We start from the raw sequence: 115,343 nt of genomic DNA, 5'->3' as shown, positions 1-115,343 counted from the left end.
TATCAATTCCGGTTGCACCATCGGTGATTGTTGATTGATGACTAATGACTAATGACTACTGACTAATGACTAATGACTACTGACTAATGACTAATGACTACTGACTCTTTTTAAGCTCTTAGCTGAACAGGCATTACCAAGAATGTAGCATTAACTCCGCCCAAAGGCTGGAAAATTACGGGGGCTAAAGCACCGTTTAATTGCAGTTGAATTTCTGGGGATTGAGCAGTTTTCAAAATGTCAATTAAGTATTTCACGTTGAAAGCAATATCTATGCTATCTCCAGAAATCTGTGCCGGCATTGACTCTTTGCCGCAGCCGACATCTTTAGCATCTACAGACAAAGTAATTTCCTGATTCTCCTCGTCGATGCTGCATTTGAGAATATTATTTTTTTGGTCGGCAAAAACTGCTATTCTTTCAACTGCTGCTAAGAACGATCGCCTTTCTAAGGTAATTTGTCGCTCAAAAGACGGCGGAATTAACTGCCGATATGCGGGATACTGCCCTTCCAAGGTGCGGGTTGTCAGCCGCTGGTCTGCCCATTCAAACACTACTTGACCGTGTTCAAAATGCAGGGTGACAGGTTCAGTCCACTGGCGCATCACCAGCATTCTTTCTACTTCCCGCAATGCTTTAGCGGGGACTGTCACCTCAAATTCTTCTTGGGTTTCTTCGCCTTCAGCTTTTTCATTGGCAGTTTGAACTACTGCCAATCTGTGGCCGTCTGTAGCTGCAAATTCCAAGCAATCTTGCAATACCTTTAAATGCACGCCTGCAAGTACCTGTTTTGCCTCGTCGGGGCTAGTAGCAAATAAAGTTCCTTTGAGTCCTTCTATCAAGGCTTCCGGCGGCAATTTGAGGATTGTTCCGGCTTCGATTGCGGGCAATTCTGGGAATTCTTCTGGGCCCATGCCTCTAACTTGGTAGCTGCCAGAACTGCAAGTGAGATATGCTACGGTGTCCCCCGCTTCGTCTTCTAAAGTAATCTCTCCATCTGGGAGTCTCGAAACAATATCGTTGAGTAATTTAGCGGGTATGGTAAAACTGCCGCCGCCTGTTACTTCTGCTGCGAAGCTGGTGCGAATGCCCAAACTGAGATCGAAAGCTGTCAAGCTAACCCGCTGATTTTCCTCATCCGCTACTAAGAGCACGTTGGCGAGTACCGGATGTGTCGGGCGGGAGGGAACGGCCCGACTTACCAACGAGAGGTTGGCGTTGAGGTCACTTTGGGTGCAAACCAATTTCATGGTAGGAAGGTTAATTAACCGGATTTGAAACAGAAACAAATCGTATCACAGAAAGCCAGCGGGTCGGTTTTTCTGTGTGTAGGGCTTAAGCATGGGGCTAGAAACCGGGTTTCTAGGCAAAATTTTGTCTGTAAAAACGAGAAATCTTCGTAGAAACCGGGTTTCTGAAGTCAGCGCGCATCGCGAATTATCTGTGTTGGGTGTGCAGGGATCATCAGTTTTTTTTAATTTATTGAATTATTTTTGTACCGATCGCCCTGTGGAAACTGTGGAAAAAAAAGCTAACTGCTTGCTGGGCGTCACTCTTAGGTAATAACTACTTGTGGAAAACTTGTGGAAAAGCTGTTGAGGTCGCCCATTTTTGTGCAAAAACTGTTTCGGGCGATCGAGTAAAGTTTTCCACAAACTGAGGGCAACTTTTCCACAGGTTTTTCCACAGGCTAGCTGCTACGCATAGAGATTGTCTGTTATGCGAGAGTTACCCCTTCGATCATAGGTGTCAACTTAAGCTTTTTGTCCGCCAGTCCTCCCGCCCACCCGGCACTCTTCGCCAGGGAATGAATTCCACGGGGCTTATAGCTAAATTCCTCTCAAAGAGGACTGAAGAACTCATTAGTCCTATGCAAGAGGATTTTAGCTTTGAGGCAGGGGTTTCAACCCCTGCCGAACTATGGGTTTTACGTTAAGTTGACACTAATGCCCTTCGATGATTCCCATCTTGAAATCGCTGCATAGAGTCATTGGTGTAACAACTGACAACTAAGCTGTTCGACATCTAAACTGCATTAACCAAGTTACCTTTGTTTTTTATCTTTCGGTTCCATTTCATAATTAGTCCTCCTTCATTTAACAGTTTATGTAACAGTGCTTCTAGTCTTTCAATGGATTCAAATAATCTATTAGCAACATATTCCTTGGCGGAATGCCATACTAATTCAATTAAGTTATAGTCAGGGCTATACTTGGGCAAAAACTCTATGATTAGATTCGGCATCTCTGACGCTATTTTCTGCAAAGTCTCTGCTTTTTTATGAAAACTAGCGTTGTCCAAAATTATCACAAACTTACAGCCTTTATCTTTAAAGTCTTCCGCTAAATTTCCTTGCAATATCCACTCTGCTTTTAAGTCTTCATAAAAATTTTTCAGCACAGCATAAAAATTAGCAGAATTCCCAGATGGAATAAAATCTACCCATCTTTTTTTATCTGAATATCTCACTCCACCCATGACATTAATACGACCTTTTCGTCGATCTCCTCTTTTGTTACTTCGAGTCCCTTTTTTACACCAGTTCTTCCTTCGGATTACTCTTAAACTAAATCCACTCTCGTCCCAAAACCATACCTGTAAAAGCTTTGGAGATTCTTTTTCTATTTTTAGATATTCAGCTACTTTATCTTTAAATAAACCCCTCTCTACGGTATCTTGTTTATCCTCTAAGCTATATTTCGCCCAGAGGTAAACATACTTTTTTGACTTTAAAATCCTCCTTACTTGAGTGCTACTCAGTTCAATTCCTGTCTTTTTTCCTAAATATATGGCAAGTCTAGCTGTTGTCCATCTCCCGAATTCATAGCCATATTTCTCAGGTTCTACTTCAATTGTCTCTAGAAGTAAATCAATGTATTCTTCTGTGGCTTTTCGGTAGTTACCCTTCATCCTATCATCTTTAAAACTGTCTAAATTCTCAGGATCACCATGAATACTCCAATAAGCAACTTTTCTTAGAGAACATCCAATTAGTTCAGCAGTTTGAGCTTGTGTATTTCCGTTATTTAGTAACAAAAAAATTAAGGCTCTTTGCCGAATGTCTGGATGCTCATGCTCTTTTAATACTTGTTGAATAGTTTCCTTTGTTTCGGAACTTAGAAAGTTTTTAGCAGGCATTCACTTTTTCTGAATATCATTATGTTATATTATACCAATATGCGTTTTAAATGCACAACAGCTTAACAACTGACTTCTTCTCAAGTTTTGCGGCTGACAACATTAATTCGATCGCTCAACTGACGCAAAGTTTGAGCCAAATTCGGGTCAGTGTTCCGCAACTGAGCAATTTTGTCACAACTGTAAAGCACAGTCGTGTGATCTTTGCCACCGAACACTTCGCCCACTTTCGGCAAACTCAAACCAGTATGCTGCCGAATTAAATACATCCCTATTTGACGTGCCAGACTAATTTCTCGCCTGCGGGAAATGCCTTTCAAATCTTCAACAGAAACATCAAACTCCTCTGCCACAACTGCAATTACTGCATCGGGAGTCGCCTCTACGCTTTCAGTTTGCGGGTTCAAAACCGGGGTGATATTCTCCACGGTCATCGGCAAACCGGTAATTGAAAGATATGCTACCGCCCGAATCAAAGCACCTTCCAATTCCCGAACGTTGGAAGTGTAACTAGAAGCAATGTATTCAATGACATCTCGCGGCAGACGCATATTTTCATACTCGGCTTTTTTCTGCAAAATTGCCATCCTAGTTTCCAAGTCTGGCAATTGAATGTCGGCAATTAATCCCATGGAAAATCTGGAACACAAACGCTCTTGCAGGCGTGGGATTTGCTGCGGCGGGCGATCGGAAGCTAAAACTACTTGATTCCCGGCTTCGTGCAAAGTATTAAAAGTGTGAAAAAATTCTTCTTGAGTATATTCTTTGCCTTCTATAAATTGGATGTCGTCTATTAATAAAACATCGGCTGCTCGATAATGATCGCGGAAAGTTTGCATACTATCTTTCCTAATTGCGGCGATTAAATCGTTAGTAAATTTCTCAGTAGAAACGTAAAAAATCTTGGCGTTGGGGTCAATTTCCAAGCGATAATGACCGATAGCCTGCATCAAATGAGTTTTGCCCAAACCAACGCCACCGCACAAAAATAGGGGATTGAATTCTCGGCCAGGAGACTCAGCTACCGCGAGGGAGGCTGCGTGAGCCATGCGGTTGTTAGAACCGACAACAAAGCGGGAAAATAGGTATTTGGGGTTTAAATTGGCGGGTTTGGGGGGGTGAAGCGAGTGGCTTTCCATATCGGCGATGGGGGAGGGCCAAATCATGGCGGAGTCACTGCTGCCGCCTGTTTCGTTTCCTCCGGCAATGGTCAAGTAAATGTCTACGGGATAGCCGAGAATTTCGTAGACTGCATCGGCAATGGTTTTGACGTAATATTTTTGCAACCAATTGCGAGCAAAGGGGTTGGGGGCGCTGACGATCAAACAGTTATTTTCGAGTTGTTCGGCGCGGGCAGTTTTGATCCACGTCTCAAAGCTAGGTCTGCTCAGTTGTACCTGGAGACGTTCAAGTATCTGATTCCACAGACTTTCGAGGGGAATGTCCATCGCTCACCTCTGCCGATCGGCATTCAAGAGATTAAGTTTATAGTCTAGAGAGTTTAGTCGTCAGATGCTAAAGTTTAAGGGAGTCTGCCGTAGCTTGCGGGGCGGGACGCCATCGCCCAAAAATTTTGCGGCTCTGCAGCCCAAACCAGGTATCGGGGAGCTGTTCAGCAAATATTTAGATTTGGCAGGAAAGCCTTAAAACATGGCCATGAAGAGTTCTACTGGCAAATTTTGGAAGCAACCGGCAATTTACATATTGCTGCTGGTAACGGGAGCCGGGGCCGCCATGTTGGGCGATCGTCTGACGGTTTCTCAATTTCGTGCAAATTCTGGCGATTCGGGACAAAGGGCGCTGGAACCGAAATTGCAACTGCCTCCTAATACAAAGGATCAAGCTAGCAAAGTCTTGCCGCCTGTTTCCTTGTCCGGCGACGCGGCTAATGTGAATTTTATTGTGGCTGCGGTGGCAAAAGTTGGCCCGGCAGTGGTTCGGATCGATGCTTCGCGCCGGGTGAAACCGGGAAATAGAGGGCTGTCGCCGGAAGATTTTTTTGGGAGAGAACCGAATTCGGGCGGCCGAGGCGGGATCGAACGGGGCACTGGTTCGGGTTTTGTCATCGGTGCCGACGGCTTGATTCTCACTAACGCTCACGTTGTAGAGGGAGCCGATACGGTAAATGTAACTCTCAAGGACGGCCGCAGCTTTCAGGGGCAGGTGTTGGGGGCGGATAAGGTGACGGATGTGGCTGTGGTGAAGATTGAGGCGAATAATGTGCCTGTGGTGACGATCGGCAATTCGGATAAGCTGTTGCCTGGGGAATGGGCGATCGCGATCGGTAATCCTTTGGGTTTGGACAATTCCGTAACTGCGGGGATTATTAGCGCTACGGGGCGATCGAGCTCTGATGTGGGCGTACCCGACAAGCGGATCGGTTTTATTCAAACAGACGCTGCAATTAATCCGGGGAATTCCGGTGGCCCGCTGCTGAATGCTTCGGGCCAAGTTATTGGCATGAATACGGCGATTATTCAAGGTGCTCAAGGATTGGGGTTTGCCATTCCCATTCAGGCGGCCCAACAGGTGGCGAAGGAACTGATTACGACGGGGAAAGTCGAACACGCTTATTTGGGAATTGAAATGGCGACGCTGACTCCAGAGGTTAAAGAGCAAATTAACAGCAACGCTAACAGCAGCCTGCGAGTTACAGTCGATCGGGGTGTGGCTATTGTTAGTGTAGTTCCTGCTTCTCCCGCTGCGGGGGCAGGTTTGCGGGCTGGAGATGTGATTCAAAAAATTAATAATCAGCCGATTATTCAGTCGGAAGCTGTTCAGGAGTTCGTGCAAAATGCTAAGGTTGGCGGTCTGTTGCAAATGGAAATCAACCGCAACGGGCAAATAGTTAATTTGACTGTTAAACCGGGGAGTTTGCCAGTTCAAAAAGTTCGATAATCTGTTGACAGTTGACAGTTGACAGTTGACAGTTGACGGTTGACAGTTGACAGTTGTTACCATATACCAATTAGCAATTACCAATGACTAATTAATATGGCAGAACTCTTACAAATCTCACAATTAGGAAATCCCGTGCTGCGCCGCCCGTCGCAAGTTGTCGAGAATATTCAGGACGATCGCATTCAAGAGTTGATTGACAGCTTAATCTCTACCGTACAACACGCGAACGGAGTGGGGATTGCCGCCCCTCAAGCCGCTCAGTGCGATCGTCTGTTCATCGTCGCATCGCGCCCCAACCTGCGGTATCCCCAAGCACCCAGCATGGAGCCCACAGCGATGATTAATCCCCGGATTGTGGCGGCATCCACAGAGACAGTCAAAGACTGGGAAGGCTGTTTGAGCATTCCGGGGATTCGGGGATTGGTGCCCAGAAGTAGGGCGATCGAGATAGAATACACCAGTAGAGACGGCAAACTCCACCGACAAGAATTGACCGATTTTGTGGCCCGAATTTTTCAACACGAACACGACCATTTAGATGGAATCGTGTTTTTAGACAGAGTGGAAAGCACCCAAGAACTGATGACAGAAGATGAGTACCAAAAGCAAATTGTCAACCTGCTATAGCCGCAAAAATTCAGGGTACAAAGCGCCCGGATTTATGCGTGGGGTCAATTCTAAAATCTAAAATCGATTGACAGAAGATAAGTACCAGCAGGAATTTGTCAAGCTACTCTAATAATTGATATAATTGCGATCAATAACGCCATTGATGTTGTGAATAGGAGGGCGAATGTCTATCAATTTGGAAAAAGGCGGGAGAATCAATCTCTCTAAAGAAGCACCGGGGCTAAAAAATGCCGGGATTGGTTTGGGATGGGATACCAATGCTACAGACACCGGCGCAGCATTTGACTTAGATGCTTCCGTGTTTATGTTGGGGGCTACTGGCAAAATTCCCGGCGAAAAATACTTTGTTTTCTACAACAACAAGGAGTCGCCGGACACTGCTGTAATACATCTGGGAGATAGCCGAACCGGAGAAGGCTTTGGCGATGATGAAACAGTTACCGTCGATTTAACCAAAGTCGATCCGGCGGTGCAAGAAATTGTGTTTGTGGTAACTATCCACGAAGCAGAATTGAGAAGGCAAAACTTCGGTCAAGTGCGGAATGCTTTTATCAGGATTTACGACACTACTACTAATACAGAGGTAGCTAAGTACGATTTGGACGAGGAGTTTTCTAGGGAAACTGCGGTGGAGTTTGGCAGACTTTCCAAGAAAGACGGTGAGTGGAGGTTCCAAGCTGTAGGACAAGGCTATAATTCAGGCTTACAGAAGTTTGTAGACCAGTATGCCTGATAAAAGGTGAGCGCTCCTAGCTAAATAAATCGAGGGGAAATTCGGAAGCAGGAATGTTTCCCTCGATTTTAAGCAATCAGACTCATGAGGTGATAAACCAGATGGGCATTCAATTAAAGAAAGGTGAAAGATTTAATCTTTCTAAAACATCTCCAAGTTTAACAAAAGTTGCGATCGCCCTGGGGTGGGAAATAGCAACTGAACTAAGTTTATCGAACTCAAACCCGCAAAGCTGCGATATCGATGCCTCTGTTTTTGCGTTAGGTTCAGACGGCAAGATTCCCGATGAAAGATACTTTGTATTTTACAATAACTCGCAGTCGCCGGACGGAGCGATCGCCCATTCGGGAGATAATCAAACTGGTCAAACTCAAGGAGATGACGAGACAATTTATGTAGACTTAGAAAAGGTAACGGCTGCTGTTGAGGAAATGGTTTTTGTGGTCACGATTCACGACGGACACGCTAAACATCAAAATTTCAGCCACATCAGAAATGCTTTTATCCGATTGTACGATCGCGAAACCGACAGCGAACTAGCCCGCTATGATTTAACAGAAGCTTTTTCTGAAGAAACAGCAGTCGAGTTTGGACGGTTGTATAAAAAAGATGCAGCTTGGAGATTTCAGGCCGTAGGGCAAGGATATAAAGCAGGGTTGCAGAGTTTTGTTGACAAGTATCATTCAGAGATTAAACCGGAAGAAAAGACACTAGAAGCGCCTAAAGTCAAGAAAGTAGAACTGCCTAAATTAGAGATGCCTGAAGCTAGCCGGAAAATTCAGAAAGGTATGGCAATAAAACTTGAAAAAACAGGCGACTCGCACAAAATAAACCTCAGTAAATCAGGTAGTTCTGAGTTGCTTGCAGTTCACGCCAATCTCGACTGGGAAGAAGTGCAAAATCGGGGCAGATTTTCGGGAAAATTCCTGGGAGTAAAGGGGACTCCCGATCTGGATCTTGGTTGTATGTACGAGATGGCTAACGGCGAAAAGGGAGTGATTCAGCCCTTGGGAAAATGCTTCGGCTCAAAAACGTCTTCACCCTACATATTTCTCGATAAAGATGACCGCACTGGCGCGACTGAGGGAGAAAATATGTATATTTTTAGACCTGATTTGATTAAACGGGTGATGTTTTTTGGTTTCATCTACGCAGGGGTTCGCGACTTTAAAACTGTGCGGGGACGAATGTTGTTCAAAATCAGCAACGGTGAAGAAGTATATCTCGAACTCGATAATCCAGATAGCAATAGAAATTTTTGTGCGGCGGCTATGATTGAGAAGATAGGTTCCCAGATTGTAATACTCAAAGAGGAAAGATACTTTCGCGGACATGAAGAAGCCGATCGCTACTACGGATTTGGATTTAATTGGTATGCCGACACTAAGTAGTGGTGGCAGTCGAGTAGAGTTCATCCAGTTAAATAAAACAACTGGTTGAACAACTGATATCTTCCAATTTACTTAAGTTCTAATACACTTTAGGGAGTCACAAAACTATGGCTATCAACTTGACAAAAGGACAATCGATCGTTCTCAGCAAAAGCGAATACGACTTATCCCGATTAACAATGGCTTTGGGCTGGGATGTAGCACAAGCTAAAAAAGGTCTTTTCGGCCGAAGCAGCGGTGCCAATTTTGACTTAGATTCCTACGCTCTGCTGCTGGGAGAAAATGGCAAAATAAAGAACTACAAAGAGGATGTAATTTATTACTCTCATTTGGAGTCAAATGACAAAACAGTTGTTCACTCAGGCGACAATCTCACGGGGGCTGGAGACGGAGACGACGAACAAATAGTGGTGAAACTGAGCTCTTTGCCAGCACAATATCACAAAATTATTCTGGGCGTAAATATTTACGATGGAAAAGAAAGAAAACAGCATTTCGGTCTGGTACAAAATGCTTTCGTGAGGGCGGTAGATGCCGCCGGGAAAGAAATAGCTCGCTATCGCTTGTCAAATGACCCTTCTTATGAAGGAAAATTAAATATGTTGATGGGAGAAGTTTATCGAGAAGGCGGCGAGTGGAAGTTTAAGGCTTTGGGAAATCCTTTGGCTGAGGATATGAACGGTGTTGTCGGTTCGTTTATGCGGTGATATTAAAGATGTTTTTTTAACCGCCGATAAACGCAGATAAACGCAGATGAAATTCCATCTGCGTTTATCTGTGTTAATCCGCTGATATCTGCGGTTAAAAAATCCCCCTTTACTTATTAGACATCTGAAAAAAAGCTACTCCAATCAATCTTTAATCGGCCGCATTGTCGGGAACATCACCGCATCGCGGATGCTTTGAGTATTAGTTAAAAGCATCACCAATCTGTCTACGCCGATACCCATTCCGGCACAGTTAGGCATTCCCAAAGATAGCGCTTGAATAAAGTCTTCATCCATTGGATGCGCTTCGTCATCGCCGGCATTTTTCTGCGCCAACTGTTCCTCAAAGCGCTTTCTTTGCTCTTTCGGATCGTTCAATTCTGAGAAGCCGTTCGAGTATTCTGTACCGTTGATAAATAGCTCGAAACGTTCTACAAATCCCGGCTTGCTGCGATGTCCTTTTGCTAAGGGACTGACTTCGACAGGATAGTCGATGATGAATGTAGGTTGAATTAGTTTGGGAACAACTAATTTGTCAAAAACTGCATACAGCACGTAGCCTAAACTCTGTTGTTCTAGCTTAGACAGGTGCAATTCTAGTTTGGTTGCAGAGGCGATCGCACTTTCTAAGTCCAAACTGTCAAAATCCAGCCCAAATTCGTCTCTGACAGCTTCTACCATCGTTTTCACTTGCCAGTGTTTGCCGTTGAAACCGGGATATTTTTCGCTGTAGTCGAACTTGCGTTCTAAACTAATTGTTTCCCCCTGATTTTCAATTTCCTTGACATCTCCAAATACAGCCGCTGCTGCGAAACACATCACGTCTTCGACAACTCCTAAAATGTCGAAAACATCAGCATAAGCTTGGTAAACTTCTAAAGAGGTAAACTCGGGATTGTGGGTGCTATCAATGCCCTCATTTCTAAATGCTTTCCCTAGTTCAAAAACTCGCTCGAAGCCGCCGCAAATTGCTCTTTTTAAGAACAGTTCTGGAGCCACTCGCAAATACAAATCTACCTCTAAAGCATTGTGGTGAGTGATGAAGGGTTTAGCAGCAGCACCGCCGTAAATAGCTTGCAGTGTTGGCGTTTCTATTTCGTAAAAATTGGCTTGCCACAGATAGGAACGGATGCTTTGAACGATGCGGCTGCGAAGCATAAAACGGTTGAGCGCATCTTGGTTGCTTGCCAAATCCATTTCGCGGTGACGGCGGCAAACTTCGGGATCGTTAATTCCGTAATAAGCATCGGGAAATTGAATGGTAGCTTTTGATAAAAGCTTTAATTCCCGCACTAAAATAGAAAGTTCTCCCCTGGGGGTGCGACAGCCGATACCTTCGACGCCGACAAAATCGCCGACATCGAGCAATTTTTTAATTTGTTCAAAGCTCAAACCGACTTCGCCTGTGACGATTGCTTTCTCGATTTTGAGTTGAATTTTGTCTGTGGCGTCTTTTAAATCGATGAAACCAATTTTGCCGCTGTCTCGCTTGGAAGTGATGCGGCCAGCTAATCGCAGGGAAATTTCTTCGGGGTCACTTTCTCCGTTTGCGAGTTCTTTTCCTGGCTGACTAAATATTTCGCGAACTTGCTTGGCTGTGTGCGATCGCGCGTAGGATTCACTGGGATATGGTTCTATGCCTTGCGATCGCAGTTCGTCTACTTTTTGACTGCGGACTTCGGCTTCACTGAGAGTCATTAGTTATTGCCTGATTAAAATTACAAATATCTGACATCTTGCACTATTCTGGCGATCGTGTGAACGGGTGGGCTAGAAGAACCCAACCCCTACTCCCCACAAGAAAATTCACTCTTTCTGGAACAGGCATCTTGGCTGTTCGTGACAAAGCTGCAAGATGTCAGAAACACCAAACTCTATCATAATAGGGCTGCTTTGAGAGCCAATTTGCCAAATAATAAGTTACACCCTCTCGTAGCCCGATCGCACACAGCCGCACTCGCCCCAGAAATATCTCCGATAACAATTTGCGATCGACTGCACAAAGCGACCGAAACATTAAAAAATTAAGTTGTCTGTCGATCGCAACAGGTGAGATGATATGTAGTGCAGCCTCACGGCAGTTCCATCGAAACTGAACAGTAGAGACGATAGTCGTCGATCGAACTCGGCTCATCGCACCTCTGTCAGAATCGACCACACACACTCTCTCTTAGTACATATAAAAACCAGAATTATGGCTGTTGCAACCCAATCACTCGAAGAACTCTGCATCAACTCTATCCGCTTTCTCGCCATCGATGCGGTAGAAAAAGCAAAATCAGGACACCCGGGACTGCCGATGGGCGCTGCCCCTATGGCTTTTGTGCTGTGGGATCGGTTCATGCGGTTCAACCCCAAAAACCCCAAGTGGTTTAATCGCGATCGCTTCGTCCTCTCAGCCGGCCACGGCTGTATGCTACAGTACGCCCTCATGTACTTGACCGGCTACGATAGCGTCACCCTCGACGACATCAAGCAATTTCGCCAGTGGGAGTCCAAAACCCCCGGACACCCCGAAAACTTCATGACAGAAGGCGTAGAAGTTACCACTGGCCCCCTGGGACAAGGAATTGCTAATGCCGTCGGTTTGGCAATGGCAGAAGCTCACCTCGCTGCTAAGTTTAACAAGCCCGACCACAAAATTGTTGACCACTACACCTATGTCATCATGGGTGACGGCTGCCACATGGAAGGCGTTTCTGGCGAAGCTTGTTCTTTGGCCGGACACCTCGGACTCGGCAAATTAATTGCCTTGTACGATGACAATCACATTTCTATTGAAGGCGACACCAGCTTGGCCTTTACTGAAGATGTGGGCAAGCGTTTTGAAGCTTACAATTGGCACGTCATTACAGTAGACAATACCGCTCTAGACGAAGATACTAACCTAGAAGCAGTTCACAAAGCTATTGAAGAAGCCAAAAAAGTCACGGACAAACCGTCCATGATTAAAGTCCGTACCATCATTGGTTACGGTTCTCCCAACAAGCGCAATTCCTACAGTGCTCACGGCGCTGCTTTGGGTAGCGATGAAGTGCAAGCAACTCGTGATTTCTTGAAGTGGGAACACGCACCGTTTGAGATTCCTGATGATGCTTTGTCACACTTCCGCAAAGCAGTCGAACGTGGCGCTCAATCTGAGCAAGAATGGCAGAAAGCTTTTGATGCTTATAAAGCAGCATATCCTGCAGAAGCTGCAGAATACGAGCGCACAGTTGCCGGCAAACTTCCCGAAGGTTGGGATAAAGTTTTGCCGACATACAAGGCAGAAGATAAGGCCGATTCGACTCGGAATCATTCTGGGAAATGTTTGAATGCTTTGGCAAGTGTGTTACCTGAACTGATCGGCGGTTCCGCTGACTTGGCATCTTCTAACATGACTTTGCTCAAGGGTGAAAAAGACTTCCAACAAGGTCAGTACGAAGGACGTAACCTGCGGTTTGGTGTGCGGGAACACGGCATGGGTGCGATCGCCAACGGTATGGTACTGCACGGCGGTTTGATTCCTTACTGTGCTACTTTCTTGGTATTTGCTGACTATATGCGGGGAGCAATTCGCCTCTCTGCACTATCGGAAGCTGGAGTTATTTACGTAATGACTCACGACTCCGTAGCCTTGGGCGAAGACGGCCCGACTCACCAACCGGTGGAAACCATCGCTTCTCTGCGAGTAATTCCCGATTTGTTGGTAATGCGCCCTGCGGATGGTAATGAAACATCCGGCGCTTACAAAGTGGCAGTTGAAAGCCGCACCCGCCCAACTTTAATGGCTTTGTCGCGCCAAAATCTGCCCAACTTGGCTGGAAGTTCGATCGAAGGAACGGCCAAAGGCGCTTACATTTTGTCCGACGACGGCGGCACTCCCGACATCATTTTAATCGGCACCGGTGGCGAAACATACCTCTGCGTTGATGCCGCTGAAAAATTGCGCGCCGCAGGCAATAAAGTGCGCGTAGTTTCGATGCCTTGCTGGGAATTGTTCGACTTACAAGATGCCGCTTACCGCGAATCTGTACTGCCAAAAGCTGTTACTAAACGGTTGGCCGTTGAAGCAGGTTCTAGCTTCGGCTGGGGACGTTATTTGGGTTCTGAAGGCGATAGCCTCAGTATTGACAGATTCGGCGCTTCTGCACCGGGCCCCGTTGCTTTAGAAAAGTTTGGCTACACCGTTGATAATGTGGTAGCTAAGGCTCAGGCGCTGTTGGGTTAATAGCAGCAGCATAATTTTTGGTGGGGCGGGCTTCGGGCTCGCCCCATTTTTTATAGCAAAAGGAAGTTCGGCAACGGATTCGCTTTCTTCCGATGTAACAGATGTAACGGATGGATGGAAGAAGGTTTTAGTTATTTAGAAGATAAGGAAGAAGGAAGGAAAAGCTAAAATCCTAAAATCTTAAATCGGCATAAGCTGCTACGCATCTAAATTGTATTTTTGGGCGGGCGGGACGCCCAACCCCTACTCCCCACAAGAATTTGCTCGAATTTGATTGCCAAATTTAGATGCGCCTCAGCTTATAGGGTTTCACTTCGTCATACCTCACATCTTGCACCATTGTCAGCAACAGGGAAGATGCCAGTTCCACAAGAAAATTCATCTCTTGTGGAACAGGCCGGAAAGCCTGTTCATAAAAGGATGATTGAGAATGGTGCAACATATGAGTTATACCCAACCTAGAGCTCGCTACAGCTTGCCAATCATTGAGAATTGCTATATTAAGACTTACGGAAGAAAAACCAGTTTCTAGAACAATATTCGGTTTGGCAATGAGGCCTTTATGAAGAAACCGGGTTTTTAGCCTCCCGTGCATCCAAAACTATATATTTCAGAGAGTTAAGATAAGTTATAAGTTATTGCGTTAAATTACTCCTTCCCCATTTCCCATTCCGTTTATGATTTGGAACTTTTTAAATCACCTGTTATTCACCGGGCATTATCTTCCTCAGGCCCACTGTTACCTTTGGCAGCCAGAGCTACTCGCGCTCCACATAGTATCAGACTCTATGATTGCCCTGGCTTACTATTCAATACCCCTATCGCTAATTTATTTTATTTTTCAGCGAAAAGACTTGCCCTTTCGCAATATCTTTTGGCTGTTTGCAGCCTTTATTATCTCCTGCGGCACTACTCATATAATGGAAGTTTGGACGCTTTGGCATCCTGTTTATTGGGTTTCTGGCTGTCTGAAAGTTATGACCGCCGCGATTTCTGCTTACAGCGCTTTTGCATTAATTCCTTTACTTCCTCAAGCATTAACTCTCCTCAGCCCAACTCAATTAGGGATGATAGATCTAATACTGCAAAAAGAAATCCTTGAACGCCGAGAAACAGAAGCTCGCTATCAAACTTTAACTGAAGCTTCGCCGGTGGGAATATTTTATGCAGATGCTGGAGGAGACTGCTTGTATGTCAACGAGCGCTGGTGTCAAATTTCGGGAATTACCTGTGATGAAGCTTTGGGCAAAGGGTGGTTGCAAGGCATTCATCCAGAGGATCGCGATCGGGTTTTTGCTGAATGGTATAGCGCCGCGCAGGAGAAATTGCCCTTTAAATCAGAGTACCGATTTCAAGGCATTAATCACACTCAAATCAGTTGGGTATTCGGTCAATCTGTTGGTCAAATCGGAGAGAATGGGGAGGTGGAAAGTTATGTCTGTACTATTACTGATATTACAGAACGCAAGCAGGTAGAAGATGAAAATCGACGGCTCAATGAAACTCTGGAGCATCGAGTTGCTGAGCGCACGGCTCAAATGGAAAGTTCTAACCACAAATTGCAAAAAGAAATAGCCTACCGCGAAAAAATTGCTCTCACTTTGTTGGAATTGACGCAGTTGCAAAAGGCAATTCTTAATAGCGCTAACTACACCATTATTTCTACAGATACCGACGGTACAATTAAAACATTTAATCGGGCGGCAGAGCAACTTTTAGGTTACTCGCGAGAAGAAGTGGTGGAAAAAGTCACGCTAGCAATAATTCACGATCCTCTGGAAATAGTTAAAAGAGCTGAAGTTCTTTCTCAAGAATTGGGAGTGAAAATAGAGGCGGGAATTGAAATATTTTTTGCCTTGCCGTGCCGGGAAATCGCTGACGAAAATGAATGGACTTACATTCGCAAAGATGGTTCGCGGTTTCCGGTACTGCTGTCGGTGACTGCCTTATTTGACAGCAACGGAAATATTAACGGTTTTTTGGGTATAGGTCAGGATATTAGCGATCGCAAACAAGCTGAAAAAGAGCTGCGCGACCTCACTAATGCCATGCAAAATGCGGTGGAAGGCATTTCGCGGCTGGATATTGAGGGGCGCTACGTGAATGTTAACCGAGCTTACGCTCATAAATGCGGTTACGAACCGAAACAAATGCTTGGCATGGAGTGGCAGCTCACCGTACATCCGGGCGATGTTGAGATGATGCTCTCAGCTTATCAGGAAATGCTAATTTCTGGCAAAGTAGAAGTTGAAGCTAGAGGCGTTCGGAAAAATGGCTCGTTTTTTTACAAGCAATTAACGATGGTAAAAGCTTGGGACGAACAAGGGATATTTAACGGTCATCACTGTTTTATGAAAGATATCACCGAGCGCAAACTAACGGAAAGAGCCTTGCAGGAAAGCGAATTCAAGTACAGGCAAATAGTTGAATTAGCAGAAGAAGGTATTTGGGTAATTGACAGCAATGCCCTCACGACTTACGTCAATCACGCGATGGCGCGAATGCTCGGGTATAGTGAATTAGAAATGTTCGGGCGGCCGCTTTTTGATTTCATGGACGAATCGGAAAAACAAAAAGCTCTTGATAATGTCGAGCGGCGCAAGCAAGGTATTGGTGAACAACACGAATTTAAATTTAAAAGCAAGGATGGCAAAGATATTTGGACTGATCTGTCTACCAGTCCAGTCAGGGACTCCCAGGGGAATTTGCTGTCTTGTTGTGCCTTGGTTTACAACATTACAGAGCGCAAAGAAGCCGAGCAGCAAATGCTGCAACTTACAGAAGATTTGAAGCGTTCCAATGAGGAATTAGAACAATTTGCTTATGTGGCTTCCCACGATTTGCAAGAACCGCTCCGAGCCGTTACCAGTTACACTCAATTGCTTGCCCAGCGCTATCAAGGAAATTTGGACGATCGCGCAGATAAGTATATTAATTATATTGTCGATGGCGCCACCAGAATGCAGCAGTTAATTAACGATTTGTTGGCGTATTCGCGCCTGGGAACGAGGGGTCAGGAGTTTGAGCAAGCCGACTGCAACGCTGTGGTTAAGCAAACTATGTGCAATTTGCAAATTGCGATCGCCGAAACAAAAGCTGTAATCACCTGCGACGCGATGCCAAGCGTGATGGCGGATGAATCTCAACTGGTGCAATTATTCCAAAATTTGCTCGCCAACGGCATCAAATTTTGTCGCCAAGATATCCCGTTGATTCATATCGCTGCCCGCAGGGAAGAGAGCGAATGGGTGTTCAGTGTCCGCGATAACGGCATTGGCATCGATCCGCAGTATGCCGATCGCATTTTTATCATTTTTGGGCGCCTGCACTCCCGCCGCGAATATTCTGGTACTGGCATAGGTTTGGCGATGTGCAAGCGCATTGTTGAACGCCATGGCGGTCGCATCTGGGTGGAATCTCAAGAGGGAAAAGGAGCGACTTTTTACTTCACTATTCCTATAATTAGTAGCTGAAGCCTCAAAGTTCAATTTTGTTTTTATACTTTAAAGGATACGCCGGTTATGAGCGATCGAAGCACTGTTAGGCCCATAGAGATTCTGCTGATTGAGGATTCTCCCAGCGATGCCGATTTGGCAAGAGAAGTCCTAGGTCAGGGTAAAATAGTGAATAACTTACATTTTGTGGAGGATGGAGTCGAAGCAATCAAGTTTTTGCGCCGCAAAGAACCTTATCTCAGAGTACCCCGTCCCGATTTGATTTTGCTCGATTTGCATCTGCCGAAAAAAAGCGGTATTGAAGTGCTAGAAGAAATTAAAACCGACCCTAAGTTAAAATTAATTCCTGTAGTGATTCTCAGCACCTCAGCAGCTCCAGAAGATATTTTTAAGTCCTACTCGCTCCACGCAAACTGTTACATAACCAAGCCGGTAGACTTAGTACAATTCACTAAAGTAGTCAGGTTAATTGAGGAGTTCTGGCTGGTCGTAGTCCAACTTCCTCTAAATTAAACGAACAGATACTTTACTTATGAATGCTCTAAATTTTTTCAACTTATTGACATTCGGGTGGTGGATGATTCGCCCAGGGATGCGGACTGGGATTTAGAAAAGCTGGCGACAAGCAAATTTTAAACAATTTGTACAAAAGTAGAATATAGGGGATCAGGAATAAATTGATTAAATAAAAAAGGCTTGTATTTTGGCTTTCCCGTCCAGATTTAACTCGGCTTGATTTTGCCTAAAAAAACGGTTGGGAAATATTGATCGAAATTAACTCCGCACTCAAGTTAAAAATGATTCCGGTGGTAATTATGACAACCTCAGCAGCCGATGAAGAGATGATCAAGTTTTATGCCCTGTCAGCCCGGTGCTACATCACTAAGCCTATCGATTTTAGTCAAGTCGCTAAGCCTGTGAGATGGATTGAGGATTGGTGGCTGGTGGTGGTGACAGTTCCCAAATAATAATTTTCAAGTTGAAAATGGCAAGGGAAAGCAAAAAAGTTTAACCTAAGATTGGTAGAGTGAAAATTTTACAGTCAAAAATGTCAAAGCTATGTGGATTAAGATTCTGTTAGTAGAAGACAATCCGGCTGATGCTGATTTACTTGCAGAACTGTTAGAAGTATCTGTGGGAGTCCAGTGGGAATTGGTGTGTGTTGAGTTCTTGCATGAGGCGATCGCACAACTGTGCAAACAATCCTTTGATGTAGTTTTGCTCGACCTTTCTTTGCCGGACAGCCGCGGTTTGGAAACCCTAACTCGCCTGCGAGAAGTTGCGCCGGATACGGCAATGGTGGTAATGACGGGCTTGGATGATGAGGCGATCGCCCTCGAATCAGTTCGCTTGGGAGCTCAAGATTACATTGTTAAAGGTCAAATTACTACTCAATTATTAGTGCGGACGATCCGCTACGCGATCGAACGTTCTCAAACATTTCAAATGCTGCGGGAAAGCGAGCGCCGCTTTCGGGCGATTTTTGACTCATCGTTTCAGCTAACCAAGCTGCTGACGCCCGAAGGAATTGTGCTGGAAGTGAACGAGACAGCCCTCGATTTTGCCGGATTGCGATCGGAGGATATTGTGGGCCGCCCGATTTGGGAAATGGCGATTTGGGCCCAGTCACTACAGGTTTCCGAACAATTACAATCCGCGATCGGCAAAGCAAGTCGCGGCGAGTTTTTCCGCAGCGAAATCGATTTGTTAGGCAAAAGCTGCCAAATTGTGACAGTTGATTTCTCACTGAAACCTGTTAAAAATGAAACAGGACAAGTTTTGCTCCTGATTGCCGAAGCCCGTGACATTAGCGATCGTAAACGAGCAGAAGCGGAAATTCTCAAAGCCCTCGCACGAGAAAAGGAACTTTCAGAACTGCGAGCTAAATTTGTCACAATGGTTTCCCACGAGTTCCGCACGCCTTTGACAACCATCCAATTTTCGGCTGGATTGCTGCAAGATTACAGTTCTCAGTGGGCCCAAGATAAAAAATCTACTCATTTTGTGCGGATTCAATTAGCAATTAAACGCATGACAGAGTTATTAGAAGATATCCTCGTAATTGGCAAAATCGAAGCCAATACCTTGCAGTTTCAACCGGTTTCCTTAAACCTTGAAAAATTTTGCCGTCAACTGGTAGAAGAGCAGCAGCTCAACGACAGCAACCAACACCCGATCGCCTTTCAATATGAAGGCGGCAACTGCGAGGCTCAAATGGATGAAAAGCTGCTGCAGCAAATCTTGGGAAATGTCCTCTCAAATGCCATCAAATATTCCCCCGCGGGCAGTACAGTTTCCTTGCACCTCAACTGTCAAAACAAAGAAGCTGTTTTCCAAGTTCAAGACCAGGGCATCGGCATTCCCCAAGCCGATCGAGAGCGGATATTAGAAACTTTTTACCGAGCTCCAAATGTCGGCACTATTTCGGGAACAGGTCTCGGTTTAGCAATTGTGAAGAGGGCTGTGGAACTTCACGGTGGCCAACTTGCGCTCGACAGTCAAGAAGGAAAAGGCACAACTTTCACTATTACCTTGCCTCTAATTTGCCCTCCCAATCAATAACAACTGAATTCTCAACTATACATATCCGCTACTTAACGATTAATTAAGCGCTTAACAAACAAACTTATCAAGTGTCTGAACCCAGAATTTTCCTACAAACTACTAACTAAAAGGAGCTATCACCGTGGCTAAGATTTTGGTAATAGAAGACGAAGAAGCGATTCGAGAGAATATTTTAGAGTTGCTGGAAGCCGAGAATTTTGAAGGAATAGGGGCGATTAATGGCCAAGTCGGCATCAAATTGGCGATCAAACAAATCCCTGATTTAATTTTGTGCGACATGATGATGCCGGAAGTAGACGGTCACGGCGTCCTCAAAGCTTTGCGCTCCGAACCCTTGACTGCCACCATTCCGTTTATTTTCCTCACGGCCAAAGCCGATAAAGTTGACATTCGCACGGGCATGGAACTGGGAGCTGACGATTACATTACTAAGCCTTGTACGCCGCAAGAACTGCTAAAAGCGATTGCTATTCGACTTGAAAAACAAAAAACAATTAGTCGGCACTCTCAAAAGACGCTAGACGAATTACGCACTAATATTAGTATGTCGCTCCCCCACGAATTGCGGACTCCTTTGAATGCAATTCTCGGTTTTTCTGAGCTGATTCTGTCAGAATATCAGGTCTTAGAGGAATCAGATATCTTAGAGATGATCGGTCAAATTCAAACTTCCGGTCATCGCTTGTATCGGCTGATTCAGAACTTTTTGCTGTATGCAGAATTGGAGATAGCAGCCACCAATCCCGAACTGCTAAAGGAAATGCGTAATAGCGAATTTAGCTGTGTAAAATCTTTGCTGAGTCAAAAAGCGCTGCAGCAAGCAAAACACGGGAATAGAACAGACGATTTACAATTAAACTTGCAAGATGCGTCGGTAGCTATGGATTCTGTCAGACTCGCAAAAATTGTTGAAGAACTATTGGACAATGCCTTCAAATTTTCATTAGAAGGAACGCCGGTTTTATTAAGCACTTTCGTCGAAAATCAGACTTTTGTTCTGTCTGTGAAAGACCAAGGCCGCGGCATGACTGCCGATCAGATTGCACAGCTAGAAGCTTACAGGCAGTTCGATCGCAAACTTTACCAACAAGCAGGTTTGGGATTGGGCTTAGCCATTGTTCAACGCCTTGCAGAATTGCACGGAGGAGAATTTAAAATAGAAAGTTGGCCGCAGCAAGAAACCATAGTTTGCGTTTCCCTGCCTGTCTAAACAATGATTATACCAGTTGCCAAAAAGAATGCAACTGTAGGCACACTCCAAACCCTTAGGGAATAAGTCGTTGCCAATTCTCAAATGTCAACTCCCCAATGGTATTATGCAGGAGCGATCGCTCCTTTCAGACACCGCTGCATATAAATTTGAGCTACCTTATCATTAGGGTTGATTTCCAAGCAGGCCGAAAACAATCTTATAGCTTCGCCACACTTGTCACTATTGTAGAGTACCAAAGCTTGCTCAAAGATTGTCTTTGTCTCTAACTTTTTCTGTCGTAACTCTGGCGGATCTGCCGCAAATACTTCATAAACTGTTACCATTCGCGATTTGCCTTTAACTGTTACGCGATCGATTAACCTCAAATCATAAATATCGTTTAACTGTATAAAAGTATGGTGAGTAATTAACATCGAAACTCCATAATCTTTTGTCAAATTTTCCACACGGGAGGCTAAGTTTACCGCATCGCTAATCACCGTGCTGTCCATCCGACTTTGACCGCCAACCGTGCCTAACATCAAAGAACCCGTATTGATTCCAATGCCAATTTGCAGCGGCGGGCAATCGGGTCGAGTGCGACTAATATTATACTCATTAAGCTGTTCTAGCATTGCAATTCCAGCTTTCACAGCATCATCCGCACTGCCATCAAACAGCGCCATAATCGCATCGCCCATGTATTTATCAATAAAACCAAAATTATTAGTAATTGCCGGTTCCATTCGCGACAAATAACCATTAATAAATTGAAAATTCTCTTCGGGATTCATCCTTTCTGAAAAAGAAGTGAAATCGCGGATATCTGAAAATAGCACCGACATTTCTTTCTGTATCTGATCGCCTAATTTGACTTCCAGAATACTTTCATATCCCAGAAAGTGGAGAAATTCGTGCGGCACAAACCGCCCGTAAGCATCTGTTAATTTTTCTTCCGCTGCTAAAGCTTTTTGTAACTCGTCTGTGAATTGGCGGCGCTCGGTTTCTACCTCTAGACGTTCCGTGATGTCTTGAAAAGCAGCGATCGCGTAAACTATGTTTTTCCGTTCGTCGTAGATTGGAGTCGCCCAAACCTCGATCGGCACAATCCGATCCGACCCATGAATTTCTAGATCGTCCATACGCACAAATTCTCCCCGCAACGCCCGAACAATCGGTTGGCTATCCCTCGGATACAATTGATTAGTTCCAGCGTCGTAAAAATGATAAGCTTCAGGAAATTGGTCAGTACCCCCATCAAAAATTAAACCTTGGGCTAGTATCCTTTCGCCCCAAGAATTCATGTAAAAAGGTTTACCATTACCATCGACAACAAATATTCCCACTGGCATCGCTTCCAGGAATTGAGTCAATCGGCTTTCGTTTTCTGACAGTGCCTCATTTAACTTTTCTTCGGCTGCCAAAGCTTTTTCTAAATCATTAGTAAACCTGATTCGTTCCACTTCCACCTGTCTTTGCAAACTAATATCCTTAGTAAAACCCTGATAGTAAAGCACTTCACCATTAGCATCATAAACTGTGCGCGCATACTCCGAAATCCAGATAATGCTGCCATCTCGACAGTAAACCTGAGACTCAAACTCACACAGAGTACCGTGCTGTTTCAGCAGCGCCAGAAACTCTTGACGGCGGTTCGGTTCCACGTACAATTGCTGCTGAATATCATTAATACTTTCTATCAATTCTGACGCAGAATCGTAGCCGTAAATTTCCGCCAGAGCCGGATTCGCGCTGATAAATAGTCCGTCCGGCGTCGTCTGAAAAATACCTTCTAGAGCATTTTCAAATATCCCGCGATACTTCTCTTCAGCTTGAATTAGCGCCGCTTCAGCTTCCTTGCGTTCAGTTATGTCACTAAAAGCAATAATCGCATAGGAAATGTCGCCTGTAGAATCATAAATTGGAGTTGCCCAACTCTCTACAGGAATAATCTTATTAGCTGTACGAATTTCTACACCCTCAGTCCGCACATTTTCGCCCCGAAGCGCCCGCATAATTGGCAATTCTTCCACGGGGCATCTCTGATTAGTCCCGGCTTTATAGAATTGATAAATTGCTGCTTTTTGCTCTGAATTAATATGCGGCACAGTGCCTTTGCCAAATACATCCCGCGCCTTATGGTTAGCGTAGAAAGATTGCCCGTTGGCATCAAGTACACATACGCCCAATGGCATAGCTTCTAGATATTGGGTCAAGCGACTTTCGTTTTCATGGAGTTTGGCAATCAGCATTGCCTGCTTGCGGTTTAATTTTACCAACTCCTGATTCATTTCCTGAAGTTCTCTTTGTTTTTCCGCTAATTGTTTATCTTGAAAATATTTATATATTGCCTCAGTAACAGTTAATTTTAAGTCATCACATTGCCAAGGTTTAGGTATATATCGGTACAATTTAGCATAGTTAATAGCATTGGCTACCGCCTCCAAATCTGCCTGCCCCGTCAGCATGATCTTGAGACAGTTCGGCGAGATAGCATGAACGCTCCTTAATAGTTCGTCTCCTTTCATATTAGGCATAATATGATCCGAAATAACCAAAGGAACTTCATACTGTTCTGCTAAAAGTTCTGCCAGCAACTCTAAAGCTTCTTGGCCGCTTTGGGCAGTTTCAATTAAATATTTATCTTCAAAGGCTTTTAGCAGGTCTATTTCCAGACTATCGAGTATAGTCTGCTCATCATCGACACAAATAATGACTGGTTTTTTCATAAATTTGCTAGACCAGACTTAATCGCTTCAATTAATTCTTGATTTTGCCAAGGTTTTTCTATGAAAGCATGAAGATTTGCTTGAGTTTTTGTGCGTTCGATTGCTTCTTTGTCTGCTTGGCCAGTCAGCATCACTGTCACAATTTGCGGATATTTTTGATGGATTTGAATCAGCAACTCATCTCCTTTCATTCCGGGCATCAACCAATCAGAGACAATTACTAAAATGTTAACCTCAGCTTCACATAGCTCTTCAATAATTTCCAGGGCTTCGGCAGCACTTTCAGCAAATTCGCAAAGATATTTACCGTTAAATGCCTGTTGCAGTTCAATTTCCAGACTTTCCAACACTCCTACTTCATCGTCCACACACAAAATTGCTGATTTAGACATCGCTAGTTTCCTTCTTTAGTGTGGCAGGGTGAACCCCCATGGGCAGCGCACCGTTTTCCAAATTCTACATTCTGCGCGGGTAGACTGCAAATTTTAGCCCCAGACTTCAGTCTCCGGCGCTTTACCTACTCAGTTAAATTAATCGGCAAAGACACGGTAAATGCTGTTTTACCGGGCATCGACTCCACATCAATTTTACCCTGATGTTTTTCAATTATTTTTTTGACAATATCCAATCCTAACCCGCTGCCTTCTCCCGCAGGTTTGGTAGTAAAAAAAGGCTCAAAAATTTTCCGAATAATCTCCGGTTGAATCCCCTTACCGCTGTCAATAATTTTTACCAAGACGCTGGTATCTTGTTGTACCGCCTCAATTGTTAAAGTTCCTTGATTGTCCATCGCTTGTAAGGAATTGTGAATTAAATTGGTCCAAACTTGATTGAGTTCGTCGGGATAACATAGTACCGGAGGCAATTGAGCTTGATAGTTTCTGACAACTTCCACACCCTGCTTAATTTGGTTTTGATAAAGAGTTAATACAGTTTCAATTCCATCGGTAATATTCACCTGTATTTTTTCCCCATTTACATCGTAACGCGCATAATTTTTCAGGGCAAAGACGACTTTGGCAGCGCGTTCAGTAGCGGTAGCGATGGTTCGGGCGCTTCGGTGAATGCTAGCAAAGTCGTAGGCTGTTTTTATAATATTTTCGCTGTCCGGGTCTTTGAGCAACGGCAAGAATTCTTGCAAATTTCCCTGCAATCCGATGTTGACTAAAATGCTAGCAAGGCTCTCAGCATTTTCAATGCTTTCCGACTCTAATTGCTGCTTGACCCCTTTTTTCAATACCCGTTTTTCTCGAGTAGATAAAGAATAATTTTGTTGACTAGAACTGTACATCAAACGTAAGAAATCCTGCTGGCGTTCTGCTGACAGTTCTTTAAAAAAAACTGGCAAACTTTCGAGATTGTTATCCAAAAAGCTGGTAATATTTCCAATAGACGATCGAATCGCGCCCAACGGCGTATTAATTTCGTGAGCAATGCCCGCAATCAGTTGCCCTAATGCCGCCATTTTTTCCGATTGCACTAATTGATTCTGAGTAGCTTGCAGTTGGTCTAAAGTAACTGTAAGTTGATTGTTTTTCTGTTGGAGTTTTTTTCGCAACTGGCATATTGCTAAATGGGTTTCTACCCTCACTAGAACCTCTTCCACCTGAAAGGGCTTAGTAATATAATCTACCCCGCCCACAGCAAAGGCTTTGACTTTATCTAGTACGTCATTAATCGCGCTAATAAAAATCACCGGGATGTCGCAAGTTCGTTCATCAGATTTGATTTTTTCGCAAACTTCATATCCATTCATTTCGGGCATCATAATATCCAGCAAAATCAAATCAGGAGGCATACCTTTTGCCGCCGAAAGCGCTAACTCGCCGCTAGGTACCGGGCGCACTTTATAGCCCTTGCTATTCAAAATTCCGGCTAGCAGCCGCAAATTAGCTGGGGTGTCGTCAACTACTAAAATATTACCGCGATCGGTGCTAGGAAGATCGTTATTCATGTGATATTGCTTGAGATATTAACTTTAAAATTTTGTCGTACTCGAAATTTTCTATACAATTTGCGATCGCACCTGCCGTTACTGCATCCTTTAATCGAATTTGCTTTATCAAGGTATCAATTAAATCTATATCTGCATTCAGTATTGCTAGCTTTAAATCAGCTACCAGTGAATCAGGCAATTTTACGAAATTAGCCGCACTCATAGCGCGATCGCCCTCTGTGATTGCCGATAAATTAGTTTGACCCGGATCTTCATAAATATAGCGCACTCCGATATGTTTGTGCATAGCATCAAAAATATCGGCTTCCCGAAAAGGCTTCCTCATAAAAGCATCGCAGCCCGCCGACAAAATAACTGCCCTTTCTTCCTCTAAAACGCTCGCAGTCAGCGCAATAATCGCAGTAGCTTGACCTTTAAGAGTCCTTTTAATGTATTGCGTCGCTTCGTAGCCGTCCATCACGGGCATTCTCATGTCCATCCAAATTAAATGCGGTTCCCAACTGTCCCAAATCTCAATAGCTTCTTGACCGTTAGTAGCTTCTTTTAGTTCAAAACCCAGAGGATTGAGAAGTTTAATTAGCAGTTGGCGATTTAGCGGTTTGTCGTCTACTATCAAAATTCGATAGGTGTGTTGCTTGGGTTCCAGGGCAATAACATTGCGGGTCGGTTTTTGGCTTGCAATATCAGCCGCATCGACCGCAATAACTTGAATGTCAAACTTAAAAGTAGTTCCCTTGCCCACAGCAGAACAGACGCTCATTTTGCCGCCCATTAATTCCACAAATTTGCGGCTTATCGGCAATCCCAAGCCTGTACCTTCTTGCGAATCTTTTCCTGTCTTAGTTTGCACGAAAGGTTCAAAAAGATCGTCTAATTCAGTGGTAGCAATACCTGGACCAGTATCTTCGACTTCCCAATTAAGGAAGAAGGAAGAGGTAGAAGCTGAATCGTCATTTGGGGTTCCCATAATCTGGTTGTTCGACGGACTGACGTGAGATATTTTAACACCATTATCTGCGGGAATTTCTGTATTTTGGGATACTTCCGAGCGTTCAAAAGTTTCCCCTTCTGCTTGTTGATTTTTGCCTACTAATAACTGCTTGCTAACTCTTACCGATACACCGCCCTCATCGGTAAATTTAAGAGAGTTATTGAGCAAATTAATTAAAATTTGCCGCAACTTTAACTCGTCCGTTTCAACGTATTGCGGCACATCGGGACTGCGGTCAAAAACTAACTGCAAGTGCTTGTCATCTGCTTTGAGTTGAAACATATCTTCCAAGTCGTTGAGCAGGCGATAGAGGTCGAATTTTTTGGGATTGAGGGTGGTGCGCCCGGATTCAATTTTAGATAAATCGAGTACGTTATTAATCAGGGTGAGCAGGTGTTCTCCGCTGCTGCTAATTATGCTAATATTTTCTTGATGTTCTGGGGATAGAGTTTGGCTGCGAGTCATCAGTTGGGAAAAGCCGAGAATTGCATTGAGAGGCGATCGCAATTCGTGGCTCATGTTAGCAAGAAAGGTGCTTTTAGCTTGATTCGCTACCTCCGCTTTGTCTTTAGCTACAGCCAATTCTGCCGTCCGCTCTTGCACTCGCTGTTCTAAAGTTTCAAAAGATTGTTGCAGTTGTTGAGCCATGCTGTTAAATGACTTAGCTAATTCCCCCAATTCGTCAGAACGTTCGCTTTCTACTGTTTTGTCCCATTCACCTTTAGCAATATTTTTGGCTGCTGTATTTAAGCTCAAAATAGGATTTGTCACCCACTGAGAACTCAGAATGCCGATCGCCACAGCTACTCCCAAAGCTGCGAAACAAAGCAAAACCGCTGTGCGGGTATTGGTATCGATTTCTTTGGTGAAATCTGCTTCGGGAACAACTACGACAATCAGCCAGTCTAAACCTTTGCCGTCTAGGAACGGCAAGACTTTTAAAAATTGTCGCTTGTCATCTATTTCAAAGCTCAATAACTCGGATTTTTTAATTTGGTCTAATTTTTTAAACTTTGCAGTCAAATATTTAGCTGTCGAGCGAGTCAAAGGGTTGCTGCTTTCTTCTACTTTAAACAATTGTCTTTCATTACCTTTAGTGCGAAACGGTTTTTCTGTTGTGGAAGTTGCTAACAAAGTACCCTGGCGATCTATAATAAATGTTTGACCTGATTTGCCAACTTTGAGACTGTGGAGAAATCTCCCAAGATGGTCGAGACGCAAGGCAGTAAATAAGACTCCTTCTAGCTGATTTTTTTCGCTGTATACCGGTTGGATAGCGCTGATAATTAAGGTCGGCTCTAGCAAGGAAACATAAACCGAACTCCAAGTAGGTTTTCCGATTTTTACGGCTTTTTTGTACGCAGGATGTTGCCGATTATCATAGTTTTTGACAAGGGTGATAAATGTAGTGCGATCGCCTCGCTCGTTCGTATTGTAAGAATTAAAATTTAACCCAGTAGAGGTTTCTATCACATTCATCGTGCGGGAGCCGTTAGACAGTTGTTCACCGGATCTATAATCTCCCTTATTGTTGCCAACGGAGGTAAAATTGATATATGGATATAATTGTACTTGCCGCAAAAGATATTTCTCCCAAGCTGATAAGTTTTCCATCTTTAACAAGCCGAGATTGACAGCATCCAGCTTGGTTTGATTGATTTGATGGGGAGTTGTCAGGTAAACTTGCAGGTTTTGCTCGACACGCAAACTCACCTCGCTCATTAACTGACTGGCAAGGTTATTAACTGCTTTTTGTCCGTTTCTAAAAGACAGATATCCTACCAGTCCCACGGCACCAACGATTTGCAATACAAATGGAACTATGAGAACGGTTCGCAGCGGTAATTTGTCTAAAATTTTATAAACCATAAGATTGAGAGGTTTGGTGAACTTAGTCTAGAACCGTATTTACACAACCGGTCTTAACAGCAGCACCATTTATTTACTGCCGATTAGCTAAAGGGAATTGATGCGGGCTATTTTAGCTGTGGTAGATGCTCGACCCCGATCGAATGTAAACCTAATCTTGGCTAGATTAAAGTTGATTATTTCCCCCATTGTCGTATTATTGTGAACATTTAGGTAGAATTGGCAGTTTCTGGCTGCCAGAAGTGCATGATACCCGATCGCGCGGGCGAGTTTAACCCTCATGGCTCAAGCGGTTTGGAGGCCGGCGAGGAAATTTGCGATCGGCACTCGCCATTTTCCCCAAGACGTGTTATACTCAGAAAAGTCGAGGGCACGTAGCTCAGTGGATAGAGCATCAGGTTCCGGTCCTGAGGGTCGGGGGTTCAAATCCCTCCGTGCTCATTTTATATGTCTTTTGTGGAGTAAGGGTTTGAGGTTAATTGTATTACCGATAGTCCTATTTTCCGCTCAAATTTCGCTCCCATCTGTTCCAAGTATCGAGGCCGGGAGACGTGGGCTATCAGCGGCTTCTGACTCCATCCCTTGCCATGACCGATTCTCTTACTCCCCCCGTCAGCCGCAGACCGTGGTATCCACTTGGGTGAATCGCTTGCGTTCATTGTAGCAGCGGAAATAAAGACAGGTTAGTGACCGCTTATTACCAACTCAAGACCATCACGATACATCTTTTGGATACATACAAATTGGATACACTCCTCAGACACCCACTAAAGCCAAACCTGGAAACCCTTGTTTACATAAGGATTATAAGCCAGAGTTTGCTAGCATTCCCAGCTAACTATGCGGGTTCGCTTCCCGCTGCGGGCTTCTATCTATAAAAACCTCAAACCAACGAGAAATCAACGCTTTGAGGTTTTTTATTGCCCAGAATAGGAGTGAGTCGGGGGTCAAAGTGAGTATCAAGTGACTATCAAATGACTACGAAATGACTATCAAATGACCTTTTTGGAGACAATTTGGAGACAATTTGACTAGAAATATCCAGCCGATGGTCAATAGCAATAAGGTGCGCGGCAGAAGAATACCCTACACAATTAGGTTTTCTGTAAGTCCTGTATCTGCAAGAATAATTAATTAACATAGAGTGCCCTGATTTGACAAGCTTGCGGATCGAACTCAGCTTGAGTTATGACTGATTCGGAGTTGCGTCAGTCACAAGGAGGGCCCGTGAAATATTTTTCAGTAGTAATGTATTTGCTGCGGGAACGGCAACAGTTTCTCGAAGAAATTCGCCAAGGTGTTAAGCTCAAATCTAAAATTTTCGGTTTGTTGATTTCTAGTACAGTATTTTTTGGCATTTACGGAGCGATATTAGGTGCCTCTAGTACGTGGATGCAATGTCTGGTTTCAGCAATTAAGTTGCCAGCACTTTACTTGCTGACGCTGATTATCTGCTTCCCCACACTGTACTTTTTTAATGTCATGTTTGGTTCAAAACGAACTTTTGAGCAGTATTTGACATTGTTGATGACAGCGATGGCGATGATTAGCGTTTTGCTGTTTGGATTTGCACCTGTCAGTCTGTTTTTTCTTCTAAGCAGTCCCAATTACAATTTTTTTCTGGTGTTGAATGTTGCTATTATGGCAATTACAGGATTTTTGGGGGTAAGTTTCATTTATCAAGGAATGCACTTTCTGTCCGAACAAGATGCCGAAGGCAAAGACATCAGGCTAAATATTTTGCGCTTTTGGTTGGGACTCTATGCGTTTGTTGGCACTCAGTTGGGATGGACGCTGAGACCGTTTTTTGGGTCGTCGGGAATGGCTTTTCAACTCTTCCGAAACCGAGAAAGCAATTTTTATATGAGTCTGTGGCAATCAATTATGTCTCTGGGAGGATCGTAATTAATCCCAATTTAAGGAGATTTTGAAGAGTGATACAAGCGGATTTGGAACAGTTAAAAATTTCTGAGAAGGAGTTGGAGGATTTGAGCGGAATAGCTTTGAGCGACGGTTTTGCAGCAGATTTTTACCGACCTGCTGCATTACGGGACGGGAAAAAGCTGTTTTCTCTTTTGTTGAATGAGTTGCTGATATTTTGCCTGACGTTAGTTGTTTCGCTGCCTGTTGCTTTACTTGCTAATCAACATAATGTTGGTTCATTTAGCGATGCTGAGATATTTGTCCGGGTTTTACAAATAACTTTGGGTTTGTCGCTGGCGATTACTGTTGCTTGGAATGTCTATAAATGGGTTAAGGCAAAGCCTTTGGCAATTCTGGCGGGTCTGCTGGATGAAGTTGAGAAATATCATGAGGTGATTCAGGCTTTAGATATTATCGATCGCCTAACGGCTGCTGGCAATTTACAAGCCCATTTAATTAACCGAGGAGATGCAATTGAAGCATTAAAAATTACTAGAGAAAGTTTAGTCTGTGCTTTGAAAACAGAGAAAATTCTCAGGGAAAATAAGGATTTTATCGGTCGCCGTTACGAGTTATTTGCTAATATTGAAAGTAATTTGGCTGCTTTGATGGCGGTGGATGTGAGCGATCGGGCGACTGAATACGGGCGGTTGCTGAATGAAGCTTTGGAAATTGGAATGAGCGTGCACAAAGAGGTAAGAAAGTTGCAAAATGGGCGTTAGAGTTGCTGAATAGTTCCTGGTTTGTAGTAAAAATAGTAACTTCTATATTGCACCATGCTCAAGAACAGGCATCCTGCCCGCCCCTGAAAGGCTTATTGAAAATGGTGCAATATAGAAGTTACTACAAATTTTTTTCCACCGGAAATTTCAATCATCAAAAATATCCAACTGTTCGCCCTCCGACTCTTTTTTACCATCTTTTTTAACACCTTTCCGCAGCCCGATCGCAATTTTGCTATGTTTCTCAATCTGCTTCATTACCTGTCTCGCCCTGTCAATCACCGACGGCGGCAAACCAGCTAATCTGCCCGCTTCAATTCCGTAAGATTTATCAGCACCTCCCGGCTGAACTTGGTGCAAAAATACGATTTGATCCGGCAATTCTTTCACCGTCACTTGATAATTTGCGACATTATCTAAAATAGAAGCTAACTCATTTAATTCGTGATAGTGAGTCGCAAAAATTGTCCGCGCCCGAATCTCATTTGCTAAATATTCTGCTACAGACCAAGCAATCGAAAGTCCGTCAAACGTCGCCGTTCCCCTGCCAATTTCATCTAACAACACCAATGATTGCGGTGTCGCGTGATTAAGAATATTTGCAGTTTCGTTCATTTCCACCATAAACGTAGACTGACCGGTTGCCAAATCATCTACTGCGCCGACGCGGGTAAAAATGCGATCGCAAATTCCCAAACTCGCAGCTTTCGCCGGCACAAAACTGCCCATCTGCGCCATTAACTGGATCAAACCCACCTGCCGCAGGTAGCAGCTTTTCCCGCTAGCATTCGGGCCGGTTAAAATAATTAAATCTGGGCGGTTTAGCGATTCTTCCCGACCCAAAAAAGCCGAATTAGGTACAAAAAATCCCGGCGGCAAAGACTTTTCCACCACAGGATGACAACCTTCAATAATTTTAATTTCCCGACTTTCTGTCATAGTCGGGCGGCAGTAATTTTGGTAAACTGCTATTTCTGCCAAACCGCACAAAACATCCGCCGCCGCCACAGCGCGGGAAACGTTGCGAATAATTTCGGCGTGGTCTCCTACCTCCGATCGCACTTTAGCAAAAATATCGTATTCCAATTGATTTAAATCTTCCCGCGCTGTCAGAATTCGCACTTCCCTTTCTTTTAATTCTTCAGTGCTATAACGTTCTTCATTGGTAAGAGTTTGCTTGCGGGTGTAGTCGTTCGGCACTTGGTCTACTTTCGATTTGGTAATGCTGATGTAATAGCCGAAAGCTTTATTGTAGCCAACTTTTAAATTAGAAATTCCCGTGCGTTTTCTCTCAGTTGCTTCTAAATTGGCAATCCATTCTTGGTCTGCTGATGCAGTGTGGCGCATTTCATCTAGCATGGCATTGATTCCCGAACGAATCAAACCTCCTTCTTTTAAATGAATCGGCGGTTCATCAACTAAATGAGCGTGAATTGTATTTGCTAATTCTTCTAGAATTGGCGGTACATTTTGCAGCGCTTTCAAATAGGGCGATATCCCTTGGGCTGCGATCGAGGCTAATGCCGGCAGTTTTCCCAGAGAATCAGCTAAAGCGACCAAATCCCGCGCGCTAGCTGTTCCCGAACCGGCGCGGCCTGTCAGTCTTTCGATGTCGTAAATTTGGCGCAGCAACTGCTGCAAATCTTGGCGCAGGGCGTTATTTTCTACTAATTCTTGAATCGTGTCGTGTCGGGCGCCAATGCCTTTAATGTTGAGCAAAGGTTGCAGCACCCAGCGGCGCAAAGCGCGGCCTCCCATTGCAGTGCTGGTTTTGTCTATAGCCCACAGCAGCGAACCGTGAAAAACCCCATCTCTCACTGTTTGAGTAATTTCGAGATTGCGGCGGGTTTGGTAGTCGAGTATGAGAAAATCGGTGAGAGTGTAAGTGTGCAATCTTTGCAAAGAAACTGCTTTTTCCTTTTGAGTTTCTTCGATATATTGCAGCAAACCGCCGGCGGCGCGCACTGCGAGGGAAAGGTGGCCGCATCCCATGCCTTCGAGCGATCGCACTTTGAACTTTTGCAGGATTCTCTGTTTTGCTTCAGACAGAGTAAACGGAATTTGCGATCGCAAGGAATAGCAAAACGAATTCGGGAAACAATCGGGTAAATACTCGGATTTCTCTCCGGGTCTCAACATAGTCACCAAATCCGGCGCATTAGTCGGTACCAAGACTTCCGAAGGCTGCAAACGCAGTAATTCTAGGGTTAATTGTTCTAAAGTGTCTGCTTGGGTAGTGACGAATTCTCCCGTAGAAATATCTGTATAAGCCAATCCCCAATGTTCCCCAGCGATGACTACTGCTGCTAAAAAATTATTTTGTCTGGGTTTGAGCATTCCGTCATCAGTCAAAGTTCCGGGAGTCAGAATGCGGGTAATTTCGCGCTTAACTTGGCGGCCTTCTTTAGCAGCAATCGAGGCATCTTCTACTTGGTCGCAAACGACCACAGCATAGCCTTTTTCTACTAACATTGAAGTGTAGCGATCGAGGGCGTGGTGCGGCACTCCTGTCATCGGCACTCTGCCGATTTCCTTGCCGCTTTCTTTGCTAGTACAAACAAGTTCTAATTCCCGCGAAATCGTAACGGCATCTTGGAAAAAACACTCAAAGAAATCTCCTACCCGAAACAATAAAAGTGCGTGGGGATACTGTTCTTTCACTTCCACATACCGCTGCATCATCGGCGTTAGCTTGGTGAATTCTAGTAGGCGGTGGTCGGCATTGCGGATGTTGGGTTGATGGGGGTCTGTTGGGGTAGATGCAGTGTAAGGCATAAAAGGCTATCGATAAATTTTAATCTTTAACAACTTTACCGCAAGCTCGGCTTTTAGTTATAACTAATGATACAATATTTGACTATTAATCATCCTTAAGCAGGGTGCGTGATTCTCCACATTCACGTTGAGTGTGAGCTATACAAAAGTCATGCACCCTACTTAATAATCGATAAACCCGCTTTTCCTTGAGAAGTTTTCGGTTGCTACTTATCTAATGTGAGCCGACTTATCCGCTTTAGTGAGATTAAGTGCGAAAAATTTATTTATTGTGAGAGGGAAGCGATCGCCGATCGACAAAAACAACCTCATCCATCTCGTTATTAGCTGTTCTAGCCGATGTTGAACGAATACCGAAGTTGCAATCTTCCGCAAGGATTTTAGCCATTAAGAACGTCCTAACCGTCGGGCGCGGTTGCTATAACTGTTGGCTGTTAACAGAAGAATGTGAAATTTCCCGCACTTTAAGGGCATAAACTTGACATTTTTGGTATTGAAAACAGCCGGAAGATAGATTTATAAATTATACCTCGGATAGAGAGAATATATATTTTATATGCTTAAAATTAAAAACATCCAAGCGAGTAATTTATCAGCTTAGTAAAGGTAAGATTTAAAATCAAAAATTTGCTAGCTAGTAGTTAACTAGAGGAAAAAAATAATGAAAGCTCTTTGCTGGCACGGAGCAAATGATGTGCGAGTTGATAATGTACCAGACCCAACAATTATCAATCCGCGCGATGCGATAGTTAAAATCACGTCTACAGCAATCTGCGGCTCTGATTTGCACCTCTACAATGGCTTCATCCCGACAATGCAATCGGGTGACATCATGGGGCACGAATTCATGGGGGAAGTAGTCGAACTCGGCAGCGAAGTCAAGAACTTAAAAAAGGGCGATCGCATTGTCATTCCTTTTACTATTTCTTGTGGCAGTTGCTTCTTTTGCAACCGCGATTTGTGGTCGCTGTGTGACAACTCCAACCCCAATGCTGGGCTGGCTGAAAAATTATTCGGTCATTCGCCGGCTGGACTGTTTGGCTTCTCCCATTTAACGGGCGGCTATGCAGGAGGTCAAGCAGAATACGCGCGGGTTCCGTTTGCAGATGTCGGCCCTTTAAAAATTCCCGACGGACTTTCTGACGAACAAGTATTGTTCCTCACCGATATCTTTCCTACCGGTTACATGGCGGCCGAAAACTGCAACATTCAGCCGGGGGATACTGTAGCAGTTTGGGGATGCGGGCCAGTCGGACAATTTGCGATCAGAAGCGCGTTTATGCTGGGGGCCGATCGAGTAATTGCGATCGACCGCGTACCGGAACGCTTGCAAATGGCGGCCGCGGCCAAAGCTGAAATCATCAACTACGAAGAAATGGACGCCGGGGAAGCCGTCACCGAAATGACGGGGGGACGCGGGCCCGACGCCTGCATCGACGCGGTGGGGATGGAAGCCCACGGCACCGGTCTCGACGCTTTGTACGACAAAGCCAAGCAAGCCGTGCGGTTGGAGAGCGATCGACCTACCGCCCTGCGACAAGTGATCGTAGCTTGCCGCAAGGGTGGCACAGTCTCAATTCCCGGCGTTTACGGCGGCTTCGTTGACAAAGTGCCCTTAGGTGCAGCTTTCAACAAAGGCTTGACCCTGAAAATGGGACAGACGCACGTTCACCGCTATTTGCGGCCTTTGCTCGATCGCGTTCAAAAAGGCGAAATTGACCCGTCATTCGTAATTACGCACCGAATGAAGTTGGATGAAGCGCCCCACGCCTACGAGATTTTCCTCAACAAAAAAGACAACTGTATCAAAGTTGTCCTCAAACCCTAATTCGCATTTAACTGACAAGGAGAAACTATGCTTTTACAAGAAAAAGAATCAGGCGACTTGATAGAAATCCTCGATGTAGAGGCTTTACTCAGCCCTACAAAAAATGAAGTGCCGGGAAAAAATCAAGCTGGTCAAGAAGAGCAAGAGACAGCAACTTTTCCAAAAAGTAATTTAGTCTTTCCTTCCGGTGAAACTCTGCCGCGCTGCTGGACTGAGGAAAATTATCAAACTCATTGATATCAAGGGAAACCCCAAACCTAATACCCAGAGCCCCGACTTCTTAAAGAAGTCGGGGCTCTAACAGTTTTAGGTAAAAAGGGAGATTAATTGTTAACGCTCCACTCTACTTGATGCGCTTCTGTGCGATCGGGAATATCCAGCCGCGCAGCTAATTTGCGAATGACTGCTTCCGGTACAGTTGCTGTGCGCGATCGATTCCGCTGCAATACTTCCTCCAAAGGAACTTCCAGGTAAACAATGCGAATTTGCGCTTGATAATCGGCAAAAAAATTAATTAATTGCTGGCGCATTTGTTTAGTAGTGTTGGTAGCATTCCAGATAAAAGAACGCCCCACTCTCATATATTCCCGCGCTCTATTTTTGGCTTCCATTATTACATTGCCGGGAGTTTCGTCGGGAGGGACATTCATCTCTTTCCGCAGTGCATCCAGCGAGATTATCGGCAAATCTGGAAGATTTTCCCGAATCCAATAATCTTTACCGCTTGCCGGCAAGCCAGACATCAAGATTACTTCGCATCGAGTATCGTCAAATGCTTCGTAATCGGGATTTCCGTTGTCTTTGCGGAAGTAGATAAATCGGCTGTGTGCTGATGGGAATTGTCGGGGAGAATCCAAACAATTATTTTCTTGACAAAACTCCCGAAATAGTTCTATTTTATCGAGAAGTTCTTGTCTGTCGCTACACTGTCGGCCGCGCACGTCTGCTTCGGCTAAAAGTGCGAGGAAATCGCAGCGGACAACTTGACTGACTTTAATTACAGACTGCTGCGGGTTGGGTTTGTCGATCAGCCAGATGGGTAAACTGCCGAATTTGACGATCGCCACAACTGTTTCGCGAATCTCAAACTGCACAGGCGACTCGAATTGGGATAAAATTTGTCTGACCATTCTCGCACCTTGGCGGGCGTGACCTTTTGAGCTAATTCTGCCGTCGGCTTCTATTTTTGTAAAGGCTGCTTTGGCGACATCGTGCAGCAAAGCGGCGGCAAAAAGTATCGATCGTTCTTGCACGGGTAATTGACGCCAATTCGGGGAAGATATTAATGCTTCGCAGACCATTCTGGTATGAATTAAAACGTCTCCTTCGGCGTGATAAATCGGGTCTTGCTGGCAGCCTTTTAAGTTTTGAATCCAATCAAAATGATTTTGAATGCTGTCCCAATCCAGAAACCAATCGGGGGGTTCGGGACAAAAGGGAAAAGTCCAAGTTGGCGATAACAGTGCAGTCATAAATTCACCGGGTGGTTAACTAAAATTAAATAAATCTGCACCGGGACGCAGAATATTGGGTACAATTGGGCGATTTAGCCAATGTCCTTCGGCATTTTTAATAGCAGTCAAGAAGCTAGATCGCACGTATTTGTAACGCGCCTTTACTATGCCATCTTCTTCAATTTTAAGGTACAGACCCTCCATGCGATCGCTCTTGTCAGTCTCTTTCAAACATCGTTCTTCATCTAATCCCACTTCCCCGCAGTACAAACGCAACCGATCCAAATGTCCAGGTTGAATAAAATTAGATTTTTCCATAAACTGCATCATTTGCTTGGGCGATTTCAGCATTCCAGAAAACAGCACGGGAACGGACACTAACGGCAGTCCGCTTAACAACTTGCGGCGGGATTCTGTACTCAGAAATTGACTTGTTTCTAAGTCCAGCACATCGTATTCCATAAAATAGTGCGGCAAAAAATTATAAAAAACAGTGTGTTTGGCATACAGCCATTCGCCGTAAAGAATGTAGCGATTTCCCAGCACTTCTCCCAGGGCTGGGCTGAGACTGAAAGCCCACTGTTTGAATAAGTTAAAATGTTTTTCCCTGGGGCCGCCGGTGAGATAGTGGCCGCGACTTTGCAGCAGCATTTGTCCATCGGGTGCGAAGCTGATGCCTGTATTAGCGCCGTCTACCTTTTCTTCAATCACTGTCGGGCGATCGATCAGGGCGCTAAATGGCACGCTGTCGAGGTCTTCATCACCCGGTTGGAAACGCGAACCTTCGATGTGATAAGTTCGAGGATATTTAACAATTTTGAGCATCAGCCAATTCCTTTTACCTTTTAGATTTAAGAGGCGACCCATCCATTTTTAATTTTAATTTTAGATCTTAGATTTTAGAGGCGACCCAATCTATTTAACGATTATAATGGAATGAGTACAAAGGAGCGTGTAAGTTGAAAAATCAAAGTTTCCAGAGCATATCATCAGCACTCGCTGGGATTCTATTAGTAGGCGCGCTACTCCTCGGATTAAACTCTTTTGTCGTCATCAATCCAGGCGAAGCAGGCGTTGTCAGCGTTTTAGGAAAAGCCACAGATGGAGCATTGTTAGAGGGGTTTCACCTCAGACCCCCGCTAATATCCAAGGTAGACGTGTACGATGTAACCGTGCAAAAATTTGAAGTTCCCGCCCAGAGTGCTACTAAAGACCTTCAGGATTTAAATGCCAGTTTTGCGATCAACTTTCGCCTCGATCCTGAGAAAATAGTGGAGATCAGAAGGACTCAAGGAACTTTGGAGAATATAGTCTCAAAAATTATTGCTCCTCAGACGCAAGAAGCATTTAAAACAGCGGCCGCACTGAGAACCGCAGAACAATCTATTACTCAAAGAAGTGAACTGAAGCGAGACTTTGATACTGCGCTGAAGGAAAGGCTATCAAAGTATGATGTAATCGTACTCGATACGAGCGTTGTTAACATTCGATTCTCGACAGATTTTGCGAAAGCGGTTGAGGAGAAACAGGTTGCTGAACAGCGGGCGCAAAGGGCTGTTTATGTGGCTCAGGAAGCAGAACAACAGGCTCAAGCTGATATTAACCGCGCTCAAGGTAGGGCGGAAGCTCAAAGGCTATTGGCTGAAACTTTGAAGGCTCAGGGCGGCGATTTAGTGCTGCAAAAAGAGGCGATTGAAGCTTGGAGAAGCGGCGGCGCTCAGATGCCAAAAGTGTTGGTGATGGGCAGTGGTTCGAGTCGGGTTCCTTTCATTTTTAATATGAACGATATTCAGGAAGAACCCGATCGCCAAAAAAGTTAGCAGCCGTTGAAAGTTCGCGGAGTATGCTAAACTTCGGGAAGACCAAATCTAGCGATTAGGTTGAATCTGTCGCTATAAAAGCGAAGTCCGCAATTAACACGCAGGCAACACACTCATTTTAGGAAGCAAGGAAAAATCATGACCCGCGCTATTATGGAAACCGACAAAGGCACAATCAATTTGGAATTGTTCGATGGGGATGCGCCTAACACAGTGAAGAATTTTGTTGACTTGGCCGAAAAAGGTTTTTACGATGGATTGGCTTTTCACCGAGTCATTCCTAACTTTATGATTCAAGGTGGCTGTCCAAAAGGCAATGGAACGGGCGGCCCCGGCTACAAAATTAAGTGCGAAATCAACTCCAACAAACATTTGGCAGGCACTTTATCGATGGCTCACGCAGGCCGGGATACGGGTGGCAGCCAATTCTTTATTTGCCATTCTCCCCAGTCTCATTTAGATGGAGTTCACACAACTTTTGGCAAAACTGAGGATATGTCTGTCGTCAATGCTATCCGCCAAGGTGACAAAATTATTTCGCTCAAAATTGAGCATTAATTTCCAGTAATTAGTTGCGTTTGTAATAAGGACTAAAGTCCTTATTACAAATCCAATACTAAATATCAGAAGTGTGGCGTGTTGCTAAAAAAATTAAAATTTGAACTATGATTATGGTCTAATGCTCGCCAAAAAATTAAGTTAATTATTAAATAATATGATAAATAGTTATAGAGAAATTGTCAAACTTTTAGTCAAAGACTTGCCTAAAAATGATGATTCATTTTTCACTACAAGATTATAGATGGAAACCTGGTTTCATTTTTTAAATATAAATTTTTGTAAGGAAATTCAACACTTCTGACTAAATATATATCTAATAAGTTATAAGTTGGCATTCAAGATGGTTTGGCAATCTATTTGCGATCGACCTTACTTGTGCAAGTATTGTTTGTAAATTTTTGTAATAAAAATACGACACCTCACAAAAGTAATGATATAAGATATCTCATGCGTCCTCAGCAATGAAAAAAGTAAAATTAATATGATCAATAGAGGTTTCAGAAAAGTAGGAAGAGAAACTTCCCTGCTCCAATCTAGTGTGTCTTACAATTGGAGAATGTTCAAACATATCAAAAAAATACCTGCACTTAGTCCCACAAATCAGTGTATTGTCGATGCTATCAGGAAGGAAGGGGCTTTTATTACTTCTCTAGAAGCTTTGTCCTTGCCCCTGACTGAAAAACTTTTGGAGGGAGCCAAAGTTATCTTAGCTAATAATCCAAAAGCTCCGGCTTTTCAAGATCAATACGTTTACCATGTGGATTCAGCAAAAATTATAGAAAATTCAGAAATTTTTTTGTGGGGTCTTCAAGAGCGGTTGCTCGACATTGCTGAAAATTATCTTCGCGTTCCAGTTGCTTACCGCGGTTCATTATTTCAGAAAGATTTCGCGAACGAACAGCAGGTACTTACAAGATTGTGGCATAAAGACCCGGAAGATCACCGACTTCTCAAAATAGCTGTTTACTTGAATGATGTGAATGCTGAAGGCGGCCCGTTTGAATATATTCCAAAGCATTTCAATTCTAAGTTAAGCTCTCTCAAAGGCAAACTTTTATTTTCTGATGCAGAAGTAGCAAAACACTTAGACCTATCAAATTGCGTTTCATGTACAGGGCTAGCAGGTACTGTTGTTTTCTTCGACTCTCACCATGTTTTCCATCGCGGCAAGATACCTCTCAAGTCACACCGCGACGCAATATTTTTTAATTATCACTCCAGAAAACCGATCAAAGTGTTTTCTGATCACTGGAAGGCTCCTTTTTCACCAGATGAGTTGCTCGTGCTTTCAAAAACTCTTTCTCCACGCCAGAAAGAAGGCGTTTTCTGGTGGAAAAATGGTTCGGAGTCATTCCAGCCCAAGTTGATGGCTAGGTGAAACATTTAATCAAGAAAAGGGGAAGGGGAAGGGGAAGAGGAAGGGAAATTTAATACAGTTCATACTTCAGCAAGGTACAAGGAATCGACCCATTGAAAACAGGAATCCGGCGCGATGTCCTGAGTCCCACTTTTTTCCCCAACTCCTTATTTCCCGTCAAAATAAACGCATTCCAACCTTTAAAACGATTCTTGAAAATATCCCCCAACATCTTGTACAAATCTCCCAATTCGCTAGCATCTCCCAGGCGCTCTCCGTAGGGAGGATTGCAAATCAGAACGCCTCTGTCTGCGGGTGCTTCCAACTCTGAGAGCTCGGTTTGAGCAAACTGAATCTTACCGGAAATACCAGCTTGCTGCGCGTTCGTGCGAGCTTGAGTTAACATATCGGAATCACGATCGCACCCTGCAATCACCTCTTTAAGTTCCGGTAACTCACTATTTTCAGCTTCTGCCCACAATTCATCCCACAAAGGTTCGTCAAAATCCCGCCAAGTCATAAATCCAAACTTTTCTCGAAACAATCCCGGTGCAATATTCAAGCCCTTTAACGTCGCTTCCAAAGGCAAAGTTCCAGAACCGCACATCGGGTCTAAAAACGGCAAATCAGGCGTCCATTCTGCCATCTCCAACAAAGCCGCAGCTAGGGTTTCTTTCAGGGGAGCAAGCCCCATCGCCGGTCGATATCCCCGGCGGTGCAAACTGCCGCCAGAACTGTCTAAACTTAAAATAGCTCTATCTTGATGAATGTGAATGTTAATTAGCAAATCGGGATGCTCTACATCGACATTAGAACGCTTGTTAAATTGAAGGCGCTGTTGGTCGGCGATCGCATTTTTGACCTGCAAAGCTGTAAAGTGAGTGTGGTTCAAATTTTCGTTGCCGCCGGTGCAGTTTACTGCTAAAGTATTGTCGGGATCTAAGTATTCGTCCCAAGGGATTTTCTGCACTTCGCGGTAGAGCATATCCGAGTTGTAACACCGGAATTCGGCGATCGGCATTAGCACTCTAAAAATTGTTCTCGACCAAAGATTGACGCGGTACAATAAAGCGCGATCGCCCGCAAAGTAAACCCCAGTAAAATCTGGCTTGACATCCTGAGCTCCTAAACGTTCTAATTCTTGGGCGGCAATAGTTTCTAAACCGCGCGCAACTGTAGCAAAATATTGATTCATTGATAATTTGTAATTGGTAATTGGGAATTGGGAATTGGGAATTGGTTTATTCTTGAGCGCCCTAAATTAGATAGTAGCTGGTTTTAATCGTAAGCTTCACAAAGAATACTCTACCTTAAGGTAGATGCCTCGGTTAAAAAAATACTAATTCTCCGAACAGCTTTGTCAACAGGCGATCGCCTGAACCCGCACCCAATCTACCTTACCGACACAAAAACTAACGCCCAGAGGGTGCGCCTCCGCGCACCTCACCGCTGCAAGTCACAAACTGTCAGTAATACTCGTGAAATTAAAAGCTTTCACGCGCACTCCGGGCACGACACTACCGCCGTAACGCTTCACCGCACTAACTGCATCCACATCGCGCAACATATCAGGTAAAACTTGATTGAAACGCAGGTTTTTTATCGGGTAAGCAATTTTGCCATCCTCAATCCAAAAAGTACCGTCGCGAGTCATTCCCGTTACTTCCAATGTTTTCGGATTCACGTAGCGCACGTACCAAGCTCGACTAACGAAAATTCCTCGCTCGGTTTGAGCAACTAAATCTGCTAAACTTTGGTCGGAACCTGTCATTACGATCGGGTAATAAGCACCTTTTGCCTCTTTGCCTTTTTGTGCGGCCCAGTAGCGGGAATAAGACAAACTTTGAGGGACGCCATCTTTGATGATTTCCAAATAGTTATTGCTCAATCCGTCGCCGAAAAAAGTATTCGATCGCAACAAAGGATGAGCCGGATCGCGCTGCACTTGCACTAACGGGCTAAAAAGTTGTTCCCCCGCGCGGTTTCCCGCTGGTTTTCCCTCTGCATCGGCGATCGACATAAACGATCGCCCCTCATCCGCCGCCCTCGCATCCAAACTCCAAATTACCCACGGTAGCAAATCCGCAAAAGCAGCACCGTCAAGGATTACCGGATAAACGCCGGGAGTGATGGGGCGCGGGTTGCGGGATGCGATCGCCCGATCAAGCACTTGTTCTGCTAATTGGGCGATCGGCAATTCGTTGATACTCCAAGCAGTGCTCTGAGCCCAACTCGAACCGTCTTCAACGCGAGCAGTAAAGCTGAAATCCGCCTCTGTAGACTGGTTGCAGGCGCGGAGTCCGGTTGACGAGGCGATCGCGTACAGCGACGCATCAGCGCTCAAAGTGCCCGAACCGTGAGCCCCCCCCTGGGAGGATCTCGCGCACGCTTGCTGCACCATTTCGGCCCGTGCTAGAGGCGATACAGTTGCCGTTGCTGCGTCGAAGGCTGGCGAGCGCAAATCGTAGGTTTGAGGGGGCAGCAGCGGCATCCATTCGGGGTCTGCCGGCGCAATTCGGGCCAATTCTTCCGATCGCTTGACTGCGGAGGCGATCGCATCTTCATCAAATTCTGTAACAGCAGCAGAGGCGCTTTTGTTACCGAAATAGCTAGTAATGCTGAGGCTAAATACAGTTTTGCTAATATTTTGGCTGATTTGATTTTCCGAGAAGCGGGAAAGAGATTCTTCGCCAGTAGAGAGACTGACAAATACTTCCTCTGCTTTGGATAGTTTTACTGCTTTTTCTAGTAAAGATAAGGCTTGGTCTTCACTTAAAATTGCGGGCGATGTTGTTACAATCATGATTAGTAATTAGGCATGGCGAATTGGGCATTGCGAATTGGGCATTGGGAATTGGACATTGGGAATTGGGCATTGTTAGCAATTAACTAATAACTAAGAACCGATGCCCTATGCCTCATGCCCCATGCCGTATTACCCAATTTGAATATCCCTCACTCGCACCGGCACACAAGCGTGAGTCATCTGAGCAACCTGCATCGGCTCGCCTTTTCCGCATATATGAGTACCGCACTGAACCAGCTCCGAAGCCGGCCCGATCGCATCTATTTGATTCCAGAAATCAGTAGTCATCGCCTGATAAGTTACATCCTTCAACATACCGACAACTTTACCTTTTTCCACCTTCCAAAAAGCATCGCCGCCGAATTGAAAATTGCGCCGCTGCTGGTCGATGGAATAACTACCCATACCGTCGATTAAAATCCCGTCTTCCGTATCAGCAATCATCTCTGCCAAAGTAGCAGTATGACTGCCGCCATCCGGGCCCGGCTCCAATCCCAAATTGGGAATTCTCACCATCGGCACGCTCGACCAACTGTCAGCGTAAGCAGAACCGTTGCTGCTACCGCGTCCGAGGCGATAAGCCGTCTCTCTGTCAGTGAGATAATCAACTAAAATTCCATCCTTGACAACGTACCAATCTTGTGATTTTACGCCCTCATCATCGTAACCCATTGTACCGCGGCCCCCTGGTTGAGTGCGATCGCACTTAAAATTCACCCAAGGTGCAGCATATTGCAGTTTATTTAACTTATCAGTAGTAGCAAAGCTCGTGCCAGCAAAATTAGATTCGTAGCCGTAAACCCGGTCTAATTCTGTTGGATGCCCGACTGATTCGTGGATAGTCAAATACAAATTTGTCGGCTTGAGAATCAGGGATTTGCAAATACCCGCAGGGATTTTGGGAGCGCGGACTTTCTCAATAGCTTCGGCGGCAACTCTTTCGACTTGACTCAACAAATCATCGGGATTAATATGTTCGTAACCTATATTCAGCGGCGGGCGTTCGTAACTGCGACTTTGAGCATCGCCGCCCGCAATTGCCGTACAGCCAAAACCCGGATAGCTGCGGTAGATTGTTTGTTCGATTAGCGAGCCTTCTGTGGAAGCAAAAACCTTGTCTTCGCGGCTGAACTGCAAAAAAGAAGAAGCTTTTTTGATGCCTTGTGCGCCGTGTGCTAGCAGCTTCTCGTTGATAGTTAGCAGCAGTTGAGCTTTCTCAGCAACTGGTACAGAAAAAGGGTCAATGGCGATGGGAGTAATGTAGGTATCGACATATTTTTCGACTGGTACTAACCGCACCGGTTCCTTCTGAGTTAAGCGGCTGCCTTTAGCAATTTCTACAGCCAAAGCGACTATTCTTGCAACCTCTGCGGGTGTTTTGCTGTGACTGGCGGCAAACCCCCAAGCGCCGTCTAGAAGCACTCGCACGCCAAAACCGGAACTTACATTATCGGACAGTTGACTTAAAGATCGATCGCGCGCGTAAAGATTCTGCCTTCGATAAGTGCAAAAACGCACATCACCGTACTCGCAACCTGTTTCCCGAATCAAATCTACAGCCAAATTTGCTAACTCGTTAGCAGAGATTTTTGCAGTTAATTGTACCATAGTTATTTGTCATTCGTCATTAGTTGTTAATTATTATAGCGCTTTTTAATTATTTGAACGAACCGCGAAGACGCCAAGAGCGCGAAGGAATAAAAGAGAGAGGTTTTTCTCCTTTCCAACTATAGTCTTTACCTGAAAACATCTACCTATCTTCTTCTTGCTCTTCCTTCTCTTCCTTCGCGCCTTCGCGGTTCGTTAAATCCTAGTCCATCTCCTGCAAAACCCCTGTCAAAATTTCCACAATGCGATCGATATGTTCCTTCTCAATAATCAGCGGTGGCGACAAAGCAATAATATCACCAGTCGTCCGAATTAGCAACCCTTTTTCATAGCACTGCAAGAAACAATCAAAAGCCCGTTTCCCCGCCTTCCCAGCAATAGATTCCAACTCAATACCCGCCACCAGTCCCAGATTGCGGACATCAATTACGTGCCGCACCCCCTTCAAAGAATGCACCGCATCTTCCCAGTAACCAGCCATCTTATCGGCTCGTTCAAATAACCTTTCTTCCTCATAAATATCCAGCGTCGCCAAAGCAGCCGTACAAGCCACAGGATGACCCGAATAAGTATAACCGTGAAAAAGCTCGATCGCATTTTCAGGAGCATTCATAAAAGCATCATAAATGCCTTGTTTCACAAACACCGCCCCCATCGGCACCGTACCGTTAGTTATCCCTTTCGCGGCCGTCACAATATCGGGAACCACCCCAAAATATTCCGTTGCAAAACTAGAGCCTAGTCGCCCGAATCCGGTAATTACCTCATCAAAAATCAGCAGAATTCCGTATTTGTCGCAAATCGCCCGCAGTCGCTCCAAATAACCTTTGGGCGGAATCAAAACCCCTGTAGAACCAGCCACCGGTTCTACAATTACCGCTGCAATATTAGACGCATCGTGCAAAGCGACAATCCGCTCCAATTCATCGGCCAAATGCGCTCCCCATTCCGGTTGTTTGCGGCTGAAAGCATTGTGTTCGAGGCTGTGAGTGTGAGGCAAATGATCGACTCCCGTCAGCAAACTGCCAAAAAACTTGCGGTTTGTACCGATACCGCCGACAGAAATTCCCCCAAAACCAACGCCGTGATAGCCCCGTTCCCTGCCGATCAATCTTTGGCGAGTTCCTTCACCTTTTACCCGGTGATAGGCGATGGCAATTTTTAAAGCAGTTTCTACAGATTCCGAACCCGAATTAGTAAAGAAAACGCGATCGAAATTGCCCGGAATCATCTTTACCAAACGTTCCGCCAATTCAAAAGCCCCCGGATGTCCCATCTGAAAAGCCGGCGAGTAATCCAAACGCAAAACCTGCTGTTTAACTGCTTCGGCAATTGTCTCGCGGGCGTGCCCTGCATTCACGCACCAAAGCCCCGCAGTACCATCTAAAATCGAGCGGTTATCATCTGTTGTAAAGTGCATATCTTTTGCCGCAACCAACATTCGTGGATTCGCTTTAAACTGTCGGTTGGCGGTGAAGGGCATCCAGTAAGCGTCCATATTTGTCATGTTTTTTTATCATTTTATATTGAGGATTCTGCCTCCAAACTATAACTTGCTACGATTGCCGATCGCCCGACACTTATTATAATTTTACAAATATCTCTTTTAAACGAACCGCGAAGACGCAAAGAGCGCGAAGGAAGAGAAGAAAGAGGTTTTTCTCATTTCCAAGTAGAGTTTTTACCGGAAAATATCTGCCTATCTTCCTCTTTCTCTTCCTTCGCGGTTCATTAAATAGATATTCTTTAATTAACGATCGCCTCCACAGACTCATGCTGCAACAAACCAGTTAGCATTTTCACAGGCCGCTCCCCGTAGGGCCACGCGAAAGCATGGCGGAAAGCAGCTTCTTGACACGCTTGCAATTGCCGAAAATCAATGATATCCAAAGTTAACAAATTCTCGTACTCGAAAGGCAATCGCACGTTGTGCAATCCCGCGTTGTCGGTACAAATGGCAATATCCACACCAGCTTCAAAACATCGATCGAACACAACCTTCAATTCGCGCATATCCTGCAACGTCCCCGTTTTGAGGTAGGTCGTCGGGCAAACTTCCAAGCATTGACCCCTGCGCGCGACTTCTGGCAGCAGTTCGGGATATTTTAAGGGAATTTGAATCCCGTGGCCGATACGCATCAGATAAGGCAGAAGTTCGGGATAACAGCCTGACGTAGTTTCGTAGAGGTGGCCGGTAGTTTTGATGCCGATCGACCTGGCGTACTGGTACAATCCGACAAACTCCTCCAAACGATCGCCAATACAATCATCGCCGCCAGCTATATCGATCGCACAAACATATTCTCCCATCCCGGCCGCCAAATCTACGATCGCCCGATTCACCTCATAGGGTAAACGCGAGTGCATACACAAAATTTGGCTAGTAACAATCGGACAATCGCTAATTTGACTTGCCTTGCCCACAACTTGTACAATTTCTGCCATCAAATCAATGCGTTCTGACTGATCCAAATGTTCAGGAGTCCGCAAATAAGGCGTATAGCGCAACTCCAAATAAGCCAGATTTTCAAACACGTAAGCGCCCCGCATCAACCGATAGATGAAATAAGGCAACGTCTCAACAGTTTGAACGCTTTCTACCAGCGTGTGCAGTTCCAAATACTCATTGAGAGTATTGCGTGGACGAGTGTAAAACTCCTCAAACTCCGAGTATTCTTGAAACCGATTAACCATCTCAGCATTGTGGCGATCGAAATACCGCCACAGCACCCTAGGAACGACAGAACCACCCAGATGGCGGTGCAACTCAGCGTGTAAAGTCATGGCAACAAAGCCTCTATTTTCTCAATGTTAACAAAAATTAATTTGACCGAAAGCAGTTGGCTCTGTTGCCCCCGGACTCGTCTGTGGATCGGCTCTCACTAATTTGCGTAGCCGATCGACCTGCGAACCGATGTATCCGTGGCGTAGCCTCTAAAATCTAAAATCCCAAATCTAAAATCTAAAATTGATTGACATTTGGGACGCATTCGTACATAATCGGAGATTGTGTCAACCTGAACTGAACGCGAGAAACCCTTGGCTAACGTAGTTGTGATCGGCGCCCAGTGGGGCGATGAAGGAAAAGGCAAAATTACCGATTTGCTCAGCAAATCCGCAGATATCGTTGTCCGCTACCAAGGGGGCGTCAACGCGGGTCACACCGTGGTAGTAAACGGTCAGACTTTCAAGCTGCACTTAATTCCGTCCGGGATTCTCTACCCTGATAAAGAGTGTATTATCGGCTGTGGCACGGTCATCGACCCTAAAGTTTTAATTGCAGAGTTAGATCAGTTAGAGGCACTGAATATTTCGACAGCCTCCCTGATGATTTCGGAGACGGCTCACGTCACGATGCCCTATCATCGATTAATTGATGTAGCATCGGAAACGCAGCGGGGAAATTATAAAATCGGGACGACGGGACGTGGCATTGGCCCTACTTACGCCGACAAGTCGGAACGTACCGGCATTCGGATGCTCGATTTAATGGACTTGGAAGGGTTGCAAGAACAATTGGAATGGACGATTAATTGTAAAAATGTCCTTCTGGAAAAACTCTACAATTTGCCGCCTCTAAATCCGCAAGATGTAATAGATGAATATCGGGTGTATGCGGAACGTTTGCGGCCGCACGTAGTAGATAGTTCGCTGAAGATTTATGAGGGACTTCACAAGCGGAAAAATATTCTGTTTGAAGGCGCGCAAGGCACTTTATTAGACTTAGACCACGGTACTTATCCTTACGTTACTTCGAGCAATCCCATCGCTGGTGGGGCTTGTGTGGGAACCGGAGTCGGCCCAACAGCGATCGATCGCGTAATTGGCGTAGCCAAAGCTTATACAACTCGCGTCGGAGAAGGCCCCTTCCCTACGGAAATGGTAGATGGAGTTGGCGCAATTTTGGGCGATAGAGGTGCAGAATTCGGCACGACAACGGGCAGGAAACGCCGCTGCGGTTGGTTCGACGCAGTAATCGGCCGCTACGCAGTCCGCATCAACGGCCTTGACTGTCTGGCAATTACCAAACTAGATGTTTTGGATGAATTAGAAGAAATAAAAGTTTGCGTTGCTTACGAAATTGACGGCGAAAAATGTGTTGATTTCCCGAAAAGTTCCCGGATATTTGCTCGCTGCAAACCTATTTACGAAACCCTTCCCGGTTGGAAACAGTCAACGGAAGAGTGCCGGAATTTGGAAGATTTGCCACAGCAAGCTTTGGATTATCTGAAGTTTTTGGCAGATTTGATGGCAGTGCCGATCGCAATTGTTTCTCTCGGTGCGAGCCGCGACCAAACTATTATTGTAGAAGACCCGATTCACGGGCCAAAGCGCGCTTTGCTCTCTGCTGACGGTACGCCAGCCTAACGTTGCCTTAAAATATAATTTTGGGTCTCAATCAATAATACTCAAAGCTGTTGCCAGTCTCGCCGAGACCCACCGAGAGCGAGGTTCCAGGAGATTTAGTGCACTTGACCCACGGCGAGGTCAAGTGTATCATTCTTTACAGGGAGTCAAGTAAATGACTGACGAGGATGAACTGATAGCACGGCTATAAGTTCACAGAGACATGATTGGATGGCTTATAATAGAGTTAAGCAAAGAAGGAATACAAGCCCAAAGAACAACCGGAAACAGTCCCAAAGGTGATATTTTGATCGTTGACGATCGGGATGTTCCGCGAGTTAAACAGCTACTCCGCAATTTGCCGATCGAATTTAATGGTTAATTTATCAAAATAATAAAAAGTATAACAATAATGAATGAACCGCATATTGAAATCAAAGCCTGGAAAAACAAAAAAATAGATTCCACAAAAGCTAAGGAAATATGTCAAAAAGGCACTGTGATTGGAGTTATGACCACAGGAAAAATTACTCAACCCGCTAAGATTATATTCGACAAAGCAGATATAGCTTGGGTAGAAAATTTTCCCGAAAGTAATTTATTGAATCAGGAAGGTCAAGAGGAGAGCTAATGTTAGACATGATTTTTTATGCCTTCAACACTAATCAGCCACCGCACTATGTCGGAATGTCTGAAGAGGTTTACGAGTGGTTGGCAAAATCAGAATTTTCCAAAATCGGCACATCTGTCCCCAGAAATATTTTGATAGATGAAGAGGAGGAGAAGCTACCTTTAGTTGAGTTAGATCGAGATATTCGCCAGAAGTTCAGAAAATTTTTCTGCGATGCAATTATCTCCGAAAGCGATACCGTCCTTGCTAAGCTGGGAGACTCCCCTCTCAAAGAAGAGTATCAAGCAGGAACGTACCGTTTGAGGAAAATGCTGGAATTGCTGAAGTGTCTGGAAAATGAGAATTATCAGTATCTTCAGCGAGTCGTTTAATTAGGCGCGATCGCAATATCACAATTCTGGTAAAATGTGAAAACAATCAGCAGAAAGTCATCAAATGGAACTCGCAGTAGAATGTCAAAAGCGGGCAGAAGGCAGCAAACCTAACGCCCTCCGCCGCTCCGGATTGATTCCCGCCGTCCTCTACGGTCACAAAGGATCTGAATCTATTTCCCTTACCATCAAAGCCAAAACAGTTGAACACCTGCTCAAAAAGCACGTAGTCAACAATGCCCTAATTGAGCTGAGCATTCCCGACCTCTCTTGGAGCGGAAAAACCTTGCTCCGGGAAGTTCAAGTTCATCCTTGGAAGGGCTATCCTTACCACCTGAGCTTTTTCTCCGTGGCGACTCAAGACAGCCTGGAAGTTGAATTGTCACTGCGTTTTGTCGGCGAACCTGTCGGCGTCAAGTTAGAAGGTGGCATCTTGGATACCGTGCTGACGCAACTGGCAGTTAAGTGCAAACCTGACAGCATTCCTGAAGCAATTGAAGTAGATATTTCTCATTTAAAGGTTGGGGATGCGCTGCACATTCACGAGTTAGTTTTGCCTGCAGGAGTGGTAGCTCTCGGCGAACCAGATCAGGTGGTTGTTAGCGTGCTGGGAATTCAAGCAGGTTCTGAAGCCGAAGACGCAGAAGAAGACGCAGAGGCAGCAGCTTGATTAGTAATTGCTAATAGTTGTTAACTAATTAATTGTTGAAAAAAAAGGGCGATCGCTTTCTTCCAAAAGGGCGATCGTTTTTCGCTAAAAAGGCTATTCTCGTTTGGGTTCGATCGCACATCTTTCACCCTGCTCAAAAACCGGCTTTCCGGCCTGTTCCACAAAGAGTGAATTACTTTATTGTGGGGCGTGGCTCCTAGCCCGCCGGTAAAAAGCCTATAGAAAAGGGTGCAATCTCCCTTGCCGCGTCCACAAGAAAGCATCCCACCAGCAAGTATCGGCAGTGTTTACTTTTCTTTACAAAAGGGGCGATCGACAAGTAGCTACAAAAGTCGGGACGGGCGCGCAAATCTGCCAGAAACCGGGCTGATTCGTACATATTTAGCTGTAAAATCAAAAAAATCCGCCGAGAATCCCGGTTCCTCCCCAGCAACGGGATTCAAAAAAAATAAGAAGTGGGGGAACAAGCCCGCTACTCTTAGTGTCAAACGCGAGTATAATTGTGAAACGTTTTGACTACCCTATTTAATTCCTGCCTCTGGAGCCGCCGCCCATATGCCATCAACAGTGAGTACAGAATCAACAGCGGTTCAATTTAACCAACAGGGAGAAATATACTTATCCCAAGGAAAATTAGAAGAAGCGATCGCATCCTGCGAGCAAGCTTTGAAGATTCACCCCAATTTTGCACCAGCTTACAAGACTTTGGGCAACGCGCTGCAAGCTCAAGGCAGGATGGAAGAGGCGCGGCACTGGTACGCAAAAGCGATTGAAATAGAACCGAATTTTGCGGAGGTATACGCGAATTTGGGAAGCCTTGGCGCGCAGCAGCAAAAATGGCAGGAGGCGATCGGATTTTATCAAAAGGCGATCGCGATTAAGCCGAATTTCGCGGGAGTATACCGGAATTTAGCAAAAGTATTCGGAGAAATTAGCAAACCGGAAGAAGCCCAGCATTGCTGGTATCAAGCATTTAGTTTGGAACCGGAAAAAGTAGCGCCTGGGGAACACTTGAATATGGGCGACGCTTTTTTTCGGCAGGAAAAATTCCCCGAAGCGATCGCCTGTTACGATCGCGCCATAAAATTAAATCCTAATGTGGCCACTGCTTACCAAAATTTGGGCGAAGCGCTAAAAAAACAAGGCAAGTTAGAGGAAGCGACAGTATATTATCGCAAAGCTATTGAACTGAACGCAGCTAATGCGAGAAATGGCAGCGAGGGACAGCAAACTTTGGCGGGTGCAACTGCGAAAAACGGTGCAGTCAAGCAGCAGCCCCCAGCAACCGCAGTCAAGCCGCCAGTGCAGCAGGCAGTTAAGCCGCCAGTGCAGCAGCCAGTTAATTCTACAATTAATATAGAAGATCCAGAAGCATACAAAATACTGGCAGAAGGCTATTTTGCTCAGGGCAAAGTGGAACAGGCGATCGCAGCTTGCAAGAAGGCGCTGCAAATTAAGCCGGAAGCGCCACTTTACAAAATGCTGGGCAACGCGCTACAAGCGGGCGGCAAAATTGATGAAGCTAAAAGTTGCTATGTCAAAGCAATAGAAATTAACCCAACTTTTGCCGAAGCTTACGCTAATTACGGCAGCATTTGCGCGCAGCAGGAACAGTGGCAGCAAGCGGTTTCTGCTTACGAAAAGGCGATCGCCCTGAAACCGGATTTTGCCGGTGCTTTCCGCAATTTTGCGAAACTGTTGACGCAGTTAGGCAAGTCGGAGGAGGCGGCTGAGGCTTGGTATCGAGCATTTGCGATCGACCCCAAATCCGGCACGGCTGAGGAACACGAGAATTTAGCCAAAACTTTGATCGAGCAAGGTAAGGTAGATAAGGGAATTGAGTGTTATCGGCGCGCGGTTGAGTTGAACCCAAATGCTGGCGCAGCTTATCACGAATTGGGCGAAATTCTTAAGGGTCAAGAACAGTGGGAAGCGGCGGTAGAAGCTTACACTAATGCCATTAGAAATAATCCCGAACTTTCTTGGTCGCACAACAATTTAGCTGAGTCGCTGGTTAAGTTGGAACGGTGGGAGGAAGCTGTAAATGCTTACCGCAAGGCGATCAAATTAAATCCAGATTTTAGCTGGTCTCACAACAATTTAGCAGACGTGCTGCTGAAGCTGGAACGGTGGGAAGAAGCTGTAGAGTCTTACCGGAAAGCAACAGAGTTAAATCCTGATTTCAGTTGGTCGCACAACTATTTAGCAGACGCCCTGATTAAACTGGGAAGGTGGGATGAGGCAATTTCGGCTTACCGAAGGTCGATCGAACTCAATCCTGACCATTTTTGGGCGCACAACAATTTAGCAGAAGCGCTGGTGAATTTGGAACGTTGGGATGAGGCAGTTGTTGCCTACCGGCGTGCTAACGAAGTTAATCCGAATTTCTTCTGGTCGCAGAGCAAATTAGGCGACGTGCTGCTAGAAATGGAAAGGTGGGAGGAAGCGATCGATGTTTACCGGCGCGCGGCCGAGTTAAATCCTGATTTTCCGTGGACTTATTACAACATGGGAACGGCTTTTGAGAAGCTGGAACGGTGGGATGAGTCGATCGCCGCTTACCGCCGCGCTGCGGAAATTCAGGCGGATTTGCCGTGGCTTTCGCAAAAGTTGGCTGATGCTTTGAGGATGCGATCGCAGTGGGATTTGAAGGAGGCGATGCGTTTGTATCGGCGGGCGATTCAGGATAATCGTGATGACGTGCAGTTGTATCACAAGGCGTTGGAGATTGCGCCGAATGATGCTGACCTTTATGTTGAGTTGGCTAATGCTTTGGTGCGGCACAGTTGGCCGGATGGGGCGATCGTCTTTTATCAGATGGCGTTGCAAGTAAATCCTGAATGCGGTGAGGCGCACTTGCAGTTGGGGTGGCTTTTCGCGCAAAAGAATGATACAGATCGGGCGATCGCTTGTTACCGCCACGCTATTGAGGTTCAACCAAATGAGTATAAACCTTACCAATTGTTAGGCGATGCTTTGAGTGCAAAAGGTCAGCGGGAGGAAGCGATGAACTGTTACCGTCGCGCGATCGAGTTAAAACCTGACGATCCCTATATCCACAATAATTTAGGGGATATGCTGCGACATCAAGGAGATGTGGAGGGAGCGATCGCTTGTTACCGCCGCGCGATCGAACTGAAACCAGATTTCTCATGGTTCCACTATAATTTAGGGGAAGTATTGACTAAGAAAGGGCAAATAGATGAGGCTAGTTCTTGTTACCGTCACGCCTTAGAGCTAGAACCCAAGATTTTCTAATTTAGACTGCGAGGTGGTATACATTTCGCAGTGTAATGTCGGATAATCAATATTATTACCTACCAAAGTCAATCGAATTTAGAGAAACCAAAATGACACCGGAAGAAGCTCAGCGTCTAGAATCAAATATCCAAAAGACTTTATCTATTCATGCTAAAAGCGACAAGAGTTATCTCTGGATGGCCTATTGGGTAATCTTTGAGCGGGAAGCTGACCCTGATGGATTAGAAGGTTGGTTAAACGATATCAAGGCTGGTTTGAATCGAGCTGATGTCATCCAAAAGATGGTTGAGTCAGAGGAATTTCAAGAACGCCTTTCAGGTGTAACCAGCTTAGAAACCAGTCCAAATTAAAAGAAGTTTAATGAAACCTGAACAAGAAAAACGTCTGCAAGAAAGTATCCAAAATACTTTATCTGCTCATGCTAAGAGCGACAAAAGTTATCTCTGGATGGCATATTGGGTAATCTTTGAGCGGGAAGCCGATCCTGATGGGCTCGAAGGTTGGTTAAACGAACTCAATACAGGTGCGTCTCGGGCTACTGTTATAAAAAAAATGGTTGAGGCGCATGAATTTCAACAAAGGCTGACAGGTGAAGAAGGTGGCCAGCATGGCTTTACTGAAGAAAATATCAACTCTATGTTGGATAATAAACTTCATAGTGCTCGCATGAAAATGGTTAGAACACTTCTACCGTCTGCTAATGCGATATTAGATTTGGGAGGTTATTCTGCATCAGATCAAAGAGGAGCTCTATTACAGCTCGGCTATCCTCATCTTCCAGAAAATTTATATATTAGAGATTTTCCGCCAGACAAAATGATGTTTCCCGGCCCAGAGTGGCCAATAAAAGTTAAGTACCAAAATTGCAATATTGAATATGTTTATGGAAGCATGACAGACTTAAGCTGCTTTCAAGAAAGTAGTTTTGACTTAGTTTGGTCCGGAGAGTCAATCGAGCACATCACCACAGAAGAAGCAGAACAACTATTTGACCAAGTTTATAAATTGTTAAAGTCGGGTGGTAAGTTTGCTCTTGACACTCCTAATAGGAAAGCTACCAAGCTACAGTTTCCCAATAATTATATTCATCCTGAACACAAGCTAGAATACTATTTCGATGATTTGTGCAAGCTTTTGGAGAAGCATAATTTCAAAATAGTGGAGACGAAGGGTATTATTGATCTCTCACAATCGATTGAAACATCAAGCAAGGAAACTTTTAACCATGAATTTATTCACAGCCAACTGTTAAATGATAATCCAGATAATTCTTATTGTTTCTACATTTGCTGTATGCGAGCGGAAGATTTGTAGGATTATTTATCAGAAGACTCACAATAAATAATCCCTGATGCCAGCAGTTGCTAATATCAAAATTGAAGCCTGGCTCTGTCTAGTTCTCTCTGAGATTGCAGGGCCGCTTGCTTCCACGCTTGAGCTTGCGATTCAACCAACTCTTTCTCTTCTATTGTCCTCATAATATATTCCAGGCGATGTCTAATTTTTTGACCAATAACCTCTGGATTGAATAAAGACCTAATTTCCTTAGCTGCTCTCGCTCCTACTTGCTGTGCTTGCGGATAATTTTCAAAAACATACTGCATAAGCGAAGCTGTATGATCGATATCCGGCTCAGCCCAGATACTACCTTTTGGGTAAAGTCCGTAAGCTTCAGTAGTTGCCACTAAATCGTATTTCACCAAAAAACTATTGCCGACATTCATAAAATCGGTATTGGATGAATAAGCCGTAGCTATGACTGGCTTGCCGTAATACATTGCCTCCGCCATAGTCAAGCCAAAACCCTCAGCCCGATGTAGCGATACATAGCAGTTACAATTATCTACTAACCCATGAACCTCTTCCTTGCTCAAATGCCCTTCGATAAGTTGAATAGATGGCCAGTATTCTGTCATTGCCTTTAGTTGATCGTACTGATTTTGATAATAAGGATGAGGTCTAAACTTAATAATCAGTAAAACATCTTCATTAGACTTCCCAAAAGCTTTTTTAAACGCCTCAATGGTAGCAAAAGGATTTTTTCGCTCAAAACCGCTACCCATGTCGAACATGAACAGAAAAATAAATTTGTCTTTGGGTAATCCTAAAGCTTCTCTGCCCAATTCGTTGGGGGGTAAATAAATGCTAGGCGGTAATTTGACAACGGGAAGAGGCGAGACATCGGAAATTGTTTCAGCCGTGTAATTACTGTAAGTCCACACCTCATCAAATCGATTAAAAGCTCCCATGAAAAAATCAGGAAATACCGGAAGTTCCCAAATCCAAAAACCAATATTATAGCGATTATTAAAACATTCAGGATCGATACAATTCAACAAGGACTCGTGCGGGTTAGTATGAACGATATTAATGGGATAAGAATGATCGCTGGAAAAATTGCTGTATGTAGTATCTAAGTTGCGTTGCGAATCTTCTTTCAGATCCTTGATGGTGAAAGGAATGTTAGCTGCTTCTATGGCCCTGATAGTCCCTCGGACCCCCCCGCCCAAGCCAAACTCGCCACTCACATGACCGATAATATTAACTCCAAACTTAAAATTTGTGTTATTGAACATGATTGAACTCCTAATAACAAATATCTACAGTAAATTAAACTTTTTAAGTTTTAGCAAGCCTGTGGTGTTGCGCTAGTTCAGATTGAACTTGCTGTGTTGTCTGCCGCCAAACTTGGATTTGAGAATGAGCCAAAGCCGTCTCTTGCTGCATCTGATGGATGCGAGTGGACCAGTTTGTAGATTGGTTCATTCTGTTTCTAATGATTTCCAACCGATTTTTGATTTTCGTGCCTTGAAGTTGAGGACTCAGTAAAGACTTGATTTCTTGAGCTGCTCTTGCTCCTACTTGTTGTGCTTCCTGGGGATTTTCCACAACATACTGCATTAATGATGCTGCATGATCTATATGGGGATCTGCCCAGTAATTACCTTTAAAGTAAGGCCCATAATCTTCTGTCAGCGTCACTATGTCATATTTTACTGGAAAACTATTGCCGACATTCATAAATTCCATATTGGATGAGTAGCCAGTGGCGATTACGGGTTTGCCGTAGTACATCGCTTCCGCCATTGTCAAACCAAAACCTTCGGCCCGGTGCAGGGAAACATAGCAGTCACAATTGGCAACTAAAGCATGAAGTTCTTCTCTCTTTAAATGCCCATCTATAAAATGAACTGGCCAGCCTGCTGCTTGCGCTTTGAGTTGGTCTCGCTCTTTCGGGAAAAAGCTGCCATTAGAAAACTTGAGTACCAGTAAGACATCTTCATTCGATTGAGCAAAAGCTCGCTTAAATGCCTCCAAAGTAGCAAAGGGATTTTTGCGACCTATGGTACTGTGGAAGTCAAACATGAACAAAAAGATAAATTTGTCTTGGGGTAATCCTAATGCTTCTCTGTCAAATGACGGTTCGGGAAATTCAAGGCTGGACATCATTTTAATCACAGGGACGGGGGATACGGGCGCGATCGCTTCAGCGCAGTAATTGCTATAAGTCCATATCTCGTCAAATAAAGAAAAAGCGTACAGCCATCCTGGAGGAAATATCGGCAGTTCCCAAGCCCAGAAGCCAATATTGTATCGACCTTTGAAGCATTCGCGATCGACCATGTTGAAAACAACGGGTTCTGGCAGAGTGTGAATTAGGTTAATGGGATAGGGATTTTGCTCGGAAAAACTTGTGTAGCTGTTATCTAAATTTCGATGCCAATCTACCTTAATATCCTTGAGTGCAAAGGGCACACCAGCAGCTTCGATCGCTCTGAGAGTGGCCCTCGAACCTTCTCCCAGACCATATTCACCGCTCAGGTGTCCGATAAAATTGATGCCGAAATTAGAATCTAGTGTTTGATTTAACATTGTTCGTCTTTTACTGAAGAAATATCTAGAATAAATGCTTGAGAATTCAGGACTCTTATCGTTGAAATTAAGAGTATTTTGCTAACTCTTTCTGTACCTGTAATGCTGTCTGCCTCCAAGCTTGGGCTTGACGAGCCAATAGATCTCTTTCTGTCTGAAGTTCATGGAACCGATTTGACAACTGGGTATGATTTAGATGTGCCCTGATAAATTCAAGGCGATTTTTTATTTTTATACCTACAGCTTGAGGATTTAATAAAGACCTGATTTCCTTGGCTGCTATTTTTCCTGTTTTCTGAGCTTCCTGATAATTCTCAAATACATACTGCATCAAAGACGCAGCATGATAGATATCTGGTTCCGCCCACACACTGCCTTTGGGGTAAGCTCCATAATCTTCAGTTGTTGTCACCAGTTCGTATTTAACCGGAAAACTATTGCCAACATTCATAAATTCCATATTAGATGAATAGGCTGTGGCGATTACTGGTTTGCCGTAGTACATGGCTTCCGACATTGTTAAACCGAAGCCCTCAGCCCTATGCAGAGATACATAACAGTCACAACTATTAACCAAGCCGTGAATCTCTTCTTTTTGCAAATGTCCGTCTATAAACTGAATAGATGACCAACCATCAGCCAAATCAATTAGTTCCTGTCGCCGTTGCGGAAAAAGATGAGCATTGGCAAACTTGAGAACGAGTAAAACATCTTGATTAGATTTACCAAAAGCTCCTTTAAATGCCTCAACGGTGGCAAAGGGATTTTTCCGTTCAAAGGAACTGCCAAAGTCAAACATGAATAGAAAAATAAATTTATCTTTGGGTAAGTTGAGGTTATCTCTTGTTAATAATGGTTGCGGGAAGGCAAGACTCACAGGAATTTTGAGTACAGGAACTTGGGAGACGGCAGAAAATGCTTCTGCACAAAAATTACTGGTAGTCCAAATTTCATCAAATAAATCAAAAGCCCACTGCCATTCAGAGGGAAATACTGGCAGTTCCCATAGCCAGACACCTATATTGTATTTCCCTTTGAAATATTCAGAACCAATTCCGGGAAAGTATCCTGCTAAAATCTGCTCAACCCAATTGGGGTTGGTTTGGATTATATTGATTGGATATGGATTGTCGTCGGAAAATTTTTTGTAGCTGGTATCGGAGTTGGGTAGCCAATCTATTTTTAGATCCTTAACTGCAAAGGGAATTCTGGCTGCTTCTAGGGCTCGGAGATTTCCTCTAGCGGCTTCCGCTAGCCCAAAATCTCCGGTTATATGACCGGCTAAATTTACACCCAAAGAATTATTTAGTTGATGATTTAACATTGGTCTTGGTTTTGGCTGAGTAGAAATGTCTGAATATGAGTGAAAAACGATTTAATCTATGAAGCCTTTTTAATGAGCAACCCCAAGGATGTTGTGACATATTGTTCCAACTGAAGCTTTAAGTGTATCCCCGACCAGGGCGGTACGTCTATGTGACGATCGAACGGCCCGCTTCCAGTGTTGTAGTTGAGGACTATTTCGTGTCCTTGGCTTGTCAACTCTGCTGCGAGTCTGTCGATGTCCTGCCGTCGAAACAGTACAGTCTGTTGGTGGTCGATCGTCGCGTCATTAGAAAAAACGTTGAATTCGGTGGTATGTACTGCTATTCCGCCCGGACGCAGACACTTAAGGCTGTTTTTGACGAATTGCAGCCCCAGTTCGATCGAGCCGACGTGCTCGAAAGCGCAAGACGAATAGACAAAATCGAAGCCGACCAAATCAGGATCTATCTTGTTCATATCTGCCACGCGGTAACTCACCTTTGATGCGAAGCGATGGGGGGGGCAGATGCCGCGATCGTTAAGTGCCTCTAGCGTGGCTGCATATTGACCCGTACCTGCCCATCCCTGCTTAGTGGCCTCCTCTGAATCTAGGTCTGTGGCCACCACTTCGCAGCCTCGCGCAGCCATTACAGCTACTAACGGTTCCTGACCGACACCAAAACCTAGTCCGCGCCTGCCTGGTGACATCATGCCCGCCTCAGACAGACACTGGAGGATATAGGCGTACTCCCACAGTTTTCGATGAAATATTGGCTCGTGCGGCAGGCGAGTTTCCTCACACCAATAGTAGAACGCATCCGATCGACACTGGGCCTCGGTGGCCATTTGCGAGACTGGATTTGTGAGGCTTGGCTCATCGTTAACAATCAATGGCTGATTCTTAATGATAGTTTTCTCAATATTGAAACCCGAGTTTGTCATCATAGCTTGCTTGCAATCTCTTACTAATGGATGGTTAGCGCAGTTTTGCCATTAATGCTACGACGCATCAATTCTTTCCATTCTGGTGAGTTAACTAAGGTATTGGTATCGAGGATCTCTCCTTTTTCTGACGAAAATCTAGCAAAATTTTCTAACCAGTTCAAAACTGTTTCTGTTGTTGAAAAAGGCGTGCACTTCAAGGATTCTTTAAGAAAGTTAGCCATCCCCTCCATATCACCTTTGCAATAAGCGTACCACCCCTCCCACAATAAGTCTTTGTACTGCATCTGACTTTTGACCTCAGTTTCTTTAACCCTAGCTGGCGAAAACTTTAATCTTTCCCATTCACTTTGAGCCTGATGGAGTTGTAACTGGGATTGTTCTAATTCACTCTGAGTCTGATGGAGTTGTAACTGGGATTGTTCTAATTCACTCTGAGTCTGATGGAGTTGTAACTGGAATTGTTCTAATTCACTCTGAGTTTGGTGCTGGAGTGCTTGGAATTGTTCTAATTCACTCTGAGTTTGTTGCTGTAGTGCTTGAAATTGTTCCAATTCACTCTGAGTCTGATGGAGTTGCAACTGGCATTGTTCCAATTCACTCTGAGTTTGATGGAGTTGTAACTGATATTGTTCCAACTCGCTCTGAGTCTGGTGCTGGATTGCTTGGGATTCTTCCAATTGACTCTGAGTCTGATGGAGTTGTAACTGGGATTGTTCTAATTGACTCTGAGTTTGATGGAGTTGTAACTGGGATTGTTCCAATTCACTCTGAGTTTGATGCTGGAGTGCTTGGGATTCTTCCAATTGACTCTGAGTCTGGTGGAGTTGTAACTGGGATTGTTCCAATTGGCTCTGAGTTTGCTGCTGGATTGCTTGGGATTGTTCCAATTCACTCTGAGTTTGATGGAGTTGTAACTGAGATTGTTCCAATTCACTCTGAGTTTGCTGCTGGAGTGCTTGGGATTGTTCCAATTCACTCTGAGTTTGCTGCTGGAGTGCTTGGGATTGCTCCAATTCACTCTGAGTTTGCTGCTGGAGTGCTTGGGATTGTTCCAATTCACTCTGAGTTTGCTGCTGGAGTGCTTGGGATTGCTCCAATTCACTCTGAGTCTGCTGTTGGAGTGCTTGGGATTGCTCCAATTCACTCTGAGTCTGCTGTTGGAGTGATTGGGATTGTTCCAATTCGCTCTGAGTTTGCTGCAGTTTTAACTGGGATTGTTCTAATTCACTCTGAGTTTGCTGCTGGAGTGCTTGGGATTGTTCTAATTCACTCTGAGTCAGTTGCAATTGCAACTGAAATTCTGCCACTTCACTCTGAGTTTGCTTTAGGAGAGCCTTGTTTTGCTCGAATTCTGCCCGCGTCTCATAGGGCATATTGTATAACAGAGGACTCGGCTCGACATTTAATTTCAAGTGAAAGTCACTTGAAAGCTTGGAAAGCTCAATAACGGCGATCGCATTTGCTTGAGAAAAAGGCGCTCCGTATTCCACATAACTCAGTTCAAGAGCATCTAACTCTTCCCAAAGCACGTTAAAACCACGGTCAGTTGTTTCTCTGTCTATTAGCTTTAAACAATTAACAGAGACAGCCTCTTTAGGAATTCCATATTTTTTATCTAATAGATACAAATACTCTTTACTAAACTGAATATACCATTCACCATCTATAAGTTTTCCAAAAGGAACGGTAATCAAAGCTTTGCCATCAGGAGCAAGTAGATCGTATATCTTAGCAATTGCTTTTAAGGGGCCTTCACGATCGCGGTTTTCTTCCTGCTCTCCATATCCACCCGAAGGATCTCCTTTTTGTCCAATGTGTTCAACTGTAGAAAGTGAGACAATCGCGTCGTATTTGTCTTCGGACGGCAGATCCATTAAGTCTTCATTATCTACCCCTACTTCTACTTCAAATTTATCTACAATTCGTCTTGATGTTATACCAAGCGTTTCACTCAAATGATTTTCATAATGAGAGAGTACATTTCCAACTTCAAGTATGCTTGCTGGTTTTTGGATATCTGCCAAAAAGTTAAAAGCAATAGGTATCTCTACAGCTCTTTCGGTAGGGTTGTTAAAATTTATCCGGTTGTAATGAAATTGTTTTTTATTAAAATAAAACGTTCTTTTCCATTCTTGCATTGTGGATTCTCCGGTCTTTTCTACATTAAATTTAGTCGGATTTTAGAGTTTTGTGAATTGACGCAATTGATACTGCTACCGATTCCCTTCGACTCATCGGCAAGTCAACCCGATTTTCGCATAAATGCTCCCCAAGCGCAGCTTATATTACCCGAATTTCCGTTAGTCTGTTAGGACTGACTTCGCTCGCTATATGTTCCGGCAGGTTTAATCTCTCATCAAGCAATGTCCCCACAATTTGTGGTAAGGAATGATTTTCACCTGTTGCACTTACCCAGCCCTCTGGCTGTTCGTGCTGCAACATCAAATACATCGCCTCTCAAGAGTTCGGGTTCAACCACAGTTTACACTAAGGTCAGGTCATTAAGGTTACATCTTGTCAAAATACACGGCTTAGTGTAACCTGAAGTGGCTCATCAGCTTAGCACGATTGACAGTAACTCAAGATGGAAGCGAAAAAAACTGCCGTTGATTATTTTGACGAGGGCGCTCAACTTCTAGAGTCAGGGAATGTAGAAGGGGCGATCGCAGCCTACCGCCGTGCTATTGAGCTAAATCCTGACTACTCTTGGTCTCACCACAATTTAGGGGAAGCTCTAGCAAAACTAGGCAAACTCGAGGAAGCGATAGCAGCTTTCCGTCGCTCTATAGAACTCAAGCCGGATTTTTCTTGGTCTTATCATCACTTGGGAGATGCTCTATATCGGCAACAACAGTGGGAGGAAGCGGTGGGTGCCTTTAGTAAAGCTATTGAACTCGATGCCGATCACTTTGGTTCTTACTGTGGATTGGGGCAGAGTTTGGTGAAACTGGGCCGGTTAGACGAGGCGATCATTGCTTATGAGCAAGCCATACAGCTAAATCCGGATGCAGATTGGATTCATTATAGCCTGGGCGAGGTGCTGCAACAGCGAACACAGTTAGATTTGGAGGGAGCGATCGCTTCTTATCGCCGCGCTATTGAGCTAAATCCAGAGGACGTGCAAGCATACCGCAAGATCCTAGAGATACAGCCAGATAACTGGGAAGTTTGCTTGCTGTTAGGGAAGCTATTGATAAAACTTGAGCAGTGGGAAGAGGCGATCGATTCTTATCGCCATGCCTGCCAACTCAACTCCGATTCCTTTGAGTGTTACTGGCAGCTAGGAAAAACTTTCTATCACCAAAGGTTGCTAAAGCTAAAAGCTTTACAGTCTCATCCTGATGTCGTGGCAACTCTATTAGAGGAATGCCAGAATAAAAGCCTGCAAGTTCCCTTGAATCAACTCAACGACGAAGGCTTTGTCAAAGCCACTGGTATCCTTAACGACGAAGATTTTATCCAAGAACTTTACCGCGCCTATCTGAAACGCGAACCCGAACCCAGTGCTACATCGTCATTTTCTGAGCTTCTCCGCAATGAGGAATTAACCCGTCTGACGCTACTGACTTCCTTCCGGGATTCCGCAGAATTTAAGCTACTTTTACGTAGGTACAAGGGTCGGGAAGCTGAGATTTTTGGTCACTGGCGGACCATAGAAATTAGCTATGAGAATCTGCAAGAGGAAATGGCTTGTTATCGGCGAGCGATAGAGCTTTGCCCAAGTTCTTACGAGTGTTACTACAATTTAGGGGAAGCCTTGGCAAGGCAGGGAGAGGCTAAAGAAGCGATCGCCTCTTACGAAAAAGCTGTGCAAATAGGGATGCAATTAGCACAAGAGAATAAATTAGAGGAAGCTTTTTCCTGTTACCAAAAAGCCTTAGAAGTGATCCCAGAGCAAGTTGCAATTCACTCAGATTTAGGAATGATGCTAGTGCGTTTGGGATGGTTCGATAAGTTACTCACTTGTTACCGCCAGACCTTCACTAACGCCCCCAACAGCTCTGGAGTTTACCATAGTTTTGCCCTACTTTTAGCACAACAAGGTCTGATAGATGAGGCTGTTGCGTGTTTTCAACAGGCTTCACAGATCCAGCGACCTAGTGAGGGAGATATCTACGAAAATATTTGGAAGAGATTGAATCAACTCAACTTACGGGATGATGAAAATCGTGATTGTGAAGTTGAAATTCAACAGGAAAAAGCAGAAGACTACTTCAGACTAGCAAGCAGGTATAAAGTAATTACACTGCAATCCTTAACTGAGGACGACAAAAAATATCTGGAAAATGTTGCGATGTCGCTACCCACTCTGGAATTAATAGCACAAAACAACTTTGCTTTGGAAAAAATTTATATCAATAGTTTTTCCGATTCTCCCAAACATCTGCATGAGCCATTGAGACTGACTTTGCCATATCAGCAAGTTCTCGTAGAAAGTGGTTATGTTTATGCCGTTTGTCCTTTCAGCGACAAGATTGTTAGGTCTAATCAATCATTTGTTATTAATCATTATGAGGTAGGGTACCATGATTTGCAAGGCTTTATTTATCGCTTTGCAAGCAGCGAAATATTCTATTTGATGACAGGCTGCCCCCTAGGTGAAAAAATGTTAGTTTATGTACCAAGATTAGAGCTAATTATTAATCTCAATCCCGCGTTAGTCGGTTTGGCACGCCCTGTAGAAAGTATCAATAAGTTCAAGAGTTATATGGTGAGCTGTTGGCAGCAAGTTCTACAATATATATCAACAGAAGCTAAACAAGTAATCGATGTTATAGGTTTAGGCTTCAATATAGGACATTATTTGTGGCAAGACTTAGTAGGTCTTCATGTTCTCATAAAGCCTGAAATCCAGCATAAAATTGATAAAATCGTGATTGGGCCTGGGGACTACTTCAGTTGTCGGGAAGTTTTCCCAGATATTGCTGCAGAGAAGTTCCTTGAAGTTGAAGATGTTTGGGATGTTTTTAAAACTGTATTGGATAATAATTACGTTGCTTTCAGGGCTAATGGTTTGTTGATAGAAGAGGAACTAGCAAACAAAGTATGTGAAGTGGCCGTTAAAAAATGCTCTAGAGATTTTTTAGCGCAAGTAGAACAAGCTAAAAAGCATTTTCCTCTTTTGAGCTTCCAAATTCGTCTCAATAGTAGAATTTGGCGCGGTCAGGTAGAAGGAATAGCAAATATCATCGAAAGCTTGTATTCGGATTTTCCTAATTTGGGAGTTTTGTTTGATGGCTGGTCTGTTACGGGAACCGAAGATTCGCACAGTTCGAGTTGGTCTATGATTCAAAAGGAGAAAGCGATGATGGGAGAAATAATTGCCCAGATTCCTTCTGCTATTAATACATACACTGCGATCGGTTCCACAACTTACGAAACCGTTGTTTGGAATCAAGCGATAGATTTAAGTGTCATCACAATTGGGGCGGGAATTATGTACACCTCGTGGATAGCTAACAAGCCTGGTGTCGTACACGGACACACGGTTGTATTAGATAGACACGGGTCTCAAGTAACGACATCACAAGTAAGAGAAAACATCGTACCGCAAGTATTAATTCCAAAGGAATTTGTTGTTGATTACCCAAACTTCGAGTATGATTGCGATTGGAAAGCAATTTACAGTGAAGTTATTAAAATAATAGAAAATTTGAAGAGGGACAGATAATAACAATCAGAATAATTTCCATCCCTGTTTACCCGCACTTTACTTACAGTCTCCGCAACCACGCTCCAGGCCAGTGAGTCACATTGTCCGTCAAATCGCTCTCGCTAAACGGCCATTTAGGCTGCTCCAACACAAACTCAGGATGTTTTTCTGCAAACTCAGCCGCCGCCGCAGTAGGATGATCCCACTTCCACTCAGGATTCCCGCGCGGCACATCATCCAAATCCTTCATAATCCCATCGGTGGCAATTATATAGGAGCCTGGTGTCACAAAACTGCAATAAGCCTTTAACTCGTCAGCCACGTGCTGTTTTGTGTGACACGAGTCAAGACTCACCAAGACAGTCTCCCCTGGATTTACCAGTCTTTTAACTTGCTCTACAATACTGCTATCTGTAGAACTGCCTTCGACTAAAGTAATGAAAGATGACAGTTCGTGTTCCTCTATAGCCTTGCGATTGTGGGGGCGAATTTCAATGTCAACTCCTACAACCCTACCCTTGCCCATTGCTTTAAAAAGGCTCGCATAATAAATCAGCGAGCCGCCGTGCGCTACCCCGGTTTCAATAATTACATCAGGTTTAACCTGATAGATAACTTCCTGAATCCGAATCATGTCTTCAGGGAGTTGAATGATTGGGCGTCCCATCCAGCTAAATGTATAGGTGTATTTTTGATTCCAGCCTAATTTCACCCAGTAGTGAGAAAGGAGTTCAAAAGCTTCTTTAGAATAGAGCGGAATAGTTTGACACTCACCGTCTATTTCTTGAATAAGTTTTTGGGCATCTGTATCGATAGTTAATTTCATGATTTTTCCTAGTTAAAATTGTATTTAGGTGATGAATCTTAGACAGAAAATTTTAGGACACAAGCTGCTTTTCCCAGGAGATTATAGCTTGCCTTAATCCCCTTTCCAAATTAAACTTTGGCTGCCAACCTACCTCATTTAACAAACGAGTCACATCAGCCACTAACAGAGGTGTTTCTTTCGCGGCAGACGGAATAGCACCTAACTGCACTAAATCCGATCGCCGGATTATATCTGCTATTTGATAAACAACATCTTTAATCGCGATCGGCTGTCCCGATCCAATATTAACAGCTCCCGTCACCTCACTCTCCAAAAGAGCCACAAAAGCATCAGCCACATCTTGTACATACAGAAAATCCCTGATTTGATTACCATGAGAGCAGCGAGCAGGCTCTCCCTTTAAGAGAGAAAGAATCACTGAAGAAACCAGCCGATTTGGGTACTCGTAAGCACCGTAGGGAAAGAAAATACGTCCCCAAGCACTGCTGAGACTTGTCGTCTCCGAATAGGAACTCACTATCTCGTGCAAAGCTTTTTTACAAATACCGTAGGGAGTATCTGGATTTCTAGGCGTGACAAATTCCGAGCAATAACCATACTTCCAATCATACTCCGCGCAAGTCCCACCCATCACTACTCGATCGCCACCTTGCTCTCGAAATTGCCTCAATAATTCCAAACTTGCCTGCACCCACAAAAAGTTATCTTCAGATTTCCAGTATTGACCGGGTACAGTATAACACCAGGCAAAGTGCAACAAATGTGTTGGCTTTACTTGACAAACTAGCTCTTTAATAGATGTATGATCTAACAAATTTGCCAGATGCCACGTACAGTCAGAACTTAAAGTCGGCAAAGTCTTAGAAGCGACAGCATGAACCTCGAACCCGCGTTCTACCAGCGTCTTGAGCGAATGTCTGCCAACAAAACCCCCTGCCCCCGTAACCAGGACTTTTTTCATAGCACAAAATTGGGGAAGTTGCGATCTTTTTCCGAAATTACGCGCTGAGATATCTCCGGCCAATCAATACTAAAAGTTGGATCATCCCACCTCACTCCCCTGGCTAATTCAGCGTAATAAAATTCCGACATCTGGTAAAAAACCTCAGTATTATCTGCCAAAGTTTGACAGCCATGAGCCATACCTTCAGGAATATATATCATCTTGCGATTTTCGGAGTTTAGCTCTATCGCAAACCACTCTTTAAAAGTAGGAGAATCGGGACGCAAATCTATAATTACATCATAAATTCCCCCTTTGATACATCTAACCAACTTCGCTTCCTCGTGAGGTGTAGCCTGGTAGTGCATCCCCCGCAAAGTACCTTTCTTCAGGTTAAAAGAAATATTGCACTGCACTAGGTTAGGATTCAAGCCAAGCTCTGTAAACTCCTTTTGACACCAACTGCGGGCAAAAAATCCCCTCTCATCTGCTAGGAGTTCTACCTCAATAACATAAGCTCCCTTAAGCTTCGTTTCAGTAAACTTCACCCGATTACCTCCACTTGAGGAATCAACACCACAAACTTACCTCCCCACTCGCGGATATAATCCATCTGATTTACTATCTCATCCTTGATGTTCCAAGGTAAGATAGCCAAATAATCCGGTTTAGCCTCCCGAATTTTATCTGGATGATATATCGGAATCTGAGTTCCCGGCAAAAACAAACCCTGCTTGTGCGGGCTTAAATCCACCGTATAATCAATCAAATCCGTGCGGATACCGCAATAGTTCAACAGCGTATTAGCCTTCGCCGGCGCACCGTAGCCCGCAATTGATTTGCCCTGATTTTTGGCATCAATTAGGAAACTGAGCATTTGGCGCTTGGTAGACTTAACCTGTTCGCAAAATCCTACATAAATTTCAATCTGATTTAGCCCTGCTTGCACTTCCTTAGCTTTCAGTTGGGAAATGCGATCACCAACTGCTATACTCTCAAAATCTTCATGCCTCCCGTAAATCCGCAGAGAACCGCCGTGGGTCGGTAATTCCTCCACATCAAACAAAGTTAAACCGTGACTTGCAAAAACTTTCTCAACCGTCAACAGCGAAAAATAAGAGAAATGCTCGTGGTAAATCGTGTCAAACAGATTGTGTTGAATTAATTGCAATACATGAGGAAACTCCATTGTCAATATGCCATTGGGTTTCAGGAGAATTTTCATCCCCGCCACAAAATCGTTCAAGTCAGGCACATGAGCCAACACATTATTTCCCAGCAACAAATCTGCCTGTTTGCCTTGTGAAACCAACTCTTTAGCCGTTTCCACGCCAAAAAACTTGACTAAAGTTGGAATCCCTTTTTCCTCAGCCACCTTAGCTACATTTGCAGCAGGTTCAATCCCCAATACAGGAATTCCTTTCTGCTGAAAATACTGGAGTAAATAGCCATCATTGCTAGCGAGTTCAATTACCTGACTCCTTTGGTCAAATCCAAACCTCTGCACCATCAACTCTGTGTATTTCTGAGCATGACGCAGCCAAGAGTCTGAATAGGAAGAAAAATAAGCATAGTCGCTGAAGATGCTATCCGGGGATTCAAACTCTTCTAACTGCACTAAAAAACAATTAGCACAGACATAAGTATGAAGCGGATAGAATTTTTCTGCACAATTCAGATGCTCTTGGGAGAGAAAAGCATTCGCCAGCGGCGACATCCCCAGATTGACAAAAGTATGCTCCAATGGGTGACTGCAAAAACGACATTTAGATGGCACCGAATTAGCCCCCTTGACTATCAAATAAGAGAAATAAAATTAAAACCCGAGTCACAGAAATCCTCAATCACACGCTGATGACACAGGTGTTTTCGTCCATCAAAAAGTTTTTATACCATTCAATTGTTTCTTTCAACCCTTCTTCTAGAGGATACTTAGACTCCCAACCGAGCATTTTTCGCGCCTTATCTGCCGAGAGGTACTGATGTTTGATTTCATTCTTTGCCCGATTCAATACGACAGGCTCTAAATGAGTCTTGTCCATCAATTTCAGAACTTTATCTACCATGCCTCGCACTGAAATTTGCAATTCGTTGCTGAAATTAAATGCTTCTCCCAAAATTTCTTTCCTGTCCATTTGTTCAGCCAAATGGAGATAAGCTAAAACCCCATCTTTCGCATAGAAATAGTCCCGGATAAAAGTGCCATCACTGCGAATGACTACCGGCTTGTCTCGTAATGCCGATCGAATAGTAGATGGAACGATGCGATTAAAATTCAAGTCTCCGCCGCCGTAAAAGTTGCCGCAGCGAGTAATGCACACGGGCAGACCATAACTGACGTAATAAGCGCGACTGATTAAATCAGCACAGCTTTTAGAAACATCATAAGGGTGTTCTCCTTGCAGGGGAGTTGTTTCGCTATAAGGCAACACAAGCTGGTCTCCATACGCTTTATCGCTGGATGCTATGACAATTCGACTCACACCTCCAACCCGGCGACAAGCTTCTAGAATATTCCAAGTGCCTTTAATATTCGTTTCAAAAGTTGCCAGCGGCTCTCTATTTGCAACTCCCACAATTGTCTGAGCTGCTAAGTGAAACACCGTATCTACTTCATACTCATTAATGGCTCGTTCTACCGTTGACAAATCTTCCACACAACCGCGAACGATATTAATTTGCCGATACCACTCTCCAGCATAAAGTCTGGATTGGGGCACCAAGTCACGGACTAATCCTGTTACCAAGGCTCCTCTTTCCAGCAACTCAGCCACTAACCAGTTGCCCAACAGGCCAGTGCAACCTGTCACCAATACCGATCGATCGCGCCAAAATTCACTCATTCCCACACCCTCCAAGGAGCCTCTCCATTATCCCAAAGTTCGTTCAAATATTTATACTCACGGTAAGTATCCATCGCAAAAAAGAAACCTTCGTGGCGGTAGGCCATCAATTGTCCCTGGGCCGCTAACTGCTCTAGTGGCTCTCGCTCAAAAAAACAATCATCCCCGCTCAATGCCTCAAATATGCTGCGGTGAAGTACCAAAAATCCTGCACTAGCCCAGCCATCTATTTGAGGTTTTTCCGTAAATTCCAGAACTTTGCCTTGGCTGTCCACATCTAAAATACCATATCGGGATATCGGACGAACTGTACTAACAGTTGCCAGCTTACCATGAGCCTTATGAAAATCCACCAAAGCTCCAATATCGATATCCGCAACTCCATCACCGTATGTCACCATAAAGGTATCATCAGTAATGTATTTCTCCACACGTTTCACCCGTCCCCCAGTCATAGTGTCCGAGCCAGTTTCTGCCAGTGTCACCTTAAAATCTTGTTCTTTATGATCCTCGTGATAAGTAATGCAATTCTGGCGACCCAAGCAAATAGTAAAATCATTATTCATAGCTTCATAATTCAGGAAATACTCCTTAATCATGTTGCCGCGATAGCCCAAACACACAATAAAGTCCCGGAAACCGTAATGGGCATAGGTCTTCATAATGTGCCATAGAATTGGATACCCGCCCACATCTACTAGGGGCTTCGGCCGAAATTCTGTTTCTTCTCGGAGACGTGTCCCCAAACCGCCGGCTAATAAAACTACTTGCATTGTTTCACATCTTGAAAAGGGTACACAACCGCTGATAATTCACAACAGCTATTTATTGCAAACAAAGAGCTATATTTTCTGAAAAAATCCTCACACCTTACCCATCCTCGCTTCCACCATCATCCGCACCACATCGGGCATTTTATATTTTGCCTCCCAGCCCAATTTTTCTTTTGCCTTACCCGGATTTCCCCTCCCAACTGCAATCTCAGTCGGTCTGTAAAGACTCGCATCGGTTACTAAATGTTCCTGCCAATCCAAACCCGCAGCAACAAACGCTGTCTGCACAAACTCCTCCAAAGGATAGCTTACACCCGTGGCAATTACATAATCGTCCGGTTCTTCCTGCTGCAACATCAAATACATCGCCTCCACATATTCCGGCGCCCAACCCCAGTCCCGCTGCACTGAAATATTTCCCAAATGCAGTTTTTCCGAACTACCCGCAGCAATTCGGCACACAACAGATACAATTTTTTGGGTAACAAACCTCTCCGGTCGCAGCGACGACTCGTGATTGAACAGAATACCAGAACACGCAAACAAATTGTAAGCTTCCCGATAATTCGCTACTTCCCAAAATGCCGTTGCTTTCGCTACCGCGTAAGGACTTCTGGGGCGAAAAGGCGTATTTTCATCGGCTGGATTGCCTCCCGTATCCCCAAAACATTCGCTAGAACTGGCATTGTAAAGTTTAATTTTGCCGCCAGTAAATCGAATTGCTTCTAACAGATTCAATGTGCCTGTGGCAATGCTTTCGAGGGTTTCTACGGGTTGTTCAAAAGACAGACCGACAGAACTTTGACCTGCTAGATTGTACACCTCATCTGGCTCTATTTTGGCAAGCACTTGCAAGACGCTGCGAAAATCGTTGAGAGACATGGATTCTAGTTTTACTCTGTCTCGGATGCCCAAACGGGCCAGGTTTCCGAAACTAGACATTTGGGCGTCCCTGGAGGTGCCGCAAACTTCATAACCTCGATCGAGCAAAAGTTTAGCTAAATAAGCTCCGTCTTGACCTGATATACCGCTAATTAACGCTTTTTTCATATCACATTTTGTTTTCAACACTGTACTGTAGCTGTTGCTATTTTTTCAGGTTTTTAACTTTTATAGTCATAATTTTTATTTTTTTAATATTTGGGATTTTCCGAGAATTTAACCAAAGCAAGTTTAAACGGTTACTACGAACAAACAACAACTTTATCATCAAGCAGACCCGATCGCCCGATCGAAGTATTATTGCAAAAAGTTCGATAGCTGGGAGTAGCAGCATACAGATATCGGGTAGGGACACGGGACTGCCATGTCCCTACCCGATATTTCATTTTGTACTCGCCAACTATCGACTGCCAAAAGTCTCTAGCGCTCGAAAACAGAAATAAAAAGTCAGCTAGAAATCGACTCAAAAGTAAAAAATATCAGCATTTTTTACCTTCTGCCGAATGACTAATGCCTTCTGCCTTCGGATTAAGCTTCCCAACGTTCGGCGACCAATTCAGCCAAGTCAACCACCCGCTGACTGTAGCCCCACTCATTGTCGTACCAAGCCAAAACCTTTACCATGTCGCCATCCATCACCAGCGTTAAGCTGGAATCCAGAATCGAAGAAGCATCGTTTCCGCGATAATCGCAAGAAACTAAAGGCAAATCGTTGTACTCCAAAATCCCTTTCATGGGGCCTTCGGCAGCTTCTTTGAACACTTGATTTACTTGCTCGGTAAAAGTCTTTTTCTCTACCTGAGCCACAAAATCGACTACGGACACATTGGGAGTCGGCACGCGCATGGCAATACCATTTAACTTGCCCTTCAATTCCGGAATCACCAAAGCCACAGCTTGGGCTGCTCCGGTAGAAGTCGGCACAATATTCATTGCTGCCGCCCGCGCCCGCCGCAAGTCGCGGTGGCTGGCATCCAGCAAGCGCTGGTCGCCAGTATAGCTGTGAGTAGTGGTCATCATGCCTTTGACGATGCCAAAATTTTCGTGCAGCACTTTCAGTACAGGAGCTAGACAGTTAGTAGTACAGCTAGCATTGCTGATGACAGTGTAGTCACTGTGCTTGTAGTTGTGGTGGTTAACTCCCATCACATAAGTGCCAACTTCAGAACCCTTGCCGGGAGCGGTAATTAGCACTTTTTTAGCGCCGGCAGTGATATGCTTCGATGCACCAGCTTGGTCAACGAAGACGCCGGTCGCTTCAATAATCAGATCAATACCCCAATCTTTCCAAGGCAAGTTTAGGGGGTTGCGATCGCTCACGCATTTAACTGTCTTCCCATTTAGGGTAATGGAATTTTCATCCGCACTGATGTCCACATTCTTCAACGTTCCCATCATGGAATCGTATCTGAGCAAGTGAGCATTACTTCTGGGATCGGAAGTGTCATTAATAGCTACCAACTCTAGCTGGCTGTTTTCTCTGCCCAGCCAGCAGCGCGCAAAACTGCGCCCGATACGTCCAAAACCATTGATCGCGACTCGAATCACTTTAGTACCTCCTAACGATGGCAGCCCTTAGCTCAGGCTTAAATTTTGGAAAAATTTAAGAATTGACTTATGAGACAAGATCATATCGCAAAGGTCGATCCTTTCTAACTTTTTGTGTCGATCAAAAAAGCTTGAACTTTTCTAGAAGGCTGAAATTGCAAGGCAGAAGGCATTAGGCTTTCTGCCACTGGTTACTGGTAAAGCTGATGGGCAGCAATATAAGTTCGTACAACTTCCGGGACTAAGTAGCGGAGGTTGCGACTTTCGGCGCAGCAGTGGCGGATGTGGCTCGACGAAATCTCGATCGCAGCCATGGACAGCACCTCCCAGCGAATTTCCACGTCCAGAAGAGCCATTTGTTCGGCAACTCGTCGGCCCACAGCATTTGCCTGAACCTGCATCCTGTCTCCCCCCGAATCGATGGGTTTTCCACTCGGACAATCTCCCCACTCGGACAGTCCCCCAATCTCCCCGCTTTCTGGTGTCTCTCGATCTCCCTGAGTCGGACGTGGGGCCACCAACCAGTCACACAACCCGGCAATTTCGCCGCACCGGTGCCATTTGGGGAGAGTAAGGAGTGCGTCACTACCAATAATCCAGTACCAGCGATCATCGCCTGGATACAATTTTTGCAAATATAGCAGGGTGTCGATCGCAAAAGAACTGTCGCAGGGATTTGCCGACGGCGAAATTACGAAGTCTGGGCGATCGGCGATCGCCAAAGCAAGCATTTCCCGCCGATGCTCAAAACTTGCCAAATCCGGGCGCCACTTGTGAGGAGGAGAGCGATCCGGTACCCAAATGACTCGATCGAGATTAAATTGACTCGCAGCCGTCTCGGCTACCAACACGTGACCCCAGTGAACCGGGTCAAAAGTCCCCCCCAAAATCGCTATTTTCCCCATATTTCCCCAAAATCAGGATTAGTAGAGACATCGCGCCAATTTTATGTTTATACACTTTTAACCGTAAGCTCTATCGCTTTTCGACTTATTCGACTAACTGCATAACTTGGTATATATACAATTAAGTGAGAATACATATTATCTATAGTTGAGTTGCGATCGTGTCAATCTCTGACTTTCCCGAAAAAATGACCGTACAACTAGATAAATGACTACAAAATGAGCGAAATTTTGTTGTTCGTGGTAGTGTTTGTAAATCCTTATGGGTTTTACCCTCAATCTTGGTAGAAAGGTTGTGGGGCTTTTGCTGCCGTATCCCAGCACAGCAGGCGGATCGAAATAGAAAGAATGCAGGAGTATGCAACCACCCAAAATTAGTCTATTGGCCCAGACCCCAGACCCCGTTTTCTGTTACCTGCAATTTTCGAGCTGTGACTGTTCCGGAAAACTACTCGGTACTAAGTCATATAGGATACAAGACAAACATCTCTACAAGTCCCTCAAATCTAGGGACGCGCAGAGAATTTTGTACAAAATCTATAGCGAACTGTATCCTGAAAAAACAATTCTTGATATGATATCGCGTGTTATTGGCGTGGTGTGGTGTGTGAGGAGCAAAGATGCCGAGTTCTGTTGATTTTAGCGGTAGACCATTTCATTTCATCGGCATTGGTGGGATTGGGATGTCAGCCCTTGCCTACATTCTAGCTAAACGCAAGTTGCCTGTGTACGGCTCCGACATTAAATCGAGTCACATAACCGAGCGCTTGCAAGGAATGGGAGCTCATATTTTTTGGAGTCAAGACGCCAGCAATTTTGAACTATTTCAAACGGCCCTTAACGGTAGCAGTCCCGACTGCGGGCAACCGGAAAGGGCAGTATCCTCGATAGTCGCGGGTACGGTAGGGACTTCTGTCGCGACAGCCAAAGCTCTCCAATTGAACGGCAACGGTTCAAGCGCCCAAGCAATTCCGGGATTGCCTCAAGTAGTATGTTCGACGGCTATTCACCCAGCAAATGCCGAATATCGAGCTGCTTTAGATTTGGGCTGTCCGATTTTTCATCGATCGGATGTGTTGGCAGCGTTAATTCAAGATTACCAAAGCATAGCCGTAGCCGGGACTCATGGCAAAACTACTACTAGCAGCTTAATCGGCTTCATGCTGATGGCTGCGGGTCTAGACCCGACCATCGTAGTAGGAGGCGAGGTAAATGCTTGGGAAGGCAATGCCCGTTTGGGGGAAGGCCCCTACTTAGTGGCCGAGGCTGATGAATCCGACGGTTCTCTCGTCAAGCTGGTAGCCAAAATAGGCATAGTGACGAATGTGGAACTGGATCATCCAGACCATTACGATACCCTTGACCAGGTAATAGACACATTTAAGGTGTTTGCCCAAAACTGTCAAACCTTGGTGGGCTGCATTGACGACCAAATCGTCAAAGACTGCCTTCAGCCTGATGTCAGTTATAGCTTGCAGCCGGATAGCGGTGCGGACTACACGGCTTCGGGCGTGGAGTACGGGGCAGAAAGCACCAAGGCTCGGATTTGGGAGCGAGGAGCTTTCCTGGGGGAAATGGAGTTGAAGTTGCTGGGCACACACAATCTCAGCAATGCACTAGCTGCGGTAGCAGTGGGCCGATTGTTGGGGTTAGAGTTTTCGGCGATTGCCAAAGCGATTGCTGGCTTTGAAGGAGCTCGCCGCCGTTTTGAGGTGCGGGGTTTTCACAATGACATCCTGTTTGTGGACGACTACGCCCACCATCCTAGCGAAATTCGTGTCACCTTGGCGGCGGCTCGCTTGCGGATCGAAGGTAGCGAAAAAAATCCCAAATCCAGAAGAGTGGTTGCAATTTTTCAACCTCACCGTTACAGCCGGACTCTGACATTTTTGCCAGAATTTGCTCAATCTTTTGGGGATGCTGATTTGGTTGTGGCTTGCGATATTTATAGTGCTGGGGAACCAAATTTAGGAGAAATTAGCGGGCAGCAAGTTGCTGATTTGATTGCTAAAGAAGGCCGAGAGGTTGAGTTTGCGCCTTCCCTGGAGTCAGTCACTAAGTTTTTAACCAAAAATCTGCAACCGGGGGATTTGGCTCTGTTTTTGGGCGCTGGTAATCTGAATCAGATTATTCCAGAGGTTATGGCTTTTTATCAACAAGCCGATCGCCCCGATTAGCTCGCGAACTGAGTAGAGTTGATCGACATTATGGCGTGGCACGTTGTGCCGAAACTTCTGTCGGACGGCTCGCTCAAAGGGGCGACATAAGTTAGCTAAACGAATTTTCAACCACGTCTTCGAGCGAAGGTATTTTTAAGGATTTTCAAGATGGTGACTATCTCGAATGACTCCTCTGTTAAGGACAATCGGCGAGTGTATTCTCCTATTTCTTTGCGGGGAACTGATTGCAAGATTAATTCCCAAGTTTCGCTGGCGGGCCTGACTTCCTTCCGAGTCGGTGGCCCGGCCGAGTGGTACGTTGCTCCCCGCAGTATGGAGGCTTTGCAAGCGAGTTTTGCCTGGGCTGACTCTGAAGGGGTGCCGGTGACTCTGCTGGGTGCGGGTTCTAATTTGTTGGTGAGCGATCGGGGCTTGTCCGGTTTGGTCGTCGGCACTCGCTACCTCAAACAGGTGAATTTTAATCCAGAAACAGGTCAAGTTACAGCGGGGGCGGGGGAGTCAATTCCCCGCCTCGCTTGGTTGGCGGCTAAACGCGGCTGGAAAGGTCTAGAATGGGCAGTTGGCATACCGGGCAGCGTGGGAGGGGCTGTGGTGATGAATGCAGGCGCTCACAGAGGCTGTACTGCTGATATTCTAGTCAATGCTCGCGTCCTATCCCCTGGTGGTAAGGTGGAAATTCTGACTCCCCAAGAGTTGGAGTACCGCTACCGGACTTCGGTGCTGCAAGGGGGCGATCGGCTAGTAACAGAAGCGACTTTCCAGTTGCAGCCGGGATTTGACCGATCGCAAGTAATGGCAGAAACTAATGACCATTTCAGCCAGCGGCGGACAACTCAACCTTACCACTTACCGAGCTGTGGCTCAGTCTTCCGTAACCCCGGCCCCAAGACGGCAGGTTGGTTCATCGAACAAGCGGGACTGAAGGGATATCAGATCGGCGGCGCACAAGTGGCTCAGCGCCATGCTAATTTTATTCTTAACTGCGGGTCGGCAACGGCCAATGATATTTTTCAAGTGATCCGCCACGTTCAACAGCAAGTCGAGCAGCGGTGGTCGCTGTTGTTGGAGCCAGAAGTTAGAATACTGGGAGAGTTTCCCTTCTAAGGCATCATTGAAGTAATACGGAAACGGCAGACTGCCAGCCCACACACCATCACAAAGTAGTTATGACAAAATCAGGACAAGGATTTGGCTTCGGCCTGGGAAAAATGAAAGAACTGACTGAAGCTTTCAAAAAAGCTCAGCAGGTTCAAGAAGGAGCTAAAAAGCTCCAAGAAGAGTTGGATGTAATGGAAATTGAGGGAACTGCCGGCGGCGGCTTGGTCAAGGTTTTTCTCAGCGGCAACCAAGAACCCCGCCGCGTGGAAATCTCACCGGATGCCCTCGGTGAAGGTGCTGATGTGGTTTCTGAACTCGTCACGGTGGCGATGCAGGATGCTTACGCTAAGTCTACGATGACGATGCGGGAAAAAATGGAAGAACTTACCGGCGGACTAAATCTCCCCGGTTTCGGTTAGTCATTAGTCATCAGTCATCAGTCATTAGTTGTTAGCTCTCTGTGTTTAAAAAGAAATCTATAGCTAATGACTGATTGATTTCTCTCAAACACGAAACTTTGGGAAAGAAGAAATAAAAAATTTTCTTTCTTCTTTCCCCTTAAAAATTACCAATTACTAATTATCAATTAAATGTCTTATAAGTTATTGTTTGTCTGCCTCGGAAACATCTGCCGATCGCCCTCAGCAGAAAATATTATGAATCACTTAATTGAACAAGCTGGTTTGAGCGATCGTATCACCTGCGATTCTGCCGGAACTGCTAGCTATCACATTGGCAGCCCCCCTGACAGGCGGATGGCATTAGCGGCTAGGAAGCGAGACATTGAATTGTTAGGCGAAGCCCGCCAATTTGCCAGGAAAGATTTTGAAAGTTTTGATTTGATTCTGGCGATGGATCGGGACAATTATCGCAATATTCTTGCCCTGGATGCTGCTGGAAAGTATAAAGATAAAGTGCGGTTGATGTGCGATTTTTGCCAGAAATACGACCTTAAAGAAGTGCCAGATCCTTACTACGGTGGCCCGGAGGGATTCGATCGAGTAATTGATTTGCTGCACGATGCTTCCGAGGGTTTGTTAGAGTACGTTGTCAGTCAGGAAAAATTAACAGTTGGCGCTCCGCAATTAATTTAAATTAAAAAAGTGCCTTTTTCCGCCCGAATATTAGCAATGCTGTAGGGGGGACAACGGTAACAAAACTCGTAACTAGGGAGATCAGAGTTGTTCCAGCTCCCCCTCCCAAAATGATACTGGGTGACAAAGAAAAAGTTAAACTTGTCAATACAAAATTGGGAGAATTGATACTCAAAGCAGCAATTGGCAGCAAAATAGATGGATACCAAGGCATTAGCCAAGGTGTAGCAAACAAAAACAAAGTCAGAGTCGTCCATCCAATATCTGATACCAAATTAATTTCCGAATCTTTTTTGCGGAATAATGATTTAATTAACGTCCCTGCATAGTAAACAATCCAGCTCAAATACGCAAAATATTTGAGGAATGATAGAATACTTTCCCTAGTTTCAACACTTACATTTGGCAAAAAATTCAGAAATAAATTGATTCCATGCTGAAAAGATCGAGCGGTCGCCCCGGCGGTTCCCGGATTTAAAAGACTTCTCCAAGCTGAAACTGTTGGCATAAATGTATAAGTTATCACCGCGATAATTAATAAAGAAAGCAAGACTGATGCTGCTACATCTTTCCACCGACGCTGCTTGCAGAGGAAAGCAACAACTAAGGGTAACCAAATTATAGGTAAGGTTTTTACTAAAAAACCTACCCAAATTGCTAAAATTGCCAAAACATAACGTTGGTAATAAATACATCCTATTAAAACGATCAATGTATTGGCAAGAAGAACGTCAAGGTGAGCATTAGCTATTTGCTCGTTCAATAGCATGGGATTGACTAAATATGCCATTGTTATGAGGTTGCGGTTTTCAGCATTTGTTAGCAACCGCCAAATTAAGTAGGCATTGAGCGTGTGTACCAACACGCAGATTATTTTAAAAATATAAACTGCTAGTAAAGGGCTAATGACTCCACCAAGTGCTGATAGGGCAAAAAAGAATAAAGAAACGGGGCCGTAGGTAGAAGTTTGCCCCCAGTGGAGGAAGGGAGATACGTTAGAAATTAAGGTATCGGGATTATTCAGATAAGGATTAATTTTATTTAAGCTCATTGTTCCGTAGTGCAAGTAAATATAAATGTCACTGCTTTGGGGATAAGCTATGAGAGCAAGTGCCAGAAAGGAGATTGCATACTTGCAAATGTCTAGAAACCTGGAACTTGTCTGTTTTTTTTGAATTAACCAAATAATATATGTAACTGTTGCTATCAAGTAGGAACCGTTAATTAGAACTCGGATGAGGCTGAAACCGCTGGTAGGGAAATCGTGATAGTTGTCTCCACCCTGTAAAACGCTGTAATACTTGGTGATTCCCATTGAGGTCATGGCCATACAGAAAATTATGGAAGCTGCTAATGCTGCAGCATATAGAATTTTCTGATTTTTTAAGTAATTGTTGACCATGATGTTATTTATTCAGTGTGGTAAGTAAGTGCAGGTAATTTTCTTGCCCAGAGCGTTGGCGGTTATCTGACTAAATGGTGTTCCATCGCAAAGCGAACGAGTTCTGCTCGGTTGTTGCTTTCAGTTTTTCTAAACAAGCTGCTGACGTGCTTTTCGATCGTTCGAGGGCTGAGGTGGAGTGTGGAGCCTATTTGAATATTAGAAAGACCTTCTGTCAGCAAATCTAGCACTTGTCGCTCTCGCTGAGTCAAAGTCGGAGCATTTTGGCTGGGAGAGGCCCGTGAAGCGGAGCTATCCCGTAGGGAATCGCCTGTGTTTGACTTTTGAGTTAAAAAATCTGCTTCTGGCTTGTCATTGGCTCTGCTGCGTGTCTCTGTTGGCGTTGGTTCGGGTTCCGGGGAACGAGAGGGCGCCTGAGCGATTAGAGCGTAGCGATCGAGCAAAGAGCGAATTACCGCCCCCAATTCTTGGAGTTCAAAAGGCTTAGCCAGATAATTGTCGCACCCCATCTGATAGCCGCGAATCCGTTCCTGCGTGCTCGTGCGTTCCGTCAAAAAAATCACCGGCAGCAAGCGGAAAGAGGGACGAGTCCGAACTCGCCGCACAAATTCGTAGCCATCAATCTCCGGCATTGTAATGTCGGTAACAATCAAGTGTGGCTGAAATTCATCTACCAAGCCTAAAGCTTCTTTGCCGTTCTCAGCAGCGATTACAGAGTATCCAGTAATTTCCAGATAATCAGTAATCGACAAGCGAGTCGCGAAATCGTCGTCAGCAACCAGAATCGTTAATGGCATGGGGGAATTAAAAATTAAACATTAAAAGTGAAATTAGTCACTTTTAATGTTTAATTCTACTGTTTAATTCTCTTGATAACTTGCAGTTAAAGTCGCCGGTTGTCCTAATTTGCCCTCCAAAGCTACGCCGCGCCCGTTGGCTGCCAAATGCCGCAGAGTTTTGTAAATTGTCTCGATTTGCTCTGGTCTTCCTGCTTTTTTTGCTAGTTCTGTTACAGAAAGAGGTTTTTGGGCGTCTTTGAGCACTTGCAGTACCCGTTGCTGCAAGTCCAATACAGCAGCGGCTGCTTTTTTGCCTGCTTCGACGCCCGGTTGGTGATAGGCATTGACATTCACCAAAGAACCGTAAAAACCTACGGCTCTTTCGTAGAGGGCGATTAATGCTCCTACTGTCCGAGGGTTGACTTGGGGAATGGTGACAGTAATTGAATCTCGGTGATTTTCGTACAAAGCTTGTCGAGTTCCCTGCAACAAACCCGACAAATAATCTCCTGAAGTGGCGCCTGTTTCTACTTCTGGGGAAATGCCTTGCCTGTCTTGCAAAACTTCGATAAATGTTAGGAAGAAATTCGCCACGCCGTCTCGGAGTTGCTGGACGTAAGCGTGTTGGTCGGTGGTGCCTTTGTTGCCGTAAACTGCGATTCCTTGATGAACTGTGTTGCCGTCTAAATCTTCCTGTTTGCCGATCGATTCCATGACTAATTGCTGCAAGTAGCGGCTGAACAATAGCAGTGAATCTTTATACGGCAAAACTACCATATCTTTTTCGCCACGTCCGTTGCAAGCAAAATACCAGGACATTGCTAACAAGGCGGCGGGATTATGTTTGATTTCGGTGGTTCTGGTAGCTTCGTCCATGACTTTAGCGCCGTCGAGCATCGCCCGAATGTCGATACCTTGCAAAGCTGCTGGCAAAAGTCCAACTGCTGACAATTCGGAAGTGCGTCCTCCCACCCAATCTGCCATTGGAAAAGTGGTAATCCAGCCTTCGGATTTGGCTAATTTGTCGAGTTGGCTGTCAACTCCGGTGATGGCAATTGCTTGTTTGGCAAAATCCAGTTTTTCGGCGGCGAAGGCTTTTTGAACTTCGATCATCCCGTTGCGGGGTTCGGGGGTGCCGCCGGATTTGGAGATAGTAATTACTAAGGTGCTGGCGAGTTTGTCTTTGATTTTGTTAAGGATGCGATCGATCCCAGCCGGGTCAGTGTTGTCGATAAAATGAATTGCTAGGGGCGGAATGTCTGGCGATAAAGCTTCGGAGACAAATTGGGGGCCGAGGGCGGAACCGCCGATGCCGATCGAAATTATGTCGGTAAATTGCGGAGCAAAGGGCGGTTTAATATCGCGGTTTTGAACTTTTTTGACAAATGCTTCGACTTGTGCTATGCCTTCGACTATTTCTTGTTTTAATTCTGGAGTGGGAGCTAAATCAGGGTTTCGCAGCCAGTAGTGGCCCACCATGCGGTTTTCGTCTGGATTGGCGATCGCACCTGCTTCCAAAGCTGCCATATCTTTGAAAGCTTTGTCAAATTTGGGCTTCAGTGCTGCTGCGAAAGCGTCGTCGAATCCCATGCGGCTAATATCGAGGTAAAGTCCCAATCCCTCGTGATAGTAAAGCCAGTCTTGATAGCGTTGCCAGAGTGCTGCGGCGTCCATAGGAATTCTCTACAATTTTTTTAATGTTCGATCGGCGTCGTCAGGAATCCACCAATTGTAGTTTAAAACGATCTGATGTACGGCTTTTGCAGAATCACAATAAATTTAAGCATTAATCGTCTGAAGGCAGCCGGAACAGAAGGCAGGCAGAGCATTCGGCAGAATTAAACAAGAAAAATATGACTTGGGCAACACTCTTAGTAGGTAGATCCCTCATTAATGGTCACACCCCATAGATAGATCGAAGTGGCACAGAGATTTAACTGTGGTCGGGGTTGCCCTTTGGACTCTGGTTTCACAATATTCAAATTCGGGCGATCAGGATGTGTAAAATAGGCATTGCGGTCAGGTTAAATATACTTTTAGCTGTCACTCAATAATCGGCTAAAAATATAGTTAACAACTGTAAATTATCAGAAGTGTAGTATAATATACAGATATTAGAATTAAAGTGCGATCGACTATGCTTACTCTATCTCCAGAATTACAAGAAAGATTAGCAACTCCGCTCAAAATCGGCGATTTTGAAGTTAAAAGCCGCGTCCTGCAATCGCCCTTATCCGGCGTTACCGATTTGGTATTTCGCCGCCTAGTGCGCCGCTACGCGCCGGATTCGATGATGTACACGGAAATGGTGAACGCTACGGGTTTGCACTACGTGAAGCAACTGCCGAGAATTATGGAAGTTGACCCGAACGAGCGTCCGATTAGCATTCAATTGTTTGACTGTCGGCCGGATTTCTTGGCAGAAGCGGCGCAGAAGGCAGTGGCAGAAGGAGCAGATACAGTTGATATTAATATGGGCTGTCCGGTTAACAAAATTACTAAAAATGGTGGCGGTTCTTCTTTGCTGCGAGATCCCGAAACTGCTGAGGCCATTGTGCGCGCAGTTGTGGAAGCGGTAGATGTTCCTGTCACGGTTAAAACTAGGATTGGTTGGACTGACAAAGAAATTAATATTTTGGAATTTGCGAAGCGGATGGAAGATGCGGGAGCAAAAATGATTACCGTGCACGGCCGCACTCGATCGCAAGGTTACACCGGCCCGGCAAAATGGGAGTGGATTCGCCGAGTGAAAGAAGTTTTATCGATTCCAGTTATTGCTAACGGGGATATTTTTTCAGTGGAAGCAGCGATGCGATGTCTGGAAGAAACCGGCGCAGATGGAGTGATGTGTTCGCGGGGAACTTTGGGCTATCCTTTTTTGGTTGGAGAAGTTGATTATTTCTTGAAAACTGGTGTGGAAAAGATAGCTCCGACACCAATTGAACGTCTCGAATGTGCTAAGGAACATTTGCGGGCTTTGTGGGAATATAAAGGTGAAAGCGGTGTTTGCCAAGCGCGCAAGCACTTAACCTGGTATGCTAAGGGTTTCCCCGGCGCTGGGGAATTGCGGGGCGTGTTGGCTGTGGTAGAAACGGTTGAACAAGGTTGCGATTCGATCGATCGGGCGATCAAGCAATTGCCCGCATAAACCTTACCCGCAGATGTCAACTAGGAGTTACAGAAACAAAACCAGCCTCTGCGGGCTAAGATTTAAGACACAGTTAAAAATTTGTGTGTGGGGGAAAGCATGGATTCCTTAAAAGGGCGAGATTTATTAAGTCTGGCAGATTTAAGCATTGACGAATTAAATTATTTGCTGGATTTAGCAACCAGTTTAAAATCGGGAATGGTCAAGCTGAAACGCAATAAAGTTCTTGGCTTGTTATTTTCCAAAGCTTCAACGCGAACGCGGGTAAGTTTCACGGTAGCAATGTACAAATTGGGAGGGCAAGTGATTGACCTTAATCCCAACGTTACCCAAGTCAGCCGCGGGGAACCTTTGGTAGATACAGCCAGGGTTTTAGACAGATATTTAGACATTTTGGCGATTCGGACTTTCGAGCAAAAGGACTTAGCAACTTTTGCTAATTATGCGAAAATCCCTGTGATTAATGCGCTGACAGATGACGAACACCCGTGTCAAGTGCTGGCGGATTTAATGACAGTAAAAGAGTGTTTTGGCAAGCTAGAAGGATTGACCCTGACTTATTTTGGCGACGGTAACAACATGGCAAATTCGCTGATGTTGGGCTGTGCAATGACCGGGATAAATGTCAGAATTGCTTGTCCTGAAGATTTCAAACCTAATTATGAGATTATGGCAAAAGCTAAGGCAATTGCTCAGGGAAAAACAGAAGTTACTGTAACTGCTGATGCCGAAGCGGCTGCTAAGAATGCTCAAGTGATTTATACTGATGTTTGGGCGAGTATGGGACAGGAAGAGGAAGCAAAAATCAGGATTCCTTTGTTTGAACCCTATCAGGTAAATGAACAATTGCTGAAGTTAGCAGATAAGAATGCAATTGTATTGCACTGTTTGCCCGCACACCGGGATGAAGAGATTACCGATGCAGTGATTGAAGGCAGTCAATCGCGCGTTTGGGATCAGGCAGAAAATCGGATGCACGCTCAGCAAGCTTTGCTTGCAAGCATTCTAGAAAGCGATTAGGAATAGAGAAGGGAAGAGAAGAATCGGCGGTTGAAACCGCGTCTACACAAACTCTGGTCCTAGCAGAGGGGGACTGAAAAATAAGAGAAAAGCCATTCTCTCTATCTCTTCTCTTTCTCTGCGCCCTCTGTGGTTAATAAAAAAACATAAGTAAGTCTGTGCTAAAAAAAACTATGTTAAAATAATAAGTAAATATAAAAAATATATCTACTAAAATAACTCAATATAGAGGCGATCGATTAAGGTTCATACATCTTGTTATTGCCCACATATTGTTCAGAAATGAACCCAATTGAATAGGAGTGGCAACACATTAAAAAAGATGAAGAAGTAGGAAAAATGTTGGATGACGAGCTAAGCTGTTGTGCCTCTAATTTGACAGTCAATTTTTCTACAATTATTGTGGAACTGGCCGGAGAACCCGGATCTGGATTCAATTTAAATGCGTAGCAGCTTAGAACACTTGCCTACGAAGTCATTCAGGGAGTGGAAACTAGAGGAGAAAGAGGAAACTACAGCACGAAACGGATAAAATTTAACTCCAATCACGACTCTTAATATTCAGTTACATACTTATAAAATTTCCCCGCCTACTTACTTAACACCAGTTCATGGGAAGGACGGATACAATTAGGCATAAACCTACGCAAAATGACCTGATGTACACAGACGTGCAGAGATTCTGTGATACAGATTCTAACCCTATAAACCCATGTTCATTCGTACTACGGCTCTCACTCCAGTAGAACTCAGGGCTGCGATCGTCCGGGAACCCTTGGTGGTTTCACCGGATACAACAGTGATGGATGCGATCGCCCAGATGAGTGGCATGCGAGCTATCTGTGATGCCGCCAAAACTGTGGATGGACAACGGGCTCAACTCCATCTAGAGGTACGGTCAAGCTGCGTATTGGTCATGGAAGACAGGCAGTTGCTCGGTATTTTGACAGAGCGGGACGTGGTGCTACTGAGTGCTCAGCAGCGTTCCTTAGAGAATTTGGCAATTCGGGAGGTGATGCTCCATCCAGTCGTCACCCTGCACGAGTCTGCCTTGACCGATTTATTTTTTGCTATTAGTTTGCTCCAGCAGTATCACATTCGCCATTTGCCCATCCTAGATGAGCACGATCGCCTCGTGGGGTTGGTGACTCATGAAAGTCTGCGGCAAACCTCTCGCCCTGTAGATATCTTGCGGTTGCGGCTGGTGTCTGAGGTGATGACGAGTGAGGTCATTTGTGCGACACCAGATAGTTCAATGCTGGCGATCGCCCAACGGATGTCCCAGCACTGCGTCAGTTCCGTGATGATTGTGGAACAGGGCGATCGACCAGAACGGCTGCAAATTCCGGTGGGGATTGTTACCGAGCGGGATATTGTACAATTTCAGGCATTGGGCTTGGACCTGGAAACCTGTACGGCACAGGCGGTAATGAGTACGCCGATTTTTGCCGTTAGACCCGACGATTCGCTCTGGACTGTGCAGCAGATGATGGAGCAGCGATCGAGCGGGCGGTTGGCAGTGACGAGCGAGCAAGGGGAGTTATTGGGCATCGTCACCCAGACCAGTTTGCTGCAAGCCCTCAACCCGCTGGAACTCTACAAGCTGGCCCAGAAGTTGGAAGAGAAAGTGGTGCGCCTAGAGGCGGAGAAGATTCAAATGCTGGAAAATATCATAGAGGAGCAAGTTGAAGCCCGAACGATCGCCCTCAAAGCTAAGGCGGAACGAGAAAAATTAGTCGCAGAGCTAGCCACGCAAATTTACTCGTCCCTGAGCCTGCAAACGATTCTGGATACGACTGTCGAGCAGGTGCGGCAAGTGTTGGGCTGCGATCGCGTCAATATTTGGCAGTTTGAAGCCGATGGGCAAGTCAGTGCCGTAGCAGAATCCACCGACTCGTCCCTGTCTCTGATCGGCGAACGGATCGAGGACACCTGGTTTAAGCAAGACCAGGCTGAGATGTACCGCCTGGGGCGGATTCACGTTGTGCCGGATATCTACACGATCGCAATGTCAGACTGTCACAGAAATCTGCTGATCCGCCTCCAAACGCGAGCCAAAATTTTAGTACCTCTTCTGTGTGGCGATAAACTGTGGGGCTTGCTTAATGCCAGCGAAAGCCAGCATCCCCGCGAGTGGCAACCGGAAGAAATCGAACTCGTGCAAGCCTTATCGGTGCATCTGGCGATCGCTCTTGGGCAAGCCACCACCCACCAAAAATTGCAGGAGGAACTGAGGGAACGACAGCAAGCCGAAGCCCGCCTGCGAGAGAGCGAACAACGCTATGCTACTCTTGCGGCTGCGGCTCCAGTGGGGATTTTTCGCACCGACCCTGCGGGGCTATGCACATATATCAACGAGCGCTACTTTCAGCTCACCGGACTCACACCAGAAGCTGCCATTGGGAACGGATGGCAACAAGCGCTACACCCCGACGATCACGATTGGGTCATCGCCGAATGGGAGCAATTCATCCAAGACCAACAGCCTTTTCAGCTCGAATATCGCTTTCAAAGTCCCGACTGTGTGGTGACGTGGATCTATGGGCAGTCCGTCGCTGAACAGGATGCCAAGGGGCAAATAGTCGGCTATTTGGGCACAGTTACAGATATTACCGATCGCAAACAAGCTGAAGCCCACCTGCAAGAGAGCGAAGAACGCTACGCCACCTTAGTGGAAGCGTCTCCAGTGGGGATTTTTCGCACCGATGCTGCGGGCAACTGCATCTATGTTAACGATCGCTGGTGTCAAATTAGCGGACTCACCCCAACAAGCGCCTTCGGAGACGGATGGCGAGAAGGGCTACACCCCGACGATCGCGTCGCGATTGCCACCGAATGGCAGCAATCTATCGAAGAAAATCGTCCCTTCCAACTCGAATACCGCTTTCAACGTCCCGACGGTGGGGTGACTTGGGTCTATGGGCAGTCTGTTGCCGAACTCGATACAGAGGGGCAAGCCATCGGCTATGTAGGCACTGTTACAGATATTAGCGATCGCAAGCAAACAGAAGTCGCCCTGTCTCAACTGGCAGCTATTGTCGAGTCGTCTGCGGAGGCCATCATCAGTAAAACTTTAGATGGCGCGATCGTTAGCTGGAACGCAGGGGCAGAAAAACTATTTGGTTATCAGGCTCAGGAAGTCATCGGTCAATCGATACTCCTACTGAGGCCCACTGAACTCAGGAATGAGGAATCATCCATTCTGGAAAAAATTCAGCAAGGAGAAGCCGTTACTCATTATGAAACTGTGCGACAAAACAAAGATGGAAAGTTAATGGATATTTCGTTTACGGTTTCTCCTATTAAAGATGGGACTGGAAAGATCGTTGGCGCATCAAAAATTGCTCGGGATATTAGCGATCGCAAACAAGCCGAAGCTGCCCTGATCCAAAGCGAAGCCCAAAGCCGAGCCATATTAGCAGCAATTCCAGACTTCATGTTTCGCGTGAGTGCCGATGGTATTTATCGGGGATTTGTGACAGCCAATCGTGAGATCGACATTCTCCCCACAGATTTTGATAATGCTGGTTTGGCGATGGTAGATGTTGTGCCAGCAGAGATTGCAACCCGACATCTACACCACCTAGAACAAGCCTTACGCACAGGAGAACTGCAAATTTATGAACAACAGGTGCAGATAGGCGATCGCCTGCAAGATCAAGAGGTCAGAGTTGTCAAAAGCAGCGAAGATGAAGCCCTGTTTATGATTAGAGACATTAGCGATCGCAAACAGGCCGAGCGACAACTGTACCAACTCAACCAACATCTAGAAGCAAAAGTCGCAGAACGCACCCAAGAGCTTTGGCAAGTCAACAGCCTGCAACGCGCTATCCTCGATGGTGCTGATTATTCCATCATTTCCACTGACCCAACTGGCATCATCCAGACCTTTAATGCCGGGGGCGAACGGATGCTTGGTTACAGTGCCGCAGAAATAGTTGGCAAAGTCACACCCATACTCATCCACGATGTAAACGAGGTAATCGATCGGGCAGGATTGCTCTCTGTTGAACAGGGGCAAAATATTCCTCCTGGCTTTGAAGTTTTTGTTGCCAAAGCCCGCCAAGGCACGATCAGTGAAGAAGAGTGGAGCTATATTCGCAAAGATGGCTCTCGCTTTCCTGTGTCCCTATCCATCACCGCCCTCAAGGATGCTAATCATCAAATTATGGGCTTTTTAGGCATCGCCAAAGATATTACCGATCGCAAACGAACCGCAGCAGAACTACAGAAACTATCAGATCGTCTCGCCTTGTCCCTCAAATCTGGGGCGATCGGCTGTTGGGAATGGGACATTGCACAGAACACCATCCTTGGGGATGAGCGGCTACACGAAGTGTTTGGTCTCACGAAACAATCTAATTCTCGTATAGCCTATGATACTTGGGTAAACGAGCTACTACATCCCGACGATCGCATCTCCACTGAAAATTTGCTTCACCAAGCTGTCTTGGGAGAGGCAGAATACAATACCGAGTATCGGGTTTTGCATTCTGATGGCAGCATCCACTTTATTAAAGCCAATGGAGTGGTGGTGCGAGATGCCCAAGGCAATCCCCAGAGCATGATTGGGGTCAACTTTGATATTACCGATCGCAAACAGATTGAACTGGAACGGCAGCAGTTAATTCAAGAACTCTCCGCTTTCAAACTCGCCCTCGATCATTCCGCGAGTGTCGCCATCACCGATGATCAAGGAGTGATCTCCTACGTCAACGATCGCTTCTGTGCAGTCTCTGGCTACTCCCGCGATGAACTCATCGGCCAAACCCATCGCCTGATAAACTCTGGCTACCATCCCCCCGACTTTTTCCAAAACCTGTGGCACACCATTGCCAGCGGTCTGATTTGGCGCGGTGAAATTTGCAACGGCACGAAGAACGGTAGCCTGTACTGGGTTGCCAGCACCATCGTCCCCTTTCTGGACGAACAAGGGCGGCCTTTTCAGTATCTAGCCATTCACTTCAACATTACCGATCGCAAGTTAGCCGAAGCAACGCTTCAGCAGGAAAATACTTTCCGTCAACAAATTGTAGAAAACATGGCAGAAGGGCTGTGCGTTTTCCATGAAGTTGAGGAATTTCCCTTGGTCCGCTTCACGGTCTGGAATCAGCAAATGCAAGCGATTACGGGCTACACCTTAGAAGAAATCAACCACTTGGGTTGGTATCAAAGTGTGTACCCGGATTTAGAGGCTCAAGAACAGGCGATCGCCAACCTCAGACAGATACAAGAAGGGGAAAGCTTTATTGCCCAGGAAAGGGAAATCCAGCGTAAAGATGGGCAGAAACGCACAATCGCCATTACTGCCTCAATCCTATCGAGCAACGACGGACTGATTTATATACTGACCTTGATCCAAGACATTACCGATCGCAAACAGATTGAGGCTCGATTAGCAGAGAGTGAAGGTAAATTCCGGCGGCTAGTAGAAGGAGGTAAAGATGTGATTTGGTCATCTGATAAAGATGGCATTATCACTTATCTCTCACCGCAATTCAAGAATATTTTTGGCTGGGAAGAGAGTGAATGGATTGGTAAGCCGTTTATAGAGCTGGTGCATCCAGACGATCTCTTATTCGTGAATAGTGATTATGAGCAGAATATCAATTTTTCTAAAAACTCAAGTAATTCAGAGTTCCGACATCACCACAACAATGGTAATTATATTTGGGTGAGAACCAGCATCACAGCTATTACAAATGCTGAAGGAGTAGTGATTAATATCCAGGGAGTTTTATCGGATATCAGCGATCGCAAACAAGCCGAACTGAGATTGGAACAACAAGCAAAACAGGAACGCTTGCTGGGATCGATTAATCAAAGGATGCGGTCATCTCTGAACCTAAACGAGATTCTCAATGTCACTGTTGAGGAAGTCCATCAGGTTTTGCAATCAGATCGAGTGCTAGTCTATCGCGTGTTTCCTGGAGGAACGGGGGCTGCCATTGCGGAATCTGTTTTGCCAAAATGGCCTAAGATTCTGGATATCGTCTTTCCTGAAGAGGTTTTCCCAAAACAGAACTATGATCGCTATCTCCAAGGAAGAGTGTATGCCCTCAGCGATCGCGAAGATGAAAACCAGTCAGTCTTACCCTGCTTGATTGAATTCCTCGCATCCATCCATGTCAGAGCTAAACTTGTAGTTCCAATTATTCTGAATCAATCTCTGTGGGGATTACTGATCGCCCATCAGTGCGATCGTCCGCGCCAGTGGGAAGATTGGGAAATTAATTTATTTAAACAAACGGCTAACCAATTAGCGATCGCCATTCAGCAGTCTAATCTTTTTGAGCAATTACAGACAGAATTAACCGAACGTCAACGAGCAGAAGCTCAACTGACCGAAACGAACGCCCAACTCGGCATTTCTAACGAAGAATTAATCCGCGCTACAAGGCTCAAAGACGCATTCCTAGCCAATATGAGTCACGAACTCCGCACTCCTCTCAATGCCATTCTGGGCATGAGCGAGGGGCTACAAGATCAAGTTTTTGGCATCGTCAACGAACGACAAATTAAAGCTTTACAAACCATCGAGCGCAGTGGCTTTCACTTACTAGAATTGATCGACGACATTTTGGATGTAGCCAAAATTGAATCGGGTCAAATGGAGCTGGATTGCACCCCAGTTTCGGTCAATCATCTCTGTCAATCCAGTCTAGCATTTATCAGACAACAAGCCCTGCAAAAACGCCTCCAGCTAGAGACTAAACTGCAACTCAATCTGCCCGACTTATTGATTGATGAACGGCGCATCCGCCAAGTCTTAATTAACCTGCTCAACAACGCCGTCAAATTTACCCCAGAAGGAGGACGCATTACCCTAGAAGTCAGCCGTCAACAGCGCCAGGCAGATCCAAATTCTGCCGATTCCCCACCTCATTGTTTTGTCAAAGAAACCCTGCGAATTGCTGTCATCGATACGGGCATCGGTATTGCCCCAGAAGATATCAACAAACTGTTTCAGCCCTTTATCCAAATCGATAGCGCCCTGAATCGTCAATATACAGGCACTGGCTTGGGGCTTGCCCTGGTGAAACGCATTGTCGAACTCCACGGCGGGCAGGTGTTGCTCACTAGCCAGGTGGGTGTAGGAAGTTGCTTCGCGATCGACCTTCCCTGCACTGCTGGTGCGCCCTCCTCTGGTGACCTAGAATCCCAGACCGAGCCCCGCATCGAACCCAGCCAGCCCGAACAGGAAGGTTCTCCCTTAATCTTGCTGGCCGAAGACAACGAAGCCAATATCAGTACGGTTTCGAGCTACCTGAGAGCTAAAGGCTATCGCATTCTTTTGGCTAAGAATGGAGAGAAGGCGATCGCCCTGGCCAAGTCGGAAAACCCCAATCTAATTCTGATGGACATTCAAATGCCTGGTATGGATGGTCTAGAAGCTATGCAGCAGATCCGCCGCGATCCAAACTTAGTTGATGTGCCGATCGTTGCCCTAACTGCCTTAGCCATGACGGGTGATCGCGATCGTTGCCTTGCCGCCGGAGCTAATGATTACCTTAGTAAACCCGTTAAGCTCAAGCAGTTAGCAGCCACCATTCAACAGCTTTTAACTTCCCAGGAAGATAACTCATGAATGTACCATCTGTTTTGGTCATTGACGACGAACCCGATAACTTTGATGTGCTTGAAACTCTCTTGAACGATCGAGACTATCAATTGCATTACGCTGCCAGCGGACAAGAAGCGATCGATTCCTTAAACCTCTTTGAGCCAGATGTGATTTTGCTGGATGTGATGATGCCAGGGATGGATGGCATTGAAGTTTGTCAACGCATTAAAGCTATGCCCAAATGGGAAGCTGTGCCGATCGTTATGGTGACTGCCCTGACAACCAAAACGGAGCTCGCAAGATGTTTGACGGCTGGGGCGGATGACTTTATCAGCAAGCCCGTGAATCGCTTGGAGTTAACAGCAAGGGTGCGATCGATGTTACGCATCCACCGACAATATCAGCAATTAGTAACCTTCAATGCCAGATTAGAAGCAACGGTGCAACAGCGAACCGCCCAGTTGCAAACCATGATTTTTCAGGATGCGCTCACAACGCTACCCAGTCGGACTTTCTTGCTTCAGAAGTTGGCTGAGGTTTTACAAGCTGGGGAATCCTCCTTTGCGGTGGTGTATCTAGACTGCGATCGGTTCAAACTGGTGAATGGTTCCTTTGGCTACGCTATTGGCAATCAATTGCTGATCGCCATCACAGAACGGTTACAGCATCATCTGCGCCCCGGCGACGTGTTAGCGCGTATGGGTGAGGATGAGTTTTGCTTTTTGCTGCACCAAATTGATGATGCGATCGCCCTTGAACCATTTATCCAAGCTATTCTACGGGGCTTTGACACATCGTTTGTGGTTGCCGATTGTGAACTCTTTATGACTGCTTGTATCGGCATTGCTCTAGGCAGTAGTGTTTATCAACAACCGGAAGAACCCTTGCAAGATGCTGATACGGCAATGTACAAAGCTAAACTTCGAGGTAAAGGCTGCTATCAAATCTTCGATCGCCAGATGTCTTTGGCAATGCTGAACCGCCTGACGCTGGAAAATGATTTGCAGCGAGCGCTGGAACATCAAGAGTTTGTCACTTACTACCAGCCGATTGTGAATCTTCAAACCCAAAAGGTCGTTGGATTTGAAGCACTGGTACGCTGGCAGCATCCGGATCGAGACATGGTTTTACCAGGAGAATTTATCCCCTGCATGGAGGAAACAGGGCTGATTGTGCCAGTCGGGATGCTGGTGTTGAAGCAGGCGTGTCAGCAATTGCGTGCATGGCAGCAACGGGGCTGGACGCAGTTAACCATGAGCGTGAACCTTTCTGTGCGGCAATTTACTTGCCCGACCCTATTGGCTGATATCGATCGGGTTTTGGCAGAAACCGCCGTCAACCCCGCTCACCTGAAACTGGAAATTACCGAAAGCGCGATCGTGGACAATGCTCAGAAGGCGATGGGGCTGACTGAACAATTGCGATCGCGGCAAATTCAGATCAGCATTGATGACTTTGGGACGGGGTATTCTTCCCTGGGTTATTTGCACTGTTTTCCAGTGGATAACCTCAAAATCGATCGGTCTTTTGTCAATCAGCTCCAAGCAGGAAATCGCAACTATCAAGTCGTTAACACCATTATTACTCTGAGTAATCAACTCGAACTTGCCGTCATTGCCGAAGGCATTGAAACGACTCAGCAACTTCAGTGCCTCCAACAACTCGGCTGTGAATTTGGACAGGGTTATTTATTTTCTAAACCCCTCGCGGGGGCTGAAATTGAAAGGATTTATCTCAAATAGGTTGGGTTTAGCATTTTGCAAAATGGTCGTTGAGGCACATGGCGAAATTTCTGTCATATCGTTTCCGGTTGCATCGGAATCATAAAATAGAGTCAACAGTTAACAATCAACCATGCAGTTTTTCGATCCCGATTCAACAGTCAACTATTCCGGAGGAGTGCAACCGGAATTGATATTAGAAGCAACCAACCGCAAGGAAGCATTTTTGAAATCATTTTGGCAGCATAGCTAAAAACTATCACCTAAACCCATAAAACTTTCTACATTCTTGCAGGGGTTACAACCATGTCTCAATTCTCTATCTTAATTGTTGATGATGAGCCTGATAACTTTGATGTACTTGAAACGTTGTTATCAGAGCAGGAGTATGAATTGTATTACGCTGCTAATGGTCAAGAGGCGATCGCATCTCTAGATTTATTTAAGCCCGATATAATTTTACTCGATGTGATGATGCCAGGAATAGACGGGATCGAAGTTTGTCGGCAAATCAAAGCGATGTCAAAATGGAAAGCTGTTCCAATCATTATGGTAACGGCATTAAGCTCAAAATCCGATCTTGCCCAGTGTCTAACCTCTGGCGCCGACGACTTTATTAGTAAACCTCTGAATGGAATTGAACTGCGTGCCCGCGTACATTCAATGCTCAGAATCAAGCAACAGTATGATAATATCCAGAACTTATACCACATCCAAGAAAATACCATTAATGTCTTGGAAAGCACCCTCAATGAACTGCGTGGCAACTTAGCTTCTAGTCTATCCCACGAACTGAATACGCCCCTCAATGGCATCTTAGGCACGATCGGGTTGCTCAAGGACGATATCGAAGACATGGATATCGCCGAAATCCGTGAGATGTTAGGCTGGGCCGATGAATCTGCCCGTCGCCTAGAAAAATTAACGAAAAAATTCCTGATTTATTTAGAATTAGAACTATCCGCAAGTCGCCAGCACAAGATCGAATCGGCCCGGACTCAATTTTCAGCTTCCGCCATTGAAGCCGCGTTGAAATCCCAGGCTGAGAGCGTCAACCGTAAGAACGATCTCGTGTTGGCACTTGAGGAAGCGGAGATCGCTCTATCAGACCGATATCTATCAACGATTGTTTATCAATTAGTTGATAATGCGCTGAAATTCTCCTCACCAGAGACAACCATTAAAGTTAGTAGTAAAGTTGTAGGAAAGATGCTGAATTTATCTGTACATGACTCAGGGCGGGGCATGACAGAAGAGCAAATTGCTAAAATCGGTGCTTTCATGCAGTTTGAGCGCAAGACTTATGAGCAACAGGGCATCGGTATCGGCTTAAAAATTGTCAAGAAAATTGTCGAACTGGCAGGAGGAGAGTTCTCAATTACCAGTATCTATCAAAAGGAAACAACGGTACATATCACTCTGCCGATTGTCGGCAATTAGCATCAGTTTTTATATATATCAAGCTCGGTGGCCTGGTTATCGTATAGTGAATGGTGTCGATTGAATGATGGCGATTAAACAGCTACTATGCCAAGGTCTTCCACATTATTTGGACTGAGAGTCAACCTCAAATGAAGAAATGCTCTTAATTCGCTTGTTTAAAGCTAATAGGCATTATAATTTAATAATATCAGTGCATTCGTACCCACGCCAGATTGGCAAAAAAGCTTTGCAGCAATCTATCTGTACGCACTAAAGCGGAGGTGTGAGCAGTTCCTTTTGCACTCATTTTGAGGATATTTCCTGAAAGTAATTCGACTCGTTCCTCTGGGTAAAAAAAATCCCATCTCTCCCAGTTTGCGATACTCTTTACCTGTCCACTTACGGAGCCTGAAAGCAGCTTCTGTTATTAGCAGATCTCGATTGATAAATTTATAATTTGATGTGGGATGATTTTATTTGAGCTGATGATATTAACTGATTTAACTGGTTCCCAGGCAGAGCCTGGAAACCGATATCTAGAGGCTCTGCCTCAGAAGCTTTTATAGAAATTGAAGGCAGAGCCTCCGGATCTGCGTTACCAGGCATAGCCTGGTAACGAGTAGACCAGTTAAGATGCTCCGAGATTGATTTTGGTTACTTCACCGGCGACAACATTAACTGTTTGTTGAATTTGACTACCGTCAACTTTCAACTGATAAGTTCCCGGAGAAAGCTCGATCGCCCCAAACCATCCTTTACCATCGGCGCGCAGTTGACGCACCGCGCCAGCAGCATCGATCGACTGCAATGTCAAGCTGGCACCGTCGCAAGTTCGTGCAGCGAAGCTATCCCGTAGGGAATCGCACCGCTGCAAATTTCCGGCGATCGCACCTGTAGTCGGCCGCGACTTCCAAGGCATATCGGGAACGGCTGCTGCTGTCGCCCACACAGGCTGAGTTTCATAGGTTTTGCCCGTCGCAGCATCAACGTATTGACTCGGCTGCGAAAGCGCGGTGTAAAACAAATCGTTGCTTTGGGGAACGTATTTCCAAGGCTGGCGGGGCAAATCTCCGCTGCCGCCCGATCGCAGTTCCACATTCGTGTAGACGTTGCTGCTAGCGTAGGAATACAGCACAGTACCGGCTACGTTATTCCCTTTCGCAGAAGGCTGTTCGGCGCGGCGAACCTGCGCTAGGGTGTCTTCGATGTAATTGAGGTAATTGCCGGGGCCGATCGCAATTTGGCGGTTGTACTGGTGGTCTTTGGCGTACTCGATCCAGTTGTCATAAGCGATTTTTTGCGATCGTTTGTACTCGCGCTGGTAAGTCATCGGCATCGCCATGTCTACGATCCCTTCTTCCAGCCAAGCGCGCCAATCCTGCAATACTTCTTTGTAGGGCTGTGTTTGATACCATCCTGCCTCGTTTTTCGGGCCGTCTCCCCAGGCGATCGTGGCGGCGGTAATTTTAACACGCGGTTTAATCGCAAGGCTTTCTACATAAAGCTTCCGCACTAAATTTGTCACCTGTTCGCGCCGCCACTGCATCCACGCGGGATCGGTGGGTGCGGGTTTGCCCGATCGACCTGTTTGCTGATTGAAACGGGCGATCGCAGTCGGATTGTAGCCCCAAGTCGGCCCGCCGTAGCGCACATAATCCAACTGTACGCCGTCCACATCGTAGCGCTTCAGCAAGTCCAAATAGACGGAAACAGTATAATCTACGGCGTCTGGATGGCCGGGATCGAGATAGCCTTGGGCTTCCCCACCGTAAGTCAGCATCGCCCAATTGTCGCTGCCGGGGGCAGAAGGCCCGTGTTGTTGCCAAACGTGGCCCGCGGGAAGTTTGGTGCCCGAAACCACCGGCAGCGTCACCATCCAAGCGTGTACTTCAATGCCTGCGGCGTGGGCTTTGTCAATCAAATCTTGCAGGGGATCGAAACCGGGGGGAACGTTGGGATCGAGGGTGCGGGGTTCGATCGCACTCGTGTAAAAGGCATCGCCACGGCGGCGGACTTGGGCGACGATCGCGTTGGCATTTGCCCGCTGCGCGTCTGCGATCAATTTTGTGACTTCTTGAGGCGTTTTGAAGCCGGGGTTGAAGGCGTCCACCCAGAAGGCGCGAAATTCGGCGGTTTGGGTTTGCGGGGGCATAAGTGCGATCGCGCGGGATGGGAAGTTGGAGAACCAACCAGGAGTCAGCAGAAAACTAATTGTTAAGCCAATCAGGAACAAGCTTGACAAAAAGAATGTTTTGGTATTTCGCATGAGAAGTGTGTGAGAGAGCGTTTAACAGTCCTTTACGGACTTTTGGTTTGAGCGTCCGCTTGACATTTTCGCACAATGGTAAATTAAGTGGGCAGATCGCTAAATAGTTGAGTAATACCGCTGGGAGAGTCGAGGATGAGATTAAAATTGACCTCGGCAAAATGGGCGATATTTTCCGAGCTTTCAATATAGCGGTTGAGCCAGTAAATTGAATCCGCTACACCACTTAACATAGTTTTACAGGCTAAATAGGGTTTTAATGATTTTCATTTTGGCTGTATCAATGCCGCATTCAAGTTTGGAAATGGGACTGAGGGTTTTCCACTTGCCTTTATTCGCGTTGAAAATAGCATCTGCTGTTTTTTCGGCATCAATCTTATCAAAGCCTCCTATTTTATTAGTGGATAAGTAATTGAGACGATCGAAAATTTCATCTCTTGATGCACGTTTCACGCTAACTGCTTCAGGCGGTGGCGGAGGTGGCGCGAGTGGAGCAGGCGGCGAGAGATAGAATACTTTTGCTAAAGCATCTAACTTTTTACCCTTAGTAATGGAACATTTTAAGCTGGTAACAGGGTTAAAGTTTGACCAGGTTTCTCGATTGGCTGCTGAAATGCGATTAGTCGCTACAATGACATCCAATCCCTTCAATGCACTTCCGGGTTCTGCAACCAAATATCTAAGTGCAGCAAGAATAGTATCTCTTGATGCTGTGCTAAGGTTAACTTTGGGTATTACTTCCCTTGCCAAAATTTTAGCTTGCTCAATGTTTTTAGATTCGGCTTCAATGATTATGCACCAGACTCGCTCTAGTTCAGCTTGTTGAGCGACTGCATAAATAAAGGAATTGCTGACTACTTGATATTGATAATCACCTGTTTCTTTAACAATCACAGGAATCCAATTGTGTCCGCCACCTTGCAGAACTGCCTCGGCTGCGGCGGTGATGATAAACTCAGATTCAGAGCATGGTTCCCCTGGTTCAATATCAGCTAATGGCAGGTGCATCAGCTTACCGATGTCATCATACTTACTCATTCTAAGAAATACTCCTTAATTAGACCCGAATAGTGTTCTAAAGCGATCTTGTTGAGAAAGACAGCGGGAATGTGAGAGAAGGCAGCATTAGCAACAGTAGCATAACTGGGAATACTAAAGATAGTTTTAATATCTTTTCCACTTGTAGATTTAGGCCAATAATATGGTAGCAGATCAAAACCATCTTTTTTAGCTTGATTAATTATTTTTCCAATTTCCTGATTTGCTGTCTGAAGGGCAGGATCTGTGAGCTTCTCTCCATTGAAAAAGATTGGTAGGGCAATTGGCCCACCATCTGCTCTTACTTGTTTAATTTCAGGAATAAACTGCGTAATCACCCTAGCTGCATTGTGTAGTGAGGCTAATCCATTATGCTTGGTAGGGATGAGAACAACATCAGAGGCATAAACACTGCTTTGGCTGAAAAATAACCATTGGGTAGGGCAATCAATCAATATGTAATCATATTTTAAAACAAAAGGTTTAAGGATATCTCGCAATCTTTTTGCACCTTTTTGAATTTTTGATTCAGCTAGACGCTGATCGGTAAAGTCTTCCATGTCCTCACTTGATGGAATCACGTCAAAAAAATGTAGAATTTTTCCGGGCTTGTCAATGTGAGTAAAATGAACCACTGTTTTGTTAACATCTGCTTTTGTATCAGTCAAACAGTCAGATAAAGTAATAGTTCCTACGTCTAGCCCAAGAGTTCTCGTTAAATCTCTTTGTGAATCAAAATCAACTACTAGAACCTTCTTTTTCTGTTTTCGCAAAATTGCTGCTAAATTGAGCGTTGTTGTCGTTTTGCCCACTCCTCCTTTATTGTTATAGATACAAACCGTCAATGCCTGGGGCGGGTTGTCAATCAAAGATTTGATATGTTGGACAATGGCACTAATATTACTTTTGTTAATCAGAGTGCAAGCAGTTGCTGGAATTACAACTTTCCCATGCCTCCGAAATAACTGGATATGAATGCCATTAGTAATAATGCCCCATTGAGCCGTTTGGCAGTTAGGAGATAGCAGATATCTTTTAATCTGTTCCCTAGACTCGTTATATTTGGGAGTACCTTCCGCTAAGTTAATTTTAGCTCCTGTCGCTATTGCCCGTCCCTTGCCTTCAACAAGTAAGTAGGGAGCGACAGGAGAGAACAAAAACTTCTCACTCTCAGTATTTTTACGCGCTGCGAAATCTACTTTCTGAGCACCCTGACCTGTTGGAAACTGTGGAAACTGGTCATTTTTAGTGAATCCAAGTGCTTCTATTATAACCGACACAAATTGAGAGTTGACGATCGCTTCAATGGCATTCTCTGGAATGCTATCTAAAACTTGACCCCAGTTGATAGTTGTCATCATTTACAGTTAGATACTTAAGTAAAATCATAACGCTTGGTTTGAGTTTGTGTCATCGTTAGCTACCTCCCGATCTAGCTATATGAACAGTCAATATACTTTTGGATAAGTTATATATTTTCTAGTGCGCTTGACATTTTCGCACATCGGTGAAATTTTGGGCGAAAATAAACTGAACTGGCAATCGCACTTTTTGAACAAATGATAGTACCGCACTTTCAAACGCTAGCCCTTCCGGGTAACAGCTACTCAACTGCAAGCCATTTACTCGATAGAGTAGACTTGTTGCGCCCAGAAGCGCTATCGGCAACATCACCTAATTTTCTGGATACTTTCTTGAACTGTGAAGGATACGGAGAATTTCTACGCTTTCTTCTTTTACTCGATAGATGATGAGATAAGAGGTATTGGAAATGACAAGTTCTCTAGTAGCTTCTACGCGACCAACTCGACCCATAAAAGGAAATTCGGCGAGTTGACCTACAGCACTCTGAATCCTTAAAATTAATTGCCTTGCTGCCTCTGGATCGTCTTTGACAATATATGCGTGAGTCTGTTATAGATTTCGCAACGCTTGTCGCAGCCACTTAATTTTCATTAGTCAATTTGGCAAAAACTGCTTGGACTTCATCATCGCTGGCAAAGTCTCCAGCTTCGGCCTCGGCAACGCCTTTGTTAATCTCATCAAGCAGCCATTGATAATTTTCTAGGTAAGAAGCGATCGCTTCGTTCAAAACATAAGTTAAATCGAGATCGGTGACACTAGCGATCGCCCTCAGCGCTTCTTTTTTATCGCTGTCTAGTAGAAATGTAAAATTTTCTTGACTCATGGCTGCCCTTTGCTGTTATGGGAAGAGAGTAAACTGGTACTATGATAGCGTAGAGATTCCTATTTGGGCGAAAATAAACTGAACTGGCGATCGCACTTTTTGAACAAATGATAGTACCGCACTTTCAAACCCTAGCCCTTCCGGGTAACAGCTACTCAACTGCAAGCAATTTACTCGATCGAGTAGATGGCTGGCGCCAAGAAGCAACCCGAAAGTTGCAGCAAAGCCAGAGAGGAGAAAAGGGACAATTTTTAACACCTTCCTCAGTGGCAAGTTTGATGGCGGGAATGTTTGAATTTAACGGTCCCGATATATCGCTTTTAGATGCCGGTGCTGGTATTGGTTCGCTGTTAGCAGCCGTTGTTTGCGAACTTTGTCAGCGCCCAAACAAACCGCGTAGTCTGCACGTTACAGCTTATGAAATTGACCTTATTTTGATTGAATACCTCAAGCAAACTTTAGAATTATGCAGTATAGAATGTCAGCATTTTGGGATATCTTTTACCTGTGACGTTCGCGAAATTGATTTTATTCAAGACAGCGCCGATATGTTGCAGCCCAATCTATTTACACAACCAGTAAAACGGGAATTTACCCATGCAATTATCAATCCTCCCTATGCCAAGATAGACGCTAAATCCCAAGCCCGAACCTTGCTGCGTTCTATAGGACTAGAAACCAGCAATCTCTACGCTGGCTTCACAGTTGCTGCCGCTCACCTGCTCAAACCAAACGGTGAATTAGTATCGATTACTCCCCGCAGTTGTTGCAACGGTTTATACTTTCGAGATTTCCGCAAAGTATTCCTTCAAATGATGGCTTTACGCCAAGTACACATCTTTGAATCCCGACAGTTGCCATTTCGCGATGATGCAGTGCTGCAAGAAACTATTATTGTGCGCGCCACAAAACAAATAGAACAGCCACATACTGTACTAATTACCTCAAGCAGCAGCGTGGGCGACGACCTGGTTTTGTCTCACCAACTGCCCTACACCGCCCTAATTAATCCCAAAGACTCCGAGCAATTTATTCGGATTTTACCGGATTCGGTCAGCCAGAAAGTAGTCGAGCAAATGGCTCAATTTACTTGCACACTAGAGGAATTAGGCTTAACAGTTTCTACCGGAAAAGTTGTAGATTTTCGTGTTCGCTGTGACTTGCGGCTAAAACCTGAGAACGGTACAGTTCCGCTGATTTATCCCGCACACTTCTCGGCTGGCGGTGTTGAATATCCCACAGCAACGAGAAAGCATCAAGCTTTAGCTGTCACCGAAAAAACTGCTGCACTCGTCGTACCTAACGAACATTATGTTTTGAGCAAGCGCTTCTCCTCAAAGGAAGAGAAAAAGCGAATGGTTGCAGTTGTCTGGGATGCAAATAAAATTAATAGTTCTAGCGTTGGTTTTGAGAACCATTTGAATTACTTTCACCAACAGGGACGGGGATTAGACCTCACCCTGGCGCGGGGATTGGCAGTTTATCTAAATTCGAGCTTGGTAGATGCGTTTTTTCGACTGTTCAACGGACATACTCAAGTTAATGCTACGGATTTACGAAATTTGAAGTATCCTACTGTAGAGCAATTACTTTTACTTGGCGCTCAAATAGGAGAAATATTTCCTACACAGCGGGAGATTGATCAACTTGTCGAGAGACAAGTGCTGAACGATCCGAATCCGTTAGAGAATAGCCCAATGACAATCAAGAACCGTATTGATGAATCTCTAGAAATACTTGCAGCGCTGGGTTTTCCAAAAGGTCAGCTTAACGAACGTTCCGCCTTAACCCTTCTGGCTTTGCTTGACCTCAAGCCAAAGGATGCTTGGGAATCGGCGAAATCTCCACTTTTGGGAATCACACTAATTATAGAATTTATGGAGCAGCAATACGGTAAAAAATATGCGCCAAATACGCTGGAAACTGTGCGCCGCCAAACGGTGCATCAGTTTCTAGATGCAGGTTTAATTGTTGTTAATCCTGACAGTCTCCCACGTCCGGTGAATAGTCCAAAAACGGCATATCAGATAGAAGAAAGTGCTTTGGAACTGCTGCGAACTTATGACACTTCTGACTGGGACAAGAATGTTCGCGCTTACCTCGTTCATTTTAACGGAGAAAATCTTTTGCAGGGTTATTCAAAAAATAGAAATATTTGTGAGTCTGAATGATGCTAAAATGCACTATTTATATGGCTGCGGCTGGCATCGGAATGGCATATACTGTGATGCCAGGGGTTGAATTGACCGGAATTGTCGATCGCACTCAGTAAATCAAATAAGTAACTAGGTAAAATATCTCTGCAATGGAAAAAAAGCATAACGCTGGATTGTGGGTATCAGTATTATACTTCGCTCAAGGTCTCCCTTACACCGTCGTTAATTTAATGTCGGTGATTTTTTTGAAAGGTATGGGAACCAGCAACGAACTCATCGGCTTAACAAGTCTGTTGTCTTTTCCCTGGGTTTTAAAAGGTTTGTGGGGCCCAGTGGTTGATTTGTATTCCACCAAACGTAAATGGATTTTAACAACCGAAATCATTTGTGCTTTTCTGTTTGCTTTCCTGGCTTTTGGCGTATTGACGCCCGCACCGATTATTATATCGCTTGTTATCTTTACGGCGATCGCCTTTGTGTCAGCTACTCACGACATCGCCATTGACGGATTTTATTTAAACACTCTCAATAAAGACCAGCAAGCCTTGTTTGTCGGGGTTCGCAACACTGCTTATAGAGGTGCTGTCATTGCCGGTAGCGGTGTATTGGTGTTCTTAGCCGGGAAACTGGCAGAACAGCATTTAGTCACCGGAAATACAGGCGACACCAAAACATATCAAAACATTCCACTGTCACTTTTCGGTTCGGATTTTAGCGTGTCGGCGCTTAACTACGGATGGGCGACAGCCTTTGGCATTTGTGCGATTATATTTGTGCTGATATATCTTTTTCAGCGGTGGTATCTTCCCTATCCTCGAAATTACGAGCTGGAATCCGACACCCCCCAACAAACAACCAGCTTTATCGAAGCCTTTAAAACTTATTTCCAGCAAGATAAAATTGGTTGGATTGTTACTTATGTCTTAATTTTTAGGTTAGGCGATGCCTTGACATTTAAAATGGCTCCGCCATTTTTAATGGATAAAGTGGAGAAAGGAGGATTAGCAGTTTCTACATCGGACATGGGTCTGTTATCGGGTACGATCGGGGTAATATTTCTGTTAATAGGAGGGTTGCTGGGCGGGTATTTGATTGCGAAACAAGGGCTGAAAAAATGGATGTGGCCGACGGCAATTCTGCAAAATTCGACTAACGTGCTGTATTGGCTGTTGGCAATCAATCAACCGGGGATTGAATGGGCTTATGCCGTAAATTCGATCGAGCAATTTACTTACGGACTTGGCGTAGCTGCCTATACAGTGTTCTTGATGCGGACTGTCCGCCCTGAATATGAAGCATCTCACTATGCAATTACAACGGCTTTTATGGCAGCAGGAGTGCTGATTCCGGGCGTTTTTAGCGGCTACTTGCAGGCGAATCTCGGCTATCAAAATTATTTTTTGATGAGCGCGCTGGCTGTGATTCCCGGTATGCTGACCATTTTCTTTCTGCCCCTAGAAGATGAGAAAAAATTGGCATCCATGCCCAGACCTGGACTTGACGATTTCGATTAATATCAAGTCCGGTCGCTATAATTATCAGGTTCCGGCGGGGCTGGTTTACCAATGTCTGCACTTTTTTTTCGAGATTTCGGTGAACCCGCCCTTGGAGGAATATTGATGTTTTTAATCATGGAAGAGTATAAATTGTGCGTATTTGTTTTCCTAAAATAAAATAAGGACACAACATTGTTGTATCCCTACCCAATATCTGTATTGCCAGCAGCCAACTAAATCGCAATAAAATCACTAGCTGTTAGCGGACTACTTGGAATGCCAGGAATACTGGCAAGAACTTCGCCGTTACTGGCAATTTCGATCGTCGTTATAAAATCGCCTGGAGTAACTCTCAATTGGTTGAAGCTCAAACCTCCGCTCAAACCGATTAAATCTTGACCTTTTTGAAAGTCTACCAGTGTATCTGTACCGGCGCCTAGTCCTAACACCAATACGTCGCGTCCAGCGCCACCAATTAAGAGATCCGCACCCGCTCCGCCAATGAGCGTATCGTCTCCTTCTCCCCCGCTCAAATTGTCATCCCCTTTGCCGCCTAATAGCAGGTCGTTGCCGCTGCTACCGCTGATAATATCGTTGCCTTTGTTGCCGCTGAGAGTGTCGTTTCCCCCATTGCCAGTGATAATATCGTCCCCTCCAAAACCTGATGCTGTATTGTTGGCATCATCGCCGACTAAATTATTAATTTGGGATGGATCTAGAGCAGTTTGCATTGCTGCAACGTTTGCTAAAAATGAGGCTCCCGGAGTGGTTCTTAATTGCTCTAAACTGCTGCGCGATTCCAGCGATGTTCCCAAGGCCGGCAGTGCAAAGTCTAAGCCAGCTAACAGCTCTAAATAATCTGAATCGGTAAAAGTGAAATCAGGGCGGCTCAACTGGTCTACAGAGATTTCTGTCTGAGTCAAGCCGGGAGGTGGAGAAGTTAACAAACCGCTTTGCGTGTGCTTTTCCAAGACAAGTAGCGGGTTGATAATGGGGTTAGTAAATGTTTGAAGAACTACTTTTCCTGGGAGAAAAGCTTCTCCTCCCAAACTCACAAAATCGCCGCTAACTATGTAGTGAGTTACATTTTTTCCGGCGCCGACTTTCTGCTTAAATGAATTGACTGTACTCTGAGCAACTCCGGGAGAATTGAAGGTGACAACATCTCCAATAGTAGATGTAAATTCGGTGGCGGCTAGTTGCGTTATGGCGCCGCCCAAGCTGTGTCCGAGAAGGTCGGGTGGCAAGCGGCTGGGGTTTTTGGCTGTATCTTGACTGATTTGGGTCAGCCAATTTCCTAATGCTTGTTTGTTGGCTTCAAATTGGTTGAAACCGGTGCCGCGCGGGTCTGCGTTGGCAATATCATCTACGGGCGAGTCGGTGCCGCGAAATACCAAAACTGGCGGTTTGTCTGGGGTGGTGGAAATTAAGCCGATCGCGTGAAATCCAGTTCCGGGATCGTCAAAGGTGCGATCGATTTGGTAGCCAGCAGCCGCCAAACCAGTTTGAACTAAAGTTTGAGACTGGGGGTTGTTATCTATGTAAACAAGTTGCTTGGCTATAGTTTCGTAAGCGGCGGGGGAGGATGGCATATTTTTTTATTTCCTGTCGTTTGATGGGGAATTGATTTTTAAGTTAGTTAACTCATTGTAGATTAAGTGACGCTTATTAAAAAAATTAGTTTCTCATATCGCCCTGCTTTTTAGGTTCGGCTTAGCCAACAATCTTTTTAATAAAAAACAATTTAGCTACAAAACCAGCCCAGCTTTGTAGGGGCGGGGTTAGCCAACAATCCCTTTGATAAAAAACAAGTTTGGTACTAAAGTCGCCCAGCTTTCCCGCCACCCAAACTACCCAATTTTCTAGCACTAAAGCTATACAAAATCTACCCTAGTAAGATCGCTGGCAACTACGCCTCTGAGAGTAGCAAGAATTTCCCCAGTAATCGGGATACTAATTAAAGCTCCGTCAACACCTTGGGTTACTATAACTTGAGGAAAAGTTAGACCCCTCGACAGTGTAATTAAATCTTCACTATCTTGAAAATCTAAAATCACATCTGCTCCGCCGCCGGATTCCAATACAAAGCGATCGCGCCCCGCACCACCAATTAAAAAATCGTTGCCAAACTCACCGGAAATCAAATCATTTCCGTCGCCACCCTCCAAATAATCGTTATCTCTGCCGCCGTACAAGAAATCGTCGCCATCACCACCGATGATGCTGTCATTACCTCGATTGCCTCTGAGAGTATCGTTACCGCGATTGCCGATAACTGTATCCTCTCCAGGGCCGCCGGTAGCAGTATTGTTGCGATCGTCCCCTGATAAATAATTCGGTTGTAAGGGAGCTAAACCGTACTGCATTTGTCTGATTAACTGCACAAAAGAAAATTCTGGTGCTGTTCTCAAACTCTCTGCACCGCCTCTGGTTCTGATTGGGATTGACACATTGGCCAGGGGAAAATTTAGGGCAGCGATAAATTCGTTAAAATCCGAGTCGTTGTTATAAGTAAATTCGGGACTGTTTAATTGTTCTACGGAAATTTGCCTCTGCAAAAAACCCACGGGCGGAGTAGTTAACAAATTTTCACTTCGATGTTTGGCCAAAACAGTTAAGGGATTAATACTCGGGTCTGTAAAACTTTGGATAAATACTTTACCTGGGATAAATGCTTCGCCAAACAAGCTGACTACATCTCCGCTGACAATGTAGTGAGTGACATTTTTGTTGCCTGCCCTGCTGAGATTTCTCCGAAAAGTGTTGAATGTACTCGCTGAGACTCCCGGAGAGTTGAAAGTAAAGATATCTCCGGTCAGAGATGTGTATTCGGTTGCTACAATTTGAGCGACTGCTCCGCCCCAACTGTGCCCGATGACATCGGGCAATAATTTGTTGGGGTTTTTACCAGTATTTTGCCCGATTTCTGTGAGCCAATTTTTGATATTATCTTTGTTCTTTTCAAATTCAGGTAAACCAATGTCCCGCGAGTCGGAAAAGATAGCGTCGCCGTCGATGAAGTCTGTACCTTTAAATACGAGGGCGGGCGGGTTTTCGGGATTGGATGAACCGAACCCGATCGCATAAAAGTTTGTTTCGGGGTCGTCAAATATGCGATCGATATAGTAGCCATTAGTATCTAGGAAACTCGAAACTTCATTTTGCGCGCTCGGCTTTTGATTCAAAAAAACAATTGATTTAGCCAGAGCTTCATAAACAGCAGGCGAGGCACTCATAATATTATATTTTCTGTTTGTTGGTATTTGCGATCGCTCTCTTCTTGAGCTGATTGTCCAATGGTAGCCATTATAGCTGACAAGATTTTATGGTACACTTGATAATATCAACTCAAGAATTAAGTTTTTGCGGTTATGGGTATCATTCGTCAATACATTGCTCCATTGATAGCGGTATTAGTATTTTTCGCGGCTCTGGTAGCAGTCAGTGCTCGCATCTTTTTGCCTGGTGACATGGCTGCCCCGGCACCGATTGAGGAAGCGATCCCCCAAAAGCAAGCGGCAGTAGTCAATCCAATTTTCTTGGGGCTAAATGAGGCCGCTCTCCGTGTCCGCTGAGCTGATGTCTGCTCAACTAATACCGGGTTACTGGCTGCGATCGGGATCCGGACTCGATCGGGCAAAACTGGTAAAGTTTATGCACCGGACATATCAAGAGCTTTACCCGGATGGGGAATTGGGACATTTGGCTCAAACTGTCGAGCAGTATTTTTCTAACCAGACGCCGGTTTGGTGGGTAGAGTGCCAGAAAAACAGCCAGGAAGAGGCAGAAATTTTGCCGATGCTTCCCTCGCAGCATCTCAATCCCCAATCTCAAGTCCAAAATCTGACATCGGTTGTGGGATGTTTGTGGTTGGGAAATTCGATCGACCAAACCACAGGAGCCCGCCACGCTCACATTTTTTTGCTCTACGTAGCACCGGAACACCGCCGTCTGGGGATCGGTGCAGCTTTAGTTATTCATGCTGAAAACTGGGCGCGGGAAAGGGGCGATCGGCAAATTGGTTTGCAAGTATTTCTGAGCAATCAGCCGGCGGTGAATCTCTATCAAAAATTAGGCTATCAAAGTCATTCCGTCTCGATGCTCAAGTCTCTTTGAAAAATAAATTCTAGTGGTTTGGAATCAGGGCTAAAGTCCTGATTCATCCAAATTATGAGGACTGAATTCCTCACTACCAACTTAAGTAACAGCAGAGATATTCGTTTGTAGTAACTCATATGTTGCACCATTCTCAATTAGCCTTTTATGAACAGGCTTTCTGGCCTGTTCCACAAAAGATAAATTTTCTTGTGGAACAGGCCCAAAAGCCTGTTGCTGACAATGGTGCAATATCTCAGTAGTAAGGTACTGCGCGCGCACCCTACAATTATTGACTGCTGACTGCTGACTGCTGACTGAGTTGCTTAGGAGCATCCTCTGTGCGGTAAAGTTTTTTTATGAACAATAACGACTACCCCAACGCCCTTGATACTGATACGGAACTGGAAAGCCCTTTGGATCAATTTGACGAATCCGAACCCCCGCTGCCAGATCCCGAGGAAATGCTGCCTTTGCTGGAATCCCCGGAACCTCAGCACCGGATGATTGCGGCGCGGGCTTTTTGCGAACTGCAAGACGATCGAGCAATTTCGCATTTAATTAATTTGTTGAGAGACGGTTGCCCCTTGGTGCGGGTGAGCGCGGCTTATGGTTTGGGGCGAAATCCGAGTCCCGATGCTGTGGAACCGCTGATTCTTCAGCTCAACCGCGATTGGAACGGTTACGTTCGCAAAGGGGTAGTTTGGGCTTTGGGAAATTGCAGAGATCAGCGCGCTTTGCCATCTTTAATTGATGCTCTGAAAACAGATATTTCGGCGGTGCGTTTGTGGGCGGCGAGTTCTCTGGGTCAAATGGCAAAGGTTGGTTACTATGTGCTGATTGCTGCGATTCCGCCGTTGATTGAAGCGCTGCGGGGAGATGCTGTATCTGCTGTGCGGAGCAACTGCGCTTGGGCGATCGGGCAACTGGCCCGCGAATTGCCGAATAATATAGTGTACGCTGGGGCGATCGACGGTTTGATTGAAGCTTTAGAAGAAGATGAAGATATGGGCGTGAGGGAAGATGCTAAATCTTCACTTTTGCGAGTTGGCGACCCGCGCGGATTGCAGATTATTGAAGACTTAGAAATGGAAGGACTTTTGTGATTTAAACGCCCCTATTACCAATTACCATTACTAATTATGCCTTTCATCAGTGCTAAAACAGATTTTGGTTTCAAAAAAATTTTTGGTTCGCCCCAGAGCAAAGACATTTTGATTAGCTTCCTCAATGCGATGCTCTATGACGCACAGCCAACCATTGAAGACTTAGAAATTATTGACCTTTACGCCGCGCCGAGCGTTACTGGATTAAAAGACACTTACCTGGATGTTAAAGCCAAAATTACAGGCAACAAAACTGTGATTATCGAAATGCAGGTAATAAATGTAGAAGCTTTTACTAAACGGGTAGTGTACAATGCCGCCAAAACCTACGCAACTCAACTCAGACCCAGGGAAGGATACTCGAAATTAAATCCTCTCATTGCTTTAACAATTACCGATTTTATTCTATTTGAAAATACCGAAAAGTTTCTCACCCATTTTGTATTTAAAGAACTAGAAGAAAACTTCGAGTATTATAACAGAGAAATCGAATTAGTGTTTGTCGAACTGCCCAAGTTTAACAAAGAACTGGAACAAGTCGAAAACATAATTCAAAGCTGGATTTATTTTATCAAAAATGCTCCCCTCTTCGATGAAATTCCTGAAAAATTTGCATCAATTCCCGAAATTCAAACAGCTTTTTCCATCGCCAGCCGAAGTAATTTAACCCTTAAGGAATTAGAGGAAGTGGAAAAGCGGGAAATGTTTTTTGAAGACCAGCGCGGTGCTATTATTAAAAGCCGCAAAGAAGGCATAATTGAGGGGCAAACAGCATTAATTCTGCGTCAAATCGCGCGGCGAACTGGTGAAATTTCGCCGGAAATCCAAACTCGCATCCAGCAGCTATCTCTCGAACAATTAGATGATTTAGGAGAAATCGTGTTAGATTTTACCAGTCAAGAGGATTTGATAGCTTGGCTGGAATCCGTGTCAGCATGAATTTATAAATTTTTCACTTCTGATACTAAATCCGGCTTTAATACCCCTTCATTCTTTATTCGCCGCAGGCGGACGGTGTTTGTGTACTAGCGATTTCAACCGCCTAGTTCCTAATCTAATAGGTCGGGTTCCCGGCGCACTATCATGTCATAAAGCGGTTGAAAGCTAAACCATCCCATACGGTGAGACCCTACTTGTTGCTGTGTCAAACGCGCACATTCTGGCTTGATGAGAATTGGTTTTCCCGCTGCTTCTGCCATTAACTGCGCTTGACAAGAACGTTCCATTGAAATAAACCACCAAGCCGCTTCATCTACTGTTTGACCTACTGTTAATAGTCCGTGATTTTGTAAAATAATAGCTTTTTTCTCACCTAAAGTTTTGGCGATGCGTTTAGCTTCTTCGATTTCCAAAACAACTCCGGTGTAATCGTCAAATAAAGCTTGGTCTTCATAAAAAGAACAAGCATCTTGCGTCAGCGGGTCAAGCACGCGACCCAAACTCGACCAACTTTTGCCGTAGGGAGAATGAGCGTGGGCTGCTGCGATTACGTCGGGGCGGGCGCTGTGCACTTGGGAATGAATGGCAAATGCTGCTTCGTTTACGGGTTTATTTCCTTCAACAACTTCGCCTTTGTGGTTGACTAAAATTAGGTCGCTGACTCGAATTAAACTAAAGTGCATTCCAAAAGAATTGACCCAAAAATGGTCGAGGTGTTCGGGGTCGCGGACGGTGATGTGTCCGGCAATTCCTTCGCTGAATCCGAAGCGGGCAAATAATCGGAATGCGGCGGCTAAACGTTGTTTGCGGTGGCGGCGTTCTTCTTCAATTGAGTTGAATGTTGGGGGTTGAAAAGTGACTTTGGGGATTTTTATTGCAACCATATATTTTATTAGTGAAAAGACAGGAGGCAGAGCCTCCGAATCGGCATTCCCAGTCTGAGACTGGGAACAAGATAAATTTTGAATTGGGAAATTTGAATTGGGAAATTTGGGGCAGGCATCTTGCCTGCCCTACTCAACTGCGATTTCGCTGAGGCGCAAACCTGCGATGTTTTTGCAGTCGAAAGTGGCGTTATTGCCGGGGTGGCGCTCGATTAATTCGATAATTTGTCCGGCGGGGTTTTGCAGAAACCACTGGGTTAATGAGCCGTAGTCTAGAGGACGCTCTGATAGGGGTTTAAAGTTTTTATTTTGCCATATCGTAGCAGCATTCTGCACGTTTTCGACTCGAAGCGCGACGTGGTGAACTGCTGTTAATCCTCTTTCTTGCTGGAAGCGGTTTTTTTGGTCGCCGGCTGCGTGGGGCGCATCTAATACTACTAAGCCGCCCGCTGGCATTAATAAAGTCATTAAATGCAGCCACAAATCGGAGGGAACGTTAATATTTCCCGCACAAAAGTTAATCGGGAATAAGTCGGGGCCTTCAACTGTTTTGGCACCCAAGGGGTAAAAAGATTCGGCGTAGTTTTCGAGTTCGGTTCGGCTGGGAAATGTGATGACAAAGTGGTCGATCGCAACTTGTTCGTCGTACAGGTGTGTTTCAAACGTCCAGGCTGTTAAAAATTCGGGAGTGATAAATTTGGGGTTGAATTCCAGCAACCCTTTTTTTTCGATGAAAGGTGAGTCAAAATGGCCCTCAAGGTTGCGATCGAACTTTAGGGTTTTTAGATTCAAGTTTTTCATGTATCTCACCCAATGTTAACTCAGCAAAAGTGTGAATTTTGTCTAGAAGCTGAAGTGGATGCACATTTGGTGCGCCTTAATTCAAAAATAACACAAAATTTAATACTGGCAAGTCTAGATCGAGTTCATTGGCCGATCGCGTTCCCGGCCAACCACGCCGTAGTCCAAGCACTTTGGAAGTTGAAACCGCCCGTCACGCCGTCGATATCCAAGATTTCGCCAGCAAAGAAAAGTCCGGGACAGCGGCGGCTTTCCATTGTCTTGAAATCGACTTCTTTGAGGTTGACACCGCCGCAGGTGACGAATTCTTCCTTAAATGCCCCTTTTCCGGCAATCTGATATTCGCCTTGAACGAGTTCTTGCAGGAGGCGATCGATCCCTTTATTCGATAAGTCGGCCCAGCGTTTTTGCTCATCAATGCCGATCGAACTTGTCAAGCGTTCCCAGAGGCGGCGCGGCACCGGAAACGGACAGCTAGAGACAATCAATCGGTGCGACAGCTGCGACTTAACCGCTAGCAGTTGCTGTCGCAAAACTTCCGCATTGTACTGGGGAAGCCAATTAATCAGGACAGATGTTTTATAATGGCGATCGTGCAAAAATCTCGCACCCCAAGCCGAAAGTTTGAGGACAGCGGGCCCACTTAAACCCCAGTGAGTAATTAGCAAAGGCCCGCTTTGTTCTAATTTAGCTCCCGGCAATTTCACCTTAGCATTAGGAACAGAAATTCCGGCTAATTCTTTGATTCTGCTGTCGGAAATATTAAAAGTAAATAGAGAAGGAACGGGCTGTTCTACAGTATTACCTAACTCTTTTGCCCACTTATAACCCGAAGGATTGCTGCCTGTAGCGAGAAGAATGCGATCGCACTTAAAACTCTCCCCCGACTTCAACTCAATTTCAAACCTAGGGGCGGTGTCCCCCTGTTCGCTCTCTGATGTATTCCCTGTTAATTTCTTTACTGAAACTACTGCATCGCCCGTGCGAATTTTTACGCCTGCATCCTCAGCAGCGCGAATCAAACAGTTAACAATGGTCCCCGAATCGTCTGTGGTCGGAAACATTCGCCCGTCTTCTTCGGTTTTCAACTTCACACCGTGACCAGCAAACCATTCTACAGTATCGCGGGGTTGAAATCGAGTAAAAGCACCGCGCAGAGCTTTCCCTCCTCTGGGGTAATTCTGCACTAAAACACCGGGGTCAAAACAAGCGTGAGTCACATTGCAGCGCCCGCCGCCAGAGATGCGAACTTTTGCCAGGAGTTGCCGGCCAGCTTCTAGTAAAGTGACGCGGGCCTGCGGGTAGGTTTTGGCACAGGTAATTGCACTAAAAAAACCTGCTGCACCGCCACCGATAACTGTAATTTTGAGCATTCGATCGGACAAATTTTTTCTCGCTTATTCTGGTTCAAAATCGGATTTTGCCGCCCCGCAAGTGGGACAAACCCAATCGTCGGGGATATCTTCAAAGGCAGTGCCGGGAGCTATGTCCCCGTCGGGGTCGCCTAGTTCGGGATCGTAGACGTAATTGCAAACTGTACAAACGTATTTTTGCATTTCCTTAACTTAATTTTATATGGTAAGCCTATTGATTGTACTTGACAACCCAACTTAGTGCAATACCACTTTCAAAAAGTAATGCGACTTTCGGCACTTTTCAAATTATTAAAAATTAAGTTTTCCAAAATTATAAAATCTAAAATTTAATTACTGGAGTTTAGACTAAACAGCTATTAAATCGCGATCGTCACTGCACTCACCAACGGCAACGGTCGCTGGTGATAAG

Annotated in this window: 90 protein-coding genes and 1 tRNA gene; 43 read left to right on the top strand and 48 right to left on the bottom strand. The window is 45.1% G+C overall.

Annotated elements, in window-relative coordinates:
- Positions 1-110: 110 nt before the first annotated feature.
- The 3 genes from dnaN to dnaA form a co-directional block, all read right to left on the bottom strand.
- Positions 111-1,250 (bottom strand): DNA polymerase III subunit beta, encoded by a 1,140-nt coding sequence (dnaN, locus tag QUA70_RS06850; protein WP_006632140.1) that lies wholly within the window; start codon positions 1,248-1,250, stop codon positions 111-113.
- 775 nt (positions 1,251-2,025) lie between these two features.
- A complete protein-coding gene (locus tag QUA70_RS06845) occupies positions 2,026-3,138 on the bottom strand; it encodes an IS630 family transposase (protein WP_333345813.1) in 1,113 nt (370 codons plus the stop codon).
- A gap of 80 nt (positions 3,139-3,218) precedes the next feature.
- The gene (gene dnaA / locus QUA70_RS06840; protein WP_333328960.1) at positions 3,219-4,586 is read right to left on the bottom strand and encodes a chromosomal replication initiator protein DnaA; all 1,368 of its coding nucleotides are present in this window, start codon (positions 4,584-4,586) and stop codon (positions 3,219-3,221) included.
- A 208-nt stretch (positions 4,587-4,794) separates the two neighbouring features.
- Between dnaA and QUA70_RS06835 the strand changes: the two genes are divergently transcribed.
- The 5 genes from QUA70_RS06835 to QUA70_RS06815 all read left to right on the top strand — a co-directional run bounded on the left by QUA70_RS06835 (position 4,795) and on the right by QUA70_RS06815 (position 9,500).
- Positions 4,795-6,036: an HhoA/HhoB/HtrA family serine endopeptidase gene (locus QUA70_RS06835; RefSeq protein WP_333345810.1), complete on the top strand. Its 1,242-nt coding sequence runs from the start codon at positions 4,795-4,797 to the stop codon at positions 6,034-6,036.
- Between the two features lie 96 nt (positions 6,037-6,132).
- Positions 6,133-6,666 (top strand): peptide deformylase, encoded by a 534-nt coding sequence (gene def / locus QUA70_RS06830; protein WP_333345808.1) that lies wholly within the window; start codon positions 6,133-6,135, stop codon positions 6,664-6,666.
- Between the two features lie 166 nt (positions 6,667-6,832).
- Positions 6,833-7,402, top strand: coding sequence for a TerD family protein (locus QUA70_RS06825; protein ID WP_333345805.1), 570 nt, complete (start codon positions 6,833-6,835; stop codon positions 7,400-7,402).
- Positions 7,403-7,503: 101 nt separating this feature from the next.
- Positions 7,504-8,793 (top strand): TerD family protein, encoded by a 1,290-nt coding sequence (locus tag QUA70_RS06820; RefSeq protein WP_333345802.1) that lies wholly within the window; start codon positions 7,504-7,506, stop codon positions 8,791-8,793.
- Between the two features lie 107 nt (positions 8,794-8,900).
- Positions 8,901-9,500 (top strand): TerD family protein, encoded by a 600-nt coding sequence (locus QUA70_RS06815; protein WP_333328978.1) that lies wholly within the window; start codon positions 8,901-8,903, stop codon positions 9,498-9,500.
- A gap of 144 nt (positions 9,501-9,644) precedes the next feature.
- Here the strand turns inward: QUA70_RS06815 and lysS are convergent, their stop codons facing one another.
- Both lysS and QUA70_RS06805 read right to left on the bottom strand, forming a co-directional pair.
- A complete protein-coding gene (gene lysS / locus QUA70_RS06810; protein ID WP_333345799.1) occupies positions 9,645-11,198 on the bottom strand; it encodes a lysine--tRNA ligase in 1,554 nt (517 codons plus the stop codon).
- A 160-nt stretch (positions 11,199-11,358) separates the two neighbouring features.
- Positions 11,359-11,658, bottom strand: coding sequence for a hypothetical protein (locus QUA70_RS06805; RefSeq protein WP_333345796.1), 300 nt, complete (start codon positions 11,656-11,658; stop codon positions 11,359-11,361).
- 36 nt (positions 11,659-11,694) lie between these two features.
- On the opposite strand from QUA70_RS06805, the gene tkt reads away from it, so the two are divergent.
- The 6 genes from tkt to QUA70_RS06775 all read left to right on the top strand — a co-directional run bounded on the left by tkt (position 11,695) and on the right by QUA70_RS06775 (position 20,940).
- Positions 11,695-13,710: a transketolase gene (gene tkt / locus QUA70_RS06800; RefSeq protein WP_333328988.1), complete on the top strand. Its 2,016-nt coding sequence runs from the start codon at positions 11,695-11,697 to the stop codon at positions 13,708-13,710.
- A gap of 677 nt (positions 13,711-14,387) precedes the next feature.
- Positions 14,388-17,183: a PAS domain-containing sensor histidine kinase gene (locus QUA70_RS06795; RefSeq protein WP_445251616.1), complete on the top strand. Its 2,796-nt coding sequence runs from the start codon at positions 14,388-14,390 to the stop codon at positions 17,181-17,183.
- A 48-nt stretch (positions 17,184-17,231) separates the two neighbouring features.
- On the top strand, positions 17,232-17,678 hold the full coding sequence (locus QUA70_RS06790; protein WP_333328994.1) for a response regulator: 447 nt from the start codon (positions 17,232-17,234) through the stop codon (positions 17,676-17,678).
- Between the two features lie 302 nt (positions 17,679-17,980).
- The gene (locus QUA70_RS06785) at positions 17,981-18,133 is read left to right on the top strand and encodes a hypothetical protein (protein WP_333345791.1); all 153 of its coding nucleotides are present in this window, start codon (positions 17,981-17,983) and stop codon (positions 18,131-18,133) included.
- Between the two features lie 91 nt (positions 18,134-18,224).
- The gene (locus QUA70_RS06780; protein ID WP_333345788.1) at positions 18,225-19,727 is read left to right on the top strand and encodes an ATP-binding protein; all 1,503 of its coding nucleotides are present in this window, start codon (positions 18,225-18,227) and stop codon (positions 19,725-19,727) included.
- 124 nt (positions 19,728-19,851) lie between these two features.
- The gene (locus tag QUA70_RS06775; protein ID WP_333329003.1) at positions 19,852-20,940 is read left to right on the top strand and encodes a response regulator; all 1,089 of its coding nucleotides are present in this window, start codon (positions 19,852-19,854) and stop codon (positions 20,938-20,940) included.
- A 104-nt stretch (positions 20,941-21,044) separates the two neighbouring features.
- On the opposite strand, the gene QUA70_RS06770 is transcribed toward QUA70_RS06775, so the two are convergent.
- From QUA70_RS06770 to QUA70_RS06755, 4 genes are all read right to left on the bottom strand, one after another.
- Positions 21,045-23,651: a PAS domain S-box protein gene (locus tag QUA70_RS06770; RefSeq protein WP_333345785.1), complete on the bottom strand. Its 2,607-nt coding sequence runs from the start codon at positions 23,649-23,651 to the stop codon at positions 21,045-21,047.
- Positions 23,648-24,043 (bottom strand): response regulator, encoded by a 396-nt coding sequence (locus QUA70_RS06765; protein ID WP_333329008.1) that lies wholly within the window; start codon positions 24,041-24,043, stop codon positions 23,648-23,650. The genes QUA70_RS06770 and QUA70_RS06765 overlap by 4 nt, the downstream gene beginning before the upstream one ends.
- 125 nt (positions 24,044-24,168) lie before the next feature.
- Positions 24,169-25,605 (bottom strand): response regulator, encoded by a 1,437-nt coding sequence (locus QUA70_RS06760; RefSeq protein ID WP_333345782.1) that lies wholly within the window; start codon positions 25,603-25,605, stop codon positions 24,169-24,171.
- Complete coding sequence (locus tag QUA70_RS06755) at positions 25,598-28,468, bottom strand: response regulator (protein WP_333345779.1); 2,871 nt, start codon at positions 28,466-28,468, stop codon at positions 25,598-25,600. The genes QUA70_RS06760 and QUA70_RS06755 overlap by 8 nt, the downstream gene beginning before the upstream one ends.
- 368 nt (positions 28,469-28,836) lie before the next feature.
- Between QUA70_RS06755 and QUA70_RS06750 the strand changes: the two genes are divergently transcribed.
- The 3 genes from QUA70_RS06750 (at position 28,837) to QUA70_RS06740 (ending at position 31,113) form a co-directional block, all read left to right on the top strand.
- Positions 28,837-28,909 (top strand) — tRNA-Arg (locus QUA70_RS06750).
- A gap of 786 nt (positions 28,910-29,695) precedes the next feature.
- Positions 29,696-30,373, top strand: coding sequence for an actin-binding WH2 domain-containing protein (locus tag QUA70_RS06745; RefSeq protein ID WP_333410343.1), 678 nt, complete (start codon positions 29,696-29,698; stop codon positions 30,371-30,373).
- 29 nt (positions 30,374-30,402) lie between these two features.
- A complete protein-coding gene (locus QUA70_RS06740) occupies positions 30,403-31,113 on the top strand; it encodes a hypothetical protein (RefSeq protein WP_333329018.1) in 711 nt (236 codons plus the stop codon).
- A gap of 147 nt (positions 31,114-31,260) precedes the next feature.
- Here the strand turns inward: QUA70_RS06740 and mutS are convergent, their stop codons facing one another.
- Both mutS and QUA70_RS06730 read right to left on the bottom strand, forming a co-directional pair.
- Complete coding sequence (gene mutS, locus QUA70_RS06735; protein WP_333329021.1) at positions 31,261-33,888, bottom strand: DNA mismatch repair protein MutS; 2,628 nt, start codon at positions 33,886-33,888, stop codon at positions 31,261-31,263.
- Positions 33,889-34,150: 262 nt separating this feature from the next.
- Positions 34,151-34,276 carry a hypothetical protein gene (locus QUA70_RS06730; protein ID WP_333329024.1) on the bottom strand — a complete coding sequence of 42 codons (126 nt, stop codon included), beginning with the start codon at positions 34,274-34,276 and terminating at the stop codon, positions 34,151-34,153.
- Between the two features lie 273 nt (positions 34,277-34,549).
- Here QUA70_RS06730 and QUA70_RS06725 point away from each other — a divergent pair, with 273 nt between their 5' ends.
- Both QUA70_RS06725 and QUA70_RS06720 read left to right on the top strand, forming a co-directional pair.
- Positions 34,550-35,716, top strand: coding sequence for a zinc-dependent alcohol dehydrogenase (locus QUA70_RS06725; protein ID WP_333329027.1), 1,167 nt, complete (start codon positions 34,550-34,552; stop codon positions 35,714-35,716).
- A gap of 27 nt (positions 35,717-35,743) precedes the next feature.
- Positions 35,744-35,953 (top strand): acetyltransferase, encoded by a 210-nt coding sequence (locus tag QUA70_RS06720; protein ID WP_333329029.1) that lies wholly within the window; start codon positions 35,744-35,746, stop codon positions 35,951-35,953.
- A gap of 86 nt (positions 35,954-36,039) precedes the next feature.
- Here the strand turns inward: QUA70_RS06720 and QUA70_RS06715 are convergent, their stop codons facing one another.
- Positions 36,040-37,188, bottom strand: a complete 1,149-nt coding sequence (locus tag QUA70_RS06715; protein WP_333329032.1) for an AAA family ATPase — start codon at positions 37,186-37,188, stop codon at positions 36,040-36,042.
- Positions 37,189-37,203: 15 nt separating this feature from the next.
- Positions 37,204-37,995 (bottom strand): RNA ligase family protein, encoded by a 792-nt coding sequence (locus QUA70_RS06710; protein ID WP_333329035.1) that lies wholly within the window; start codon positions 37,993-37,995, stop codon positions 37,204-37,206.
- Between the two features lie 134 nt (positions 37,996-38,129).
- Here QUA70_RS06710 and QUA70_RS06705 point away from each other — a divergent pair, with 134 nt between their 5' ends.
- From QUA70_RS06705 to QUA70_RS06695, 3 genes are all read left to right on the top strand, one after another.
- Positions 38,130-38,990, top strand: a complete 861-nt coding sequence (locus tag QUA70_RS06705) for a prohibitin family protein (RefSeq protein WP_333329038.1) — start codon at positions 38,130-38,132, stop codon at positions 38,988-38,990.
- 138 nt (positions 38,991-39,128) lie between these two features.
- Positions 39,129-39,548 (top strand): peptidylprolyl isomerase, encoded by a 420-nt coding sequence (locus QUA70_RS06700; RefSeq protein WP_333329041.1) that lies wholly within the window; start codon positions 39,129-39,131, stop codon positions 39,546-39,548.
- Between the two features lie 661 nt (positions 39,549-40,209).
- Positions 40,210-40,929 carry a 2OG-Fe(II) oxygenase gene (locus tag QUA70_RS06695; RefSeq protein ID WP_333329044.1) on the top strand — a complete coding sequence of 240 codons (720 nt, stop codon included), beginning with the start codon at positions 40,210-40,212 and terminating at the stop codon, positions 40,927-40,929.
- A gap of 49 nt (positions 40,930-40,978) precedes the next feature.
- Here QUA70_RS06695 and QUA70_RS06690 read toward each other — a convergent pair whose 3' ends face one another.
- The 5 genes from QUA70_RS06690 to QUA70_RS06670 all read right to left on the bottom strand — a co-directional run bounded on the left by QUA70_RS06690 (position 40,979) and on the right by QUA70_RS06670 (position 48,106).
- Positions 40,979-42,103, bottom strand: coding sequence for a THUMP domain-containing protein (locus QUA70_RS06690; protein ID WP_333329046.1), 1,125 nt, complete (start codon positions 42,101-42,103; stop codon positions 40,979-40,981).
- Between the two features lie 261 nt (positions 42,104-42,364).
- Positions 42,365-43,711 carry a TldD/PmbA family protein gene (locus QUA70_RS06685; RefSeq protein ID WP_333345771.1) on the bottom strand — a complete coding sequence of 449 codons (1,347 nt, stop codon included), beginning with the start codon at positions 43,709-43,711 and terminating at the stop codon, positions 42,365-42,367.
- A 132-nt stretch (positions 43,712-43,843) separates the two neighbouring features.
- On the bottom strand, positions 43,844-45,322 hold the full coding sequence (locus QUA70_RS06680; RefSeq protein ID WP_333345767.1) for a TldD/PmbA family protein: 1,479 nt from the start codon (positions 45,320-45,322) through the stop codon (positions 43,844-43,846).
- 202 nt (positions 45,323-45,524) lie between these two features.
- Positions 45,525-46,829 carry an aspartate aminotransferase family protein gene (locus QUA70_RS06675; RefSeq protein ID WP_333345765.1) on the bottom strand — a complete coding sequence of 435 codons (1,305 nt, stop codon included), beginning with the start codon at positions 46,827-46,829 and terminating at the stop codon, positions 45,525-45,527.
- A gap of 239 nt (positions 46,830-47,068) precedes the next feature.
- Positions 47,069-48,106 (bottom strand): adenosine deaminase, encoded by a 1,038-nt coding sequence (locus tag QUA70_RS06670; RefSeq protein ID WP_333345762.1) that lies wholly within the window; start codon positions 48,104-48,106, stop codon positions 47,069-47,071.
- Between the two features lie 255 nt (positions 48,107-48,361).
- Here QUA70_RS06670 and QUA70_RS06665 point away from each other — a divergent pair, with 255 nt between their 5' ends.
- The 8 genes from QUA70_RS06665 (at position 48,362) to QUA70_RS06630 (ending at position 55,916) form a co-directional block, all read left to right on the top strand.
- Entirely contained in the window at positions 48,362-49,690 is a 1,329-nt protein-coding gene (locus QUA70_RS06665; protein WP_333345759.1) for an adenylosuccinate synthase, read from the top strand.
- A 202-nt stretch (positions 49,691-49,892) separates the two neighbouring features.
- Positions 49,893-50,051 (top strand): hypothetical protein, encoded by a 159-nt coding sequence (locus QUA70_RS06660; protein WP_333345756.1) that lies wholly within the window; start codon positions 49,893-49,895, stop codon positions 50,049-50,051.
- A gap of 30 nt (positions 50,052-50,081) precedes the next feature.
- The gene (locus tag QUA70_RS06655) at positions 50,082-50,300 is read left to right on the top strand and encodes a hypothetical protein (RefSeq protein ID WP_333301976.1); all 219 of its coding nucleotides are present in this window, start codon (positions 50,082-50,084) and stop codon (positions 50,298-50,300) included.
- Positions 50,300-50,671 (top strand): hypothetical protein, encoded by a 372-nt coding sequence (locus QUA70_RS06650; RefSeq protein ID WP_333234446.1) that lies wholly within the window; start codon positions 50,300-50,302, stop codon positions 50,669-50,671. Before QUA70_RS06655 ends, QUA70_RS06650 begins: the two co-directional genes overlap by 1 nt.
- Positions 50,672-50,735: 64 nt before the next feature.
- Positions 50,736-51,341, top strand: coding sequence for a 50S ribosomal protein L25/general stress protein Ctc (locus QUA70_RS06645; RefSeq protein ID WP_333345753.1), 606 nt, complete (start codon positions 50,736-50,738; stop codon positions 51,339-51,341).
- A gap of 555 nt (positions 51,342-51,896) precedes the next feature.
- Complete coding sequence (locus tag QUA70_RS06640) at positions 51,897-54,599, top strand: tetratricopeptide repeat protein (protein WP_333345750.1); 2,703 nt, start codon at positions 51,897-51,899, stop codon at positions 54,597-54,599.
- Between the two features lie 92 nt (positions 54,600-54,691).
- Positions 54,692-54,952, top strand: coding sequence for a DUF4214 domain-containing protein (locus QUA70_RS06635; RefSeq protein ID WP_333345748.1), 261 nt, complete (start codon positions 54,692-54,694; stop codon positions 54,950-54,952).
- A gap of 10 nt (positions 54,953-54,962) precedes the next feature.
- The gene (locus QUA70_RS06630) at positions 54,963-55,916 is read left to right on the top strand and encodes a DUF4214 domain-containing protein (RefSeq protein WP_333345745.1); all 954 of its coding nucleotides are present in this window, start codon (positions 54,963-54,965) and stop codon (positions 55,914-55,916) included.
- 56 nt (positions 55,917-55,972) lie between these two features.
- On the opposite strand, the gene QUA70_RS06625 is transcribed toward QUA70_RS06630, so the two are convergent.
- From QUA70_RS06625 to QUA70_RS06600, 6 genes are all read right to left on the bottom strand, one after another.
- Positions 55,973-57,178, bottom strand: a complete 1,206-nt coding sequence (locus tag QUA70_RS06625; protein WP_333345742.1) for a glycosyltransferase — start codon at positions 57,176-57,178, stop codon at positions 55,973-55,975.
- 43 nt (positions 57,179-57,221) lie between these two features.
- Entirely contained in the window at positions 57,222-58,475 is a 1,254-nt protein-coding gene (locus tag QUA70_RS06620) for a glycosyltransferase (protein WP_333345739.1), read from the bottom strand.
- Between the two features lie 67 nt (positions 58,476-58,542).
- A complete protein-coding gene (locus QUA70_RS06615) occupies positions 58,543-59,799 on the bottom strand; it encodes a glycosyltransferase family 4 protein (RefSeq protein ID WP_333345736.1) in 1,257 nt (418 codons plus the stop codon).
- A gap of 56 nt (positions 59,800-59,855) precedes the next feature.
- Positions 59,856-60,725, bottom strand: a complete 870-nt coding sequence (locus QUA70_RS06610) for a methyltransferase domain-containing protein (RefSeq protein ID WP_333345734.1) — start codon at positions 60,723-60,725, stop codon at positions 59,856-59,858.
- 20 nt (positions 60,726-60,745) lie between these two features.
- Positions 60,746-62,863 carry a hypothetical protein gene (locus QUA70_RS06605; RefSeq protein WP_333410342.1) on the bottom strand — a complete coding sequence of 706 codons (2,118 nt, stop codon included), beginning with the start codon at positions 62,861-62,863 and terminating at the stop codon, positions 60,746-60,748.
- 142 nt (positions 62,864-63,005) lie between these two features.
- Complete coding sequence (locus tag QUA70_RS06600; protein ID WP_333345730.1) at positions 63,006-63,167, bottom strand: hypothetical protein; 162 nt, start codon at positions 63,165-63,167, stop codon at positions 63,006-63,008.
- 142 nt (positions 63,168-63,309) lie between these two features.
- On the opposite strand from QUA70_RS06600, the gene QUA70_RS06595 reads away from it, so the two are divergent.
- The gene (locus QUA70_RS06595) at positions 63,310-66,396 is read left to right on the top strand and encodes a tetratricopeptide repeat protein (protein ID WP_333345727.1); all 3,087 of its coding nucleotides are present in this window, start codon (positions 63,310-63,312) and stop codon (positions 66,394-66,396) included.
- 43 nt (positions 66,397-66,439) lie between these two features.
- Here QUA70_RS06595 and QUA70_RS06590 read toward each other — a convergent pair whose 3' ends face one another.
- The 9 genes from QUA70_RS06590 to nadD form a co-directional block, all read right to left on the bottom strand.
- Positions 66,440-67,204, bottom strand: coding sequence for a CmcI family methyltransferase (locus QUA70_RS06590; protein WP_333345724.1), 765 nt, complete (start codon positions 67,202-67,204; stop codon positions 66,440-66,442).
- A gap of 52 nt (positions 67,205-67,256) precedes the next feature.
- Complete coding sequence (locus tag QUA70_RS06585) at positions 67,257-68,168, bottom strand: NAD(P)-dependent oxidoreductase (protein ID WP_333345721.1); 912 nt, start codon at positions 68,166-68,168, stop codon at positions 67,257-67,259.
- A complete protein-coding gene (gene rfbC, locus QUA70_RS06580; protein WP_333345718.1) occupies positions 68,165-68,698 on the bottom strand; it encodes a dTDP-4-dehydrorhamnose 3,5-epimerase in 534 nt (177 codons plus the stop codon). Before rfbC ends, QUA70_RS06585 begins: the two co-directional genes overlap by 4 nt.
- Positions 68,695-69,927, bottom strand: coding sequence for a class I SAM-dependent methyltransferase (locus tag QUA70_RS06575; RefSeq protein ID WP_333345715.1), 1,233 nt, complete (start codon positions 69,925-69,927; stop codon positions 68,695-68,697). Before QUA70_RS06575 ends, rfbC begins: the two co-directional genes overlap by 4 nt.
- 67 nt (positions 69,928-69,994) lie before the next feature.
- A complete protein-coding gene (locus tag QUA70_RS06570; RefSeq protein WP_333345712.1) occupies positions 69,995-70,993 on the bottom strand; it encodes a GDP-mannose 4,6-dehydratase in 999 nt (332 codons plus the stop codon).
- Positions 70,990-71,766, bottom strand: coding sequence for a glucose-1-phosphate cytidylyltransferase (gene rfbF / locus QUA70_RS06565; protein ID WP_333345709.1), 777 nt, complete (start codon positions 71,764-71,766; stop codon positions 70,990-70,992). The genes QUA70_RS06570 and rfbF overlap by 4 nt, the downstream gene beginning before the upstream one ends.
- A gap of 90 nt (positions 71,767-71,856) precedes the next feature.
- Positions 71,857-72,816, bottom strand: a complete 960-nt coding sequence (locus tag QUA70_RS06560; RefSeq protein ID WP_333345706.1) for a GDP-mannose 4,6-dehydratase — start codon at positions 72,814-72,816, stop codon at positions 71,857-71,859.
- Between the two features lie 420 nt (positions 72,817-73,236).
- Entirely contained in the window at positions 73,237-74,256 is a 1,020-nt protein-coding gene (locus QUA70_RS06555) for a type I glyceraldehyde-3-phosphate dehydrogenase (RefSeq protein WP_333333234.1), read from the bottom strand.
- 191 nt (positions 74,257-74,447) lie between these two features.
- Positions 74,448-75,161 carry a nicotinate (nicotinamide) nucleotide adenylyltransferase gene (nadD, locus tag QUA70_RS06550; protein ID WP_333345703.1) on the bottom strand — a complete coding sequence of 238 codons (714 nt, stop codon included), beginning with the start codon at positions 75,159-75,161 and terminating at the stop codon, positions 74,448-74,450.
- Positions 75,162-75,781: 620 nt separating this feature from the next.
- On the opposite strand from nadD, the gene murC reads away from it, so the two are divergent.
- The 4 genes from murC to QUA70_RS06530 all read left to right on the top strand — a co-directional run bounded on the left by murC (position 75,782) and on the right by QUA70_RS06530 (position 79,533).
- On the top strand, positions 75,782-77,338 hold the full coding sequence (murC, locus tag QUA70_RS06545; protein ID WP_333345700.1) for a UDP-N-acetylmuramate--L-alanine ligase: 1,557 nt from the start codon (positions 75,782-75,784) through the stop codon (positions 77,336-77,338).
- 150 nt (positions 77,339-77,488) lie between these two features.
- Positions 77,489-78,445, top strand: coding sequence for a UDP-N-acetylmuramate dehydrogenase (murB, locus tag QUA70_RS06540; RefSeq protein ID WP_333144613.1), 957 nt, complete (start codon positions 77,489-77,491; stop codon positions 78,443-78,445).
- A gap of 62 nt (positions 78,446-78,507) precedes the next feature.
- Complete coding sequence (locus QUA70_RS06535; protein ID WP_006634273.1) at positions 78,508-78,858, top strand: YbaB/EbfC family nucleoid-associated protein; 351 nt, start codon at positions 78,508-78,510, stop codon at positions 78,856-78,858.
- A gap of 171 nt (positions 78,859-79,029) precedes the next feature.
- Positions 79,030-79,533, top strand: coding sequence for a low molecular weight protein-tyrosine-phosphatase (locus tag QUA70_RS06530; RefSeq protein WP_333333240.1), 504 nt, complete (start codon positions 79,030-79,032; stop codon positions 79,531-79,533).
- A gap of 1 nt (position 79,534) precedes the next feature.
- On the opposite strand, the gene QUA70_RS06525 is transcribed toward QUA70_RS06530, so the two are convergent.
- From QUA70_RS06525 to QUA70_RS06515, 3 genes are all read right to left on the bottom strand, one after another.
- Positions 79,535-80,935, bottom strand: a complete 1,401-nt coding sequence (locus QUA70_RS06525; protein WP_333333242.1) for a hypothetical protein — start codon at positions 80,933-80,935, stop codon at positions 79,535-79,537.
- A 62-nt stretch (positions 80,936-80,997) separates the two neighbouring features.
- On the bottom strand, positions 80,998-81,732 hold the full coding sequence (locus tag QUA70_RS06520) for a DNA-binding response regulator (RefSeq protein ID WP_333345698.1): 735 nt from the start codon (positions 81,730-81,732) through the stop codon (positions 80,998-81,000).
- A 63-nt stretch (positions 81,733-81,795) separates the two neighbouring features.
- Positions 81,796-83,388, bottom strand: a complete 1,593-nt coding sequence (locus QUA70_RS06515; RefSeq protein ID WP_333345696.1) for a glucose-6-phosphate isomerase — start codon at positions 83,386-83,388, stop codon at positions 81,796-81,798.
- Between the two features lie 463 nt (positions 83,389-83,851).
- Here QUA70_RS06515 and dusB point away from each other — a divergent pair, with 463 nt between their 5' ends.
- The 5 genes from dusB (at position 83,852) to QUA70_RS06490 (ending at position 96,607) form a co-directional block, all read left to right on the top strand.
- Positions 83,852-84,862: a tRNA dihydrouridine synthase DusB gene (gene dusB / locus QUA70_RS06510; protein WP_333345693.1), complete on the top strand. Its 1,011-nt coding sequence runs from the start codon at positions 83,852-83,854 to the stop codon at positions 84,860-84,862.
- A gap of 99 nt (positions 84,863-84,961) precedes the next feature.
- Positions 84,962-85,882: an ornithine carbamoyltransferase gene (argF, locus tag QUA70_RS06505; protein WP_333345690.1), complete on the top strand. Its 921-nt coding sequence runs from the start codon at positions 84,962-84,964 to the stop codon at positions 85,880-85,882.
- 712 nt (positions 85,883-86,594) lie between these two features.
- Complete coding sequence (locus tag QUA70_RS06500; RefSeq protein WP_333345687.1) at positions 86,595-93,470, top strand: PAS domain S-box protein; 6,876 nt, start codon at positions 86,595-86,597, stop codon at positions 93,468-93,470.
- A complete protein-coding gene (locus QUA70_RS06495; RefSeq protein WP_333345684.1) occupies positions 93,467-95,188 on the top strand; it encodes an EAL domain-containing protein in 1,722 nt (573 codons plus the stop codon). Before QUA70_RS06500 ends, QUA70_RS06495 begins: the two co-directional genes overlap by 4 nt.
- Positions 95,189-95,473: 285 nt before the next feature.
- On the top strand, positions 95,474-96,607 hold the full coding sequence (locus QUA70_RS06490; protein WP_333345682.1) for a hybrid sensor histidine kinase/response regulator: 1,134 nt from the start codon (positions 95,474-95,476) through the stop codon (positions 96,605-96,607).
- 610 nt (positions 96,608-97,217) lie between these two features.
- Here the strand turns inward: QUA70_RS06490 and QUA70_RS06485 are convergent.
- From QUA70_RS06485 to QUA70_RS06460, 6 genes are all read right to left on the bottom strand, one after another.
- The gene (locus QUA70_RS06485; protein ID WP_333345678.1) at positions 97,218-98,855 is read right to left on the bottom strand and encodes a family 10 glycosylhydrolase; all 1,638 of its coding nucleotides are present in this window, start codon (positions 98,853-98,855) and stop codon (positions 97,218-97,220) included.
- An 83-nt stretch (positions 98,856-98,938) separates the two neighbouring features.
- Positions 98,939-99,088: an alpha-E domain-containing protein gene (locus QUA70_RS06480; protein ID WP_445251615.1), complete on the bottom strand. Its 150-nt coding sequence runs from the start codon at positions 99,086-99,088 to the stop codon at positions 98,939-98,941.
- 4 nt (positions 99,089-99,092) lie between these two features.
- Positions 99,093-99,893, bottom strand: coding sequence for a hypothetical protein (locus QUA70_RS06475; RefSeq protein WP_333345676.1), 801 nt, complete (start codon positions 99,891-99,893; stop codon positions 99,093-99,095).
- A complete protein-coding gene (locus QUA70_RS06470; RefSeq protein ID WP_333345674.1) occupies positions 99,890-101,254 on the bottom strand; it encodes an AAA family ATPase in 1,365 nt (454 codons plus the stop codon). The genes QUA70_RS06475 and QUA70_RS06470 overlap by 4 nt, the downstream gene beginning before the upstream one ends.
- A gap of 313 nt (positions 101,255-101,567) precedes the next feature.
- Positions 101,568-101,792, bottom strand: a complete 225-nt coding sequence (locus QUA70_RS06465) for a type II toxin-antitoxin system RelE/ParE family toxin (RefSeq protein ID WP_333345845.1) — start codon at positions 101,790-101,792, stop codon at positions 101,568-101,570.
- Between the two features lie 46 nt (positions 101,793-101,838).
- Positions 101,839-102,081 carry a CopG family transcriptional regulator gene (locus QUA70_RS06460; RefSeq protein WP_333345671.1) on the bottom strand — a complete coding sequence of 81 codons (243 nt, stop codon included), beginning with the start codon at positions 102,079-102,081 and terminating at the stop codon, positions 101,839-101,841.
- A 107-nt stretch (positions 102,082-102,188) separates the two neighbouring features.
- Between QUA70_RS06460 and QUA70_RS06455 the strand changes: the two genes are divergently transcribed.
- Together QUA70_RS06455 and QUA70_RS06450 are read left to right on the top strand one after the other, a co-directional pair.
- Complete coding sequence (locus QUA70_RS06455) at positions 102,189-104,252, top strand: Eco57I restriction-modification methylase domain-containing protein (protein ID WP_333345668.1); 2,064 nt, start codon at positions 102,189-102,191, stop codon at positions 104,250-104,252.
- Between the two features lie 134 nt (positions 104,253-104,386).
- Positions 104,387-105,751: an MFS transporter gene (locus QUA70_RS06450; protein ID WP_333345665.1), complete on the top strand. Its 1,365-nt coding sequence runs from the start codon at positions 104,387-104,389 to the stop codon at positions 105,749-105,751.
- A 215-nt stretch (positions 105,752-105,966) separates the two neighbouring features.
- Here the strand turns inward: QUA70_RS06450 and QUA70_RS06445 are convergent, their stop codons facing one another.
- On the bottom strand, positions 105,967-107,325 hold the full coding sequence (locus tag QUA70_RS06445) for a calcium-binding protein (protein WP_333333274.1): 1,359 nt from the start codon (positions 107,323-107,325) through the stop codon (positions 105,967-105,969).
- Positions 107,326-107,607: 282 nt separating this feature from the next.
- Positions 107,608-108,969 (bottom strand): calcium-binding protein, encoded by a 1,362-nt coding sequence (locus QUA70_RS06440; protein WP_333333276.1) that lies wholly within the window; start codon positions 108,967-108,969, stop codon positions 107,608-107,610.
- A gap of 135 nt (positions 108,970-109,104) precedes the next feature.
- On the opposite strand from QUA70_RS06440, the gene QUA70_RS06435 reads away from it, so the two are divergent.
- The 4 genes from QUA70_RS06435 to QUA70_RS06420 all read left to right on the top strand — a co-directional run bounded on the left by QUA70_RS06435 (position 109,105) and on the right by QUA70_RS06420 (position 111,873).
- Positions 109,105-109,308: a hypothetical protein gene (locus tag QUA70_RS06435; RefSeq protein WP_333333278.1), complete on the top strand. Its 204-nt coding sequence runs from the start codon at positions 109,105-109,107 to the stop codon at positions 109,306-109,308.
- A gap of 4 nt (positions 109,309-109,312) precedes the next feature.
- Positions 109,313-109,849 (top strand): GNAT family N-acetyltransferase, encoded by a 537-nt coding sequence (locus tag QUA70_RS06430; protein ID WP_333333280.1) that lies wholly within the window; start codon positions 109,313-109,315, stop codon positions 109,847-109,849.
- A 338-nt stretch (positions 109,850-110,187) separates the two neighbouring features.
- Positions 110,188-110,934, top strand: a complete 747-nt coding sequence (locus QUA70_RS06425; protein WP_333333282.1) for a HEAT repeat domain-containing protein — start codon at positions 110,188-110,190, stop codon at positions 110,932-110,934.
- Between the two features lie 36 nt (positions 110,935-110,970).
- Entirely contained in the window at positions 110,971-111,873 is a 903-nt protein-coding gene (locus tag QUA70_RS06420; RefSeq protein ID WP_333333284.1) for an Rpn family recombination-promoting nuclease/putative transposase, read from the top strand.
- Positions 111,874-111,983: 110 nt separating this feature from the next.
- On the opposite strand, the gene QUA70_RS06415 is transcribed toward QUA70_RS06420, so the two are convergent.
- From QUA70_RS06415 to rd, 4 genes are all read right to left on the bottom strand, one after another.
- On the bottom strand, positions 111,984-112,757 hold the full coding sequence (locus QUA70_RS06415) for a class II aldolase/adducin family protein (RefSeq protein WP_333345663.1): 774 nt from the start codon (positions 112,755-112,757) through the stop codon (positions 111,984-111,986).
- Positions 112,758-112,886: 129 nt separating this feature from the next.
- The gene (locus QUA70_RS06410) at positions 112,887-113,558 is read right to left on the bottom strand and encodes a hypothetical protein (RefSeq protein ID WP_333333288.1); all 672 of its coding nucleotides are present in this window, start codon (positions 113,556-113,558) and stop codon (positions 112,887-112,889) included.
- A gap of 125 nt (positions 113,559-113,683) precedes the next feature.
- Complete coding sequence (locus QUA70_RS06405; RefSeq protein WP_333333290.1) at positions 113,684-114,931, bottom strand: NAD(P)/FAD-dependent oxidoreductase; 1,248 nt, start codon at positions 114,929-114,931, stop codon at positions 113,684-113,686.
- A gap of 24 nt (positions 114,932-114,955) precedes the next feature.
- The gene (rd, locus tag QUA70_RS06400) at positions 114,956-115,114 is read right to left on the bottom strand and encodes a rubredoxin (RefSeq protein WP_333333291.1); all 159 of its coding nucleotides are present in this window, start codon (positions 115,112-115,114) and stop codon (positions 114,956-114,958) included.
- Positions 115,115-115,343: the final 229 nt, after the last annotated feature.

This window comes from Microcoleus sp. LAD1_D5, assembly GCF_036702115.1.
Taxonomy (GTDB): domain Bacteria; phylum Cyanobacteriota; class Cyanobacteriia; order Cyanobacteriales; family Microcoleaceae; genus Microcoleus.
The sequence above is the reverse complement of the archived record's forward strand: the minus strand, read 5'-3'. Positions and strand labels throughout refer to the sequence as shown.

Excerpts from the sequence above, each read along its gene's own strand:
- dnaN (WP_006632140.1), bottom strand. The coding sequence starts at position 1,250 with ATGAAATTGGTTTGCACCCAAAGTGACCTCAACGCCAACCTCTCGTTG.
- QUA70_RS06845 (WP_333345813.1), bottom strand. The coding sequence starts at position 3,138 with ATGCCTGCTAAAAACTTTCTAAGTTCCGAAACAAAGGAAACTATTCAA.
- dnaA (WP_333328960.1), bottom strand. The coding sequence starts at position 4,586 with ATGGACATTCCCCTCGAAAGTCTGTGGAATCAGATACTTGAACGTCTC.
- QUA70_RS06835 (WP_333345810.1), top strand. The coding sequence starts at position 4,795 with ATGAAGAGTTCTACTGGCAAATTTTGGAAGCAACCGGCAATTTACATA.
- def (WP_333345808.1), top strand. The coding sequence starts at position 6,133 with ATGGCAGAACTCTTACAAATCTCACAATTAGGAAATCCCGTGCTGCGC.
- QUA70_RS06825 (WP_333345805.1), top strand. The coding sequence starts at position 6,833 with ATGTCTATCAATTTGGAAAAAGGCGGGAGAATCAATCTCTCTAAAGAA.
- QUA70_RS06820 (WP_333345802.1), top strand. The coding sequence starts at position 7,504 with ATGGGCATTCAATTAAAGAAAGGTGAAAGATTTAATCTTTCTAAAACA.
- QUA70_RS06815 (WP_333328978.1), top strand. The coding sequence starts at position 8,901 with ATGGCTATCAACTTGACAAAAGGACAATCGATCGTTCTCAGCAAAAGC.
- lysS (WP_333345799.1), bottom strand. The coding sequence starts at position 11,198 with ATGACTCTCAGTGAAGCCGAAGTCCGCAGTCAAAAAGTAGACGAACTG.
- tkt (WP_333328988.1), top strand. The coding sequence starts at position 11,695 with ATGGCTGTTGCAACCCAATCACTCGAAGAACTCTGCATCAACTCTATC.
- QUA70_RS06795 (WP_445251616.1), top strand. The coding sequence starts at position 14,388 with ATGATTTGGAACTTTTTAAATCACCTGTTATTCACCGGGCATTATCTT.
- QUA70_RS06790 (WP_333328994.1), top strand. The coding sequence starts at position 17,232 with ATGAGCGATCGAAGCACTGTTAGGCCCATAGAGATTCTGCTGATTGAG.
- QUA70_RS06785 (WP_333345791.1), top strand. The coding sequence starts at position 17,981 with ATGACAACCTCAGCAGCCGATGAAGAGATGATCAAGTTTTATGCCCTG.
- QUA70_RS06780 (WP_333345788.1), top strand. The coding sequence starts at position 18,225 with ATGTGGATTAAGATTCTGTTAGTAGAAGACAATCCGGCTGATGCTGAT.
- QUA70_RS06770 (WP_333345785.1), bottom strand. The coding sequence starts at position 23,651 with ATGAAAAAACCAGTCATTATTTGTGTCGATGATGAGCAGACTATACTC.
- QUA70_RS06765 (WP_333329008.1), bottom strand. The coding sequence starts at position 24,043 with ATGTCTAAATCAGCAATTTTGTGTGTGGACGATGAAGTAGGAGTGTTG.
- QUA70_RS06760 (WP_333345782.1), bottom strand. The coding sequence starts at position 25,605 with ATGAATAACGATCTTCCTAGCACCGATCGCGGTAATATTTTAGTAGTT.
- QUA70_RS06755 (WP_333345779.1), bottom strand. The coding sequence starts at position 28,468 with ATGGTTTATAAAATTTTAGACAAATTACCGCTGCGAACCGTTCTCATA.
- mutS (WP_333329021.1), bottom strand. The coding sequence starts at position 33,888 with ATGCCTTACACTGCATCTACCCCAACAGACCCCCATCAACCCAACATC.
- QUA70_RS06730 (WP_333329024.1), bottom strand. The coding sequence starts at position 34,276 with ATGGCTAAAATCCTTGCGGAAGATTGCAACTTCGGTATTCGTTCAACA.
- QUA70_RS06725 (WP_333329027.1), top strand. The coding sequence starts at position 34,550 with ATGAAAGCTCTTTGCTGGCACGGAGCAAATGATGTGCGAGTTGATAAT.
- QUA70_RS06720 (WP_333329029.1), top strand. The coding sequence starts at position 35,744 with ATGCTTTTACAAGAAAAAGAATCAGGCGACTTGATAGAAATCCTCGAT.
- QUA70_RS06715 (WP_333329032.1), bottom strand. The coding sequence starts at position 37,188 with ATGACTGCACTGTTATCGCCAACTTGGACTTTTCCCTTTTGTCCCGAA.
- QUA70_RS06710 (WP_333329035.1), bottom strand. The coding sequence starts at position 37,995 with ATGCTCAAAATTGTTAAATATCCTCGAACTTATCACATCGAAGGTTCG.
- QUA70_RS06700 (WP_333329041.1), top strand. The coding sequence starts at position 39,129 with ATGACCCGCGCTATTATGGAAACCGACAAAGGCACAATCAATTTGGAA.
- QUA70_RS06690 (WP_333329046.1), bottom strand. The coding sequence starts at position 42,103 with ATGAATCAATATTTTGCTACAGTTGCGCGCGGTTTAGAAACTATTGCC.
- QUA70_RS06685 (WP_333345771.1), bottom strand. The coding sequence starts at position 43,711 with ATGATTGTAACAACATCGCCCGCAATTTTAAGTGAAGACCAAGCCTTA.
- QUA70_RS06680 (WP_333345767.1), bottom strand. The coding sequence starts at position 45,322 with ATGGTACAATTAACTGCAAAAATCTCTGCTAACGAGTTAGCAAATTTG.
- QUA70_RS06675 (WP_333345765.1), bottom strand. The coding sequence starts at position 46,829 with ATGACAAATATGGACGCTTACTGGATGCCCTTCACCGCCAACCGACAG.
- QUA70_RS06670 (WP_333345762.1), bottom strand. The coding sequence starts at position 48,106 with ATGACTTTACACGCTGAGTTGCACCGCCATCTGGGTGGTTCTGTCGTT.
- QUA70_RS06660 (WP_333345756.1), top strand. The coding sequence starts at position 49,893 with ATGATTGGATGGCTTATAATAGAGTTAAGCAAAGAAGGAATACAAGCC.
- QUA70_RS06655 (WP_333301976.1), top strand. The coding sequence starts at position 50,082 with ATGAATGAACCGCATATTGAAATCAAAGCCTGGAAAAACAAAAAAATA.
- QUA70_RS06650 (WP_333234446.1), top strand. The coding sequence starts at position 50,300 with ATGTTAGACATGATTTTTTATGCCTTCAACACTAATCAGCCACCGCAC.
- QUA70_RS06645 (WP_333345753.1), top strand. The coding sequence starts at position 50,736 with ATGGAACTCGCAGTAGAATGTCAAAAGCGGGCAGAAGGCAGCAAACCT.
- QUA70_RS06640 (WP_333345750.1), top strand. The coding sequence starts at position 51,897 with ATGCCATCAACAGTGAGTACAGAATCAACAGCGGTTCAATTTAACCAA.
- QUA70_RS06635 (WP_333345748.1), top strand. The coding sequence starts at position 54,692 with ATGACACCGGAAGAAGCTCAGCGTCTAGAATCAAATATCCAAAAGACT.
- QUA70_RS06630 (WP_333345745.1), top strand. The coding sequence starts at position 54,963 with ATGAAACCTGAACAAGAAAAACGTCTGCAAGAAAGTATCCAAAATACT.
- QUA70_RS06625 (WP_333345742.1), bottom strand. The coding sequence starts at position 57,178 with ATGTTCAATAACACAAATTTTAAGTTTGGAGTTAATATTATCGGTCAT.
- QUA70_RS06620 (WP_333345739.1), bottom strand. The coding sequence starts at position 58,475 with ATGTTAAATCAAACACTAGATTCTAATTTCGGCATCAATTTTATCGGA.
- QUA70_RS06615 (WP_333345736.1), bottom strand. The coding sequence starts at position 59,799 with ATGTTAAATCATCAACTAAATAATTCTTTGGGTGTAAATTTAGCCGGT.
- QUA70_RS06610 (WP_333345734.1), bottom strand. The coding sequence starts at position 60,725 with ATGATGACAAACTCGGGTTTCAATATTGAGAAAACTATCATTAAGAAT.
- QUA70_RS06605 (WP_333410342.1), bottom strand. The coding sequence starts at position 62,863 with ATGCAAGAATGGAAAAGAACGTTTTATTTTAATAAAAAACAATTTCAT.
- QUA70_RS06600 (WP_333345730.1), bottom strand. The coding sequence starts at position 63,167 with ATGTTGCAGCACGAACAGCCAGAGGGCTGGGTAAGTGCAACAGGTGAA.
- QUA70_RS06595 (WP_333345727.1), top strand. The coding sequence starts at position 63,310 with ATGGAAGCGAAAAAAACTGCCGTTGATTATTTTGACGAGGGCGCTCAA.
- QUA70_RS06590 (WP_333345724.1), bottom strand. The coding sequence starts at position 67,204 with ATGAAATTAACTATCGATACAGATGCCCAAAAACTTATTCAAGAAATA.
- QUA70_RS06585 (WP_333345721.1), bottom strand. The coding sequence starts at position 68,168 with ATGAAAAAAGTCCTGGTTACGGGGGCAGGGGGTTTTGTTGGCAGACAT.
- QUA70_RS06570 (WP_333345712.1), bottom strand. The coding sequence starts at position 70,993 with ATGAGTGAATTTTGGCGCGATCGATCGGTATTGGTGACAGGTTGCACT.
- rfbF (WP_333345709.1), bottom strand. The coding sequence starts at position 71,766 with ATGCAAGTAGTTTTATTAGCCGGCGGTTTGGGGACACGTCTCCGAGAA.
- QUA70_RS06560 (WP_333345706.1), bottom strand. The coding sequence starts at position 72,816 with ATGAAAAAAGCGTTAATTAGCGGTATATCAGGTCAAGACGGAGCTTAT.
- nadD (WP_333345703.1), bottom strand. The coding sequence starts at position 75,161 with ATGGGGAAAATAGCGATTTTGGGGGGGACTTTTGACCCGGTTCACTGG.
- murC (WP_333345700.1), top strand. The coding sequence starts at position 75,782 with ATGCCGAGTTCTGTTGATTTTAGCGGTAGACCATTTCATTTCATCGGC.
- murB (WP_333144613.1), top strand. The coding sequence starts at position 77,489 with ATGGTGACTATCTCGAATGACTCCTCTGTTAAGGACAATCGGCGAGTG.
- QUA70_RS06535 (WP_006634273.1), top strand. The coding sequence starts at position 78,508 with ATGACAAAATCAGGACAAGGATTTGGCTTCGGCCTGGGAAAAATGAAA.
- QUA70_RS06530 (WP_333333240.1), top strand. The coding sequence starts at position 79,030 with ATGTCTTATAAGTTATTGTTTGTCTGCCTCGGAAACATCTGCCGATCG.
- QUA70_RS06525 (WP_333333242.1), bottom strand. The coding sequence starts at position 80,935 with ATGGTCAACAATTACTTAAAAAATCAGAAAATTCTATATGCTGCAGCA.
- QUA70_RS06520 (WP_333345698.1), bottom strand. The coding sequence starts at position 81,732 with ATGCCATTAACGATTCTGGTTGCTGACGACGATTTCGCGACTCGCTTG.
- QUA70_RS06515 (WP_333345696.1), bottom strand. The coding sequence starts at position 83,388 with ATGGACGCCGCAGCACTCTGGCAACGCTATCAAGACTGGCTTTACTAT.
- dusB (WP_333345693.1), top strand. The coding sequence starts at position 83,852 with ATGCTTACTCTATCTCCAGAATTACAAGAAAGATTAGCAACTCCGCTC.
- argF (WP_333345690.1), top strand. The coding sequence starts at position 84,962 with ATGGATTCCTTAAAAGGGCGAGATTTATTAAGTCTGGCAGATTTAAGC.
- QUA70_RS06500 (WP_333345687.1), top strand. The coding sequence starts at position 86,595 with ATGTTCATTCGTACTACGGCTCTCACTCCAGTAGAACTCAGGGCTGCG.
- QUA70_RS06495 (WP_333345684.1), top strand. The coding sequence starts at position 93,467 with ATGAATGTACCATCTGTTTTGGTCATTGACGACGAACCCGATAACTTT.
- QUA70_RS06490 (WP_333345682.1), top strand. The coding sequence starts at position 95,474 with ATGTCTCAATTCTCTATCTTAATTGTTGATGATGAGCCTGATAACTTT.
- QUA70_RS06485 (WP_333345678.1), bottom strand. The coding sequence starts at position 98,855 with ATGCGAAATACCAAAACATTCTTTTTGTCAAGCTTGTTCCTGATTGGC.
- QUA70_RS06480 (WP_445251615.1), bottom strand. The coding sequence starts at position 99,088 with ATGTTAAGTGGTGTAGCGGATTCAATTTACTGGCTCAACCGCTATATT.
- QUA70_RS06475 (WP_333345676.1), bottom strand. The coding sequence starts at position 99,893 with ATGAGTAAGTATGATGACATCGGTAAGCTGATGCACCTGCCATTAGCT.
- QUA70_RS06470 (WP_333345674.1), bottom strand. The coding sequence starts at position 101,254 with ATGATGACAACTATCAACTGGGGTCAAGTTTTAGATAGCATTCCAGAG.
- QUA70_RS06460 (WP_333345671.1), bottom strand. The coding sequence starts at position 102,081 with ATGAGTCAAGAAAATTTTACATTTCTACTAGACAGCGATAAAAAAGAA.
- QUA70_RS06455 (WP_333345668.1), top strand. The coding sequence starts at position 102,189 with ATGATAGTACCGCACTTTCAAACCCTAGCCCTTCCGGGTAACAGCTAC.
- QUA70_RS06450 (WP_333345665.1), top strand. The coding sequence starts at position 104,387 with ATGGAAAAAAAGCATAACGCTGGATTGTGGGTATCAGTATTATACTTC.
- QUA70_RS06445 (WP_333333274.1), bottom strand. The coding sequence starts at position 107,325 with ATGCCATCCTCCCCCGCCGCTTACGAAACTATAGCCAAGCAACTTGTT.
- QUA70_RS06440 (WP_333333276.1), bottom strand. The coding sequence starts at position 108,969 with ATGAGTGCCTCGCCTGCTGTTTATGAAGCTCTGGCTAAATCAATTGTT.
- QUA70_RS06435 (WP_333333278.1), top strand. The coding sequence starts at position 109,105 with ATGGGTATCATTCGTCAATACATTGCTCCATTGATAGCGGTATTAGTA.
- QUA70_RS06430 (WP_333333280.1), top strand. The coding sequence starts at position 109,313 with ATGTCTGCTCAACTAATACCGGGTTACTGGCTGCGATCGGGATCCGGA.
- QUA70_RS06425 (WP_333333282.1), top strand. The coding sequence starts at position 110,188 with ATGAACAATAACGACTACCCCAACGCCCTTGATACTGATACGGAACTG.
- QUA70_RS06420 (WP_333333284.1), top strand. The coding sequence starts at position 110,971 with ATGCCTTTCATCAGTGCTAAAACAGATTTTGGTTTCAAAAAAATTTTT.
- QUA70_RS06415 (WP_333345663.1), bottom strand. The coding sequence starts at position 112,757 with ATGGTTGCAATAAAAATCCCCAAAGTCACTTTTCAACCCCCAACATTC.
- QUA70_RS06410 (WP_333333288.1), bottom strand. The coding sequence starts at position 113,558 with ATGAAAAACTTGAATCTAAAAACCCTAAAGTTCGATCGCAACCTTGAG.
- QUA70_RS06405 (WP_333333290.1), bottom strand. The coding sequence starts at position 114,931 with ATGCTCAAAATTACAGTTATCGGTGGCGGTGCAGCAGGTTTTTTTAGT.
- rd (WP_333333291.1), bottom strand. The coding sequence starts at position 115,114 with ATGCAAAAATACGTTTGTACAGTTTGCAATTACGTCTACGATCCCGAA.